111 protein-coding genes and 3 pseudogenes (1 of these 114 cut by a window edge) are annotated in these 112042 nt (G+C 65.0%); 41 read left to right on the forward strand and 73 right to left on the reverse strand.

Going from position 1 to position 112042, the window contains the following annotated elements:
• Window positions 1-110: 110 nt before the first annotated feature.
• Complete coding sequence (locus AC50YA_RS13170; RefSeq protein WP_494982717.1) at window positions 111-434, reverse strand: hypothetical protein; 324 nt, start codon at window positions 432-434, stop codon at window positions 111-113.
• Window positions 435-634: 200 nt separating this feature from the next.
• On the opposite strand from AC50YA_RS13170, the gene AC50YA_RS13175 reads away from it, so the two are divergent.
• On the forward strand, window positions 635-1810 hold the full coding sequence (locus AC50YA_RS13175; RefSeq protein WP_494982718.1) for a sensor histidine kinase: 1176 nt from the start codon (window positions 635-637) through the stop codon (window positions 1808-1810).
• Window positions 1811-2402: 592 nt separating this feature from the next.
• On the opposite strand, the gene AC50YA_RS13180 is transcribed toward AC50YA_RS13175, so the two are convergent.
• The 5 genes from AC50YA_RS13180 to eat form a co-directional block, all read right to left on the reverse strand.
• Window positions 2403-3182, reverse strand: coding sequence for a 3-oxoacyl-ACP reductase (locus AC50YA_RS13180; protein WP_494982719.1), 780 nt, complete (start codon window positions 3180-3182; stop codon window positions 2403-2405).
• 27 nt (window positions 3183-3209) lie between these two features.
• Window positions 3210-4577, reverse strand: a complete 1368-nt coding sequence (locus tag AC50YA_RS13185) for an aldehyde dehydrogenase family protein (protein ID WP_494982720.1) — start codon at window positions 4575-4577, stop codon at window positions 3210-3212.
• Window positions 4558-5319, reverse strand: coding sequence for a gamma-glutamyl-gamma-aminobutyrate hydrolase family protein (locus AC50YA_RS13190; RefSeq protein ID WP_494982721.1), 762 nt, complete (start codon window positions 5317-5319; stop codon window positions 4558-4560). Before AC50YA_RS13190 ends, AC50YA_RS13185 begins: the two co-directional genes overlap by 20 nt.
• A complete protein-coding gene (locus AC50YA_RS13195; RefSeq protein WP_494982722.1) occupies window positions 5300-6682 on the reverse strand; it encodes a glutamine synthetase family protein in 1383 nt (460 codons plus the stop codon). The genes AC50YA_RS13190 and AC50YA_RS13195 overlap by 20 nt, the downstream gene beginning before the upstream one ends.
• A gap of 63 nt (window positions 6683-6745) precedes the next feature.
• A complete protein-coding gene (eat, locus tag AC50YA_RS13200) occupies window positions 6746-8182 on the reverse strand; it encodes an ethanolamine permease (RefSeq protein WP_494982723.1) in 1437 nt (478 codons plus the stop codon).
• 207 nt (window positions 8183-8389) lie between these two features.
• Here eat and AC50YA_RS13205 point away from each other — a divergent pair, with 207 nt between their 5' ends.
• From AC50YA_RS13205 to AC50YA_RS13220, 4 genes are all read left to right on the forward strand, one after another.
• A complete protein-coding gene (locus AC50YA_RS13205) occupies window positions 8390-9151 on the forward strand; it encodes a FadR/GntR family transcriptional regulator (RefSeq protein ID WP_494982724.1) in 762 nt (253 codons plus the stop codon).
• 496 nt (window positions 9152-9647) lie between these two features.
• Window positions 9648-10160 (forward strand): OsmC family protein, encoded by a 513-nt coding sequence (locus tag AC50YA_RS13210; protein WP_494982725.1) that lies wholly within the window; start codon window positions 9648-9650, stop codon window positions 10158-10160.
• Window positions 10161-10348: 188 nt separating this feature from the next.
• Complete coding sequence (locus AC50YA_RS13215) at window positions 10349-11206, forward strand: phosphatidylinositol-specific phospholipase C/glycerophosphodiester phosphodiesterase family protein (RefSeq protein ID WP_494982726.1); 858 nt, start codon at window positions 10349-10351, stop codon at window positions 11204-11206.
• Between the two features lie 34 nt (window positions 11207-11240).
• On the forward strand, window positions 11241-12281 hold the full coding sequence (locus AC50YA_RS13220; protein WP_494982727.1) for a hypothetical protein: 1041 nt from the start codon (window positions 11241-11243) through the stop codon (window positions 12279-12281).
• 66 nt (window positions 12282-12347) lie between these two features.
• On the opposite strand, the gene AC50YA_RS13225 is transcribed toward AC50YA_RS13220, so the two are convergent.
• A complete protein-coding gene (locus tag AC50YA_RS13225) occupies window positions 12348-12962 on the reverse strand; it encodes a TetR/AcrR family transcriptional regulator (RefSeq protein ID WP_494982728.1) in 615 nt (204 codons plus the stop codon).
• Window positions 12963-13030: 68 nt separating this feature from the next.
• Between AC50YA_RS13225 and AC50YA_RS13230 the strand changes: the two genes are divergently transcribed.
• The 3 genes from AC50YA_RS13230 (at window position 13031) to AC50YA_RS13240 (ending at window position 16563) form a co-directional block, all read left to right on the forward strand.
• Complete coding sequence (locus tag AC50YA_RS13230) at window positions 13031-13810, forward strand: SDR family NAD(P)-dependent oxidoreductase (protein ID WP_494982832.1); 780 nt, start codon at window positions 13031-13033, stop codon at window positions 13808-13810.
• A gap of 136 nt (window positions 13811-13946) precedes the next feature.
• Window positions 13947-15593 (forward strand): serine hydrolase, encoded by a 1647-nt coding sequence (locus tag AC50YA_RS13235; RefSeq protein WP_494982729.1) that lies wholly within the window; start codon window positions 13947-13949, stop codon window positions 15591-15593.
• A gap of 151 nt (window positions 15594-15744) precedes the next feature.
• Complete coding sequence (locus AC50YA_RS13240) at window positions 15745-16563, forward strand: GOLPH3/VPS74 family protein (protein ID WP_494982730.1); 819 nt, start codon at window positions 15745-15747, stop codon at window positions 16561-16563.
• A gap of 1 nt (window position 16564) precedes the next feature.
• Here AC50YA_RS13240 and AC50YA_RS13245 read toward each other — a convergent pair whose 3' ends face one another.
• The 4 genes from AC50YA_RS13245 to AC50YA_RS13260 all read right to left on the reverse strand — a co-directional run bounded on the left by AC50YA_RS13245 (window position 16565) and on the right by AC50YA_RS13260 (window position 21063).
• Window positions 16565-17485, reverse strand: coding sequence for an alpha/beta fold hydrolase (locus tag AC50YA_RS13245; RefSeq protein WP_494982731.1), 921 nt, complete (start codon window positions 17483-17485; stop codon window positions 16565-16567).
• A gap of 176 nt (window positions 17486-17661) precedes the next feature.
• The gene (locus AC50YA_RS13250) at window positions 17662-18654 is read right to left on the reverse strand and encodes a PDR/VanB family oxidoreductase (RefSeq protein WP_494982732.1); all 993 of its coding nucleotides are present in this window, start codon (window positions 18652-18654) and stop codon (window positions 17662-17664) included.
• 56 nt (window positions 18655-18710) lie between these two features.
• Complete coding sequence (locus tag AC50YA_RS13255; RefSeq protein WP_494982733.1) at window positions 18711-19712, reverse strand: NHL repeat-containing protein; 1002 nt, start codon at window positions 19710-19712, stop codon at window positions 18711-18713.
• A 16-nt stretch (window positions 19713-19728) separates the two neighbouring features.
• Window positions 19729-21063, reverse strand: coding sequence for a cytochrome P450 (locus tag AC50YA_RS13260; RefSeq protein WP_494982734.1), 1335 nt, complete (start codon window positions 21061-21063; stop codon window positions 19729-19731).
• A 174-nt stretch (window positions 21064-21237) separates the two neighbouring features.
• On the opposite strand from AC50YA_RS13260, the gene AC50YA_RS13265 reads away from it, so the two are divergent.
• The 5 genes from AC50YA_RS13265 (at window position 21238) to AC50YA_RS13285 (ending at window position 26456) form a co-directional block, all read left to right on the forward strand.
• The gene (locus tag AC50YA_RS13265; protein ID WP_494982735.1) at window positions 21238-22260 is read left to right on the forward strand and encodes a LacI family DNA-binding transcriptional regulator; all 1023 of its coding nucleotides are present in this window, start codon (window positions 21238-21240) and stop codon (window positions 22258-22260) included.
• 244 nt (window positions 22261-22504) lie between these two features.
• Window positions 22505-23527, forward strand: coding sequence for a substrate-binding domain-containing protein (locus AC50YA_RS13270; protein ID WP_104061664.1), 1023 nt, complete (start codon window positions 22505-22507; stop codon window positions 23525-23527).
• A gap of 118 nt (window positions 23528-23645) precedes the next feature.
• On the forward strand, window positions 23646-24734 hold the full coding sequence (locus AC50YA_RS13275) for an ABC transporter permease (protein ID WP_494982736.1): 1089 nt from the start codon (window positions 23646-23648) through the stop codon (window positions 24732-24734).
• Window positions 24731-25516 (forward strand): ATP-binding cassette domain-containing protein, encoded by a 786-nt coding sequence (locus tag AC50YA_RS13280; RefSeq protein ID WP_494982737.1) that lies wholly within the window; start codon window positions 24731-24733, stop codon window positions 25514-25516. Before AC50YA_RS13275 ends, AC50YA_RS13280 begins: the two co-directional genes overlap by 4 nt.
• A gap of 178 nt (window positions 25517-25694) precedes the next feature.
• Window positions 25695-26456 (forward strand): GntR family transcriptional regulator, encoded by a 762-nt coding sequence (locus AC50YA_RS13285; protein ID WP_494982738.1) that lies wholly within the window; start codon window positions 25695-25697, stop codon window positions 26454-26456.
• 85 nt (window positions 26457-26541) lie between these two features.
• On the opposite strand, the gene AC50YA_RS13290 is transcribed toward AC50YA_RS13285, so the two are convergent.
• The 3 genes from AC50YA_RS13290 to AC50YA_RS13300 all read right to left on the reverse strand — a co-directional run bounded on the left by AC50YA_RS13290 (window position 26542) and on the right by AC50YA_RS13300 (window position 30921).
• Window positions 26542-27978 (reverse strand): MFS transporter, encoded by a 1437-nt coding sequence (locus tag AC50YA_RS13290; protein WP_494982739.1) that lies wholly within the window; start codon window positions 27976-27978, stop codon window positions 26542-26544.
• A 151-nt stretch (window positions 27979-28129) separates the two neighbouring features.
• Window positions 28130-29362 (reverse strand): amidohydrolase family protein, encoded by a 1233-nt coding sequence (locus tag AC50YA_RS13295; protein WP_494982740.1) that lies wholly within the window; start codon window positions 29360-29362, stop codon window positions 28130-28132.
• A gap of 101 nt (window positions 29363-29463) precedes the next feature.
• Window positions 29464-30921: a DUF3100 domain-containing protein gene (locus tag AC50YA_RS13300; RefSeq protein WP_494982741.1), complete on the reverse strand. Its 1458-nt coding sequence runs from the start codon at window positions 30919-30921 to the stop codon at window positions 29464-29466.
• A gap of 144 nt (window positions 30922-31065) precedes the next feature.
• Here AC50YA_RS13300 and AC50YA_RS13305 point away from each other — a divergent pair, with 144 nt between their 5' ends.
• From AC50YA_RS13305 to AC50YA_RS13320, 4 genes are all read left to right on the forward strand, one after another.
• Window positions 31066-32553 carry an amidohydrolase family protein gene (locus tag AC50YA_RS13305; protein ID WP_494982742.1) on the forward strand — a complete coding sequence of 496 codons (1488 nt, stop codon included), beginning with the start codon at window positions 31066-31068 and terminating at the stop codon, window positions 32551-32553.
• Window positions 32554-32744: 191 nt separating this feature from the next.
• Window positions 32745-34082, forward strand: a complete 1338-nt coding sequence (locus AC50YA_RS13310) for an amidohydrolase family protein (RefSeq protein WP_494982743.1) — start codon at window positions 32745-32747, stop codon at window positions 34080-34082.
• Window positions 34083-34169: 87 nt separating this feature from the next.
• Window positions 34170-35156 (forward strand): ornithine cyclodeaminase family protein, encoded by a 987-nt coding sequence (locus AC50YA_RS13315; RefSeq protein WP_494982744.1) that lies wholly within the window; start codon window positions 34170-34172, stop codon window positions 35154-35156.
• Between the two features lie 44 nt (window positions 35157-35200).
• Window positions 35201-35869, forward strand: a complete 669-nt coding sequence (locus AC50YA_RS13320) for a GntR family transcriptional regulator (protein ID WP_494982745.1) — start codon at window positions 35201-35203, stop codon at window positions 35867-35869.
• 135 nt (window positions 35870-36004) lie between these two features.
• Here AC50YA_RS13320 and AC50YA_RS13325 read toward each other — a convergent pair whose 3' ends face one another.
• The 5 genes from AC50YA_RS13325 to AC50YA_RS13345 form a co-directional block, all read right to left on the reverse strand.
• Window positions 36005-37387 carry a DUF3100 domain-containing protein gene (locus AC50YA_RS13325; protein WP_494982746.1) on the reverse strand — a complete coding sequence of 461 codons (1383 nt, stop codon included), beginning with the start codon at window positions 37385-37387 and terminating at the stop codon, window positions 36005-36007.
• A complete protein-coding gene (locus AC50YA_RS13330) occupies window positions 37384-38610 on the reverse strand; it encodes an amidohydrolase (RefSeq protein WP_494982747.1) in 1227 nt (408 codons plus the stop codon). The genes AC50YA_RS13325 and AC50YA_RS13330 overlap by 4 nt, the downstream gene beginning before the upstream one ends.
• A 41-nt stretch (window positions 38611-38651) precedes the next feature.
• A complete protein-coding gene (locus AC50YA_RS13335) occupies window positions 38652-40199 on the reverse strand; it encodes an aldehyde dehydrogenase family protein (RefSeq protein ID WP_494982748.1) in 1548 nt (515 codons plus the stop codon).
• Between the two features lie 32 nt (window positions 40200-40231).
• Complete coding sequence (locus tag AC50YA_RS13340) at window positions 40232-41140, reverse strand: NAD(P)-dependent oxidoreductase (protein WP_494982749.1); 909 nt, start codon at window positions 41138-41140, stop codon at window positions 40232-40234.
• A 70-nt stretch (window positions 41141-41210) separates the two neighbouring features.
• A complete protein-coding gene (locus AC50YA_RS13345) occupies window positions 41211-42110 on the reverse strand; it encodes a MurR/RpiR family transcriptional regulator (RefSeq protein WP_494982750.1) in 900 nt (299 codons plus the stop codon).
• A 144-nt stretch (window positions 42111-42254) separates the two neighbouring features.
• Here AC50YA_RS13345 and AC50YA_RS13350 point away from each other — a divergent pair, with 144 nt between their 5' ends.
• On the forward strand, window positions 42255-42893 hold the full coding sequence (locus tag AC50YA_RS13350; RefSeq protein ID WP_494982751.1) for a GOLPH3/VPS74 family protein: 639 nt from the start codon (window positions 42255-42257) through the stop codon (window positions 42891-42893).
• A gap of 48 nt (window positions 42894-42941) precedes the next feature.
• Here AC50YA_RS13350 and AC50YA_RS13355 read toward each other — a convergent pair whose 3' ends face one another.
• A complete protein-coding gene (locus tag AC50YA_RS13355) occupies window positions 42942-43082 on the reverse strand; it encodes a hypothetical protein (protein ID WP_494982752.1) in 141 nt (46 codons plus the stop codon).
• A 75-nt stretch (window positions 43083-43157) separates the two neighbouring features.
• Window positions 43158-43727 (reverse strand): annotated as a pseudogene (locus tag AC50YA_RS13360) (recombinase family protein).
• Window positions 43728-43991: 264 nt separating this feature from the next.
• On the opposite strand from AC50YA_RS13360, the gene AC50YA_RS13365 reads away from it, so the two are divergent.
• The 4 genes from AC50YA_RS13365 to AC50YA_RS13380 all read left to right on the forward strand — a co-directional run bounded on the left by AC50YA_RS13365 (window position 43992) and on the right by AC50YA_RS13380 (window position 46007).
• On the forward strand, window positions 43992-44369 hold the full coding sequence (locus AC50YA_RS13365) for an FAD-dependent oxidoreductase (RefSeq protein ID WP_494982753.1): 378 nt from the start codon (window positions 43992-43994) through the stop codon (window positions 44367-44369).
• Window positions 44370-44456: 87 nt separating this feature from the next.
• The gene (locus AC50YA_RS13370; RefSeq protein ID WP_494982754.1) at window positions 44457-44660 is read left to right on the forward strand and encodes a hypothetical protein; all 204 of its coding nucleotides are present in this window, start codon (window positions 44457-44459) and stop codon (window positions 44658-44660) included.
• Between the two features lie 182 nt (window positions 44661-44842).
• Window positions 44843-45754 (forward strand): NADP-dependent oxidoreductase, encoded by a 912-nt coding sequence (locus tag AC50YA_RS13375; RefSeq protein ID WP_494982755.1) that lies wholly within the window; start codon window positions 44843-44845, stop codon window positions 45752-45754.
• 49 nt (window positions 45755-45803) lie between these two features.
• Entirely contained in the window at window positions 45804-46007 is a 204-nt protein-coding gene (locus AC50YA_RS13380; protein ID WP_494982756.1) for a Tn3 family transposase, read from the forward strand.
• A 763-nt stretch (window positions 46008-46770) separates the two neighbouring features.
• Here the strand turns inward: AC50YA_RS13380 and AC50YA_RS13385 are convergent.
• The 7 genes from AC50YA_RS13385 to AC50YA_RS13415 all read right to left on the reverse strand — a co-directional run bounded on the left by AC50YA_RS13385 (window position 46771) and on the right by AC50YA_RS13415 (window position 51565).
• Window positions 46771-47034 (reverse strand): hypothetical protein, encoded by a 264-nt coding sequence (locus AC50YA_RS13385; protein ID WP_494982757.1) that lies wholly within the window; start codon window positions 47032-47034, stop codon window positions 46771-46773.
• A gap of 319 nt (window positions 47035-47353) precedes the next feature.
• Window positions 47354-47773 (reverse strand): hypothetical protein, encoded by a 420-nt coding sequence (locus AC50YA_RS13390; RefSeq protein WP_494982758.1) that lies wholly within the window; start codon window positions 47771-47773, stop codon window positions 47354-47356.
• A 19-nt stretch (window positions 47774-47792) separates the two neighbouring features.
• Window positions 47793-48383, reverse strand: a complete 591-nt coding sequence (locus tag AC50YA_RS13395; RefSeq protein ID WP_494982759.1) for an ATP-binding protein — start codon at window positions 48381-48383, stop codon at window positions 47793-47795.
• 293 nt (window positions 48384-48676) lie between these two features.
• Window positions 48677-49156 (reverse strand): hypothetical protein, encoded by a 480-nt coding sequence (locus AC50YA_RS13400; RefSeq protein ID WP_494982760.1) that lies wholly within the window; start codon window positions 49154-49156, stop codon window positions 48677-48679.
• Between the two features lie 38 nt (window positions 49157-49194).
• Window positions 49195-49914, reverse strand: a complete 720-nt coding sequence (locus tag AC50YA_RS13405; protein WP_494982761.1) for an NYN domain-containing protein — start codon at window positions 49912-49914, stop codon at window positions 49195-49197.
• 138 nt (window positions 49915-50052) lie between these two features.
• Entirely contained in the window at window positions 50053-50583 is a 531-nt protein-coding gene (locus tag AC50YA_RS13410) for a transposase (protein WP_494982762.1), read from the reverse strand.
• 160 nt (window positions 50584-50743) lie between these two features.
• Window positions 50744-51565 (reverse strand): alpha/beta fold hydrolase, encoded by an 822-nt coding sequence (locus AC50YA_RS13415; RefSeq protein ID WP_494982763.1) that lies wholly within the window; start codon window positions 51563-51565, stop codon window positions 50744-50746.
• Between the two features lie 113 nt (window positions 51566-51678).
• Between AC50YA_RS13415 and AC50YA_RS13420 the strand changes: the two genes are divergently transcribed.
• The 3 genes and pseudogenes from AC50YA_RS13420 to AC50YA_RS13430 all read left to right on the forward strand — a co-directional run bounded on the left by AC50YA_RS13420 (window position 51679) and on the right by AC50YA_RS13430 (window position 53549).
• Window positions 51679-52575, forward strand: coding sequence for a LysR family transcriptional regulator (locus tag AC50YA_RS13420; protein ID WP_494982764.1), 897 nt, complete (start codon window positions 51679-51681; stop codon window positions 52573-52575).
• A gap of 45 nt (window positions 52576-52620) precedes the next feature.
• Window positions 52621-52755: pseudogene (locus AC50YA_RS13425) on the forward strand (glutamine amidotransferase); the annotation flags it as partial.
• 449 nt (window positions 52756-53204) lie between these two features.
• Window positions 53205-53549, forward strand: a complete 345-nt coding sequence (locus tag AC50YA_RS13430; RefSeq protein WP_494982765.1) for a DUF3846 domain-containing protein — start codon at window positions 53205-53207, stop codon at window positions 53547-53549.
• Between the two features lie 97 nt (window positions 53550-53646).
• Here AC50YA_RS13430 and AC50YA_RS13435 read toward each other — a convergent pair whose 3' ends face one another.
• The 10 genes from AC50YA_RS13435 to AC50YA_RS13480 all read right to left on the reverse strand — a co-directional run bounded on the left by AC50YA_RS13435 (window position 53647) and on the right by AC50YA_RS13480 (window position 63446).
• Window positions 53647-54375 carry an amino acid ABC transporter ATP-binding protein gene (locus tag AC50YA_RS13435; RefSeq protein ID WP_494982766.1) on the reverse strand — a complete coding sequence of 243 codons (729 nt, stop codon included), beginning with the start codon at window positions 54373-54375 and terminating at the stop codon, window positions 53647-53649.
• An 8-nt stretch (window positions 54376-54383) separates the two neighbouring features.
• Window positions 54384-55073 carry an amino acid ABC transporter permease gene (locus tag AC50YA_RS13440; RefSeq protein ID WP_494982767.1) on the reverse strand — a complete coding sequence of 230 codons (690 nt, stop codon included), beginning with the start codon at window positions 55071-55073 and terminating at the stop codon, window positions 54384-54386.
• Window positions 55066-55737, reverse strand: coding sequence for an amino acid ABC transporter permease (locus AC50YA_RS13445; RefSeq protein ID WP_494982768.1), 672 nt, complete (start codon window positions 55735-55737; stop codon window positions 55066-55068). The genes AC50YA_RS13440 and AC50YA_RS13445 overlap by 8 nt, the downstream gene beginning before the upstream one ends.
• A gap of 86 nt (window positions 55738-55823) precedes the next feature.
• Complete coding sequence (locus AC50YA_RS13450; RefSeq protein ID WP_494982769.1) at window positions 55824-56663, reverse strand: transporter substrate-binding domain-containing protein; 840 nt, start codon at window positions 56661-56663, stop codon at window positions 55824-55826.
• 279 nt (window positions 56664-56942) lie between these two features.
• A complete protein-coding gene (locus AC50YA_RS13455) occupies window positions 56943-57710 on the reverse strand; it encodes an SDR family NAD(P)-dependent oxidoreductase (protein WP_494982770.1) in 768 nt (255 codons plus the stop codon).
• Window positions 57707-58549: a fumarylacetoacetate hydrolase family protein gene (locus AC50YA_RS13460; RefSeq protein ID WP_494982771.1), complete on the reverse strand. Its 843-nt coding sequence runs from the start codon at window positions 58547-58549 to the stop codon at window positions 57707-57709. Before AC50YA_RS13460 ends, AC50YA_RS13455 begins: the two co-directional genes overlap by 4 nt.
• Window positions 58546-59751, reverse strand: a complete 1206-nt coding sequence (locus AC50YA_RS13465) for a fumarylacetoacetate hydrolase family protein (protein ID WP_494982772.1) — start codon at window positions 59749-59751, stop codon at window positions 58546-58548. The genes AC50YA_RS13460 and AC50YA_RS13465 overlap by 4 nt, the downstream gene beginning before the upstream one ends.
• Complete coding sequence (locus tag AC50YA_RS13470) at window positions 59748-61235, reverse strand: aldehyde dehydrogenase (NADP(+)) (RefSeq protein WP_494982773.1); 1488 nt, start codon at window positions 61233-61235, stop codon at window positions 59748-59750. The genes AC50YA_RS13465 and AC50YA_RS13470 overlap by 4 nt, the downstream gene beginning before the upstream one ends.
• Window positions 61232-62578: an enolase C-terminal domain-like protein gene (locus AC50YA_RS13475; RefSeq protein WP_494982774.1), complete on the reverse strand. Its 1347-nt coding sequence runs from the start codon at window positions 62576-62578 to the stop codon at window positions 61232-61234. The genes AC50YA_RS13470 and AC50YA_RS13475 overlap by 4 nt, the downstream gene beginning before the upstream one ends.
• 136 nt (window positions 62579-62714) lie before the next feature.
• On the reverse strand, window positions 62715-63446 hold the full coding sequence (locus tag AC50YA_RS13480) for a GntR family transcriptional regulator (protein WP_494982775.1): 732 nt from the start codon (window positions 63444-63446) through the stop codon (window positions 62715-62717).
• A gap of 215 nt (window positions 63447-63661) precedes the next feature.
• On the opposite strand from AC50YA_RS13480, the gene AC50YA_RS13485 reads away from it, so the two are divergent.
• On the forward strand, window positions 63662-65011 hold the full coding sequence (locus AC50YA_RS13485; protein ID WP_494982776.1) for an MFS transporter: 1350 nt from the start codon (window positions 63662-63664) through the stop codon (window positions 65009-65011).
• Between the two features lie 86 nt (window positions 65012-65097).
• On the opposite strand, the gene AC50YA_RS13490 is transcribed toward AC50YA_RS13485, so the two are convergent.
• Together AC50YA_RS13490 and AC50YA_RS13495 are read right to left on the reverse strand one after the other, a co-directional pair.
• On the reverse strand, window positions 65098-66204 hold the full coding sequence (locus AC50YA_RS13490; RefSeq protein ID WP_494982777.1) for a type I restriction endonuclease: 1107 nt from the start codon (window positions 66202-66204) through the stop codon (window positions 65098-65100).
• Window positions 66205-66352: 148 nt separating this feature from the next.
• Window positions 66353-66823 carry a hypothetical protein gene (locus AC50YA_RS13495; protein WP_494982778.1) on the reverse strand — a complete coding sequence of 157 codons (471 nt, stop codon included), beginning with the start codon at window positions 66821-66823 and terminating at the stop codon, window positions 66353-66355.
• A gap of 96 nt (window positions 66824-66919) precedes the next feature.
• Here AC50YA_RS13495 and AC50YA_RS13500 point away from each other — a divergent pair, with 96 nt between their 5' ends.
• From AC50YA_RS13500 to AC50YA_RS13515, 4 genes are all read left to right on the forward strand, one after another.
• Window positions 66920-67144 carry a GntR family transcriptional regulator gene (locus tag AC50YA_RS13500; protein ID WP_494982779.1) on the forward strand — a complete coding sequence of 75 codons (225 nt, stop codon included), beginning with the start codon at window positions 66920-66922 and terminating at the stop codon, window positions 67142-67144.
• A 27-nt stretch (window positions 67145-67171) separates the two neighbouring features.
• Window positions 67172-67306, forward strand: a complete 135-nt coding sequence (locus AC50YA_RS13505) for a hypothetical protein (RefSeq protein WP_494982780.1) — start codon at window positions 67172-67174, stop codon at window positions 67304-67306.
• Between the two features lie 193 nt (window positions 67307-67499).
• A complete protein-coding gene (locus AC50YA_RS13510) occupies window positions 67500-67670 on the forward strand; it encodes a UTRA domain-containing protein (protein WP_494982781.1) in 171 nt (56 codons plus the stop codon).
• A 293-nt stretch (window positions 67671-67963) separates the two neighbouring features.
• On the forward strand, window positions 67964-68116 hold the full coding sequence (locus tag AC50YA_RS13515; RefSeq protein WP_494982782.1) for a hypothetical protein: 153 nt from the start codon (window positions 67964-67966) through the stop codon (window positions 68114-68116).
• 44 nt (window positions 68117-68160) lie between these two features.
• On the opposite strand, the gene AC50YA_RS13520 is transcribed toward AC50YA_RS13515, so the two are convergent.
• From AC50YA_RS13520 to AC50YA_RS13550, 7 genes are all read right to left on the reverse strand, one after another.
• A complete protein-coding gene (locus tag AC50YA_RS13520; protein WP_494982783.1) occupies window positions 68161-69519 on the reverse strand; it encodes an MFS transporter in 1359 nt (452 codons plus the stop codon).
• 119 nt (window positions 69520-69638) lie between these two features.
• Window positions 69639-70496, reverse strand: a complete 858-nt coding sequence (locus tag AC50YA_RS13525) for a helix-turn-helix transcriptional regulator (RefSeq protein WP_494982784.1) — start codon at window positions 70494-70496, stop codon at window positions 69639-69641.
• Between the two features lie 80 nt (window positions 70497-70576).
• Window positions 70577-71260: a TetR/AcrR family transcriptional regulator gene (locus tag AC50YA_RS13530; protein ID WP_494982785.1), complete on the reverse strand. Its 684-nt coding sequence runs from the start codon at window positions 71258-71260 to the stop codon at window positions 70577-70579.
• Window positions 71244-72443, reverse strand: coding sequence for an acetyl-CoA C-acyltransferase (locus AC50YA_RS13535; RefSeq protein ID WP_494982786.1), 1200 nt, complete (start codon window positions 72441-72443; stop codon window positions 71244-71246). Before AC50YA_RS13535 ends, AC50YA_RS13530 begins: the two co-directional genes overlap by 17 nt.
• Window positions 72440-74074, reverse strand: a complete 1635-nt coding sequence (locus AC50YA_RS13540; protein WP_494982787.1) for an AMP-binding protein — start codon at window positions 74072-74074, stop codon at window positions 72440-72442. Before AC50YA_RS13540 ends, AC50YA_RS13535 begins: the two co-directional genes overlap by 4 nt.
• 9 nt (window positions 74075-74083) lie before the next feature.
• Entirely contained in the window at window positions 74084-75271 is a 1188-nt protein-coding gene (locus AC50YA_RS13545; RefSeq protein ID WP_494982788.1) for an acyl-CoA dehydrogenase family protein, read from the reverse strand.
• A 74-nt stretch (window positions 75272-75345) separates the two neighbouring features.
• Entirely contained in the window at window positions 75346-76602 is a 1257-nt protein-coding gene (locus AC50YA_RS13550; protein ID WP_494982789.1) for a 3-hydroxyacyl-CoA dehydrogenase family protein, read from the reverse strand.
• 120 nt (window positions 76603-76722) lie between these two features.
• On the opposite strand from AC50YA_RS13550, the gene AC50YA_RS13555 reads away from it, so the two are divergent.
• Complete coding sequence (locus AC50YA_RS13555) at window positions 76723-77034, forward strand: UTRA domain-containing protein (protein ID WP_494982790.1); 312 nt, start codon at window positions 76723-76725, stop codon at window positions 77032-77034.
• On the forward strand, window positions 76989-77159 hold the full coding sequence (locus AC50YA_RS13560; RefSeq protein WP_494982791.1) for a UTRA domain-containing protein: 171 nt from the start codon (window positions 76989-76991) through the stop codon (window positions 77157-77159). The genes AC50YA_RS13555 and AC50YA_RS13560 overlap by 46 nt, the downstream gene beginning before the upstream one ends.
• Window positions 77160-77179: 20 nt before the next feature.
• Here AC50YA_RS13560 and AC50YA_RS13565 read toward each other — a convergent pair whose 3' ends face one another.
• The gene (locus tag AC50YA_RS13565; protein ID WP_494982792.1) at window positions 77180-78043 is read right to left on the reverse strand and encodes an NAD(P)-dependent alcohol dehydrogenase; all 864 of its coding nucleotides are present in this window, start codon (window positions 78041-78043) and stop codon (window positions 77180-77182) included.
• Between the two features lie 189 nt (window positions 78044-78232).
• Here AC50YA_RS13565 and AC50YA_RS13570 point away from each other — a divergent pair, with 189 nt between their 5' ends.
• Both AC50YA_RS13570 and AC50YA_RS13575 read left to right on the forward strand, forming a co-directional pair.
• Window positions 78233-78910 (forward strand): TetR/AcrR family transcriptional regulator, encoded by a 678-nt coding sequence (locus AC50YA_RS13570; RefSeq protein ID WP_494982793.1) that lies wholly within the window; start codon window positions 78233-78235, stop codon window positions 78908-78910.
• Window positions 78911-79040: 130 nt separating this feature from the next.
• On the forward strand, window positions 79041-79412 hold the full coding sequence (locus tag AC50YA_RS13575) for a VOC family protein (protein WP_494982794.1): 372 nt from the start codon (window positions 79041-79043) through the stop codon (window positions 79410-79412).
• A gap of 37 nt (window positions 79413-79449) precedes the next feature.
• On the opposite strand, the gene AC50YA_RS13580 is transcribed toward AC50YA_RS13575, so the two are convergent.
• Both AC50YA_RS13580 and AC50YA_RS13585 read right to left on the reverse strand, forming a co-directional pair.
• Window positions 79450-80022, reverse strand: a complete 573-nt coding sequence (locus tag AC50YA_RS13580; protein WP_494982795.1) for an MOSC domain-containing protein — start codon at window positions 80020-80022, stop codon at window positions 79450-79452.
• Window positions 80023-80132: 110 nt separating this feature from the next.
• Window positions 80133-80357, reverse strand: coding sequence for a hypothetical protein (locus AC50YA_RS13585; protein WP_494982796.1), 225 nt, complete (start codon window positions 80355-80357; stop codon window positions 80133-80135).
• A 360-nt stretch (window positions 80358-80717) separates the two neighbouring features.
• Between AC50YA_RS13585 and AC50YA_RS13590 the strand changes: the two genes are divergently transcribed.
• Window positions 80718-80984 (forward strand): hypothetical protein, encoded by a 267-nt coding sequence (locus tag AC50YA_RS13590; protein ID WP_494982797.1) that lies wholly within the window; start codon window positions 80718-80720, stop codon window positions 80982-80984.
• An 82-nt stretch (window positions 80985-81066) separates the two neighbouring features.
• Here the strand turns inward: AC50YA_RS13590 and AC50YA_RS13595 are convergent, their stop codons facing one another.
• From AC50YA_RS13595 to AC50YA_RS13660, 14 genes and pseudogenes are all read right to left on the reverse strand, one after another.
• Complete coding sequence (locus AC50YA_RS13595; RefSeq protein ID WP_494982798.1) at window positions 81067-81552, reverse strand: LysR substrate-binding domain-containing protein; 486 nt, start codon at window positions 81550-81552, stop codon at window positions 81067-81069.
• A gap of 261 nt (window positions 81553-81813) precedes the next feature.
• On the reverse strand, window positions 81814-82281 hold the full coding sequence (gene bcp / locus AC50YA_RS13600; protein WP_494982799.1) for a thioredoxin-dependent thiol peroxidase: 468 nt from the start codon (window positions 82279-82281) through the stop codon (window positions 81814-81816).
• Between the two features lie 67 nt (window positions 82282-82348).
• The gene (locus AC50YA_RS13605) at window positions 82349-83056 is read right to left on the reverse strand and encodes a winged helix-turn-helix domain-containing protein (RefSeq protein WP_494982800.1); all 708 of its coding nucleotides are present in this window, start codon (window positions 83054-83056) and stop codon (window positions 82349-82351) included.
• A gap of 11 nt (window positions 83057-83067) precedes the next feature.
• Complete coding sequence (gene allB / locus AC50YA_RS13610; protein WP_494982801.1) at window positions 83068-84429, reverse strand: allantoinase AllB; 1362 nt, start codon at window positions 84427-84429, stop codon at window positions 83068-83070.
• Complete coding sequence (locus AC50YA_RS13615; RefSeq protein ID WP_494982802.1) at window positions 84422-85609, reverse strand: glycerate kinase; 1188 nt, start codon at window positions 85607-85609, stop codon at window positions 84422-84424. Before AC50YA_RS13615 ends, allB begins: the two co-directional genes overlap by 8 nt.
• A gap of 26 nt (window positions 85610-85635) precedes the next feature.
• Entirely contained in the window at window positions 85636-87414 is a 1779-nt protein-coding gene (gene gcl / locus AC50YA_RS13620) for a glyoxylate carboligase (protein ID WP_494982803.1), read from the reverse strand.
• 166 nt (window positions 87415-87580) lie between these two features.
• Entirely contained in the window at window positions 87581-88729 is a 1149-nt protein-coding gene (locus AC50YA_RS13625; RefSeq protein WP_494982804.1) for a 2-hydroxy-3-oxopropionate reductase, read from the reverse strand.
• Window positions 88618-89418: a hydroxypyruvate isomerase family protein gene (locus AC50YA_RS13630; protein WP_494982805.1), complete on the reverse strand. Its 801-nt coding sequence runs from the start codon at window positions 89416-89418 to the stop codon at window positions 88618-88620. The genes AC50YA_RS13625 and AC50YA_RS13630 overlap by 112 nt, the downstream gene beginning before the upstream one ends.
• A 257-nt stretch (window positions 89419-89675) precedes the next feature.
• Window positions 89676-91031 (reverse strand): LssY C-terminal domain-containing protein, encoded by a 1356-nt coding sequence (locus tag AC50YA_RS13635; RefSeq protein ID WP_494982806.1) that lies wholly within the window; start codon window positions 91029-91031, stop codon window positions 89676-89678.
• Between the two features lie 10 nt (window positions 91032-91041).
• Window positions 91042-91605: pseudogene (locus tag AC50YA_RS13640) on the reverse strand (RDD family protein); the annotation flags it as partial.
• A gap of 196 nt (window positions 91606-91801) precedes the next feature.
• Window positions 91802-92269, reverse strand: a complete 468-nt coding sequence (locus AC50YA_RS13645; protein ID WP_494982807.1) for a hypothetical protein — start codon at window positions 92267-92269, stop codon at window positions 91802-91804.
• A gap of 448 nt (window positions 92270-92717) precedes the next feature.
• A complete protein-coding gene (locus tag AC50YA_RS13650; RefSeq protein WP_056340807.1) occupies window positions 92718-92894 on the reverse strand; it encodes a CsbD family protein in 177 nt (58 codons plus the stop codon).
• Between the two features lie 136 nt (window positions 92895-93030).
• Window positions 93031-93975, reverse strand: coding sequence for a hypothetical protein (locus AC50YA_RS13655; RefSeq protein ID WP_494982808.1), 945 nt, complete (start codon window positions 93973-93975; stop codon window positions 93031-93033).
• 128 nt (window positions 93976-94103) lie between these two features.
• Window positions 94104-94745: an NADPH-dependent F420 reductase gene (locus AC50YA_RS13660; protein ID WP_494982809.1), complete on the reverse strand. Its 642-nt coding sequence runs from the start codon at window positions 94743-94745 to the stop codon at window positions 94104-94106.
• Window positions 94746-94860: 115 nt separating this feature from the next.
• Here AC50YA_RS13660 and AC50YA_RS13665 point away from each other — a divergent pair, with 115 nt between their 5' ends.
• Window positions 94861-95793: a threonine/serine dehydratase gene (locus tag AC50YA_RS13665; protein ID WP_494982810.1), complete on the forward strand. Its 933-nt coding sequence runs from the start codon at window positions 94861-94863 to the stop codon at window positions 95791-95793.
• Between the two features lie 43 nt (window positions 95794-95836).
• On the opposite strand, the gene AC50YA_RS13670 is transcribed toward AC50YA_RS13665, so the two are convergent.
• From AC50YA_RS13670 to AC50YA_RS13690, 5 genes are all read right to left on the reverse strand, one after another.
• Complete coding sequence (locus AC50YA_RS13670) at window positions 95837-96613, reverse strand: carbonic anhydrase (protein ID WP_494982811.1); 777 nt, start codon at window positions 96611-96613, stop codon at window positions 95837-95839.
• 234 nt (window positions 96614-96847) lie between these two features.
• The gene (locus AC50YA_RS13675) at window positions 96848-97660 is read right to left on the reverse strand and encodes a bifunctional allantoicase/(S)-ureidoglycine aminohydrolase (RefSeq protein WP_494982812.1); all 813 of its coding nucleotides are present in this window, start codon (window positions 97658-97660) and stop codon (window positions 96848-96850) included.
• Window positions 97661-97670: 10 nt separating this feature from the next.
• The gene (locus tag AC50YA_RS13680; RefSeq protein ID WP_494982813.1) at window positions 97671-98963 is read right to left on the reverse strand and encodes a DUF6986 family protein; all 1293 of its coding nucleotides are present in this window, start codon (window positions 98961-98963) and stop codon (window positions 97671-97673) included.
• Window positions 98964-98966: 3 nt separating this feature from the next.
• The gene (gene aceB, locus AC50YA_RS13685) at window positions 98967-100565 is read right to left on the reverse strand and encodes a malate synthase A (RefSeq protein ID WP_494982814.1); all 1599 of its coding nucleotides are present in this window, start codon (window positions 100563-100565) and stop codon (window positions 98967-98969) included.
• A gap of 17 nt (window positions 100566-100582) precedes the next feature.
• Window positions 100583-101977 carry an NAD-dependent malic enzyme gene (locus tag AC50YA_RS13690; RefSeq protein ID WP_494982815.1) on the reverse strand — a complete coding sequence of 465 codons (1395 nt, stop codon included), beginning with the start codon at window positions 101975-101977 and terminating at the stop codon, window positions 100583-100585.
• A gap of 220 nt (window positions 101978-102197) precedes the next feature.
• On the opposite strand from AC50YA_RS13690, the gene AC50YA_RS13695 reads away from it, so the two are divergent.
• Window positions 102198-102953: an IclR family transcriptional regulator gene (locus tag AC50YA_RS13695; RefSeq protein ID WP_494982816.1), complete on the forward strand. Its 756-nt coding sequence runs from the start codon at window positions 102198-102200 to the stop codon at window positions 102951-102953.
• Window positions 102954-103075: 122 nt separating this feature from the next.
• Here the strand turns inward: AC50YA_RS13695 and AC50YA_RS13700 are convergent, their stop codons facing one another.
• Together AC50YA_RS13700 and pucL are read right to left on the reverse strand one after the other, a co-directional pair.
• Window positions 103076-104581: a nucleobase:cation symporter-2 family protein gene (locus AC50YA_RS13700; RefSeq protein WP_494982817.1), complete on the reverse strand. Its 1506-nt coding sequence runs from the start codon at window positions 104579-104581 to the stop codon at window positions 103076-103078.
• 105 nt (window positions 104582-104686) lie between these two features.
• The gene (gene pucL / locus AC50YA_RS13705) at window positions 104687-105601 is read right to left on the reverse strand and encodes a factor-independent urate hydroxylase (RefSeq protein WP_494982818.1); all 915 of its coding nucleotides are present in this window, start codon (window positions 105599-105601) and stop codon (window positions 104687-104689) included.
• Between the two features lie 358 nt (window positions 105602-105959).
• On the opposite strand from pucL, the gene AC50YA_RS13710 reads away from it, so the two are divergent.
• On the forward strand, window positions 105960-106148 hold the full coding sequence (locus AC50YA_RS13710) for a hypothetical protein (RefSeq protein WP_494982819.1): 189 nt from the start codon (window positions 105960-105962) through the stop codon (window positions 106146-106148).
• Between the two features lie 116 nt (window positions 106149-106264).
• On the opposite strand, the gene ligD is transcribed toward AC50YA_RS13710, so the two are convergent.
• Window positions 106265-107506 (reverse strand): non-homologous end-joining DNA ligase, encoded by a 1242-nt coding sequence (ligD, locus tag AC50YA_RS13715; protein ID WP_494982820.1) that lies wholly within the window; start codon window positions 107504-107506, stop codon window positions 106265-106267.
• A gap of 131 nt (window positions 107507-107637) precedes the next feature.
• Window positions 107638-109002, reverse strand: coding sequence for an 8-oxoguanine deaminase (locus tag AC50YA_RS13720; protein WP_494982821.1), 1365 nt, complete (start codon window positions 109000-109002; stop codon window positions 107638-107640).
• Between the two features lie 364 nt (window positions 109003-109366).
• Here AC50YA_RS13720 and AC50YA_RS13725 point away from each other — a divergent pair, with 364 nt between their 5' ends.
• The 3 genes from AC50YA_RS13725 to AC50YA_RS13735 all read left to right on the forward strand — a co-directional run.
• Window positions 109367-109861, forward strand: coding sequence for a nucleoside deaminase (locus AC50YA_RS13725; RefSeq protein ID WP_494982822.1), 495 nt, complete (start codon window positions 109367-109369; stop codon window positions 109859-109861).
• A gap of 14 nt (window positions 109862-109875) precedes the next feature.
• Window positions 109876-111402, forward strand: a complete 1527-nt coding sequence (locus AC50YA_RS13730; RefSeq protein ID WP_494982823.1) for an NCS2 family permease — start codon at window positions 109876-109878, stop codon at window positions 111400-111402.
• Between the two features lie 297 nt (window positions 111403-111699).
• A protein-coding gene (locus tag AC50YA_RS13735) for an XdhC family protein (protein WP_494982824.1) crosses the window boundary here: on the forward strand, window positions 111700-112042 show its start. The gene runs 920 nt beyond the window's last position; 343 of the gene's 1263 nt are visible here — the first part of the coding sequence; its start codon is at window positions 111700-111702; its stop codon lies beyond the right edge, outside the window.

Raw genomic sequence — 112042 nt, forward strand, 5'->3', positions numbered from 1 at the left:
CACCCAAAGAGACATGATCGCTCAACCGCTCCGGACCCACCGGGGTCACCCATCCACTACGCGCCATGCCGAAAGATTAACACACCCCTGCTAAGTGAACGGCATTGGGCCTAGGTGCTGAGGTTCCAGTGGACCCGGATGGCCTCGGCCATGGGGCCGGCGGCGACGTCCACCCGGAAAGCAACGGGCGCGGTCCCCGTCTCCTCGATGACCGAGTCACGGTACACCCGGCCGCATGAGGGACACAGGGTGTAGAGGTCCTCATCCGCAGGCCATTCCGCCAGCTCCGCAGGGACCGGGGTGTTCTCTCCGTTGTGGACGGGGACGCCATCCGAGTTGGCCTGAATCAACCCGTCCTTGCTGACGGTGTTGCCGCACACGCAGACGATGGTGGTGACATCATGGCCGATCACATCGGCGGTTTCAGTGTCCATGATGACCTCCCGGCGCTGGAAGAGACGTGCTGATATCAGCTTATGCCCGCTGATCGGTGCGGGCGCCCTGGAATTGGCGCGCCATCCTTGCGTCCGATGGCGGCTGGTCGTTCGATCCCAGCCAGCGTGGTCCGTGGGACGATAGGTCAAGCGGACCGACTGTGGGCTGGCTTCGTGACGACAAATGGCCTGGGGGCCTCGTGACAGTTGATTCGAAGTGGAGTGCGCCGGGCGGGCTGGACCGCCCCGACGTGGACGCCGCGAAGATTTCCGGACTGCCGGGCAACTCCGGGGCCGCCATGACGGTGCTGGTTGTCGACGACGACGAAGGGTCCCTGCTCGTGGCGAAAGCCGCCGTCGAGAAATCCGGGCATAAATGCATTGTGGCCGCGGACGGCGACACGGCGTGGCAGCTTTACCTGGAGCGGCGTCCCCAGGTGGTGGTCAGCGACCTGATGATGCCCGGGCTCGACGGGTTTGCCCTGTGCCGGGCGATCCGGGCCGCCGAAACAAGCTCCTATACGTACGTTGTACTGCTGACCTCGCATGGCGCCCAAGAGGACGTGCTGGAAGGCATGCGGGCCGGGGCGGACGACTACGTGAGCAAGCCGTTGGACCCCTTCGTCCTGCACACCCGCCTGCTGGCTGCCCGGCGGGTCACCGCACTCCATGGTGCCCTGGCCGACGCCCTGGATGAAGCCAAGGGCAGCAATGAACGGCTCGCTGAATTCACCGGCCGGGTCAGCCATGACCTCCGCAATCCGCTGACCTCCATCCTGGGCTACGTCGAGCTGGGTGCCACGGACGCAGAATCGGGCCAGACAGGGGAGGGCGCAGAGTACCTGGAAATCGTGGGCAGCAGTGCGCGGAGGATGCTGTCCATGGTGGAGGAGCTGCTTGAGTTCGCGTCCATCGGCGGTTCGCTGTCCAGGTCCCGGCTGTCGCTGGCAAGCCTGGTGAAGGAAGTCGCCGATGACCTGAGCCTGGGCCTGCGGGAAGCCGGTGCGGTGGTGCAGTGCGAGGACTTTGATTTCGACGCTGACGAAAGCCAGATGAGGGTGGCACTGCAGAACCTGATCCAGAACGCGGTGGCGTACCGCCGTCCGGAAGTTCCCCCGGTTATCAGCGTCACCGGGCAGGAAGCCGGAGCCGGCGTCGTGGTGCGGGTGGAGGACAACGGCAAGGGAATCGGTGCGGGGGACCGGCGCCGGGTGATTGAACCGCTGGTCCGCCTGCACCGGGAAGGCGACCCTTCCGGCACGGGGCTGGGCCTGGCCACGTGTGCCAGGATCGCTGCCGCCCACGGGGGACGGCTGGAGATCTCTCCCAGCCCCAGCGGCGGGACCACCGTCAGCGTTTACCTCGGGGCGCCGTAACGCAGGGATAAGCCCGCTGAACGGTCCCTTCCGGAGGAAAAGCGGCAAACGGATTTCCAGCACGAGCTCGAACTCATCCGTGGCAAATCCGGGCCCCACACTCCCAAGGGGTGGGTCTCCATGCTGGAGGGTCGCGCCGAAGTCCAGCGTGTCTACGAGGGGATGGGGTCACTGGGCATGGTGGAACATTTCCACGCCGTCCGATCCCGAGGCGCCTGATTCCACGGCGCGCGCTCCCGGGACGCCCGCTCCGGCCAAGCCTCATGCCAAGACACACGATGCCAGGACCCTAGCGCTGATTGCCCTGCTTCACGCGGCCGGACTGTTCGGCCAGCTCTTCCCGGACGCAGACAGAGTCCGGGCAGATGAGCTGGCCAAGAACTTCTGGCCAGCCCGTGCGGTGGAGGACAAAGCCCAGCGCCTGAGCAGTAGGGGAGCGGCACTAAACGCAAGCGGACGACGGCGGGAAGTCCCGCCGTCGTCCGTTCAAGTTACTGCAGTGCAGCGGTCTGCTCGACCGTCCTGGAACCGTAACCGGCTAGTCCTCAATGGTCACGCCGCGCCAGAGCGCTGTCATCCAAAGACCCAATTGTCACTCAGGTGTTACGTAAGCGCCTGCGATGCCGCCATCGACCAGGAAGGTCGAGGCGGTGATGAAGGATGAGTCATCGCTGGCCAGGAAGGCGACTGCTGCTGCCAGCTCTTCTGGTTCAGCGAATCGGCCCAAGGGAACGTGAACAAGGCGGCGGGCTGCCTTCTCGGGATCCTTGGCGAAGAGTTCCTTCAGCAGGGGCGTGTTGACGGGTCCTGGGCAGAGTGCGTTGACCCGGATTCCCTGTCGGGCGAATTCGACGCCGAGTTCCCGGCTCATGGCCAGCACTCCGCCCTTGGATGCGCTGTAGGAGATCTGAGAAGTGGCAGCACCCATGACCGCAACGAACGACGCAGTATTGATGATTGAGCCCTTCCCTTGCGCCTGCATGTAAGGGAGGGCGTATTTGCAGCAGTAGAAAACGGAGGTCAGGTTCACTTCCTGGACCCTGCGCCACGCATCGATTCCTGTATCGATGATTGAGGCATCGTCTGCCGGCGAGATTCCCGCGTTGTTAAAGGTGATGTCAACGCTTCCATAGGTTTCGTGGGTCACGGCGTAGAGGTTCTTCACTTCCTCTTCGCTGGTGACATCCACCTTCACATAGAGGCCGCCGACCTCGTCGGCAGCCCGCTGCCCAGCGGTTGCGTCCAGATCTGCGATGACTACATGAGCCCCTTCTGCGGCGAAGCGGCGAGCTGTGGCGAGCCCGATCCCGCTGGCGCCGCCGGTGATGACAGCGCTGCGTCCCTTGAGGCGGTTGGAAATTACTTCAATCATTTTTTCTTCCTTTTGTGGTGAGGACGTTTATGGGTTGGTGGAGATGAAGACGTTTTTTGTTTCGGTGAACGCGTTCAGGGCGTCCGGGCCGAGTTCCCGTCCGAGTCCTGACTGCTTGAATCCGCCAAAGGGTGTGGAGTAGCGCACCGAGGAGTGGGAGTTGACTGAAAGGTTTCCCGACTCGAGTCCTCGGGCCATCCTCAGCGCCTGACCGATGTCCCGTGTCCAGATGGATCCTGACAGGCCGTAGATCGAGTCATTCGCCAGGCGGAGTGCGTCGGCTTCGTCCTTGAAGGGAACGACTGCCACGACGGGGCCGAAAATCTCCTCATGCATTACCCTGTCCTCGCGGGAGGGCGTAAGAACGGTGGGGGGGAACCAAAACCCCTTGCCATCCGGCGCGGATCCCTGGAAAGCCACAGATGAGCCGTCCGGGACGAAGCCGGAGACTGTGCGGTGTTGGGCTGCGGAAATCAGCGGCCCCATGAACGAAGCCTCGTCGCCGGGGTCGCCGACCCGCAGGGCTTTCACTACGGGTTCCAGGAGCTCGAGGAATTTTTCATAGACGCTGTCCTGGACCAGGATTCTGGAGCGGGAGCAGCAGTCCTGCCCGGCGTTGTCAAAAGCGCCTCCGGGTGCTGCTGCAGCAGCGGCTTCGAGGTCCGAATCCGCGAAGATGATGTTGGCGCTCTTGCCGCCCAGTTCCAGGGTCACGGGCTTGACCTGCTCAGCGCAGCCGGCCATGATCCGCTTACCGACGCCGGTTGAACCGGTGAAGACAACCTTCCGCACTGCAGGATGGGTCACGAATCGTTCCCCGACGACTGAGCCCTTGCCCGGGATGATCTGCAGGACTCCTTCGGGCAGGCCTGCCTCCCTTGCCAGCTGTCCGAGCCGGATGGCAGTCATGGGAGTCAGTTCCGCCGGTTTCAGAACGACAGTGTTGCCAGCGGCAAGGGCGGGGGCGAAGCCCCACGCGGCAATGGGCATGGGGAAGTTCCACGGGACGATTACTCCAACGACCCCGAGGGGTTCGTTGAAGGTGACGTTGACCCCTCCAGCTACTGGAATCTGCTGGCCAAGGTGCCGCTCGGGGGCTGCGGAGTAGTACGTCAGGACATCGCGGACATTCCCTGCTTCCCATCGGGCATTACCGATGGTGTGCCCGGCGTTGCGTACCTCCAGCTGGGCAAGATTTTCCAGGTCGGCGTCTACTGCCGCAGCAAACCTGCGCAGCAGGAGAGCCCGGTCTGCAGGGGCAACATGGCGCCAGGTCTCGAATGCCTGGACAGCTTTTTCGATTGCCCTGTCAGTGTCCTCAAGTGTTGCAAGGGTTATGGTCTCGATTACCTCTTCCGTTGCCGGATTCAGTACGTCAAACGTGCTGGTGGACATTGCCGGAGCTCTCCGTTCGATTTTTGCGGTAGTTGGTTGCAGCCTCAATGAACCCATTGAAAAGCCGGAGATCGTTGCGATTCTGTTCCGGGTGGAATTGGACCCCTAGTGCCCATCCGCCCGTTGTCGTTTCGAGGGCTTCCACCGTGCCGTCGGCCGCCGCCGCCGTGACGGAAAGACCGTCAGCGATCCGGTCCATGGCCTGGTGGTGGTAGCAGGGTGCGCTGGCCGATGGTCCCAGCAGATGCCGGCTGATGCTGCCGGGCGCCGTCGTGAACTCCACGTTGCCGAATACACCCGGCGCCGGTTGGTAGTCCGCCTCCGGGTTCACATCGGGGATGTGCTGAATCAGCGACCCGCCCATGGCGACATTGAGGATCTGGGCTCCCCGGCAGATGGCGAAAAGGGGGACTTCGGCGTCCAAAGCTGCCTGGGTCAGGGCGATATCGTGCACGTCCCTGGCCGGTTGGGCACGGGTGAGCCGGTGGGGCTGTGCCCCGTACTGTTCCGGGCCCACGTCGCTGCCTCCGGAGATGATCAGTCCGTCCAGCACCTCCACGATCGATGGGTCAGTTCCGACGGGCGGCAACAGGACAGGAGTGCCGCCGGCAGCGACGACCGCCTGGACGTAGGTTCCCGGCAGAACTGCCGCATCCGCTGTCCAAACGCCCCAGGAAGCCTTCTGAAAGTAGGTTGTCAGCCCGATCCGTGGGCGGTAGCTATCAGAGCCGTTCAAAGACACGCTTGCGCTCCCAGTCCGTTACGGCGCTGTCAAAAGCTTTCAGCTCGACATCTGCTGCGAAGACATAGTGGTCCACTACTTCATCGCCGAAGGATTTGCGTGCAATCTCGCTGTTGGTCAGCAGCGCACGGGAGTCCCGCAGGTTGGTGGGTATACGATCTGCGTCGGACTGGTAGGCGTTCCCGGTCATGATCGGTTCGAGGGGGAGCTCATTCTCGATACCGTGGATGGCGGCGGCGATAAGCGCGGCGGCTGCGAGATAAGGGTTGACGTCCCCGCCTCCAACGCGGTTTTCCACCCGAAGGCTGGGACCGCGGCCGACGATGCGCAGTGCACAACTGCGGTTGTCCAGCCCCCAGGCGATGGCTGTGGGAGCGAAGCTGCCTTCTACGAAGCGTTTGTAGGAATTGATGTTCGGGGCGACGAAGTAGGCCAGCTCCTTCAGCCCGGCGAGTTGGCCTGCGATGAAGTGCTCCATGACAGGGCTGAAGCCATGCTCGCTATCCCCGGCCAGGACCGGATTGCCGTCCAGGTCGGTCAAGCTGAAGTGGATATGGCAGGAACTGCCTTCACGTTCGTTGTACTTCGCCATGAACGTAATGCTCTTGCCCTGTTGTGCGGCGATTTCCTTGGCCCCGTTTTTGTAGAAAACGTGGTTGTCGCACGCAGTAAGCGCTTCTGCGTATCGGAACGTGATTTCTTGCTGGCCCAGGTTGCATTCGCCCTTGGAAGATTCAACGACCAGGCCCGCCTTTTCCATGCCCGTTCGAATGCTTCGGATGACCGGTTCCAGTCTTGCCGTGGCCAGGAGGGAGTAGTCCACGTTGTAGCGGGTTGAGGGGGTGAGTCCCTCGTATTTCTTGTCCCATGCTTCTTCGTAGCTGTCGTCAAACATGATGAATTCGAGCTCGGTGCCGATATGGGCGCGGTATCCCAAGGCTTCCAGGCGTTCGATCTGCGCGCGCAGGATCTGGCGTGGGGACTGGGAGACGGGGCGGCCGTCCAGCCAGAAGATGTCGCACTGGATCATGGCAGTGCCTTCCAGCCACGGCACCCGGCGCAGGGTGGAGACGTCGGGCCGCATCACCATGTCTCCATAGCCGTTCGCCCACGAGGACATGGAGTACCCGTCAATGGTGTTCATCTCCACATCCACGCTGAGTAGGTAGTTGCAGCCTTCGGCCCCGTGCCCCAGCACGTCTTCGAGGAAGGACCTTGCCCCGCAGCGTTTACCCTGCAGGCGTCCCATCGAATCGGTGATGGCAACGACAACGGTGTCGATGTCACCGGAAGCGACCAGGTCCCTCAGCTCATCGACGCCGAGTTGGCCTTGCGCGGACGTACTGGATGTTTGATTCGTCATTTGATTTCCGTAACTTTGATCGTATTTATGAGGGCGATGTTTGGGACCGTGACGGGACGCGTGTCAGCTTTTGAGTTCGGCCTCGGCTGCAGCCAACTGCGCGAATTCCTCTTCGGGAGCGCCTGCAACGATGCGGTGCCGGCTGTAGAACCAGTAGTAGAGGAGCGCTACGCCGAAGATTGCAGCTGTTATGGATGCGGCGAATACGTCGACCACAAATGTTGCGACGACCGCGACCGCAGCAAGAACCAGCGCGATTGAGGTGGTGACGACCCCTCCGGGTGTCCGGTAACCGCGGGGCAGGTCCGGTTCCTTCCTCCTCAGCACAATGTGCGAGAGGTTCAGGAGCACATAGGAGACTGTTGCACCAAAGACGGCGATGTTGATCAGGAGTGCGCCGTCACCGGTTATTGCTGCCAGCAAAAAGCCGATTGAGCCAGGGACGATCAGTGCCCAATAAGGGGTCCGGCGTTTGCCTGTCAGGGACAGCCATTTGGGAAGATACCCTGCCCGGGACAGCGCGAAGAGCTGGCGGGAATAGGCATAAATGATGGAGAAGAAGCTGGCTACGAGCCCGGCGAGGCCAGCATAGTTGACGAAGTCTGCCAGGAAAGTGTTGCCACCGTACGCCAGACGCAGGGCTTCCGGGAGGGGGTTATCGGATTCACTCATTGCCGCTGACCCTGCGGCGCCCGGAACGAGTACGAGCATCAGGGCCCCGAAGACGACCAGGATCACAACAGCGACCATGATGCCCCGCGGCATGTCCTTCTTCGGATTGGCCGTCTCCTCCGCGGCCAGGGGAACCCCTTCGACTGCAAGGAAGAACCAGATGCCATACACGAGCGCACCGACGGCGCCGCTGATTCCCATCGGAAGAAAAGCGCTCGAGGTGGGCGAGCCGTCAGGGACTATATCAAAGAGGTTCTGGGCGTTAAAATGTGGGATCAGGCCCACGACTACGGCGGCCAGGGCGACGACGGCGACTGCGGTGATGCCGAAGATCATCTTGAGAGCCTCTCCCACTCCGCGGAGATGGATGCCCACAAAAACAGCGTAGGTCACCAGATACACCGGCCAAGAGTTGGTCAGGCCAAAGAGTCCCAGCGCTTCAACGTAGCCGCCAATGAAGATGGCTATCGCAGCTGGCGCAACGGCGTATTCAATGAGCACGGCCATTCCGGTGGCGAATCCGCCCAAGGGGCCCAGCGCGCGACGGGCGAAGCCATATCCGGCGCCTGTGGCAGGAAGCGCCGAGGATAGCTCGGCGAGTCCGAAAGCCATGCAGGTGTACATGACGCCCATGAGAACAAATGCGAGGAGGAGACCGCCCCAGCCGCCTTGGGCGAGGCCGAGGTTCCACCCTGCGAAGTCGCCGGAGATGACATAAGCAACTCCGAGTCCGGCAAGCAGGATCCACCCCGCGGCCCCGCGTTTCAGTTGCCGGTGCTGGAGATATCGATTGTCGTCGGTAAGCTGGGCTGAATCAGAGGATGGCACTGTAATTCCCTTCGTCCAAGGGTATTGGTATGAAATAAGACCATAAGCTCGTTACAGTGTGTGACAGATCACGCGCACGGTCAAGGGGGTCCTTGATGTCGGTGAACTTTTTCTCGGTTCAACCTTGCTTCCGGCCGGTGCGGCGGTTTTTCTCGGTCCAATGATCCCCTGTCATAGGCCTGTTTTTGGACCGATTATGATAAAGGCATGGAAGAGGAACTACTCGGAAGTCCCGCCCCGATTCTCCGCCCCGTCCGGCACGGTAACGCCTTCGAGGAAACGATCGAACGCTTGCTCCAGAACATCAAACTCGGTCTTTTTGGCGTAGGGACCAAACTGCCAGCTGAACGGGAACTTGCCGAGATGCTGGGCGTATCGCGCGCTACCCTGCGGGATGCTTTAGCCGAGCTGCAGAAGGCCGGATACGTCGAGGCTCAGCGCGGCCGCTATGGAGGAACGTACGTGTGCAGCCGGCCAGCTGCAGGGGCGGGGTCCTACCCGGAACTCGATCCGGCCGAGGTAGAAGACGTTCTTATCTTTCGCAGCGTACTCGAACCGGCAGCCGCGTCCTTGGCTGCCAGGGCGACGTTATCCCCTGCCCAGCGCAGCCACCTGCTGAGGACCTTGGCCGAGGTGGCCGGTGCACCTGCGAATCTGTACCGGCCGAAGGACGCAAGGTTCCATGTGGCTATCGCAGAAGTGGTTGGATCGCCAAGTCTTGCCCTTGCGGTGGCGGATGTCCGCTCAAAGGTGAGTGACCTGTTGGACCGGATACCTCTTCTCCAGCCCAACCTGGAACATTCCAACCGGCAGCACCAGGAAATCGTGGACGCCATACTCCGGGGCGACGATGAGGAAGCTTTTAAGGCGGCGCAAGATCATCTGCAGGGAACAGCATCGCTGCTACATGGATTCCTCGGATCTTCCCAGGCAGATCTTTCGCCGCGATCGACTGCATCGAAGCCCTGAGCTGACAGGCCTTCAGCTGGACTTGTTTACGGCGGGTAGCTGACGACATCGTGAGGTCCCGCCGTCGTGTGGCCGCCTGTCGCAACCCGGTTATTGACATGACGTAAGCCACGTTCTTGAGGAAGGCTTCGACAAGGCAGGTATCCACCTGCGCCCGGGAGGCGTAGACGATCTCGCCGACGAAAATAGAAGGGGAAATGGCTAGCTAAAGGCTGCGGTGCGGGCCGGAAACGGCGGGTAACAACCTGGATTCGTGCGCTGACCGTGTTGGGCGCATGGCTTCCGAGTCGTACAACTGCTTCAGGTGGCCCGCACCTTTGCCCGGTGCTCTGAGGAGCGGCGCCATAGGGCAAACGGCCGAGATGCGCTTCTTCCCTTGCCTGCCCGCCCCAGAGGGGCCAGCATTAGAGCACCCTGGCGCCGCACGCGACCGGCCGGAATGCTACGCGCGCAGAGACAGCGGCCAACTGAAACCCACGTGCGGAGGACAGCACAGATGAGCAACTCACGAATGGCGGAGGCGATCACGTCAGCCAAGGCGTATCTGTCCGCCCACCCTGACGAGGCCCGATACCGCGACTCCGTGGCTTCCGCCGTCGTGGAGGACGGGCTCCGGGTTCGCGTAACGGGTCCCGATGGTTCATCCCTCGTCACAGACATGGTGACGGGGGTCGGCGGAACGGCTTCAGGGCCCTCGCCGGGGTGGCTCTTCCGTGCTGCGTATGCTTCGTGTGCAGCCACGCTGATCGTGATGCGCGCGGCCGAACAAGGGGTGGATTTGTCCGGTTTGGAAGTCGATGTCGACGGCGAATCCGATGACCGAGGCATCCTGGGCGTCGCAGACGAAGTCCCTGCCGGCCCCATCAGCATGCGAGTCACCGTCAGAGCGGAATCCGCCCAGGACGAAGAATCCGTACGGGAAATTGTCATGTGGGGGCTGAAACATTGCCCTGTTGACGATGCGGTTCGGCGTCCCGTTCCTGTGGAGCTGGACGTCCGCGTAGCCTGAGCAAAATAGACGACGGCGGGAGGCGCCGCCGTCGTACCTGCCGTCCCTAACGACGCCTCCTGTTCACCGTCCCGAAACCACTGGGACCATGCCCGTTCTTCCGCAGCAGGAAGTCTTTTCACGCACCGCCACCCAGCGCCCCCATCGCCTGGGATATGAATCGACCCTGCTGTACCAAGGAGAACCCCGTGTTCCTGAAAAGCGCCGTCACAGCCCTTGTAGCCCTCACCTCCCTGACCGGAATCGCCGCCCCGCCGGCCGCAAATCCCGCCAAAGCGCCGGCGTCCGTGGTCCTCGGACAGCCGCTGGCCGCAGCCCATGCGCACAACGACTATGAGCACGACCGTCCCCTGTTCGATGCCCTGGAGCACGGATTCACCAGCGTTGAGGCAGACGTGTGGCTGGTGGACGGCGAACTTCTGGTGGCACACGACCTCGAGGACGCCAAGCCGGGAGTAACGCTCGAGAGCCTCTACCTCGATCCGCTGGACGAGCTGGTGCGGAACCAGGGCCACAGCGTGTACCCCCACTGGGACGGCAGCCTGCAGCTCCTGATCGACATCAAGAGTGAAGGGGAGGCCACCTACGCCGCCATCGAGCAGGAACTGGCCGAGCACCGGGAAATCATGAGCCGCTACAGCAACGGCACCACCAAAACCGGGCCCGTCACCGCCGTCATCAGCGGAAACCGCCCCCTGGCCACCATGCAGGCACAGGAAAAGCGGTTCGGCTTCTACGACGGACGATCCGCCGACCTCACCTCCGGGATGCCTGCCGGGCTGATGCCGCTGGTCAGCGACAACTGGACCAAGCTCTTCACCTGGCAGGGTGTGGGCCCCATGCCCGAGGCCGAACGCACCAAGCTCCAGGCATTCGTGGCCGACGCGCACGCCAAGGGCTACCGGGTCCGCTTCTGGGCCACCCCTGACCAGCCCGGCGCCGCACGCGAAGCTGTCTGGAACGAACTCTTCGACGCTGGCGTGGACCACATCAATACCGACGATCTCGAGGCGCTGGAACAGTTCCTCGCTACCCGCACGCTCTAAGCCGCCCCCACTCAGCAGACAAGGGAACACCACCATGCCTTCCAAGACCTTGAAAACGACGACGGCGGCGGCCGTCCTGGCGCTCGGCCTCCTTGCGTCCCAGCCCGCAATCGCAGCCAACAACACCTCCGACAGCCAGGCGTTCACCTTTGGGGTCCTCGGCGATATCCCCTACGGCGATGCCGAAATCGCCAAGTTCCCGTCCCGCATCCAGGACATCAACGCCGATAGCGCGCTGAAGTTCGTCACCCACGTGGGCGATATCAAGAACGGCTCCTCGGTCTGCTCTGACGAGTACTTCGCCTACATCCGCTCGCAGTTCGACACCTTCGAGCACCCGCTGGTCTTCACCCCCGGCGACAACGAGTGGGTGGACTGCCACCGAACCAACAACGGCGCCTACAACCCGCTGGAACGGCTGGACAAGCTGCGGGAAGTCTTCTTTGACAAGCCCGGCAAGACCCTGGGCGCAACCATGCCGGTCAAGACCCAGGAGAAGCTTGGGCTTCCGGAGAATGTCCGCTTCACCCAGAACCGCGTGGCCTTCTCGGTGGTGAACGTCCAAGGCAGCAACAACTCCCTGCTTCCATGGAGCGGCCTGGGCGAAACCACACCCACGCCCGAGCAGCTGGCCGAAGTTGAGCACCGGACGGATGCCGTCCTGGACCAGATACATGCCACGTTCACTGACGCCGAGCGTCGCAACGACCGCGCTGTGGTGCTGATGACGCAGGCCGACATGTTTGATCCCTCACTTCTCGCCGCCGCCACTGCCAACCCGGAAACAGTCTCCGGGTTCCGGGAGATCGTTGCGGCCATCATTGAAGAGACCAACCGCTTTGACCGCCCGGTCTATCTCATCAACGGCGACAGCCACGTCTTTGCCGAGAACCAGCCGCTGGCGGGAGGCTCACCATGGCTGGAGGTCTACGGCCAGCCCGCCGCGGATGACCTGCAGCGCATCACCGTGGACGGATCGGCCAACGCCACCAACTACGTCAGGTTCACCGTGGCCGGTAACAGCAGCGACGTCGGAGGTGTCCTGAGCTGGGAAAAGGTCCCCTTCAGCCAGTAGGCACTAGACGGAAGCGGACGACGGCGGGAGGTCCCGCCGTCGTCCGCTTGAGTTTAAGCGGGGGTGCTACGGCAGGCGCAGCACCCCGACGGCCGCCACCAGATAGGGCACGGGATCCGGATCCGTCCCCGCGGCCCACCGCATCCAGGCCTCGAATGTAGCGGCCATGAATGCGGCGCACAGATACCCCGCCACATCCTCGTCGACACCTGCCGAAACAAAGTACGCTCGCGCGCGCTCGCGCTGCGGCGCCAGTGACTCGTAGCTCCGGCTGGCCAGCTCGGGATGCACGGCGATCAGCCGCAGCCGCCCGCGCGTGACCGCCAGGTCCGGAATCACCGTCACCCCGGCGATAGCCGCCTCGCGCAGCCCCGCCAGGACACCGCCGTCGGACGCGCCCCTAACGCGGGCTGAATCCAGTACCCGGCCGGAAGCCTCGACCACCGGCTCCATGCCGCCCCAGATGAGCTCCGCCTTGCTGGAGAAGTAGCGGTACAGGCTCTTGCGCCCGATTCCCGCCTCGCGGGCGATGTCCTCCATGGAGGTTTGCTCGTAGCCGCGCTCGGCGAACAGACGCAGCGCAATGGCGGCCACGGCGTCGGGATCAATCGTCACCGGGCGCCCGGTGGAGCGCGGAACGGCGGTCTTCAAAGCATCCGAAGGCATCCCATCAGTATTCACCCTTACATAATGACACAAGGTGTCATAAGGTGGTTGGCATCATCTCCGTCAACGTCTGGAAGGACATCATGGGCAACGAAGCTTCATGGCAGGAAGCCACCACCACCGGCCGGTTCGCCGGCAAGACCGTCATCGTCACCGGAGCCGCCTCCGGCATCGGCCAGGCCACCGCCCTGCGCATCGCCAAGGAAGGCGGCCGCGTCATCGCCGCCGACATCAGCAAGGAGCGCCTGGACGACCTCGTAACTGAGAACGCGGGCCTGGACCTGGTCCCCGTCGCGGGCGACATCTCCACGGAGGAGACCGTGGCCGCCGTCGTCGCGGCCGCCAGCGGACGGGTCGATGCCCTGGCGAACGTCGCCGGCATCATGGACAACTTTGCCCCCATCCACGAGGTGGACGACGACCTCTGGGACCGCGTCTTCCGGATCAACGTCACCGCCCTCATGCGCCTCACCCGCGCCGTGGTGCCGCTGATGCTCGACGCCGGCACCGGTTCCGTGGTCAACGTCGCCTCCGAGGCCGGACTGCGCGGGTCCGCCGCCGGCGCCGCCTACACCGCGTCCAAGCACGCCGTCGTCGGCCTGACCAAGAACTCCGCAGTGATGTACGGGCCCAAGGGACTTCGCTTCAACGCCGTGGCACCCGGCCCCACCATCACCGGCATCGTGGCCAACTGGGGATCCCAGCTCGCGGCCGAACGCCTCGGCCCGCTGATGCAGGCCACCGTCCCCACGCCCGCCACCGCCGCGCAGCTCGCAGCGTCCATCACGTTCCTGCTCAGCGACGACGGCACCAACATCAACGGCGCCATCCTCGCCTCCGACGGCGGCTGGTCGGCCCTGTAGGGGAGTGGCACGCAACGTCCCCCCCGACTTCCCCAGCATCCATTGCCTGGCTGCAGGGCGCGGTTCACTATAGAGGGAAACGGGACGGCCGGCACGGACCGGAGCGTTCACCGCCTGACGGTTCAAGGGAGAGTCCATGGACAGCACCGGTTCTATTTCCCCGAACCGACGTACGTTGCTGAAGGCGGCCGGGATTGGGGTGGCCGGTGTTGCCGCTGTCCCCTTCCTGTCCTCCTGCACCGGCGAATCCGCACAGCCTGCGTCATCGGCGTCGGCGTCACTGCTCCCGGCCCCGCCGAGACAGGTCGAACCGCTGCTGGACCGGCCGAAAGTCACAAATGCCTTGGCCAACCTCGACGGATTGATCCGGGATGCCATGGAGAGCACCGGGCTGCCCGGGATGGCCGTAGCCGTGGTGTACCGGGACGAGGTGGTGTACTCCAAGGGCTTTGGCGTCCGGGAGGTCGGAAAGCCCGAGGAGGTCGGTCCTGACACGGTGTTCCAGGTGGCTTCTGTGTCCAAGCCCCTGGCGTCCACAGTGGTGGCAGGGTTGGTGGGGCGGCAGGTCATCCACTGGGCCGACGCCCTCATTCAACATAACAAGAGCTTCGCGCTCAAGGATGACTACGTCACGCGGAATGCGAGCTTTGCCGATCTGATGTCACACCGCAGTGGGCTGAAAACGGGTTCGGGTGATCTGCTGGAGGACCTCGGATTCGATCGGTCGTACATCCTCGGCCACCTCCATCAGGAGCCCCTGGATACGTTCCGGGCCAGCTACAACTACAGCAATTTCGGCTACACGGAAGCCGGCCAGGCAGCAGCCGATGCGATGAAAATGACGTGGGAAGATCTGGCCGAGGAGATCCTGTTCCGGAAGCTGGGCATGTCCGCCAGCAGTTACCGTCACTCGGACTATGAGCGAGCCACGGACAAGGCCACCCTTCATGTGCCGCTCGGGAATAAGGAGTGGGCGGCGAAATACCGCCGCAACGCCGATTCCGAGGCTCCGGCCGGCGGCGCGAGTTCGTCGGTGCGGGACCTGGCGCAATGGCTCCGGCTGCAGCTCGGAAACGGCAGTTACGAGGGCAAACCCGTCATTGATCCGGCGGCCCTCCAAACAACCCACGTGCCCCATGCAGTCTCCGGGCCGGCGTCGGCTTCGGCTGCCCGCTCCCGTTTCTACGGGCTGGGCTGGAACGTCTCCTTCGACGACCAGGCCCGTGTCCAACTGGGACACTCCGGGGCATTTAATCTTGGCGCAGCCACCGCCGTCTCCATGCTTCCCGGTGAACAACTGGCCATTGTGGCCCTGACCAACGGGCGCCCGCAGGGGATTCCTGAAGCAATCGCCGCTGGCTTTCTGGATGCAGCCCAGCACCGATCGCCCACGGTCGATTGGCTGGCATTCACCGCTGGCGCATTCAAACAAATTGACGAGTCCGAGAAGCCTGAGGTCGACTACACCAAGACTCCGCCTTCTCCCTCTCCTGCCAGGACAAACAGTGCCTACACCGGCACCTATGACAACTCCTACTACGGCCAGCTTGTGGTCTTGGAAGAGGGCGGGAAACTGGCCATGAGAATGGGACCGCCCGGCAGTCCCACGACTTTCCCGCTGACTCACTTTGACGGCGACACGTTCAGCTTCGAATCCATCGGAGAGAACGCCAACGGCCTGGCCGGGGCACTGTTTGCAGGAGCAAGCAGCGGCTCCTCGCCCAACGTCACCCTGGACTTCTACGACAGGACCGGGCTGGGGACATTCAAGCGGGCCTCTTGAGGCTAGCCTCGCGTCCGACGGCGGCTGGTCGGCGCTGTAGGGGAGCGGCACCCAACGCAAGCGGACGACGGCGGGACGTCCTGCCGTCGTCCGCTCCTGCCTCCGGCAATTCCTCATTGTGGTGGGCGCCCAACAGGGCCACCATGTTCGTATGGACGCTGAAACACCGAAGGCGGCGGAGCTGAACCTTCCCCAGGCCTTCCTCCTTCTGGCAACGAACGACATGAACGGCAAGCGCGAAGTGCCGGTGTTCGCACTCAGGACCACTGTGGCAGGTGCAATATTGGCCGAGCTGGACATGATCGGCGCGATCGAGCTGCAGGGGAAGCGCGTCAAAGCTACCGGCACCGCCCCGGAATCGGAGTTCCAGCGCGAGCTGGAACTCATCCGTGGCAAATCCCGGCCCCACTCTCCCAAGGGATGGGTGGGAATGCTGGAGAGCCGCGCCGGAGTGCAGCGCGTCTACGAGGGGATGGCGTCACTGGGCATCGTGGAACATGTCGGTGAAAAGCATCTCGGCCGGTTCCGGGCCGTGCGGTACCCGGAGAAGGACCATGCTCCGGAGGCGGCGCTCCTGGAAAAGATCCAGGCCGCACTCAGCGGTGCGCCGTCCGATCTCGAGGCGCCTGATGCCACGGCGCCTGAGGCCACGGCGACCGAAGCCGGGACGACTGATGCCGGGCCGGCTGATACGGGGCCGCCTGATGCCGCGCCGTCCGATTCCACCAAACCTGGTGCCAACGTGCCTGGTGCCCGGGCGCCTGATTCCAAGCCTGATTCCAAGGCACCCGAGGCCAGGACCATAGTGCTGATCGCCCTGCTTCAGGCGGCCGGACTGCTCGGCAAGCTCTTCCCGGCAGCAGATCTAACCCGGGCAACTGAGCTGTCGAAGGACTATTGGCCGTCCCGCGCAGTGGAGGACGAACTTCGTATGATCAGACTGGCGGAGCAAGAAGCCGCAAATTTGTGATTCAACTCCTTGTCAGTGACCACAGGTCCTCAAGCAGTTGCTGCACGTGCTCCGGCTGCTCGACGTTGGCGAAGTGGCCGCAACGCGGGATGGTCACGGACTGTACGTTCGGAACTGTGGCGGCCAGCCGGTCCAGATCGGAGGGAGACGTGAACACATCAGTGTCCCCGCGGGTCGCCAGCACGGGGCAGCGGATGCCGCGCCACTGGCCAAAATCGTAGTGCGCCACTGCCCGGGCAGCCGCGGAGAAGCTGGCCGGACGGGCGTCATCGCCGAGTCCGCGGATCACCCCCGCGGATATGCCTGCGGGATCTGCGAAGAACGGCGCCATCAGAGGTCCCATCAGCGGTGTGGCTCCAACGGCATGGGCCAGTGCCGGCCCCGCCGGACCGAGGGCGGCCAGTGAGCGCATGAGCAGCCTCATGCCGACAAACGCCGGGAACCGGGACAGGCTGCGCAGTGGCTCGCGGGCGGCCTCAGACACGCCGAAGGTCGTGGCCGAAATGGCGGCGACGCTGGCGGTGCGCTCCGGCCACGCCGCCGCAATATGCAAAGCCAGGAAGCCTCCCATGGAGTGGCCCACGAGGTTCCACCGCGGGTAACCGAGCACGTTCAGGACCTCGGTGACGGCGCGTGCCATCGCCTCGATGCCGAAGTGTTCCAGCCGGGCACCTTTCGTGGATTCACCCCAGCCCGGCAGATCAATCAGGACACGATCGCGGGGCGATGCCTCGGAAAGCAGCGGCCGGAAGGTGGTCCAGGATCCCGCGGCGCCGTGAAGGTACACCTCCGCTGTGCCGGACGCCGGAGACCCACTTCCGGTGCCCTGTTGGACACGCACAGTGCACGGGCCCAGCTCGGTTGCAATGACGTGCCGCAGCAGCGTGGCCGCCCACGTCGCGGACTCCCGCCGAACGCTCATGCCCGCCTTCCTCTGTTGATCTCTACTAACGCTGTTGATCTCTACTAAGGATTCGGAGCCGTGGCGTCACCGGACCGGACCGGATGTGCAGACTACAGCTGCCTGGTTTCGGCAACAAACGGAAGCGGACGACGGCGGGCGGTCCCGCCGTCGTCCGTAACTGGGCGGCAGGAAGGTTAGAGGTCCAGCACCAGAACGGGGCACATGGCGCGGGAGACGCAGACCATCATGCAGCTGTTCTCGGCTTTTTCTTCGTGGGTGAGGACGGAGTCGCGGTGGTCGATAGTTCCCTCGATGACCGTGGTTTCGCAGGTGCCGCAGGTCCCTTCGCCGCAGGAGGAAAGGATGCGTGTGCCGGCTTCTTCGAGAACACGCAGGACGGACTTATCCGCCGGGACGGTCAGCCGCACGCCGCTCGTTGCCAGTTCGATTTCGAACGCCACATCTTGCGTGGTGTCCACCTTCTTTGCCGTGAACCGTTCCAGGTGCAGGGACCCGGAGGGCCATTTCTCGGCACAGATTGCCTCGACGGCGGCCAGGAGCGGTTCCGGACCGCAGGTGTAGACGGCCGTGTGGCTGTCCGGGGAGCCCAGGGCGGTGGGCAGATCGATGATGCCCTTCTGGTCCTGGGGCCACAGCGTGGTTCGGGTGCCGTGAGCGGTTAGCTCATCCCGGAAGGCCATGGAGGAAAGTGTCCGGCCTCCGTAGACGAGGGTCCAGGGCTTACCCTGCTCCTGTACTTCACGGATCATCGCGGCAATGGGGGTGATTCCGATACCACCGGCGACGAACAGGTAGCTGGGGGCATCGACCAGCCGGAAGTGGTTCCGCGGACCGCGGACAGTCACCGAATCGCCGGCAGCCAGCGACTCGTGAACGTACTGCGAGCCGCCTCGGCTGTTGGGCGCATTGAGGACACCAACGACGTAGCTGCTCCGATCTGTCGGATCGCCGCAGAGGGAGTACTGCCGCGTCAGGCCGTTCGAAAGAACCAGGTCAATGTGGGCGCCGGGTCGCCACGGCGGAAGGTCTTCGCCGTCCTGGTGCTGGAGGGTGAGGAGTACGACGTCGTCGGCTGCGTGTGTCTTCGCCGCGACGCGGGCAACGAAATAGGCCTCTTCGAGGGTGAGGTCCGAAATCGGCCCGGAGATGGTCTCTGTTGTGCTCATGGTCCTGCTCTCAATCTGAAAGTCGTCGCGTGGGATGCGGTGAGGGGAAGTGTGTTCTAGTACTGCGCGAGTGACAGGCGGCTGAGCCGCCCGCCGATGAACCACTCGGTGACGTAGAGCCAGTGACCGTCGGCAGCGATTCCGTGGGGGCTGTTGAAGAACCCCGGGTCCACAACCGGTCCGTCCAGGCCCTCGGGAGTGCGGCGGTTGGGCCAGGCATCGTCCTCGTTCGACCGGGGCCGGGCCCGTTCCAGGACGCGGGTGAATGCATCGCCGTCGAACCTCGCGACTCCGCCGAAGAGTTCGGTGACGTAGATCCGGTCCTCCACGAGAACGAGCGAGGACGGGCTGTCCAGGAGTCCTTCGCCCAGGATCCGCGACTGCATTCCGTTCCGGTCCATGACTACGATTCGGCGGTTGGTGCGGTCCGCCACGTAGATTTCGAGGTGCCCGTGGTCAGTCCGCAGCAGTATCCCGTGGGGGCAGGCGAAGGGGGTGCCCGTTTCTGCGCCGTCCCGCGTTTCGAGGTAGCGGCCGGAGGCATCGAAGCGGTGCACCAGGCTGGCGCCGTACCCGTCGGCTACCCAGATGTCCCCGCTACCGGTGTATCGGGAGTCGTCGACGGCGATCGACGTCGGGCGCCATTGCTCCGTGGCGTATTCAGGCAGTGGCGGGCATTCCAGTTCGAGGAGGACGCTTCCGTCCCGGTTCAGGATCACTGCGCGCCCCGGCGAGAAGTGATCGGTGTAGGCCGACGTGTCGGCGGGATCCTCGACGAAGCGGTGCCCGGGATCGGCCACGGCGATGACTTCCTCGCCGTCACGGTCGCAGGTGAAAATGCTGTGCATTTCGGTCAGGGACGTTGGTATGGTTTCGGCGCCACCTGAAGGGTCGATAACCAATAGGTCGCGGCCTTCCGGGTGGGCGCAGAGAATTCTGCCGTCGCTGAGGACGGCGACACCGGAGTGCATCCAGCCGCGTGACTCTGGCAGGAGGCCGGAGAGGTCCTCCCAGACGTTGACCTCGTCATTGCTCAGGCTTGACTGGTGCATGTTCACGACCGCTGCGTTGCGCTCAGTCAACGAACTTCACCGGAAGCGTTGCGAAGCCGCGGACCATTTGCTTTGCCCAGCGCTCGGGCAATCCGACGACGCGGATCTCAGGGCCTTCGATGAGAGTCTCCACGAGGACGCGTCCGGCAAGCCGGGCTAGGGGTGCGCCCAGGCAGGCGTGGATACCGTCGCCGAAGGTCATGATGCGGTTCTCCGGCGTCAGCTCGCGGCTGATATCAAAGAAGTCCGGGTTCTGGAAGACCCGGTCGTCCCGGTTGGCGGAGCCCAGCAGGAACATCACACGGGAGTCCGCCGGTATGGTCACGCCGGCGATGGTGATCTCGGCGGTGGTCTGCCGGCAGAGGTTCTGGCCGGGGGTGTCGAAACGGAGTGTCTCCTCCACAAAGGCGGGAATGGCGGCCGGGTCCTCGGCGAGGCGGCGCTGGAAGGCCGGGAACTTGTCGAGGGTGGCCACGAGGTTGGTGAGGAGGGCGGCGGGGGCGTCGATAGCTGCCGACAGGATCAGATGGGCGAGGCCCACCTGTTCATCCGGCTCCACCTTGCCGGCGTGCATCCCGAGGATGATCTGTGTGATGGCCTCCGACCCTGTGGCGGTGCCGCCGGCCTCGACCTCTTCGCTCCGCTTCCCAAACACTTCCGCGATGTGCTCTTCGGCTTCCTGATTGGAGATGGCGGCGTCGTCCGGCACGCCGAACTCGCCGACCGTCCGCACCATGGAGCGCAGGAGATGCTCCTGCAGCACTCCGCTGTCCTCAACGGCCATGCCAATCATTTTCGTCGCCGCACCGATGGCCAACGGAAGCGCCACCTCGGTGGCAAAATCACCACCCCCGTTCTCACGGAGTTCCGTGATCAGGTGGCGGGCCAGTTCCCTGATGCCGTCTTCCTTGGCCAGTATCTCGCGACCGACAAAGACGCGACGGACGGCCGATCGCAGAGAGGTATGCCGGGGAGCATCAACCATGATCAGGTTGCCCGCCCCATAGGAAGCATGGGTACCGTCCATGTCGTTGCCCAGGGCGCTGGAGAGCTGCTCGTGGTTTCGCAGGCCTGCCTGGACATCGGCGTAACGCGAGACGACATAAAGGTCGCGGCGCTCGTTGTAGTAGACCGGCGCCTTGTCCCGCAGGATTTTGTACAGCTCATAGGGATGGTCATACGCGGCGTAAGAGAGCGGATCGTAGAAGACGCCGGGATCAGTCTCCGGGCCGGGATTCGCGCCAATCCTGGTCGCCGCGGCCGGGTCCGGCATGCGTGCTTCTTCGCCAGCGAGTGCGGCGCCGCTGAAAGGGCATTGCTGGATGTCGGTGGTGTTCGGATCAGTGGCTAACGACATTGGTAGGTCCTGCTTTCGTGGGTTTGCGTGGATGAGGGAACGAGACCTCAGCCGTGTGAGGAAGGGGGATCTGAGCGGGATTTCCTAAAGACTAGCACGTGCCAGTTTTTCGTCAAGGGATGTCCTGACAAACCCAGCGGAGGGCCGTCCACCCGCCGCGTATAGGATGTCCAAGTGATCTCTAAACGGCCGACCATGATGGACGTCGCCACTCGCGTCGGCGTTTCACGGCAGCTTGTGGGGCTCGCCTTCCGCAATGAGGCGGGCGTCAGTTCCTCGACGCGGGAACGCATCTTTGAGGCAGCTTCCGAGCTCGGATACAGCCCGGACATAGCAGCACGGTCACTTCGCCGGCGGAGCAGCAACTACATCGGCGTCCTCTTCAATCCCGCCCACTCATCCGCGGACGACATTGTTGAAGCCCTCTATGCGGCGGCCCACGAGCGTGGCTACAACCTGATTCTCGGTGCTTTGACGGCGACGCGGGACGAGCGGGATGCCATCACGGAACTGCTCGGGTTCCGCACCGAGTCCGTCATTCTGATTTCGGCGGAAACGCCGGTAAACGAGCTGCGGAAACTGGCAAAGAGGCTGCCGGTGGTCAGCATCGGCAGACCTCTGCCGCAGGGTGTCTGCAGTGCTGTCAGGTCAGACGGGCAACGGGGGATCGCGGCGGCCGTGGACCATTTGGTGGAACTCGGGCACCGGGATATTGCCTACGTGCTGACGCGTTCACTTCCTGAATTCGCTGCCCGCCACCAGGGATACGTGACAGCCATGGACAGGCACGGACTGCCCTCGCAGGTCCGGGAGATTGGCGGGGACTTTACCGAGGAATCCGGCGCCAGTGCCGCCGAGTCGCTTCTCGCGGAGCCTGTCATGCCCACCGCGGTGGTCTGCTCCAACGACCACGCTGCCATGGGCCTGATCCATAGGCTTCTGCGTGCCGGATTGCGGGTGCCCGAGGATATTTCGGTCACGGGCTACGATGACAGCCGCATCGCCAGGCTGTCGTTCCTTGACCTGACGAGCGTCCGCCAGGATCCCGCGGAAATGAGCACGGCAGCCGTTGAGGCCGCCGTTCAAATGATGTCAGACCAGGATTCAACGCCCCAGGAACGCATGATCGTTCCCACGCTGGTCATCCGGGGAAGTACCGGCCAGCCCCGGTCAGAGGCGCAACTGCAGCCCAGGTGAGCCGGCGCTGACGTCGACGTCCCGGCGCAGCTTCTCACGCGGGAGGTGTATGCCCGCATCCGCAATCACACCGTGTGCCCTGCGTCACAAAACTGGCACGAGACAGTTTTTATTGAAAAGGTCTTGCACGTGCCAGTAATTGGGCGTAAGAATGTCCTGACAATAAGTCGAAGATCGGCACTCCCAAAGAGCATCAGTTCTGGATGGAGGCAGGCTTCGGCACCTATGAGAAGGACACGACGAAGTGAAACCTATTTCTACGTTCAAGCGAGGACTCGGCGTAATTGCCATGGCGGGCGTGGCTACGCTGGCGCTGGCAGGCTGCACCGCAACGTCCACTGCATCATCAACCACCGGCCTGGCCGACAAGTTCGGCAGCCGCGCCGAAAACCGCAGCGTTTACTTCCTGACGTACTACAACCCTGCCGGCGACGCATTCTGGGCCCAGATCCTCAAGGGAGCGGAAGACGCCTCCACTCTCGGCGGCCTGCAGCTGACGCACCAGACCGCGGATGCCGATCCGGACAAGATGGTGGACCTCGTGGCAACAGCCACGGCGTCCAAGCCCGCCGTCATCGTGATGCCTTTCAACGAAGGCGAGAAGTGGGTCAAGGTGGCGTGCGACGCCTCAAAGGCAGGCATCAAGGTTGTTGCCTACAACGTTCCGGCACCTGAGAGCGCCGCTGACTGCGTCAGCGGTTTCGTTGGCCAGGACTTCTTCGAGGTGGGCACGCTCGTTGGCGAGCGTCTCGCTGCGGAGGCCAAGCTGGGCGCCGGCGACAAGGTCCTCTTCCCAGCCGAGGAGCCCGAGCAGAACTACGCCATCCAGCGCGGCGGCGGCGTGCAGAAAGCGCTCGACAAGGTGGGGGCGAAGGGCGAGTACCTCCGGACCTCCGCTTCCGATGAGGAAGCACTGAACTCCCTCACCTCGTGGCTCATCGCCAACAAGGACGTTAAAGCCGTGGCCCCCTTGGGAGGCACCCCGCACCGCAACATCCTGGCTGCCATGGAGGCAGCCGGCGTGAAGGTTCCTATCGTGGGCTTTGACACCTCCCCCCAGGTTATCGACGGCATCAAGGCCGGGGACATCATCGCCACGGCTGACCAGCAGGGCTTCGTCCAAGGATTCCAGTCGCTGATGCAGAGCGCCCTTGCCATCGACTTCGGCCTGGCACCGGCAAACATCAACTCCGGCGGCGTCTCCCTCATCGACAAGACAAACGTGGAAAACCTCGAAGCGCCGGACCTCCAGGGCGTCCGCTGGTAACTGCGGCATAAGGGGGACGGGGCGGCGGCAACGCCCCCGTCCCGTCCCCCGTCCGGGCCTCAGTGCCCACCTCTTCCATTCCGCGGCATCGACGCCGCTGCCATCGAAAGTTCAGGTCATGTCACCACAAGACACAGGCACCGACCAACACGTCCTCACGGCGCCGTTGGAAACAGGGGCCATCACCAAAATACGCCGTCTTGCCGATAACCAACCCGTCACAACAGCCGAGAAATTCAAGGACTACATCCGCTACACCCGTGGCCGCGGAGCCCTCGAAATCGGCGCGATCCTGGCGGTCGTCATCATCGGCTTTGTCATCGCCAGCATCGCCAGCCCCGCCTTCCCATTCCTTTCGGCCAACAACCTCTCGGGCGTCATCTCCCAGAGCATTCCGGTATTGGCCATCCTTGCCATCGGAGTCGGGATCCTGATGATCGCCGGAGAATTCGACCTCTCCCTGGGCGCGAGTATCGGGTTCTCTTCCATCACGTTCATTCACGTCTCCAACTCGTTCGGCTGGGGCTGGGGGGTCCTGGCCGCAATCGCCGCGGCAACCGGTATTGCCCTGATCAACGGACTGATCGTGGTAATCACAGGCATCCCGTCCTTCATCGCGACTCTTGGCATGGCGTTTTTCTGGACCGGCGCCAGCATCTTCATCAACGGCACGGCACCGGCGCTGCTGCGCAAGGGCAAAGACGAAGCACTCGTCACCCTCTTCGCCGGCGATTTCGGTTTCTTCCGCTCGCAGTTGCTCTGGATGATCGTGGTGGGAGTCGTGGCGTGGTTCTTCCTGCACCGCCACAAGCTCGGCAACCATATCTTCGCCGTCGGCGGCAACGCATCGGCCGCAAGGGCGATCTCCATCAACCCGCTCAAGGTCAAGCTCCTCTCCTACGCCCTGTTCGGAGCGATGGTGGGCTTGGCCAGCATCCTGATCTCGGTCCGGACCTCCTCCATGCAGCCTGGTTCCACGGAGGATTACACCCTGATGGCGATTGCCGCTGCCGTGGTCGGCGGAACCTCCCTCCTCGGAGGACGGGGAACCATCATCGGCATGATCGTTGGCGCCGCCTTGATCCGCATCATCGAAAACGGCCTGATCCTGGGCAAGGCGCCCGGTTTCTACATCCAGCTCTTCGTCGGCCTGATCATCGTGGTCGCCGCTATCTTCAACAAGCTCATGGAAGGCAAAGCATCATGACCATCAACGAGGACTACCTGCTCCGGATTGAGGGCATCACCAAGAAGTACGGCGTCAACACTGTCTTGGACGATGTGTCTTTCGATATCGGAAAAGGCGAGGTTGTGGGCCTCCTTGGCGACAACGGCGCCGGTAAGTCGACCCTGGTCAAGATCATGTCGGGCGTGGTCGCGGCCACCGCAGGCGACTTCTCCTGGGACGGCACCAAGCACCCGCACGTGAACCGGGCCCTGACCGAGAGCCTGGGCATCGAAACGATCTTCCAGGACTCGGCCCTGGTCCCGCAGATGTCGATTAGCCGCAACATCTTTATGGGCCGTGAGATCACGAACCGCCTTGGTTTGATGAAGGTCAAGGAGATGGATGCCATCACCTCCGAAATCCTGGACTCCGTGGTGACCATTGAGGGCATCAAGAGCTCCAAGCAGCTTGTCTTGTCGCTGTCCGGAGGTCAGGCGCAAGCGGTAGCCATTGCCCGGGCCGTCCACTTCAAGCGCAGCCTCCTGATCCTTGACGAACCGACCTCCGCGCTCGCGGTGCGCGCCACGGAAGCATTGCTGGACTACCTGCGGGCACTGAAGGCCGATGGAATCAGCTCCGTGCTGGTCACCCACAACCTTCACCACGCCTTCGAAGTCTGCGATCGGCACATCGTCATGAACCACGGGCGCAAGATCCTCGACGTTCGCCGCGAAGACACGAGCGTCGAAGAACTGACAGCCGCCGTCGTCGAAGGTGAACTTGGCATCCGCCGATACCGTGAGAACGCCACCGCGGCCTGACCGGACAATCCGGTGATCACGAGACCCGGCACCCGCCTCGGAAGAGGTTCCTCGGCGACGGCCTTGCCCATGGGGCGGCAGGGCCGTCGAGTCGAGCAGGCGTCACGGCCTCCTGCTCAACGGACGTCGGCCGGCTTCCTGCCCCTACACGTTCGCAACGTCATTCTGGAGGACCATAGTGTTGCAGGATCAAATCGTCTTGCCCGAGGACCTCTTCGTGGATGTCGACCGTGCAGGTCCCGTTCCCCTCTACTTCCAGGTCTCGTCACGCATTGAGCAAGCAATTCTCACCGGCCACCTGCCCGCCGGTGCACGCCTGGAGAACGAGATGGTTCTGGGGCGAAGGCTGCGCCTCTCACGGCCGACCATCCGCCACGCGATCCAGGAACTCGTCGACAAAGGGCTCCTCGTGAAAAGCCGGGGAATCGGCACCCAGGTTGTCCACGGCCAGCTCACCCGGGATGTGGCCCTGTCCAGCCTCTTTGAAGACCTGTCCAGCCATGGCAAGCGTCCGAGTTCCCGCGTTCTGGCGCACGAGCTCATAACAGCCCCTCCGCACGTTGCCGAAGCCCTCGGCCTGGGACCCGGCGCCAAGGTCTTCCACCTGCGCAGGATACGTCTCGCAGACGGCGTTCCGTTCGCCATACTCGAGAACTACCTGCCGGAAAGGTTCGCCGCCTTGTCGCACGGACAGTTGGAGCAAGGCAGCCTGTACCGGTTGATGCGAGCCCGCGGCGCAACCCTGCGGGTGGCCAAGCAGAACATCGGCGCCCGAACAGCCGAACCTGACGAGGAGCGGCTCCTTGAAATGGCTCCCGGAGCTCCGGTACTGACCGTCAACCGCCGGGTCTATGACAGCCTCGGGAAGGCTGTCGAGATCGGCCGTCATTCCTACCGTCCGGACCTGTACTCATTCGACATCACGCTGGTCGACAGGTAGGCGGCTGCTCGGCCCTGTAGGTAAGCGGCACCAACGCAAGCGTACGACGGCGGGAGGTCCCGCCGTCGTACGCTTTCCGTACTCCCTACTCATCCAGAGGGGGCGATTCCGCCGTCTCCGGCGCTTGTTCAGCCTCCCGCGCATACGACGCCGAGACCCGCCGGTAGACCGGGGTAAGGAAGGCCAGAAATGCGGCGGCGATCATGATGATCCCGGCCACCAGGAACACCAGGGCGATGCCGCGGGAGGTGCCCTCGCCCAGCAGCGGGGCGAGCTGGGCGGCGCCCTCAGCGGACCGCGCGTACGGGATGATCCAGAACTGCGCGATCGGCGCTATGAGGAACGCGGTGATCGGTGCCGCCGCGGACTCGAACGCCATGGCGAATCCGAACACCCGGCCCTGCCGATTCAAAGGGACCACCTGCTGGATGACCGTCTGCTCCGCGGCCTCCGCGAAAGGCACGAGGATCAGGTAAAGCCAGATGCCCACGACATACAGCCATGCCCATTCCCGCACGGTAAAGACCGCACCGAGGGCCCCCATCAGGATCACCGCGATGAGCAGGGTGCGCAGCGGGTTGGACCCCAGCCCGAACTTCCCGATCAGCGCTCCGCCAATGATGAACCCGGTGGAGCCGAACGCGAAGACGGCCCCCCACAGCTCCACGGGGAACATCTCCAGGCCATAGGGGTCCATCAGCGCCATGTAGACGCCGCCGATGAAGTTGTTGAACGTGGAGAACAGGATCAGCGCGAACAGTCCCGCAATGGCCAGGACGGCGGCAATGGAGCCGCGCAGGTCGAAGGCGCTGTGGGCGTCCGTGGCGGCCACCCGCACTTCCTCCGGCATACGCAGCGTGAGCAGGTGCGCGAAGGCCAGCACCGTAAGCACCACGGCGACGACCACCGTCCAGCCCATGCCCAGCAGCCCCACGGACAGGCCGGAGAGCACCGAGGTGACGATGAACGCCAGCCCCTGCACCATGCCCACCATGCCGTTGGCATTGGCCCGCCGGTCGGGCTCGATGAGGATGGTGACCGTGGTGGAGAGGGCGACGTTGCGCATGTTCTCCACCACCGCGCCAATCAGGATGATCACGGCGAAGATCCAGAACCACGGCTGTGCCAGGTCCAGCAGGCTGGCGGCGGGTGTCAGCAGGAACATGACCCCTGAAAGCACGAACATCACCAGGGTGAACCCGGCGGCGAAGCGCATCACCGCCAGCTTGCGGTACCGGTCCACGAACGTGCCGAAGCTGATACTGGAAAGGGCGATCAACAACATGTACGCGCCGCCGATCACCCCGGTGGCGATCACGTTGCGCGTCTCCAAGTAGACCCAGAACGTCAGGGCGAACCACAGATAGCTGGTGGTGATGTTGGCCAGGGCCGTGTTCACCAGGATCCCGGCGAACGTGCGGGACCGCTGTGCCGACGTGCGTAATGACGTCTCGATGGCATCGGGACCGGCCGGGCCTTGAGCCGCAGCCACCCCGGCCGGGGCCGGTTCGTGCTGGGTCATGCGGTCCAGTTTACTGACAACTGACGGTTGTGGACACGGTCACGGCGATGTATCTCGACGACGTTCTCAACGGGCCGGCGCCGGGCAGTCGATCACGCGGAAACCGGCGCGCGTCCGGACCCTGCCGGCCAGTGGGAAGGCGGCGGGCTGCCTAGGCGGCCGGGTTCGGAAGAACGACCAGCCTGTCGGCGACGAGCCTGCCATCGTGGATGACAGTGCGGTCGGTGCCGCGGTCCATGACGGTGCTCGTGATGGTCTCGCCGTCAACCAGGACGATGTCGGCCCGATCTCCGCGAGCCAGGCCCGGCCGGTCGTCGGGACTGGTGAGGCGCTGGACGGTGCGGTCCATGATGGACGCGCCTCCAATGGTGGCGATCGCCGCACAGTGCTCGATCAGCCGGTCCTTGCGCAGCCGGTGTGTGAACGCCAACTGCCAAGTGCGGTCGAGCATGTCGCAAGTGCCGTATGGGCTCCAGTAGTCCCTCTGCCCGTCCTCGCCCAAACCGACACGGATCCCCGCCTCCGTCATCCGGGCGAGGTCGAATTGCGTGCCGCCGCTTGCCGGGGCGACCGTCGCCCAGGCAATGTCGAGCTCGGCCATCTGCTCCACCAGCCGAGCGGTCACGTCGGGGTGGACATTGGCGAGATCGTACGCGTGGGACAGCGAGACGCGACCCTCCATCCCCAGAGCGCGGGTGCGTTCGAAGATAAGTTCCGCGCTGAAGACCCCCAGGTGGCCAGGCTCGTGTAGATGAATGTCGACGTCGACGCCGTACTTCTCCGCCAGACCGAAGACGATGTCCAGATGGCGAACCGGGTCACGGTCCAGCTGGCAGGGATCAATGCCGCCGATGGTCGTCGCCCCCGCCCGGAGGGCCTCCTCGAGAAGCGGGATAGTGCCGTCTTCAAGCAGGAGGCCTGCCTGGGGGAAAGCCATGACCTCTACGTCGGCGGCGTGGGCGAAGTGCTCCTTCGCGGCCATGACTGCCTCGAAGCGCTCAAGCTTGCAGTCCACGTCGATCTGGGCGTAGGAACGAACGCGGGTGGTGCCCCGCGCAATCATTCGTTCCAGCGTTCCGGCCACGACATCCCCGTAGGGGATGGGGGTGTCGCGCCAGTTTTCCCGGTCGTTGCACATCATGTTCCACACGCCGGGCGAGGCTGTGTGCTCCCGGAACGGCAGCCCGATCCGGGTCGAGTCGAGGTGGACGTGCACGTCGGTGAACGCGGGCACGGCGATCCGGCCCCGTCCGTCGACTTCCCCGCCGGCGGCGTCCGCGGCTACGACGGCAGTCCCCGCGGGGTGAACGGCCGCGATCCGCCCCTGCAGAACTTCGAGGTCCACGGCGTCCCCGCCCCAGGGGCGGACGTTGGTAATGAGCATTGTTCATTCCTTTCGGCTGGGCTGTGAATGCGGTAGGGGAGGCACCGATCCCGCGGGACCGGTGCCTCCCCTACCGCAGCATGTACTAGAAGCAGCATGTACTAGAAGTGGAAGGCAGCCTGCGCGATGGCCGCTGCGGCGACGAAGCTCGCCGTGAACGTCATCAGGGCGACGATGACGATCTTCCAGCTCAGTGAGCGCAGGGCCTTGACGTCACGGCCGAGTGACATGCCGATCAGGGCGATCATGGGCAGGCCGGCGAAGAGGACGCTGATGTGCTGCGTAGTGGAGGCGACGAAGGGGCCGATGGGTAGGAACGTCGCGGAGGCAATGGTGGCCAGAGCCAGGACCCAGATGCTGGACGGAACCACCGGGACGAGCTTCGCGAGCCCAAGCGCGATGGCGGTGAGGGCCAGCAGGATGAGGACGCCGACGGCATCCAGTGGCAGCAGTGAACCTGTGCCGAGGGCGTTGAGCAGGAAGCCGGCCACCCCGGTCGCGGCGAACGCGATGAGCCACGTCTTGGGTGTCCGGACAACGGTGGGGTCCTCTTCGATGCTGTTGACGTCCACGGTGTCGATGCCCGGCGCCTCACCGGGCTCGATCACTGCGCCGCCCGGGTATGCCGGGCCTGAGCTGCCCGCTGGGGTTCCAGCCGCAGCGCCCATGAGGGCGCCGCGGCGGACAAGGCGGCCAAGGTCGTCCCGTCCGAAAATGCGGGACCACATCTTGTAGAGCTTCTGGCACATGGGCAGCGCGATAAAGACACCTGCGTAGAAGCCGACGATGTTGGTGACGAGGTTGGACAGTGCGGCGAGGGCCATGATCTCCCCGGCCATCTCCGGATACAGGATGGACAGGGCGCCCACGCCCCCGAGCATCATGGAGGCGGACCCCAGTCCCAGGCCCAACGCGAGGGCTCGGGGATCAAAGAAGTCCATTCCGCCGAGAAGACCGGCCAGGAGGGAGATGAACACGGCGCCAAAGACGCTGCCCAGCACCCACACGGCGAACACACCGCGGTATTCGGGGGAGCGGACGCCGAAGCGCTGGATGGCGAAGGCAAGGTAGGACTCACGGTCGATCGACCAGGTGGCGCCGATCGCAGTGCGGCCCAATCCAAGGGCCACTGCGACCGGCAGGGCCAGGATCACCGTGCCGACCACGTGCCCGACCTCCTGCAGGAGTATCGCGGGGCCGATGTCGGTGAACTTCGTCAGCGACGGGCCAATTTGAGTGCCGAGGCCTGCCAGGAAGAAGACGATGGCTACGTCCAGAAGGTGCGTGGACACTGCACGGGCACGCCCTCCGATGGGTTTCCATTTCTGGACACCGAGGAGTCCGCCGATGAGCACGGTCCACAGGATGGGCATCAGGACGATTGCGGCCGGGCCGAGCTGGAACTTATGAGTGCCGATCGTGATGGCCACGGCACAGATGGCGGTGGAGAGTGCGATCATCGCGAACCACATGGCGGGGCGGGCGCGGAAAGAACGGGACGGCGGCGCGTCCACTAGGGCGGACACGGAGCCGCCTGTGGTCTTCGCTTCATTGCGCATGACGCAGGCCTTTCGAGGGGGGATCAGGGATCAGAACAAAAGCATCCGCATTGCGGAATCCGATTCTTGGTATACCAAGTGACTGTATACTCGTACCCATTGAGAGGCAAGTCACATTTATCGGCAGTTCGCCAAGGAGGCACGTTGTACAAGAAAATCTCGGCCCGGTACGTTCTGGGGTTCGACGGAACACGGCACACGCTTATCGAGGACGGCGAAGTCGTCTTCGAGGGGGATTCCATCGTCTTCGTGGGGCGCAACTACGAGGGCCCGGTTGATGAGGAGCGCGACTATGGCCAGAGTTTGGTCATGCCCGGCCTGATAGACCTCGACGCCCTCGCCGACATCGATCACCTCATCCTGGACTCGTGGCCCTCGCCCGATGTCGCCGCCGGACACCTGTGGTCGGATGACTACTTCGCCAACCGTCGCCGGGACGTATTCACGCCATCGGAGCGCGCCACGGTCCGCGAGTTCGCCTTGGCGCAGCTCGCCCTGCACGGCATCACGACCTACATGCCGATCGCCTCGGAAATCCACAGTTCCTGGGCTGAGGGCCTCGATGAGCTCGTGGACATGGCAGAGATAAGCCGGCGGATCGGACTGCGCGGCTACCTGGGGCCGGCCTACCGTTCCGGGGTCCATGTCATCACTGCCGCAGGCGACCGCGAGGTCCACTTCGACGAGACCCGGGGGCTTGCGGGCCTGCGCGACGCAGAGCGCTTCATGGACTACGCCGCGGGTCTCGCAGACCCGCTGGTCACCGGGGCCTTGCTGCCGTGCCGCATTGAGACGCTGTCCGAAGACCTCATGCGGGAGACGGCGCGGATCGCCAGGGAGCGGGACGCGCTGGTCCGGCTCCACTGCCTCCAGTCCCCGCTCGAGGACGGGTTCCTGCAGCACTCCACTGGACGCGGCGTCCTGGAACTGCTCGAATCCACCGGGCTGTTCGGCACACGGCTTCTTATCCCGCATGGTGTGGTGATCAACGGCACGGACCCTGCCGCGTCAGCGCCGGGCGGCCCGCTTGACACGCTGGCCCGCCACGGCGTCAGCATTGTCCACTGCCCGCTGACATCGTTCCGCTACCAGAAGCAGCTTGTTTCGTTCGACCGTTTCCGCGAGGCAGGCATCAACATTTGCCTGGGTACTGACTCCTTTCCGCCGGATCTTGTGCGCGGCATGGACGCCGGCATGCACCTGACCCGGCTGGTCGAGGGGAGGCCTGACGCCGGGGCCCTGGCCGACTACTTCGACGCCGCGACCCTCGGCGGCGCGCGCGCCCTCGGACGGGCTGACCTGGGGAGGCTTGCCCCCGGCATGCAGGCCGACATTACGGTGGTCTCCCTGGCCAACTTCGGCGACGGTGTCGTCGAAGACCCGCTGCGCACGCTCGTGCTCAACGGGACGGCGCGCCAGGTGACCGATACCTTCGTGGCAGGGCGCCCCGTCGTGGTCGGCGGCGCCCTGCCCGGCATCGACCTCGACGCGCTGCGGGTTGAGGGGCAGCGGCTGTTCGACGCGATGCGGGCGGCCTACTCGGTACGGGACGCCCGGCTCCGGGAGTCTGACGAGCTGTTTCCACCCACCTATCCACGCGCGGAAATCGCTCAGCCGATCGCCGCCTCGTAACGACCGCAACCTTCGGCTCTTCATCTGATCACCCCTTGGCTTGGTATACCAAAAGCGATATGATGAAGTCACGCGAGGGCCACCAGCACACTGTGGGGGAAGCTCATCCGCCCTCGGTGGAACCACGACTTTGACCTATTGACATCGGACCCGCCGCTCCTGCGTCAGGGCCCTTCCCATTGGAGAGAACAATGTGCCTGCACGATCACACCTCTGCTGCCCTGCCTCCAACTGCGGTTCCACGCCGCGGCATCCTGGCCGGGGCGGCCGCCCTGGCGGGAATCTCGGTGGCAAGCCTGGCTGCCCAGCTTGGAAGTGCCCCGGCAGCGCGGGCAGCGGGTAACGAATCAAGCCCCGGCTACCCTGACCGCCCCGCTTCGCCCCCGCCGATGATCATCGAGGGCGGCACCATAGTGGACCCCAAGACGGGCAATGCAGTGCAGGACGGGGTCCTTGTGCTGGAAGGAGGCAAGGTCACCGCGGTCGGCACCCGGGAGGAAACACGGCGTGCGGTAGCCGCCCTTGCAGGCCGTGCCCGCATCGTGGATGCCTCCGGCCGGTGGGTCCTTCCCGGCCTCATCGACGTGCATGTTCATGCGAACGCGCTTTCGGATGCGCGGGCCATCCTGCAGGGCGGAGCGACCAGCGTCAGAAGTGGTTCAAGCAGCTTCTATCAGGACGTCGCCCTCGCTGCCCTGCCTGCCTGGGCCGCCGGCGCCTCACCCCGGATGAGCCCGGCCGGGCTGTTCATCTCACCCGATCTCGGGGACTCGCTCCTCGCAGACCCGGACCTTGCACCGCTCGCGTCCTTGTCCGGGGGAGTCACAGCACCGACGGACCTTGCCTACCTCACCCGCGTCAACCTGAAACGAGGTGCCCAGGTGATCAAGACCCGAGCCAATCCCCGGGCGGGCCTGGCGGAACAAGACCCCCGCGAACTGGTCTACAACTACGAACAGCTCTCTGCGGTGGTCAAGGCCGCAGGCAAAGCAGGCGTGCTTTGCCACGCCTACAGCGCAGAGGGGATAGATGGTGCCGTCCGGGCCGGTGTGCGCAGCATCGAGCACGGCGTCTTCGTCAGCGAAGAGACCATCTCCCGGATGGCCCGCCGTGGCACTTACTTCACACCCACATTGGACGCCATCACGAGCATGGCAGGCTCTTCCAACCCGATCCTTGCCGCCCGCGGCACGGAGTACACGCCCATCATCAAAGCAGCAGTGAGGGCTGCCCATGAAGCCGGTGTGACGGTGGTGGCAGGGACGGACTCCTTCGGATCCGATGTGACCCCCATAGGCACAGAAGCGCGTCTACTTGCTGAGGCCGGGCTTTCACCACTGGACGCGCTCAGGGCCGCGACAGTCAATGCCGCCGCCCTGCTCGGCTGGAGTGAGAGTGCAGGACGCCTGGTGCGCGGTTCCTTTGCAGACGCGGTCATCGTGGACGCTGATCCCTTGAACAGTGCCTCGGCCCTGGAAGAAATCAGGGCCGTGGTGGCGCAGGGAGTCCTTGTGCGGAATGACCTCTGATCGGTCGTTATGGATAAGCGCGACGCTGTCCCCTCCCATCTTCCTCCTGCCCGGGCAAACGCGCCCTCCCAATCCAGAAAGCCACCCATGACCTTGATTCTTAAAGCCTCCGAGCTCCAAGCCCTGGCCAATATGCCCGGGACCATTGCCGCCGTCGAACGCGTCTTTGCCGGCCTCAGCCGGGGCACCGCCTTTCAGCCTGCGCCGGATTCGCTCCTCCTGCCGTCCTCGGACGCGAGGTTCCTGCCGATGGCAGCGCTGTCCAGCGCCGAGGAGCTGGCGTCCGTCAAATTACTGGCGGACATCCCGGCAAACCGGGAGTCCGGCCTGCCCACGCAGCGGTCCACGATCATGCTTGTCTCCCAGCTAACCGGCGAAACCCTGGCCATCCTGGACGGCAAAGTCCCCACCCGGGTCCGCACTGCCGCCGCCAGTGCCGTGGCGACGAAACTCCTTGCGAGGCCCGGCAGCACCACCCTGGGACTGGTCGGTGCAGGCGCCCTGGCCGTTGCCCACGTGGAAGCCATGCTGGCCGTCCTCCCGATTGAAAACGTCGTGGTGTGGTCCCGTTCCGCGGACACCGTCGCCGCCTTCTGCGGCGAGATTTCCCATTACGGCCTGAACGTCACGCGGGCGGCCAGCGTTCGGGAAGTTGTGGAGGCTGCCGACGTGCTGTGCACCCTCACGCCAGCCGTTGAGCCGTTGGTTATGGGCGAGTGGTTCCAGCCCGGACTGCATGTGAACGCCGTCGGATCCCGTCCGCGGGCGGACCACCGGGAGATTGATTCGGCGGGCATGGTGAGGGCAAGGGTCTTCGTGGACAGCCTGGCCACGGCCAGAGCCAAATCCGGCGGGCTGATCATCCCGGTGGCCGAAGGTGTGATGAGCTTTGAGGATGTGGAAGCCGAGCTCGGCGACGTGGCGGCGGGGACAAAAGCAGGTCGCCTTGGTGATGAGGACGTAACCTTGTTCAACTCGGTTGGTATCGGTCTGCAGGATCTTGCCATCGGGCGGCTCCTGTATGACGCTGCGCTCAATCACGGGGTTGGCACCCGCGTGGAGCTGAATAACTGAGTAAGCGCGGAAGTATGATGTCGCAGCAATAACGGGAGGCATGAATGACAGTCCAAGCGGAAGCTCCCGCGTCCTCGGCTGACACTGCCCGGGCACGGATCCGGGAGTTGATCATCTCAGGTGACTTCGCGCCAGGGTCCCGGCTCAGGGAACGTGACCTGTCCCAGACCCTGGCTGTTTCCCGGGTACCCGTCCGGGAAGCCCTGCAGCAGCTCGAAGCCGAAGGCTTCATTGACGCCTCCCCCCGGCGTGGTGCCACCGTCAAGCAGATCACCCTGCGCGACGTCAACGAGCTCTTTGAGGTGCGGCTCAGCCTGGAAGTCCTCGCCGCACGCCTCGCCGCCCAGGCCGCGGCAAGAGGCCGGTCGTCGTCGCGGCTGCAGCAAATGATGGACCAGGCAGAAGAAGCAACCCTGCGCCACGACCATGCGCAGATACCGCTCACCAATACGGCCCTGCATGCAGAGATCGTGGCGATGGGGGGCAACTCGCTGCTGGAGTACGCCATGAAGCCTCTGCTGGGCAGGATGCAGTGGCTCTTCACTTTGACCGGGCATCGTGACCCCCAGGTTCAGTGTGCGGAGCACCTGAGCCTTTGCAAGGCCATTTATGACGGCAAGGCGGACCTGGCGGCGGCGCTGGCCTTCGCACATGTGGAGCTGGGCCGTGAACCGTCGCTCCAAGGACTGGCCGGGCGCCTACCCGAAAGCTGACCTTCAATAAAGTTGACGCTGCTTTGTGCCCTGCGGCTGTGGGGGAACGGCCCCTAACGCAAGCGGACGACGGCGGGGAGGTCCCGCCGTCGTCCGCTCAGTTCTGCCGCAAACGGCGGCGCGAGAACTCCGTGCTTAGTGCCAGAGCCCGAGGGCGAACTCCGCGATCACGGTGGAGAGCAGGAAGGACGCGGTGATGGCCACGAGGCCCACCGGGATGATCTTCCAGCCGATGTTCTTCAGCAAGGGGATGTCCTTGCCCAAAGACAGGCCCGCGAGCGTCAGCATGACCGTGGCGATGGACAGGAAGTCGACGGTCTTGATGACCGTTGTGAGCGCCGCCGCCCCGAAGAACCACGGGCTGGAGATGTAGGCACCGATGGTGGTGATGTAGACGATCGCCGAGATCTTCCTGGTGACCTTCGCCAGGGCAATGCTCACCAGGACCAGGGCCAGCATGATCCCGTACCCGGCGACGATCGTCAGGCTGAAGCCCTTGCCCGCCACCGACGCCGTGCCGATGCCCAGGACCGTCAGGACCGACAGGGACAGCCACAGCGGGAGCTTGATGGCTGCGGAGGATTCGGCCACGCGTTCGCGGAACCGCCGGTTTTCTTCGGCCTGGGCCTCGTCCCGCTCAATGTCGGCCAGGCCGCGCTCGGCGGGGGCCCCGGTTGCGCCGGCGGCAACCGCGGCGGCTTCGCGGGTCTGCTTGCGGGTGAGGAGCTTGTAGAAACGGTCCGCCAGCGGCAGCGCGATGTAGATGCCCACGTACACGCCAAGGATGGTGGTGATCAGGTTGGACACCGCCGCCATGCCCAGGATGGCTTCCTGGTCCGCGGGGTAGGCCGCGATGATACTGGCCGAGGACGCCGCCATCATGGAGCCGGATCCCACGCCGGCGCCCATCGCCAGGGCCAGTGGATCGAAGATCTTCCAGTTGGCCACCAGGGAGGTGAGCAGCGTGATGTACACGGCGCCAAACAGCGTTCCGAAGACGTACATGGCCAGCACGCCCCGGTACTGGTCCGAATCGGGGCCGTACTTTTCGGAGACCATGGCGAAGGAGGGCTCCCGGTCAAGGGAGAACGTGGCCCCTACCGTTGCCTTGCCCATCCGGAGCAGGACGGCCAGGGGGAGCGCCAGCATGATGGTGCCCAACAGGTGGCCCACTTCCTGCAGCAGCAGCGCGGGCCCGGCCTTGATCAGGCTGGGGAGGCTGGGGCCGATGTTGAACGCCAGCCGGGCCACCAGCAGCAGCACGGCCACGCCCACCAGGGCGGCGGCGATGCGCTGCAGGTCCAGTCCCAGGGGCTTGAACTTCTGGATGGAGACGAGGAGCCCCAGGATGAGCCCCCAGACCATGGGGAAGATGACGATTGCGCCGATTCCGATATCGATCTTGGCCTGGCCGATGAACTGCACGGCCAGCGCAATGACAAACGCCAGCCCGGCGACCGGAAGCGTCAGCCGGGCACCAGCTTTGTCTGTCCGCGCGGTTGTGGTGCTGGTACTCATGATGTGCCTTCCTGGGTGAAAGTACGACGGCGGTATGCCGCTTTGGTGAAGCGTTCCCGTTCGGTGGGGGTTGAGGCAGCGGCGGCGACGGTCCAGGCCAGCGCGGTGGCTGCCTCGAACATCACGCCGTACGCCTCGGAGGTGTCGGCCAGCGCGGCGAACGCGTGCGAGTGGATGGGTACGTTGGCCCCGGGGATGCTGAGCCAGGGATGCAGGGACGGGATGACCTGGGAGATGTTGCCCATGTCGGTTGAGCCGCCGCTGAGGCCGGCCGAGGGCGAGGTGTCCTTGCCGAAAGCGTCCATCGCCGCCGTCCAGTGCGCAGCCAGGGCGTTGTCCTGGAGCAGCGGTTCGTAGAGTGGTTCGGTCGCCTCGATGTCCAAGGTGGTTCCGGTGGCCAGCGCGGCCCCTTCGAAGCAGCGGCGGACCCGCTCAAGCAGCGCCTCGTATTCCGGCAGGGTGAAGGCGCGGCACTCAAACTGGACCACCGCCCGGTCCGGAATGATGTTGGTGACATGTCCGGCCTCGGCAACGTAGAGCGCGATGCGGTGGTCGCCGGGGATCTGCTGGCGCAGCAGGCCGACCGCAACCTGGCTCAGCACGGCGGCGTCTGCAGCGTTCACGGCCTGATGCGGCGCTGCCGCAGCGTGCGCGGCCTTCCCGGTGAACGTCGCCTTGTACCGGCCCACGGCCTGGGCGCTGGTCCCCGCCGGGTTGTACGTCAGGCCGTCCTGAACGGGATGGACCATCAAAGCCAGCCCGACGCCGTCGAACGCTCCCTGTTCCAGCATGAGCACCTTGCCGCCGCCGTGCTCCTCTGCCGGCGTTCCGATGGCCTTCAGCGTGATGCCCAGTTCGTCGACGTAGGGCTGCAGCGCAGGGGCCGCTGCGACGGAGGCGCCGGCGATCAGGTTGTGCCCGCACGCATGGCCGATGTCCGGGAGTGCGTCGTATTCCACGCACAACGCGACAGTCAGTTCACCGCTGCCGGCGCTCGCCGTGAAGGCGGTGGGCAGGCCGCCGGTGCCGCGTTCCACCGCGAAGCCGCCCGCTTCCAGCAGGGCCGCTGCCGCTTCGGCCGAGCGGACCTCCTCGAAGGAGATCTCCTTGTGGGCGTGGATGTCCCGCGCCAGGGCCTGGACCCGGGGCTTCCAGCGTTCGACGCCGTCCGCGAGGGCCCTGCGGAGAGTCGCCATCGCGGGGGTTGTGTCTGTCAGTTCCATAAGTACCTGCCTGCTTCAGTTAGACGCATGAGGAGGACGCTTTAGTAGGACAGCGAGGGGAAGGGGGAACCTGCCGCGCGCGTGGGAACCCAGACGGCCTTCGTCTGGGTGTACTCGTCCAGGACCCCGGGGCCGGAGGAACGGCCGTGGCCTGAATCGCCGAAGCCGCCGAACGGGACTGCCACGTGGATGGTCTTGTAGGAGTTGATCCAGAACGTGCCGGCCTTCACCTCGCGGGCAATGTGGTGGGCGCGGGAAATATCTGAGGTCCACACCGCACCGGCCAGGCCGAAGTTGGTGTTGTTCGCCCGGGCGATGGCTTCAGCCTCTGTGTCGAACGCGTCCGCGCCCACCACGGGGCCGAAGACCTCCGTGGTTTCGAGGCGGTTCGCCGGCGTGACGCCGTCGAGCAGCGTCGGCATGACCCAGTGTCCGCCGGCAAGCGCGGACCCGGCCAGTGCATCCGGAAGTGCCGAGTCGGTGACCCGGCGAGCGCCGTCGTTAATTCCTGCTGCGATGAGGGAGTTGACGGTGGCGAACTGCTGGGCGGTCATGATGGGTCCCACCTCGGTGTCCGCGCTCAGCGGGTCACCCACCCGCAGCCGGGCAGCCTTCGCGGCGACCATTTCGACGAACTGGGCGTGGACGCTGCGCTCCACGAGGAGCCGTGATCCGGCGACGCAGGACTGGCCGGCGCCGGAGAAGATCGCCGAGACGGCGCCGTCGGCGGCACGGTCCAGGTCGGCGTCGGCGAACACGATGTTGGCGCTCTTTCCGCCGAGTTCCAGCAGGGCGGGGATGCCGGCCTGCGCTGCCGCGACGGCCACCCGGCGCCCGGTGGGGACGGAGCCGATGAAGCTGATTTTGCCGACGCGCCGGTCGGTGGTGAGGGCGGCGCCCACGGCCTGGCCCAGTCCCGCCGCGACGTTGAATACGCCGGCCGGCAGCCCCGCTTCGTGGGCCAGTTGGGCGAGCCGGACCGAGGAGGCCGGGGTGAATTCGCTGGGCTTGATGATAACAGCGTTGCCGGCGGCCAGCGGGGCGGCGGAGTTCCAACCGGCCGTGAACAGGGGAGCGTTCCACGGGGTGATGGCGACGACGACAGCCCACGGCACACGCTCGGTGTAGGTGTGCCACGGCCCGGGGACCGGAATGGTCTGCCCGGTCAGCTTGTCCGCCCAGCCGGCGTAGTAGCCGAACATCTCGGCCACCTTGGCGGCTTCGACGCGGGCGTCACGGATGGGCTTTCCTGTGGTGGCCGACTCGAGGATGGCGAGTTCCTCGGCGTGCGCTTCCACAACACGGCTGACGTTGCGGAGGATGGCTGCCCGTTCGAATCCGTTCATCGCGCCCCAAACCGCCGCGCCCGCCGTCGAGCTTTCCAGGATGGCGTTGGCGCCCTCGGCGCCGGGGTCGGCGTAGGTGGCGAAGGGTTCGCCGGTGGCCGCTGCGGTGAGCGTGATGCTCTCGCCGCTGCCGGTGACGGTGCGGCCGTCAACGAAGGCGCCGAGGCCGGCCGGGAAGGCTGCGTCCAGGACGGCGCGGGCGGTGGCTGCCGAGGAGGAGGTGGGTGCTGTGGTGATGCTCAATGCGGTGGTCCTTAAAGCTGGGGGCTGGAGGCTTAGGCGACGGCGGTGTTGGGTGGGCCGGCCGGAGTGATGGCCGGGGCGACGGTCCTGGCGATTTCGGTGAAGTCGGCCCGCGGCCCGAGGGCGGCCAGGGCGTCCTGCCACTGGCTTGCGACGGCGGCGAGCAGCGCCGGTTTTTCGCCGATCTGCGCGGCGACCTCCACGGCGAGGGCGGCATCGCGTGCCATCAGGCCCAGGGAGAAGCCCGAATTGTGGGTGCCGCTGAGGACCCAGTTGGGATACATGTTCGCGGAGACTTTGCTGCCGCCGGAGGCTTCGCTGATGCTGGCCGCGGCCATGGCGGGATCGATGCCGTAGGCCTTGGCGACGCCGAGGGCTTCGCCCACGGAGACCAAGTTGGCGGCCGCCAGGACGTTGTTGAGGAGCTTGACCACGTTGCCGCTGCCGGGGCCGCCGATGTGGCTGTACTTGCCGCCGGTGAGGGCGAACAGGACTGGCTCGGCAGCTGCAAGTGCGGCGTCCGTTGCTCCGACGAAGGCGCTCAGCGTTCCGGTTGCGGCGCCGTCGCGGCCGCCGGAGACCGGGGCGTCCACAAAGGCTGCCCCCTGTGCTTCCGCGAGGCTGGCCATGTGCTTGCTGGCGCCCGGTTCGGAGGTGGTGGTGTCGATAATGGCGACGGTTCCCGGTGCTGCCAGGAGCTGCGGAACGGTGGTCTCCACGATGCTGGCTGCGGGGAGGGAGAGGACTGCGTAGGGGGTTCCGGCGACGTCCGCGAGGTTGGCGGTGGTGGCGATTCCTGCTTCTTCCGCGGCGGCCCGGGCGGCGTCGGAGGGGTCGAAACCGGTGACGTCCCAGCCGGCTCGGTGGAGGGTGGCGGCCATCGCTCCGCCCATGGCGCCGAGGCCGATGACGGCGATGCGGCGGTCGGTGTTGGTGTTCATGAACTGCTCCTGGAGTCTGCGGGGTTTGGGGGAGGTCCGGGGATTTGGGCACGGACGGGGGTTTACGGGGTCAGTCGAGGTAGATGTCGAGGTCTTTCCACAGCTGCTGGGTGCGGCGGATGGCGGTGCGGCTGCGTTCGGGTTGCGCCGCCTCCATGCCCGCGAGCAGGCCGTAGACCAGCGAGTTTGCGGCGGTGACGGACTGGAAGAAGGAGATTCCTTCCGAGGCCACCACCAGGAGGTGGTCGGCCGCTGCTGCCAGGCGGCCGCGGCGCATGTCGCTGATGGCAATGACCGTGGCCCCTGCCTGCTTCGCTGCTTCGGCGGTGACAATGATCTGCCGGATGGAGCGCCACATGTTGATGACCACCAGGACGTCCCCAACGCCGAGGGTGTTGGTGCTGGAGGCGAGGTGGACGCCGCCGCGGTTCTCCAGTGTGATGGGGTAGCCCATCGTGGAGCCCAGGTGTGCCATGACGCTGGCGGGGCCGGCGAAGGAGCCAAGCCCGACGACGGTGATGGACTTCGCGGCGGCCATGGCAGCAATGGCGGCCTCGGCGTCGTCGGCCGTGTTGGAGTCCAGCGTCAGGCGCAGGTTCTCGATGTCGTGGTTGATCGCGTCGTGCAGGGGGCTGCGGTGTTCGCCGTGCTCGGTCAGGGTGTCCTCGGTGGAGATCATCACGAGGTACCGGGAGCGCAGTTCCCGCTGGAGGTCAGGCCAGCCGCGGTAGCCCAGGTGCTGGGCCGCGCGGACCACCGTGGAGTTGTTGACGTCGGCGCGCTGGGCAATTTCGGCGATGTCGGCGTACGAGGAGAGCTGCGGATTGCGGCCGATGACATCCACCACCCGGCTCTGGGCCTTGGACAGCGGAACGTCCGGCAGCACGTCACCGAGCCAGGCGTGGGTAAGGTTACCGGGGCTGGTTTCGCCTGCCGCGCCGGCTTCAAGATCGACCGCGTTGGTGTTCAAACCGGGCCTCTTCTGTAACGTGCATCACTCTGCAAGGCTGATTGCATTAAATGTACTCTGCAATTTCTTTTGCGAACAGGGGTTTGCGTTTCCGGCTTGTAAATCCTCATTGTGGTGGGCGTCCAGTTGCGCGACCATGATCATATGGATGCCAACATTCAGAAGGGCGGGGAGCTAAGCCTGCCGCAGGCTTTCCTCCTCCTGGCGACAAATGACACGGATGGCGGGCCCGAGGTGCCGTCGGCCGTCCTGAGGGCTGGCGTGGCCGGCGCGACCCTGGCCGAGCTGGATCTGCTCGGTGCCATCGAACTGCAGGGGAAGCACGTCGTGGCAACCGGCTCCACCCCGCAGACGGACTTCCAGCACCAGCTGGAAATCATCCGGGACAGGCCGGGGCTGCATACTCCCAAGAAGTGCGTTTCCATGCTGGAGAGCCGCGCCGAACTGCACCGCATCTATGAGGGCATGGCGTCGCTGGGCATCGTGGAACATGTGGGCGAAAGGCACCTTGGCCTGTTCAGGACCACACGCTACCCGGAGAAGGACCACGCTCCGGAGGCGGCCCTGCTGAAAAGGATCGAAGCCGCACTCAGCGGCGGATCCTCCGATCCGCGTACCACCGTACTGATCGCGCTGCTCTACTCGGCGGAGATGCTCGGGAAGATCTTCCCGGCGGCAAATCAAAGCCATGTGAGGGAAATGGCGAATGACTACTGGCCGTCCCGCGCGGTGTCGGACGAACTACGCATGATCAGGCTGGCGGACGCGGAAGCCGCGACGTAGGCAAACGGACGACGGCGGGAGGTCCCGCCGTCGTCCGCTTCTCCTGTGTCAGGTGTCCAGTAGTCCGCCGCTGGCCCAGCGCCGTACGGCGAGCTTCTCGGCGGCGTCGAACTCCAGCAGCGCCACCCGGCAGAGTTCCTCCACGTTCGCGGTCCACGCTGCCGCCCTCGTCAGTGCGGTTGCCGACACGCCCCTGCACAAGTCTCGGTGGCGCCGTGCGACACGGGGTCCGAGAAGGATCGGTAGGGAAATCACACTAAGCGGTCATGTGGCGTCGCCTGCGCGTTTGATGGCACGGTAGACGGTTGAGGGGGCTACCGCGAAGAGTTCGGCAAGTTCCACCGTGGTGTGCGTCCCTGCTCGGTGAACGGAGACCAGGTGGGCTTCCTGTGTTTTGGAAAGCTTGGGCTGTTTCCCCCGCAGGCGGCCCTTCGCGTTGGCGACCGCCATGCCTTCCCGGGTCCCTGCCCGGATCAGTTCGGCTTTCGAATTCTGCAACCATGGCCAGGACGTTGAAGAGAATCCGGCCCATGGGATCGGTGGGGTCATGGACGGAGCCGCCGATGCTCAGCTTGACTTCGCTGCGGGTGAGTTCGTCGACAATGTCTTTCGNCGGGCCAGGCGGTCGAGTTTGGTCAGGACCAGGGTGTCCCCCTCACGGCAGGCGGCCAACGCTTCCCTGAGTCCCGGCCGCGCCCGGTTGGCGCCGGTCACACCCTGGTTTGTGAACGTCTTCTCCGACGACACCCCAAGAGCAACCAGGGCATTATTCTGGGCAGTGAGGTCTTGGTCGTTCGTGGATACGCGGGCGTATCCGATGAGGAGCCCGGGCATGGTGTTGAATGTACCGTTTGTCCCCCGTTCACCGGGCATTTTTGCGGGCGGGTCCTACGGGAATCGACCGACCCCGGAAACGCGGCGATCGTGATCCGGAAATTTTGGGTGGCGCTTGCGCCGTACAGGGACCCCTGAATGGGACCCGAGTCTGAATCATTTTCCACGATTGATTGTGCCCCTCCTGTTGCTCCCGAAGGATCCACTTACTCCTTCCCAAAGGGCTGGGTTGCACGCTCAGGCGCTGCGGGTTTGGATTAGCCAATGAGTAGACGAATAGTAGTCATCGGTGGAGGGATCGTTGGCACGGCCATGGCTGCGTACCTCAGTGAACACAACGAGCTGGACGTGACCGTGCTGGAACGGGGTCCAGGCAACCGGCTACTTGGCTCAACCGGCCACGCACCGGGTTTCGTCGGGCTGTTCAACGAATCGTTAGTTGCGACAGAGCTCGCCCGGACCAGTGCCGCCTGCTATGAACAGCTTTCCTTGGGAGGCCTTCCAGGGTTCGACAGGGTAGGCGGCCTTGAAAATGCCAACACTGCAATGGCGATGACTGACCTACAGCGTCGTGTCGGCCTGACTCACGCCGCCGGGTTGCCCGCCCGGATTCTCGATGCAGAAGAGGCCGCCGTCCGGTAACGATCGTAACCGTTCGGCGTGCGCGGACGGCTTGGCGCCAGTTTTCCGCGAGATGGTCCCCGACCCCTGGCCTTTGAAAACGATCGCGTGCGGGTCCTCGAGTACCGGGACAAACCGGGCGATAAGACTACGCCGCACCGGCACCCCGACAGCGTCATGATCACCATGAGCCCTTTCAGCCGGCATCTTTCAGCCAACGGTCGGGAAATGGATGTGGAGCTTCCGGCCGGAGCGGCCCGGTGGGTGGGTGCCAAGGAACACGCCGGGGAGAACTCTGCCCCGAGCGCCTGAGGGAAGACGGCTGTATTTCACGACGGGGGACTGAGGTGATGGCCGTTGTCGGAGAGTTCGATAAGCTGCGACGCCGGTGCGTGACGTAGCGGCAGAATGTTTCCGGAGTCCTTGCCCCGACCAGCTGTGGTTGGGATCATGAGAAAAGCACTTATGTTGCGAACTCACACAGGGAGAATGCCGTGAAAGCTGTTCAGTTTGCCGAGTACGGCGGTCCGGACGTCCTCAAGGTCGTCGACGTCGAGGAGCCCCACGCCCGCCCCGGCCAGATCCGCATCGCCGTTCGTGCGGCGGGCGTGAATGCGTTCGACTGGAAGATTCGCAGCGGGGCGCTGGCAGCCTTCATGCCGATCGGTTTTCCTGCCGGGGTGGGGATGGACGCCTCGGGTGTCGTGGACGAGGTCGGTGATGGTGTGGAGGAGGTCGCCGTCGGCGACGAGGTCTTCGGCACCGCCGCCACTGGTGCCGCGGCCCAGTACTCGGTGCTGGCCGAGTGGGCAAAGAAGCCGGCGAGTCTCCCTTTCGAAGAGGCTGCCGGATATCCGATGTCGACCGAAGCGGCGCGCCGGGCGTTGAATCTGCTGCCCCTGGAGTCCGGTCAGACTCTCCTTGTCAACGGGGCCGCGGGCGGCGTGGGCCTGGCCGCCGTCCAGTTCGCCCTCGCCAGCGAAGCCACCGTGATTGGCACGGCCAGTGAAGGGAATCACGAGTATCTGCGCTCTCTGGGTGCGATCCCGACGACGTACGGCCCCGGTCTGGTCGGCCGTGTGCGGGAGCTTGCCACGCACGGCGTCGATGTCGCCTTGGATGCGGTGGGCTCCGGGGTCCTGCCGGAGCTTATTGAGCTCACGGGCAGTGCCGGGAAGGTCATCACCATCGCCGACTACAGGGCCGCCGAGTATGGTGTGCGGTTCACCGGCGGCCAGGGCCCGGGCCATGCGCCGGAAGCACGCGCCGAAGCGGCAGCGTTGTTCGAGCAGGGAAAGTTTCGGCTGCCGGTCGCGGAAACTTTTTCGCTGGAGAATGTCGCGGCCGCGCAAGCGAAAAGCGAACAGGGCCACGGGCTCGGCAAATTCATCGTGACGGTCAGCTGACCCGGAACCCCGAGGCCAGGGTCAGGATTTAGCTTGCGATTACCTGTTTGTGAGACTTTCCTGCTACTACACCTTCACCTTGTTCGGATACCGGTTTTCGCCTCGCTTGGCTGGTCTTCCCGATCAACGGTTCTGGCGCATTGGCACCATAGCTGACTACGGAAAGCTAAACGCGGTGGTCGGTAGCAACCGGATCAACCTGGACCTCATCACGGCGAACTGGCGGACATGCTCCGCCTTGCAGGGTCTTTGACTGCCGGAACCGTGCGACGCTTAGTCCCATGGCTATTGACTTGCGGGAACTGACGGCAGAGGATCACGAACTAATCGAATTTGCTCTGCAAATTGTCGATGAGCAGGGAGACGGTGATTCGGGCGTTCACAGTATGGGGGCAGCGGTCCGGGATGCCAGCGGCCGCATGTATGGCGGCATCAACCTGTATCACTTCTCCGGTAGGCCCTGTGCAGAACTCGTGGCCCTGGGCCATGCGAGAGCAGAGGGGGCAAGAGGTCTGACGCTGGGATGTCATCGAGGGTGAACAGACGTTCCGAGACGCCGTTTGAGGTCGTTTCTGAGGTGAATTGCATGAGTTTGTTGCCTTTCGGGATGCCTACGGGCGCTCCCATGGCCCACCTCTATCAGATGAACGGCACAGCCGTGAGGGGGAGCACCCAGATTGATACAGCGGTAATGGGTCTCACCTCCTCCGGCCGGTCACGTGCGAAGTTGATGTTACACCAAGGCCGGGCATTCCTTGGTTCTTCTTTCGGCCACGAAGCCCTGCACCACAGCGTCCGACCCCGAGAGTGCGTCCGCTTGACGTTCCCCAACCGGGGCAGGGCGGCGGTGCAGTCGACTTCGAACATTCTGGGCAATCGAGTCGAAAAATGACAATCAAGATCCAAAATCTCCCACTGGAGGTTGCGCCGCTGGGCGACCGTCCATCGCGACACGAGGTGAGGCCGTTCACGGCCGATAAGCAGTTTTCGCTCACCCGCGCTTCCGAGAAAAGAAATTACGCCTCGACGAGAATCACCAAGGTCTCGCCCAGCACGCCGTCGTAGGCCATCGCTTCGGCCATTGCCTCGGATTGCATCGCGGCCATGAGGACATCCAAGTCAGCAACGTCCATCAGCACCGCGACTTGCGTCGGGTTCTGAGGGTCGACGAACGTCCGAATGTTAGTGACGCCGAGGGGGCCGAAGACCTCTTCGCGCTTCGGTGAGGCAAGCCAATGATCCTTGTCCTTCACATCGTGGTGGCCGATCACGGTTGGCATAGCGCGTCCTCTCGAAGTGGGGCCAGCGGTCCGCAGGCCCACTGCGCAGAACGTTACTGGTCGTTCCGCACCCAGGCAAGGCTTTTCGTGGTCGCATCTCGCTCGGTCTGCGCCTGCCCGCAAAACGTTCCCCAAACGGACGGTATCGAGGCCCGCTTTCACAGCGGTCGTACACCCGTCAGCTCAGCCATTACACAGCAATTGTGCTTCACCAGATAGGGGTGTGGTGCATCATCTGCGATCCCGTCAGGGCAGTCGAGTGAGACGGCCGGTCACCCCGATAGTGACCGGCCGTCTCAGCGTTGTTGTCGTCAGGAGCTTAGGGCGCGGCGTTCACCACTGACGTGCGTACGGAGGTCCAGGTAATGATGGTGTCGGCGGGGAAGCCTGGATAGTCCTTCAGCAGGACGTTCCGTTCCCCGATCAGCAGTCCGGTAGCCGGATCGATGATGGTCTCCTGCCGGGATCCTCCATCCGGAGACGGGATGCCGATGGCGACGCCGGTCCGGCCGTCGATTGTTGCCTGCTTGTCCGCGACGGTGACGCCGGGGATAAGGGCGGCGGCCTTGTAGAAGGCGGCGCGCAGGTCTGCGGGGATGACTCCGGTGCGCAGGGCCGCCGTGATCGTACCCAGGGCCTTTATTTCAGGGGACTTCCCGGCGCCTTTTGTCCGCTCTTGGATGAGGTTCAGGAGAGCCTGCGGGTCTCGGGGCAGACCGGCGGCTTCGTCAAGGGGCATGCCGCTAATGATGACTGGCTCACTCCCGTAAAAAGCGCCCCGCGCGGCCCGTTTTCCAAACTCCGCGGGCACGATCGCTCATCTGCCGAGGCTGCGGGAATCCCGAGGCGACGATTTCGCGGACGTAGTCGCGCAGTTCGACGTCACTGGAACCGTGGATGTCCGGGGTGTCTGCGCTGAGGAGATCGCGAACGCGGACGGTGGGCGTTGCCAAGTTGCGTTCCGCGATGGAGAGAGGTCGCATCCGGAATCTGATGATACGGCCGGCGCCGGAGTGGAGGTGGGTGCCAATGGGTGCGGCGCTGCCGGCCAAGATGAACCGTTCGCCGGTCGAGTCACTGTCGACGAGGCGGCGGACACGGTCCCAGACCTCGGGGACATGTTGCCATTCATCGATGAGGACGGGGGTTTCTACTCTGCTCAAGTACTTGGGATCCGCTTGGATCAACTCCCGTATTTCGGGGAGGTCCAAGTCGAGAATTGTCTTCGCTCGCTGCCTCCCAGTGGAGGTCTTCCCGATCGCGCGAGCCCCATCGATGGAGATTGCAGCGAACGAAGGGAAGAGCTCGTCGATTGAGTCATCGATGATCCGTCTCTTGTACCCGTCCATTGCGATGAATCGCCCCGCAGCTTGATTTAGTACACCATTTTGAGCGTTTCCAAGCTACCATTCTGAGCGATATTAGTCCACCGTATTGAGCGGTGTAGCTCTACCATTAACTTGATGACGCTCACGGCGCGGTGTCTGAAACAGAGGTTCTACCGTCGTCCAGGTTGTCGCAACTATTGGCCGTCCCGCGCGGTGGCTGGCGAGCTCCGCATGATCAGGCTGGCGGACGCGGAAGCCGCCACGTAAGGCAACCGCACGACGGCGAGGTCCCGCCGCCGTCCGCTTCTCCTGTGTCAGGTGTCCAGTAGTCCGCCGCTGGCCCAGCGCCGTACGGCGAGCTTCTCGGCGGAGTCGAACTCCAGGAGCGCCACCCGGCAGAGTTCCTCCACGTTCGCGGTCCAGGCTGCTGCAAGGCCTTCGGCTGTCGCTTCGTCGGTGAGCGGGAAATTGACGTAGGCCAGGCCTTGAAGGACAAAACTCACGGCATTGCGGGAGACCGGCTGGTCCGCGTTGACGCAGTCGTCCCGCACCTGCCGGGACAGTTCGGTGCGGTTGAGCGGGTGCTCGCGGAGCCTGGCTGCCATGGCCCGGAACATTTGGCGGAACTGGGCTGCTGAAAGTGCCGGCACATCCGTGACCCTGAAGACCTGCTCCTCGATGCCGGGCTGGAGGTCAGCTGGAGCCGGAAGATCCTCGCTCGAGAACCGCTTCGCGTCCCAGACCCAGCCACCTTGCGCCGGGGAGTATTCGACGCCCTGACCGATCTGGGACACCCAGGTCCCAAACTTTCCCCAGCCGCCCCAGTCTGTCTTCAGGGATGGCTCTGCCGTGAGAGTGCCCGGTGGGCGACCATCGCGCCGTTTACCGGCCCCGGAGCGGCGCGGACGAACTCGAGGACCTCACGGATTGCGGGCGAGGCGGACTGGGCTTTCACCTTGCCTGCCGGCGGGACAGTCTTCTGTTTCCCGGACGCCACCGCATGAACCGGCTCCACGGTTGTGCCGTTGAGGATGGCGACGAAGTCGTGGGACTCCACCACATGGTCCGCCATCTCCCGGTAGGCGAAGGCCACGGCGCCGGCCGCGATGACGGTGGTCATCCGGTCAGCGGCCCGGAACCGCTGGATCAGGGAGGTGAAATCGGCATCGGCCGAGGCGATGAAGAACTCTTCGATGCCAACGTTGCCGGACAGCGCGTCCATGGCGTCAAGCACCAGGTTGATGTCCGTGCTGCTCTTGCCGCGCTGCGTCAGCGACGGGCAGTCGATCACGCGGAAGCCGGCGCGGGTCCAGTAGGTCCGGTACTTCGAGTACACCACCGGGTTCAGGTAGCAGTTGCGGATCAGGAACCTGCGGGCGTCCTCTCCGGAACCGCCTGCTGACAACGCGTCGGCCCAATGCTTCGGGTCTTCGGCAAAGCGCTTCGCCGCCAGTGGATCCAGTGCCTGCAGGCCGGTGAAAACGTTGTCGAAATCAACAAACATCGCAGCTCGGATGCCGGGTCTGCGGGACGGTGAGAGCGCCTCATTCATTGGCCCAGTGTGGCAGGAACGGCGCGGACTGGCGACCGTTCCGGCTGCGCCGCGCCCGCCGGCGACGCAGCCGCCTGAACCTCAGTGCGGGCGGGCCGACGGCGAGAGGAAGAGTCGTCGCATGTCAGGTGAGCAGGGCTAATGCAAAGTCCTGGGTAGCGGCCTGATTCTTGCGAGATTGAGGGCCCGGGTGGCGTTTCTGGCGGTATGTCTGGTGGCTTTGGCGATGTTGATTGTTTTGGCTATCCGGTAGAGGCTGATGGCCAGGTTGCGTAGGGAAGCCATGAGCCGTGGTGCGTTGCCCGTGCGGACCTGCGAAATATCCTCGGCGTACGTGACGTCCCGGGTCCAGTGCAACCTGTTCTCGATGGTCGAGTGCCCACGGACCAAGGTGTTTAGATCGGCAGGGCTGGCCTTCTCGACTGGCAGGGAGGTGATGACGTAGACCGTTTCAACACTCCACTTCCTGCCCACCTTGATGCCAGCTGCGGATAGTGGTTTGCGTCCCGTGTCGGCAGCCCATTCGGCGATCTCGGCAAAGGACTTTGCGCCGGCGAGGACCGCGCAGATGGCCAACACCAGGATCCCCGCCAACCCGTGTCTGACTCCCCGGGGCTTCCGCGGGTCCGGGACTGAGCTAAGGACTTCCCACATCGTTCCGGGCGTCATCGTCTGCTTCGCCGGCTCCGGACGTCCTCCAGCTGGCGGGCAAGGGCATCGTTGGGGGAGATGGCATGAAGGAACTCCTGGCAAGCGGCGGTCTAGACAATCACCTGTTTACCAGGAGTTCCGCTCCTTTAAGAGCACCCATCCGGCGACATGGTGGCTCTCAGTCGTACTGAGGGACTGCCGAAAACATCCCGTCGATTGCTGCGGCCAGTTCCACGCGGTGGTCAAGGAAGCCCATGTGCCCGCCGGGTACCGTCCGGCGGCTGACGCCGGCACGGGAAGCGATCCACTCTGCTGCCTCCACGAAGAACGGCGCTGTCTGCTCCGCACTGAGTACGGCCAGCGGCACGCTCGAGCCTGCCATGGCCTCCGGTCCGGGCATCCAGGAAGCAAAGGCGCCGAACTCCGCTTCAAGCAGGACCCTGGCGTTGGCCCGGAGTGCTTCGATGAAGTCCGGCGACAGGAGCGCAGCGGCGTCCCCTGCTGCGAACCGGACGAAGGCTTCGGCTCCGCCGGCAAGGCCGTCTGTCTCCATGCCTGCCGCGATAATCGGCTGCACCGATGCCATGGCGTCGTCGGGATTGGCCAGAACGCTCAGGAGTGCCGGCTCATGCAGCACCGCACCGGAAAAAAGGCTGGGAGCCTTCAGGACGGCGGCCAGCGCTATCAGCGCTCCGGTGCTGTTTCCATACACGACGCAGCGTTCCGTCCCGAGCGTCTCCAACAGGGCAACGATGTCGCCGGCGTGCTGCTCAACGGAGGTCTCCGCCCAGTCCTGCTGCAGGGGGCTGCGCGCGTTGTTCCTGCGGTCATAGGCGATGACCGTATGGTTTTCGGCCAAGAGCCGGGCCAGCTCAACGTACTGCCGGGCGTCACCTCCGGCGCCGGGGACCAGCAGCACTGGCGCCCCGTGGCCTGCCACGTCAACGTGGATCGTGGTGCCGTTGGCTTCCACCAAGGCAACTCCTTCAACTGTGCTCATCGTCTTCACCTTTCCGAATGCGGTTTGTCCTTCACTTCCATTGGACGCCCGGGCGCGCTCCGGCGTCCAAGACCGCTATGGACTCGGACGATCACAAATTTTTATGATGGGGCATGGAGATCCGCCAACTCCGGCGATTCCTTGTGCTGGCTGAGGAACTGCACTTCGGCAAAGCCGCCGCCCGGCTCCACATCGCCCAGCCGGCGCTGAGCCAGGAGCTCAAGTCCTTGGAAAGAGCACTCGGACTCCGGCTCCTGGACCGGACACACAACCACGTTGCGCTCACAGATGCCGGCCGCCGCCTGAAGGACGAAGCAGAACGTATTATCCAGGCCCACGACGCCGCGGTGACGGCCATGGACGAACTCCGCAGTCCCACACGCGGCACACTCAAACTGGGGGTGGCAGTGGGCGTGGCGTACCCGCTGCTGGCGGAACTGCTCAGCGGACTCGGTTCGGGTGAGGTCGCGCCGGAGGTAGACGTCAAACCCGCGGCGGCGAGGGAGGGCGTCCTGAAGCTTCTCGCTGGGGACTTTGATGCGATTTTCATCCATGCAGTGCCACCCCGCGATGAACGGCTGGGCGTGCTGACCCTGGAATCGGAGCCAATGGGTGTTGCCGTTCCGTCCGGCAGCCGGCTGGCCGGCCTGGCGGCCGTGGGCCCCGAGGATCTGAACGGGCAGGCGCTGATCTGGTTACAGCGCGACGGCGACCCCGACGTTCGCGAGCGGGTACTCGGCCTGATGATGGACGGCGGGATGCTCCCCGGCCCGCACCGCTGGTCGCCAAGCATCGCAACCACCATGAGCCTGGTGTCTGCCGGTCTTGGCGTGTCCTTCAAAGTGCCGCACCAGGTGGTGCCCGGCGATCCGCCCGGCGTCGTGTGGCGCCCGTTTGCCGGGGTGTCCTATCCCGTGCCCACGGTGCTGGTCTGGCTCCGGAACGACTCCTCGCCCTTGGTCACTCAGCTGGTTGCCCACGCCCGGCGGTACGTGGCGAAGAAAGCGTAACTGCGGCGTTCTGGCGCCCCAGGTGGGCCGGTGCACACTTAGGGTGTGAAGCCGTTTCTGCTGCTTGCATCCCTCGCTGAGGACGCCGCCGCCGAGGAAGAGTACCAGGCGTATCTTCGTTTTGGCGGCCTGGCTCCGGACCAGCTGAAACGCATCAGGATGGAAGCGGCACCCTTGCCGGTCAACCTCGCAAGAATCAGGCCGCTACCCAGGACTTTGCATTAACCCTGGTCAGGTGAGTAGTTGCCGCTGGCTTGTAACCGCGTTTATGCGGGGTGCAATTAAGCAAGCGGAGATTAATGTCATCGCCGTTTAGTGATGCTTTTCGGGAAACTGGCATTAAAAATATAAGTGTGTATGGTATCGGGTAGATACAAACAAAGAAAAATGTGATTCCATTGTCCGGAAAATCGCCCAAGAGCGTCGGCACCAAAACTGGGAAAATCAATTCTCGAAAAAGGGCCGACAAAAGAGCTAAAAACGAAACCAGTGAAACTCTGTTCGCAAAGCCGCGCAAAAACCAGCGCTAAATAAACTGCGGGCAGCCGAATGCGAGACTCCTAGCCCCATTCGGCTGCCCGCCACCACTGGGACCGCACGCCATTCGTTTCAGTCACAAGGACAACACCATGAACACCACCTACAACGCCCTGATCGTCCCGGCGCACCTCACTCAACCGGTGCGCATCGAAACCGTGGACACGGTCATGGCAGCCCTGCAGAAACTGGTTGCAGGAAACATCGAATCCATCACCAGCAGAGACTGGCATGTCTATCTGAACGACGAGGGACACCGCCTGCCCCAGAACGCGCGGGCCGAAGTGCTCATCCGCGAAGCAGGCGTCTATCCCGACGACACCCTCAACGGGACCGCGGTGTTTCTCGGCCACGGAAGTCGCGGCGACGAATCCGATGCACCCGGGCACCTCATCCGGCTTGCCGAGCAGCTTTTCGACGTGCCGCTGGCGGCCTGACCACCGCAGTGATGTGGCACCACGAATTGCGCGGCACCAAACGCAAAGCGGACGACGGCGGGACCTCGCGCCGTCGTCCGCTCACTGCCTGCCCCGGTTAGAGAACCTTACTGAGGAACCCCTGGGTTCTGGCGTTCCGCGGCGAGGAGAAGATCTCATCGGGGGAGCCTTCCTCGACGATCAGTCCCTGGTCCATAAAGAGCACCCGGTCGGCCACTTCCCTGGCGAAGCCCATTTCGTGGGTGACCACCACCATGGTCATGCCCTCGTTGGCCAGGTCCTTCATGACGGTCAGCACCTCGCCGACAATTTCCGGGTCGAGGGCTGAGGTCGGCTCGTCAAAGAGCATGATTTTTGGACCCATGGCCAGCGCCCGGGCTATGGCTACGCGCTGCATCTGACCGCCGGACAGGCTCCCGGGGAAGGCCTCCATCTTTTCGGCCAGGCCCACCTTTGCCAGCAGCATCTCGGCCTTGGCACGGGCTTCGTCCTTGTTGGCCCTGGCCACCTTAAGCGGGGCCAGCATGACGTTGTCGATGACCTTCAGGTGCGGGAACAGGTTGAAGTGCTGGAAGACCATTCCCGCTTCCTGCCGGACCAGGTTGATATTCGTTTTCGAATCGTCCAGCCGGTGCTTGTTGATCACGATGCTGCCGGCCGTGATGGATTCCAGGCCGTTCATGCACCTCAGGAACGTGCTCTTGCCCGAACCCGAGGGGCCAATGACGCACACCACCTCACGCTCACGGATGTGGCAGTCAACGCCTTTGAGGACATGGTTGGGGCCGAATTTCTTATTCAAATTCTCAACAAAAATCACAGTCATATTCCGATCTAAACGCTCGCGGGCTCGGGAAGTTTGAGGGGGTCCACCTGGATGCCGGTCCGTTTCTCGTACAGGCGTCCCAGCAGGGAGATGCTGTAGCAAATGACGAAGTACATGGCGGCGACGGTCAGGAACGTCATGATGGGGTCGCCGGTGAGGTTGGTGACAATGTTGCCCGCGTGGGTCAGTTCGACCAGCCCGGTCACCGTCACCAGCGAGGAATCCTTTACCAGGCCAATGAGGAAGCCGACGCCGGGCGGAACCATGATCCTCCTGGCCTGGGGCATGACCACAAACCGGAGCTTCGCCCCGTAGTTAAGGCCGAGGGCGTCTGCCGCTTCACTTTGTCCCCTGGGGACGGCCTCGATGCTGCCACGCACGATTTCTGCCACATACGCGGCGGCGAAGCAGGTCAGCGCGATGACGGCCGACGCGAACTTGTCCAGTTCCAGGCCGGGGAACAGCAGCGGGATCCCGAAGAAGATGAAGAAGATGATGACCAGAATCGGGATGCCGCGAACGCAGCTGATGTAGATGGTGCTGATCCACCGCGCGACCCTGCTGGGGCACGTTCTGGCGATGCCAAGGATCAGTCCAAAGATGACTCCGAGAATGCCGGACACTGCGCAGAGCTGAATGGTCAGCCATGCCCCCTTGGCCAGCGGAATGAGGTCCTGCCAATCAAAGGCCCTAAACACGTGCACCCACCGCCCACCGGAACAGCGTCGTTTCGGCCCGTTTCGAGGCCAGGGACAACAATGCGGATACGCCAAGGTAGAGCAGCCCGCCCACCGCGAGCACCTCGATGGTCCGGTACGTTGTGTTGCTGACGCTCATGATCGCGTTGGTCAGTTCGGGGAGCGAGATGATGGATCCAATCGACGAAGCCAGGAACAGCAGAATCAGCTGGTTGGTCAGTGCAGGGAAAACGTTTCGCGTGGCCGGCAGCAGGACGATGTAGCGCACGATCTGGGCGGGCTTCATGCCCAGCGCCTTGCCGGCCTCACGCAGGCCGTGGGGTACCGACTCGAACCCGGCGCGGTAAATTTCCGCCGTGTATGCGGCGTTGTTCAGGGTCAGGCCGATGACAGCGGCCCAGATGGGCTCAAGGTTGATGCCCAGCGTGGGAAGGGCGAAGTAGATCAGGTACAGCTGCACCAGCAGGGGCGTGTTGCGGATGGCCTCGATGTAGCAGGTGCAGAAGATGCTGACTGCTTTTCCGGGCCCGGCCTTCCCCAGGTACAGAAAAACGCCGAGTGCGCTTCCCGCCACCATGGCAACGAGCGTGATGTACAAAGCTGTCCAGAGCCCTTCAAGCAATAGCGGGCTGAAGGGGAGAAGGTCTCCGAAATATAAAGCCATGAGCAAAAGGGTCCTATCCGTGAACGGCGGTGTGGGTGAATGACTGCCTGTCCTCCACCCACACCGGAGAGTGCGTCCGAATACTGTTAGTGGGCGAGGAAGGGCGGAAGATCCAGCCCGAACCACTTCTGCAAGGAGGCCTCGTTCTGTCCGGAGATGGTGTAGTTCCGGATGAAGTTGTTGATGTAGTTGACCCACGTCTGGTCGCCCTGCTTGACGCCGATGGAGAACAGCGCCGGCCTGATCGGATCGCCCTTGAGCACCTGGAACGCGGCCGGCTCACTCTTCACGAGCCCGCCGATGATGGCGTTGTTTTCAATCAGCGCGTCCACCTTGCCGCTCTTGAGGGCCTGGATGGAGTCGGCCGTTGTGTTGAAGCCGGCGATCTTGGCGTTCGGGAAGGTGGCCTTGAGGATCTGCTCGCCCACACTTCCGCGGGACGTGGCCACGGATTTCCCGTCCAGATCGGCGTAGCTGCCGATCGGGCTTCCGGTGGGCACCATAAAGACGGTGGAGCTGGCGGCGTACGGCTCGGACATGTCCACCACCTGGGCGCGCGCATCCGATGCCGTGAAGGTGGCAATAACGGCGTCCGCCTTGTCGGTCTGCAGCAGCGGGATGCGGCTTTCGTTCGTGGCCGTGACGAACTCAACCTTGGCGCCCAGCGAGGCGCCGAGCGCGTTCGCGACATCAATGTCGAAGCCCTCGTGCTCGCCCGATGACGTCATGACGCCGTATCCCGGAGAGTCGGCACTGACGGCGATCTTGATCGTCTTTGTCTTGAGAATCTGTGTGAGGTGGCTGTTCGCCACGGCTCCTGTTGCGCTCCCGGCGCCGGCCGAGGCGCCCTCGGAGGAGCAGCCTCCCAGCGTGAGGGCCAACGCGATAGCAGGGACAAGAAGCAACTTCGGTGTTGCTCTGAACATGGGTGCTCTCCTGGAGATTATTGATGCGGATCGGATGCGGGGTGACGGAGTCCGGGGATCCCGGTGGTTCGCCGTCGAAGATCATATAGGAATACGCACTATCATATAGGGGATGTGACCCAGGTCAAGCCCCTCCTGAATTGCTCCCGTGCGCGCTCGCCGGTAGGGGGCTGCGCGGTGCGTCCGGACACGCCAGAGGCGCCGTCGCGTCCTGATCAATCAGGACACGACGGCGCCTCGTGGCTTCTTACTGCGACGGGGCGTTACCCCGGCGGGACGCTACTCGACGGGACGCAGGCGCACCGCCTGCATGCCGCCGTCGACCGCCAGTTCAGTGCCCGTCGTCGAACCGGCCAGCGGACTGGCCAGGTACGCAACCGCCGCTGCAACCTCTTCCGGCGTGACCAGCCGGCCGTGCGGCTGGCGGGCTTCCAGCGCCGCGCGTTCCGCTACCGGGTCATCCGCCTGGCTCAGCAGCCGGTTGATCCAGGGCGTGTCAGCCGTGCCGGGGTTGACGCAGTTGACCCGGATGCCTTCGCGGATGTGATCGGCCGCCATGCTGAACGTCAGCGCCCGGATGGCGCCCTTGCTGGCCGCGTAGAGTGCCCGGGCGGGCAGTCCGGCCGTGGCAGCGATGGAGGACGTGTTGACGATCGCGGCGGCGGAGGACTGGCGGAGATATGGCAAGGCTGCACGGCTCACCCGCACCGCGCCGATCACGTTGACGTCGAGGACGCGCTGCCACTCGTCGTCGTCGTTATCCGCAACGGTGCCCTGGGCGCCTATCCCCGCGTTGTTGACCACGACGTCGATTCCGCCGAATTCCCGGGCAACGCGTTCGACGGCGGCACGCACCGAAGCGTCATCGGCCACGTCGCATCTGATCGACAGCGCCGATTCGGACGCTGCGTCCGGGTTCAGATCCAGTACCGCCACCCTCGCTCCGCGCCGGATCAGGTGCGCCGTGGTGGCCGCTCCGATCCCGGAAGCCCCGCCGGTGACGATGGCACAGATGCCTTCAAACTCCATGGTTGGGTCTCCGTTCATGCGATGAATTCATGGCGCTGGCGCCCCAGCCCTTCAATCTCGGTTTCCACAACGTCGCCGGCCTTCAGGTACGGGAACCGCCCGGACAGCGCGACTCCTTCGGGGGTGCCGGTGCAGATGAGGTCGCCGGGCTCGAGGACCATGTACTGGCTCAGGTTCCAGACGATGGTCCCGACGTCGAAGATCATGTCCGCTGTTGATGAATCCTGGCGGACTTCGCCGTTGACCCAGCTGCGCAGCCGCAGCTTGCCGGCGTCGACCTCGTCCGGGGTGACCAGGTAGGGGCCTGTGGGGCAAAACCCCGGTGAGCTCTTGCCCTTGGACCACTGGCCGCCGGAAACGTTCAACTGGAAGTCACGCTCGGAGAGATCATCCACCACCACAAACCCGCCGATGTGGTCCCGGGCGGCTTCGGGGGAGTCCAGGTAGGAGGCGCGTTTGCCGATGATGATCCCGAGCTCCACCTCCCAGTCAGTCTTGGTGGATCCCCGGGGGATGGCCACGGCATCGTCCGGACCGCCGACGGTATTGGGCGTCTTGAGGAAGATGACCGGATGTTCAGGCGGCTGGGCGCCTGATTCCGCTGCGTGGGCAGCATAGTTCAGGCCAACGCAGACGACGGCGGACGGGCGCACCACGGGGGCGCCGTAGCGGACATCCCCGGAGGTGACATCCGGCAGCGTTCCTGCAGCCAGTGCGGCGGCGGCAGCTGCGGGGCCACCGTTGGACAGAAAGTCACCATTGATGGCAGGTGTGATGCTCTGGAGCGAGTAGTGCCGGTCCCCGTGGATCAGAACGGGTTGTTCGGCGCCCGGGGCGCCAATCTGGGCGAACTTCATGAGGCATATTCCTTACGGCTTGATTCGAGGACTTCGCGTTGGTCATGAAGATAGCCGAACAGCTGCCGCAGGCCAAACGACCATTCCGGCAGTTCTTCCGCCGCCCCCACGACGTTCACGAGGGCGCCGAGGTGGCGGCTGCGGATGGTCACGGTGTCGCCCATGTGGTGCGTGAACCCCTGTCCCGGATGGTCCCTGTCCTGGGTCGGCGCGAAGAGAGTGCCGGTGAACAGTGCAAACCCGTCCGGGTACTGGTGGTGCTTTCCAACCGTCGCGGCAACGAGCTCTTCGAACGGACGGCTGATCCGCGATACGGAATTGCGTCCCTCCAGCGAGTAGCCGTCCTGGCCTTCGACCCGCACCAGGATTTCCTCCTGGCGCAGCGTCTCCAGGGTGAAGCCGTCGTCGAACAACCGGATCAAAGGACCCAAGGCGCTGGACGCGTTGTTGTCCTTCGCCTTCCCAAGCAGCAGGGCACTCCGGCCCTCCACATCGCGGAGGTTCACGTCGTTGCCCAGGGTTGCGCCCACAACGGTGCCGGCCGAGGTGGCAATAAGCACCAGTTCCGGTTCCGGGTTGTTCCACGAGGAGAACGCAGGGATCCCGACCCCCGCGCCCAGCCCGACCGAGGAGAGCACCGGGGCCTTCGTGAAGACCTCGGGGTCCGGCCCGATCCCCACCTCCAGGTACTGTGACCAGAGCCCCTCGGCGATGAGCACCTTCTTGGCCTCGGCTGCCGCCGGGGAGCCTGGCCGGATGGAGCTGATGCTGCCGCCGAGGGCACGGCCCACCAGCTCCCGCATCTCCGCCGCCCGGCTCGCGTCTCCGCCGCAGCGTTCCTCGATGACCCGTTCGATCATGCTGTCCACAAACGTCACGCCGCAGGCCTTGATGACCTGAAGGTCCACGGGCGCCAGGAAATGCGGGCGGGCCGCGTCCTGGGTCAGGGACGCGTGGACGATCTCGCTGGTCTTCCAGCGCGGCAGCGTCATGGCGGCGCGGACGGTGGCCACAAGATCCGGCCGTTCCAGGAGTTCCGAGACGGTTCCGGCCAGATGCTGGAGGTCGAAGACGTCCTCTTCCTGGACGGCGACCACCCGTGGCCCGCCGGTTTCGACATCCCAGACGCGGCCGATCAGGAGTGCCCGCGCCGCGTCGTCCGGGAGCACCGAGGCTCCATCGAGGTCCAATGCGGCGCTCACGGCCGGACCCCGCTTCCTGCAGGTTGTCCCTGCCGGGTGGGCCGCTGCCACACGCCATCCACTCGCTGCGGAACGCGCCAGGGATTGGCGTCCTGCAGAGGTTCGGGCAGGCGCCCTTCCGGGAACGACTGGTACGCCACCGGCCGGAGGAAACGCCCGATCGCTGCCGTTCCCACAGACGTGGTGGCCGATGTTGTGGCAGGGTACGGTCCGCCGTGGTGCTGGGCGTAGCTGACCGTGACCCCCGTGGGCCAGCCGTTCCAGAGGACCCGGCCGCTGATGTCCGTCAGCCGTGCGGCGAGTTCAGATACATCATCATCCGGCTCCGTCTGGAGCGTGGTGGTCAGCTGTCCCTCCAGAAGCCCCGTGAGTTCCAGGAGTTCCGATTGGTCGCCGTATTCCACCACCAGGCTGGCGGGCCCGAACATTTCCTGCCTCAGAATTGACGGATCGCTGCGGACGGCCGCGGATGTCGTCTGGAGCACGGTTGGCGCCGGTGCCTCGTCGAAGTCTCCTTCCACAAGGACGTCCACGCCGGTGGTGCCCCGCAGATCCTGCACAGACTGCCGGTAGCCCTCATGCAACCGCGGGCTCAACAGCCTTGCGGCGGCAAAGTCCGCCAGCGCGGCGCTGAGAACCTGCCGGACGCCGTCGGCTTGTCCGCCCGGAACAAACAGCAACCCCGGCTTGGTGCAGAACTGGCCCATTCCCATAGTGAATGAAGCGGCGTATCCGCTGAGGATTTCGTCGCGCCGCGCCGCCCAGGCGTTCTCGGTGACGAACACGGCGTTGATGCCGCCCAGTTCGCCGAAGAAGGGAATCGGTTCGGGCCGGGCGGCGGCACGGTTGAACAGTGCCCGGCCGCCCGCCGTCGAACCCGTGAACCCGATCGCCTTCACCGCAGGATGGTCCACCAGGGCCTCCGCGGCAGGCCGGCCGGTGACGAGCGAGAACAGTCCGGAAGGTGCCCCGGCGGCATCCAATGCGGCGATGACCGTCTCGGCGGTGCGGAGCGCGAGGTTCCGGTGCCCGTCGTGTGCCTTGTGCACCACGGCGCAGCCGGCGGCCAGCGCCGAGGCGCTGTCGCCCCCCATCACGCTGAAGGCGAAGGGAAAGTTGGAGGCTCCGAAGACGCCCACGACGCCGATGGGCACGTTGAGCCGGCGCAGGTCCGGCCGCGGGCCCATGCCCCAGTCCGCGTCCACATGGTCGATGGTGGCGTCGAAGTGCTCACCATCGCGGACCTCCGTGGCGAAGAGCCTGAGCTGGAAGACCGTGCGTTTCAGCTCGCCCCGGAGCCGTGGCTCGCCCAGGTGGGTTTCCTGGGCGGCGAGTTCCACCAGCGCATCGGCGTCGTTCTCCAGTGCGGCTGCTATCGCTTCCAGCCAGGATGCTCGGGTGCCGGGGTCCGCGGCACGGCCCTTTTCGAAGGCGGCGTGGGCGGCGTCGACACTCGTGTTGAGGTCATGGACCGTGGTTGTCATCGGAGCGCACCGGCTCCCGTCACGGAGGCGCCGGTAACCGCGGCGCGGTCGCCCACTTCGAGCCATCCGGCCCCGGCGGGGAACTCCCAGCGGGCCCGCGAGGCGCTGAGCATTTCGGCGCCGGTGCCCGGGAGTTCCGGGGCGGCATAGCGGCCGTTGACGATGCGGACCGGCTCGGCGAAGTGCTCGTGCAGGTGGTCAACGTACTCGATCATCCGGCCGTCCTGGCTGCCGGTGATGGCCGCGTAGTCGAAGAAGGAGAAGTGCTGGACGAGTTCGCACAGCCCCACGCCGCCGGCGTGCGGGCAAACCGGTACGTTGAAGCGGGCCGCGAGCAGGAGGTTGGCGATGTTCTCGTTCACGCCGCCCACGCGGGTGGAATCCAGCTGGAGAACGTCGATGGAACCGGCCTGCAGCAGCTGCTTGAACACGATGCGGCTGGCGACGGCCTCGCCGGTGGCGACACGGACAGGGGCAACGCCCTTCCGGATCTCCGCGTGGCCCAGGATGTCGTCCGTGCTGGTGGGTTCTTCGATCCAGTACGGGTTGAACTCGGAGAGCTGGTTGACCCACTCGATGGCCTCGGACACTTCCCACCGCTGGTTGGCGTCGATGGCGATCGGGAGGTCACCCACGGCCTGGCGGGCCAGGGCCATGCGGCGGCGGTCGTCATTGATGTCGCCGCCCACCTTCAGCTTGATCATGGAGAAGCCGTCCGCGGCGGCTTCCCTGCTCAGCCGGACGAGCTTCTCGTCGCTGTAGCCCAGCCAGCCCGGCGAGGTGGTGTAGGCGGGGTAGCCGTCCACCTTCAGGGCGGCGATCCGGGCGGCTTTTCCCTCTTCGCCGGCCCGCAGGATGTCCAGCGCCTGCTGGGGGTTCAGCGCGTCCCGGATGTGTGTGAAATCAACGACGTCGACGATTTCTTCGGCGGGCATCTCGCTGAGCAGGAGCCACAGGGGCTTGTTCTCGCGCCTGGCGCGGATGTCCCAGATTGCGCTGACGAGGGCCCCGGCCGCCATCTGCGTGACGCCCTTCTCCGGGCCGAGCCAGCGCAGCTGGGAATCGTGGATGAGCCGCTTCGACGCGCCACCGAGGTCGTAGATCAGTTCATCGATGTCCCGGCCCAGGAGCAGGCCGGCGTACGCGTCAATGGCGTGGGTGAGGATTTCGTTGCCGCGTCCGCAGGTGAAAACAAAGCCGTGGCCTTCGTCGCCCGCGTCGGTGCGGATGACGACGTATGCAGCGGAGTAGTCCGGGTCAACGTTGACCGCGTCGGAACCGTCGAGCTCCAGGGACGTGGGGAACCGCACGTCTTGGGTGTGGATGGAAATGATGGAGGTCATGGGTTTCTTCTCTCTCTGGTCAATTCAATTCGTGGACACGATTCCTATATGAATTCTCATAATCATATAGGAACGGTGATGCAGATCAAGTGCCGGTGAAAAAAGAAGCCCCGGCCAGCAGGCCGGAGCTTCGATTTCAGTTGACGATATGCCTTCTTGGGGGTCCATCGCTCTCCAGTGGGGAGAGGTCGGCCTTGCCTTCGAAGGCCTTGGCGAACCGGGCGAAGGAATTCCTGATGTGCTCGGCCATCGCCTCCTCGGCGCGGTCGGGCAGGCAGGCGGCGATGGCCTCCCGCACGGTGGCGTGCTCGGCGATGGTGATGGCGCCGTCGATGTCCGCCGGGTAGAGGCGGAAGGTGTGCAGGTGACAGTGGGTCTGGGCGAAGGCGTGCTGGACCACCGTGTTCCCCGCTGCCAGCAGGATGGTGTCGTGGAAGCGGGTGTCATGGGCCACTAGGTCCTGCCGGGCGTCGCCGCTGGTGGTCTTCATGGAAGTGCGGATGGCCGACAGTTCCTTCTCCAGGGCCTCGGCGGGGTTGGCGAGGCGGTCCACGGCCGCGGACCGGGCGGCCCACGGTTCCACCAGCAGCCGGAACTCAAAGAGCGATCGCAGCGCGGGCAGGTCCAGCAGCGGCGTGGTGCTGTATCCTCGGCCGGGACTGTAGACCACCAGGTTGTCACCCTCCAGCCGTTGCAGAACTTCGCGGACCGGCGTCTGTGAGACGCCTAGGCTGCGGGAGACCGCATCAATATTGATCCGTGCGCCGGGTGCAATTTCGCCTTTGAGGATGGAGGCCCGCATGGCGGCGTAGACGTCACTGACGGCTGCCTTGCCTTTGGATGCATCGGATGATTGACGTGTGGGCACGCGGTTACCTCTTTGTGCTGGTTGGTGGAGTCGCTGTGGGAATCATATTGCACGGGTGGGAGCGGCCGGGGCGGGGCGTTTTCTGCCAAAAGTTGCTCTGGATCACATTAACTATATGATTATTCCGATTCCTACATGATTTTACGCCGTAAATCTCGGCGTCTTCCCCCGGTGTCCAGGCACCCGAAAGCCACCTTTACGTCAAAGGAGACGGTATGACTGTCCTAGGCAGCAGGCTCGCCCCCAATTCTTCCCCCGATCTTCCCTCCAAGGCTCCCCGCACCATGACCCGCAAGCGCTGGGTCATCATCTGGCTCGCTTTCGTGGGGCTCAGCATTAACTACCTTGACCGCTCCAGCCTCAGCGTGGCCCTGCCGTTCATGGGTAAGGATTTTGAGCTCTCGGCCACCCAGCAGGGTCTCATCTTCGCCGCCTTCTTTTGGGCGTATGACTTCTGCCAGCTGGCTGCCGGGTGGTACGTCGACAAGGTTGGGCCCCGAAAATCCTTCACCCTGGCGGCCGTTTGGTGGTCCGTCTTCACGATGCTCACTGCCTTCGCGCAGAATTTCTGGTCGCTGTTCGCCACGCGGTTCCTGCTCGGTGTCGGTGAAAGCCCGGCCCCCAGCACCGCCGCCAAAGTGGTGGCCACCTGGTTCCCGGTCCGCGAACGGGCCTTTGCCACCAGCATCTGGGATTCAGGCTCCCGTGTGGGTGCGGTCATCGCGCTGCCGATCGTCACGTTGATCGTCGCCTTCACGTCCTGGCACGCGGTCTTCATCATCATCGGCGTGGCCGGCCTTATCTGGGCTGTCGTGTGGTGGAAGATGTACCGCAGCCCCGAGGATCACCCCACGGCCAATGACGAGGAGCGGGCCTACATCCGGGAAGGCGGTGCCCGGAGCGCAGCGAACGACGACGCCGACGCAGCGAAGCTTCCCTGGCGCTCACTCTTCAAGTACCGCACCATCCTCAGCATGATGTTCGGCTTCTTCTGCCTGAACAGCGCCATCTATTTCTTCATCACCTTCTTCCCGAGCTACCTCGTGAAGGAACGCGGCTTCGACCTGCTCAAACTCGGCCTCTTCGGTGCCATCCCGGGCATCTGCGCGGTGGCCTTCGGCTGGCTGGCCGGCTACGTTGCCGACAGGGCCGTCCAGCGCGGCGTCTCTGTAACGCGGGTCCGCAAGACCGCCATCTCCGGCGGCCTGATCGGCGGCTCGGTCATCATGTTCGCCGCACTTGCACCGGAGGCATGGATGGCACTTGCCCTCCTGTCGGTGGCTTACTCCAGCCTCACCGTAGCCGCTACCGGCATCTGGTCACTCCCTGCGGACGTTGCCCCGAGCTCCCGCCACGTGGGATCCATTGGCGGGCTCCAGAACTTCGCCTCCAACCTGGCAGGCATCTTCACGCCGGTCCTGATCGGTGTCCTGGTGGACCAGACAGGATCCTACGTGGCGCCGCTCGCGGTCATCGGATTGGTTTCGCTGGCCGGTGCAGCGAACTACCTGTTCGTCCTGGGCAAGGTCGAGCCACTGAAGGTTCCCGCTTCCGCCGCGGCGTAGACGAGCGGCACCAAACGCAAGCGGACGACGGCGGGAGGTCCCGCCGTCGTCCGCTTCTCCTGTTTAGCGAAGCGTCGCGTTGTCCCTTAGTTGATTGAGGGCGACGCGCTCAGGTAGCTCTTCACGCTGGCGCGAAGAGCTTCGGTGTGCTGGTAGATCTCCTCGAGGGAGGCAATAGGGACGCGGGTTTCTTCCTTGTTGTCGTCGAAGATCCCGATGTATTTCTGCGTCCGGTTGAAATGCAGGCGCGCGATCGGTTTGCGGTTGTTATCGTCCAGCAGCACGGCGAAGTAGGACTTGGCATCGCGCTGGACTACGCGGGCGGGCTTGACCTCGCTGCAGACGATGGCGCGGACGATCTGGTAGCCCTCGATCTCCTCGAGTGTCGTCTCCAGGGCGTCAGCTTCGGCAAGGTCGGCTTCGGCCACGGGTGCGCTCGTGACACTTGCGGCCGCGTCGTCAGTCTGCGGGAAACCGGGGGCGCCGAGGGCTTTCTTCAGCCGCTCGTTCACCTGGTCGTTGAGGAACTGCTTGGACGCTTTGGTCACCAGGGCCGTGAACTGTTCACGCACTTTCTGCGTGTACGGGCCGGGATAGACGCGGCCAGTGAGGAATTTGATCCATTCGTCCTCCGGTTCCTTGAACTGCGCTGCCAGGGTCCGTTTCAACTCGCCGATGTACTTCAGTTCACCGGCGGCGTTGATGATCGAGTCGAGGTCAAAGACGTCCTTGGACAGCTTCTGCAGCTCAGGGATCAGGGACTCGTCGATGTCGGTGAGGTCCAGGACCAGGAAGGGTTTCGCGTCCATCCGGTTCGGAGCATCGAGGTCCGTGAAGAACTGGTACACCTCGCCATTGGTGAGGATCGCGATGCGCGCGTTCGTCACGGCGAAGTAGCGGAAGAGCTGCGACGCGTGCTCGATTTTCACTGGCTCCGTGGACTTCTTGCACTCGATGAGGATCTGGACTTCGCCATCCTTGACGATTGCGTAGTCGATCTTCTCGCCCTTTTTCAGGCCGACATCCGCGATGAATTCGGGCACGACCTCCATTGGATTGAAGACGTCGTAGCCAAGAATTGTTGAAATGAAGGGCATCACAAACGCATTTTTTGTTGCCTCTTCGGTCTGGATTACTCCTCGCTGCTGGCGCACCTTTGCTGCCAAAGCCGAGAGCTTTTCTGCAAACTCCATTTTTCCCCCTTGAAAAACCGATGGTGCTGCTTACCGTAGCGCAGGAACGTCAGAACTCAATGGACCCGAGCCAACCGCTTGCCAACCAAGGTGTTCCTCGCGTTAGCAAGCCTGTGGAGTTCAGCTCGCCGGGGTGAGCAGGCGGCGTCTACCCGGGTTGAGGCGTTGAGATCCCGCTCAGGACGCCAATGTAGTCCAGCGTTTTGGGACTGACATGCCGCACGAGGGCAAGGGCTTCCCGAAGAGCGGCACCCTTGGCGTGGTCCCCGAGCGTGCCGCGGAGTTCCGTTACCGTTTCGATGCCCTCACGCTCGAACACGCGCGTGATGTCCTCTATCTGGGCCAGCCGGCCCGGCGACGGCCAGTCGATGACTTCCGAGAGCTTCCCCGTATCGAGGTGCCGCCGGAATCCACTGGTTGTGGCGGCATCGGGCCATGCTTCAACCAGGGCAACAACGCGCGGCTTGACGGTTTCGTTGTAGTTCTGCCGGCGCTGCAGTGTGGCATCGACAATGATGGCCCCGATGTGGTCCCATGCACGGCTGGCTTCGATCGAGGCGTCTGTGCCGTGTGAGTCCGTTAGCGCCGGAGTGTTGGCAGCATCATTATCGATAGTCATACCGGAATTCTTCCACGTGCCGCGCGACGGCGGAACGTCGCCGCCCGTCGCGGCGACCGGCGGCGTTCCGGGGCTTTGTTATAAAGAACGGCATAAGTGGATGCTTATGACTTCTGCGACTCTCGATCGGGCATCAGGGTCCCCCTGTACCGCCAGATCAAACAGATCCTGATCGACGAAATGCGCGCCGGGGCGGGTACGGACGGCCTCGCAATGACTGACGAAGCGCTCATCACGCGCGTCCACGTCAGCTGTGCTCCCGTGCGCCAGGCGCTTAAGGAGCTCGTCGACGAGGGCTACGTGTACCGGGAACGGGCCTAGGGAACCTTCCCCGTGCAGGGCCTGGACATGCAACGGCCCGCGACCCTGCAGCTCGGCGGCCTCATGGGTTACCTGCGCGAGCAGGGGCTGTCGCCCGACGCCACAGTGCACGGGGTAAACCGTGTGGTTCCGCCCGCCGAAGTGCGTAAGAGCCTGGGCTGAGCGCTTCGGGAAAGGTTCTCACCTGTAGCCGCGTCATCGCAGTGAAGGACGAAAAACTGGTCAGCTCACGGGTTTTCCTGTGCAGCCCGCCGGATTTCGAGCCCACAAGCCATGAGCTTGAGGACTCGGGCTCCGCGTTCGAGCTCCTCGAACGAAGGTGCGGCATCGACCTCACCCGCTCGGAGCACCACGTGTGGCATCCGGGGCAAAAGGGGACGACGCCGGCGCCCTGGATCTGAGCGAGGGGGAGCCGATCCTCGTAGTTGAGACTCTCCTGCTCACCCGTGACGGCCGCCCGGGCGGATGGCGCCGGGCCATCCACCGCGCCGATGACTTCAAGTACGTCTTCGCGTCCAACCGATAGTCTCTGGTGGTTGAGCTTGTCATCGAGACCTGGTTTCGACAAGCTCAACCACCGACCACCGAGCAGACCGTCGTTCAGAGGAGTCTCACATCAGTAGTACACCTCAGGCAGGGTCCCACGAAGTCACGTCCCCGCCCGGTCGGTCTTCCAGACCATACGGGAAGGCTCCGGTGGGAGCCGACGAGTCCTTCACCGGACAACATCACAGGGGATGCGTCGGTTTGATTGCAGGTTTGACCCCCACCGGAAGCCCGCCATCATCTTCACTGTTTGAGTGAAATCAAACATGGAACATGCCCGCCAACGGCGAGATCCACACCGACCCCGGCGCCGACTGCTTCCTCAGGCACGATCCTGAACAGGCAAGGAGCAGAGCCGTCCGCCAACTGACCCTCGGCTACGAGGGACCCGTCCGGGGCGCCGAATGTGAGGACTTCGAACTGTGACGTTGACGAGGCGTTCGTCAACGTCGATCCGGGTGACCGGCTGGTCACCGCACGGCTGTGGTTCCGGACACGGCATCGAGATCGATGCCTCGGGTTTCAGGGAGGCCGAAGGTGGCGAGCAGGCTCACCAGGCTTACTCCAGCGAGAAGCAAGCCGATGGAGTAACTCCCCAGACTGGCACCAAGCGACGCCGCTACCAGCGGGGTGATGCCACCGCCCACCAGCGCTCCGAGGTTGTAGGCCATTCCGGCGCCTGTGTAACGGTAGCGGGTGGCGAAGAGCTCCGGCAGGAACGCACCGACAGGACCGTAGACTCCGGCGACGATGAGAAGCGTGCCCGACAGTCCGATTGCGAATGACCAGGTCGTGCCGATGTCAAGGATCGGAAAGAGCAGGAGCGCCCAGGGGATCGCCACGATGCAGGAAGTGACGATCACAATTCGGCGGCCGATCCGATCCGAAAGGACGGCGCTCACCAAAGTGCCGGCTGCAAAGAACATTGCGCCGACAATTCCAAGAAAGAGGATGGTTGGCCGGCTATGGCCCAGGCCCGCGGGGTTGGTGCCGTAGCTGCTGAGGAAGGCCGTGCCGATGTAGAAGAAGGCGAAGAGCATCATGGTGGAGGCCCCGCCCAGGAGGATCTGGCGCGGTTGGTTGCGCACCGACTCCCACACCGGCAGCTTGCGCGGAGCCATAGAGACGACGCCCGCCTCGCGGTCCGCCTTGAAGACCGGGGTCTCTTCGATCTTGAGGCGGATGTAGAGACCGATGATGACAAGTGCAGCGCTGGCGATGAACGGAATGCGCCAGCCGAAAGTTAGGAAGGCCTCCGACTTGTCGCCCAGCGTCAGGTTGATGATCAGGAAGGTCGCGCTTGCGAGGGCGAAGCCGAGCGAGGGGCCCAGCTGCGGGAAGGCCGCGAAGAGGCCCCGGCGCTTGGGCGGGGCGTACTCAGCGGCGAGGAGCGCCGCTCCGGCCCATTCGCCGCCGACGGCGAATCCTTGAAGGAAACGGAGAACAACGAGGATGATTGGTGCGGCAACGCCGATCACACTGGCGTCGGGAAGCAGCCCTATCGTGACCGTGGCGGCGCCCATGATCAGCAGCGTGCTGACGAGCGTCTTCTTGCGCCCCAGCCTGTCCCCGAAGTGGCCGAACAGGACGGCCCCGAGGGGGCGCGAGACGAAGGCGACGGCGAAGGTCCCGAAGGCGGCGAGGGTACCGGCGGCCGGGCCGAGCGCCGGGAAGAACACCTGAGGGAAGACGAGGGCCGCTGCAGTGCCGTAGATGAGGAAGTCATAAAACTCGATGATGCTGCCCATCGAGCTGGCGACGGCGATCCGGGCCATCGAGGTGCGGCGCGGGCCCGTCCGGGCCGCGATTGTTGCGGTGCTTTCGATCATGCGATATCTCCTTTGACATCGGTCCTCGAGACGATATTGTGTCGACGCGAAGATGTCATCGTGTCAGCGTGGAGCGTTCGCCACTACCTCCCGATGGAGGTGCTTTCGCGCGCGGCGGGTCAGGGCAAGAGGCGGAGCCTGCGCGCGACCACGACGGCCTCCGTACGGCTGTGCACATCCAGCTTCGCCATGATCGACTGCATGTAGCTCTTCACCGTGACCGCCTTGAGCGACAGCCGTTTTCCGGCTTCGGCATAGGAACAGCCGAGCGCCACCTGGGCGAGCACATCCGTCTCCCGCCGCGTGAAGCGCGGTGAACCGGCCGGCGCGCCGCCGGATCCCTCGAGCCGTGCCGTCACGGCGAGGATGCGCCGGGCAAGCTCGGGATCATCCGTGATGCGTGCCACGGAGAGCAGTTCGGCATGCGCAAGCCGGACGGCCTCGACGAGGTCACGGTCCGGTGGCTCCGCGGCCACGCTGTCGACGACCCGGAGAATCGAGACCCGATGGTCGACCTCGTCGCGAATCGTCAGCTCCCGCGAGATCCTCGAGGCGCCGGCGCTAAGTTCGTTGACCACCCACTCGCCGATCGACGTGCGCTCGCGCGTCGCCGCATAGAGGATGCACCGGGCATGGCCGCCCACGAGGATCGGGAGCGCGACCATCGTCCGTAGTCCCTCGATGCGCACGGCTTCGTCATGATGATGAGTGATGCGGTCGGAGTCTAGGTAATCGGCGACCCCGATGGGGCGCGCCTGGGAGAGGGCCCTGCCCCCGACTCCCTCGCCGGGCTGCACGCTGAGGTTCTTCAGGCCGTGTGTCATGGTGCCGAAGAACTCTGTGATGGTGAGCTCGGTGCGGTTCACGAGGCCTGCGAAGAACACACCGGTGCCGGTCCGGGCAGCGGTCTCCCGGATCGCTCGCTTCAGCAGGTCGCGATCACTCGGTCGGTACACGTCGTTGTCACGGCCAATCATAGGGTCCTTCCCCAGGTCGGAGGACACAGCCGGTTGATGTCAGCCGCTTTTCCGGAACGGTGGCGGGGCGCGGGTCTCGGTTAGGCGGAGCGTCCGTCGAGTTCGCTTTGGATGCGGCGCGCGATCTCTGCGGTGGGTGTCGAGCGGGAAAAGACGGCCACTACCAGGTCATCCTCGGCTGGCTTGGATGCCGGGTCCCCCGGTGGCAGCACCCCGAAGATGCGGCGCACCGCCTGGAGTTCGTGTTCCAGATTCTGGAGGGAGCCACGGGGGGAATCCAGCATCATTTCGCGCAGCACATAGTTATGAGTTGATGTGACTGCGGCGGCGAACCGGATGGCATCCAGCGTTGATATGCCTGGCAGAGCGCGGCGGAGATAGTCCGAGAAAAGCCGTTCATAGCGGGAGACCATGATCGTTTCCCGGTCCCGGAGCGCGGGCACCGCCTGCACGACGTGGTAGCGCTTCTGGGCCAGTTTCCGGTGTTCGGAAAATTTCACGAAGACCAGCTCCGCGGCCTGGCACACAGCCTCCCACGGATCGGGATGGCTCGCTGCCAGGTAGACCGTCAGCTCAGCGAGCAGGGCTTCGTGGTCCGCAAAGATCACGTCTTCCTTGGCGCGGAACTGACGGAAGAAGGTGCTGCGGGAGATTCCGGCAGCGAGGGCGATGTCGTCCACGCTGGTCGGGTCGTAGCCATTGTCGGTGAACAGATCCAGCGCGGCCTCGGCCACGCCGGAACGGAAATTAGCCACTGATGCCATCCCGGTACAGTAGCAGCGCGTCACCCTGTCCGCCGCCGCCACAGAGCGCGACGGCGGATTTGCCGCTGCCGCGCCGCATCAGCTCATGGACGGCCGAGACGACCAGCCGCGCTCCGGAGGCGCCGATCGGATGTCCAATGGCGATGGCCCCGCCGTTGACGTTCACCTTGTCCAAACCGAGCCCCAGGGTCGCTGCGGAGTGCGCCACCACCGAGGCGAAGGCCTCGTTGATCTCCACGAAGTCAAGGTCCCCGGCCGTCCAGCCGGCGCGGGCCAGGGCCGCCGTGATTGCCTGTGCCGGCTTGTCCGGGAGCGTTGTGTCCGGCCCGGCGATCTGCCCGGCGGGCCCGACGACGGCCAGCACCTCGAGCCCGTGGGCATCGGCGTATCCGCGGGTCACCAGCACGACGGCGGCGGCGCCGTCGCTCAGCGGCGAAGCATTTCCGGCCGTGACTGTTCCCGCCGCGGTGAAGGCCGGTTTCAGCCCGGCCAGCACCTCCTGCGTGGATTGCGGACGGACGCCCTCGTCATCGCTTACCAGCACGGACGCGCCGCGCTTCTGCGGCACCGAAACAGGGGCAATTTCGGCGCTGAATCTTCCCTCGGCCCGGGCCGCGGCCGCCCGCTGGTGGGACAGCGCCGCGATATTGTCCTGCGCTTCGCGGGAGAGCTGAAGCTCCGCGTTGGCGCGGTCCGTGGCAATCCCCATGAGCTCGTGGTCAAAGGCATCCGTGAGCCCATCATGGCCGGCCGAATCCACGGCCGTGATGCCGCCGTAGAGGTAACCGGCGCGCGAGCCGGTGAGCAGGTGCGGTGCCTGGCTCATGGATTCCTGGCCGCCGGCGACCACTACGTCCGCCTCGCCCAATTTGAGCAGCCTGACGCCCTGGATGATGGCACTCAGCCCGGAGAGGCAGACCTTGTTCACGGTGACGGCGGGGGCGCTGAGCGGTATTCCTGCCGCGACGGCGCTTTGGCGCGCGGGGTTCTGGCCCGCGCCGGCCGTCAGGACCTGGCCCACGATGACCGCGTCGACGGCCGCTGGCCCGATCCCGGAGCGCTCCAGGGCCGCGGCGATGGCCGCGGCGCCAAGCTGCACAGCGCTCCTTGAAGCCAGCTGCCCCATCAGTTTTCCCTGAGGGGTGCGGGCCGCGCCCACAACAACTATGTCCTGGCTACTCATTTGGTGGGTTCCTTGCTGAGGGCTGGGGCGCTGAGGTCCAGGGCGCGTAGCCGCGACTTCAGGACCTTGCCGGTGGAGTTGTGCGGGAGTTCGTCGGGGAAGAGGATCCGGTCCGGAACCTTAAATCCTGAGAGCAGGCCCTTGACGTGCAAGCGGATCTCCTCGGCCGTGACTGAGCTGGTGCTGCTGCGGATGACAAAGGCAACCGGCCGTTCGCCCCATTTTTCGTTCGGGACGCCGATCACGGCGACATTCAGTACCGCGGGGTGGCTGATGATGGCTTGCTCGACCTCAATGGTGGAGATGTTTTCGCCGCCGGAGATGATGATGTCCTTGGCCCGGTCCTTGAGCTGGATATAACCGTCCGGATGCATGACGCCGAGGTCCCCGGTGTGGAACCAGCCGCCGCGGAAGGCATCGGCCGTGGCCTCTGGATCCTTGAAGTAGCCGAGCATCACGTTGTTGCCGCGCAGCACGATCTCGCCCAGGGTCGCGCCGTCGGCCGGGACATCGTTCATGTCCAGGTCCACGATGCGTGCCGTCTCGGCCTGCAGCATCCCCACCCCCTGGCGGGAGATCTTGACGGCCCTGTCCTGGGTGGAAAGATCATCCCACTCGGCCTGGTACTCGCAGATGGTGTAGGGCCCGTAAACCTCGGTCAGGCCGTAGACGTGGACCACGCTGATCCCGATGGACTCCAGTGAGGTGATGATGGCGGGCGACGGCGGCGCGCCCGCCGTCGTGATCCGCAGCGGGGCCTTCAGCTCGTGGGCCTGGGGTGCGTCGGCAATGATGCTGCACACCGTGGGGGCGCCGCAGAGGTTGGTGACGCCGAGAGTGTCGATGGCGTCCCAGACCGTGTCCGCGCGCACAGCGCGCAGGCAGACGTGGACGCCCGCCACCGCCGTCACGGCCCAGGTGGTGCACCAGCCGTTGCAGTGGAACATCGGAAGCGTCCAGAGGTAGCGCGTGGCGCCGGTGAACTGATTGTGGATGGTTTCCCCGAGCGAGTTCAGGTACGCCCCGCGGTGTGAGTACAGCACGCCCTTGGGCTTGCCGGTGGTGCCGGAGGTGTAGTTGAGGGTGATGGGGGTGCGTTCGTCCTGGACACCCCACGGAAGATCCGTGTCCCCACATCCCGGTGCGGCGAGGAAGTCTACATACTGCGTCGTGGCCACGCCCGCCGGGACCTCCGGATAGCTGATGGTGCTGTCCGGCACTTCGACGACCTCGGCCAGCTGCGTCAGCTCCAGGTCGAGTCCGGCCACGGTGCCCAGGAGCTCGGAATCGGCAAACAGCAGCCTGGCTTCGGAATGCTCCAGGATGTACTGAAGCTCCCGGGCGGTCATCCGCGAGTTCAGGGCCACCAGGACGCCCCCGGCGAGGGGGACGGCATAGTGGGCAATCAGCAGTTCCGGCACGTTGGGGCACAGGAACGCGACCCGATCCCCGGGCTGGATCCTGCTCTTGATCACCTTGGCAAGCCGCTGGGCTTCGGCAGCGAAGTCCCGGTAGGTGTAGGAGCGCTCACCGTGGATGATTGCCGTCTTTTGCCCGAATACCTCAGCGGAGCGTTGCAGGAACCGCAGAGGGCTTAGCGGGGTTTCATTGGGGAGCTCAATTGTGGTCATGGCGAATCCTTAGGCGAAGGCGCTTTGTCCGGTGACATCGCGGCCTATCAATAGGGTCTGAATGCTTTGCGTGCCTTCATAGGTGTGGATGGATTCGATGTCCAGCAGGTGCCGGATCACGTGGTTTTCCAGCAGGATGCCATTGCCGCCGAGCATGTCACGGGCAATGGAGGCCAGCTCGCGGGCCTTGCGCGTGTTGTGGTATTTCGCCATCGAGGCCTGGGTGGGGCGCATCTGGCCGGCCGTATCAAGGGCCGCCAGGTGGAAGCAATGCAGCTGCATGCTGGTCAGTTCGGAGAGCATGTAGGCCAGCCGGTCCTGGACCAGCTGGAACTTGGCCAGTGGCTTGCCGAACTGTGTCCGTTGCTTGGCGTAGTTCAGCGCGGCTTCGTAGACGGCGGTGGCGTGGCCGAGGGCGGACCAGGCCACGCCCAGGCGCGTGGCAACCAGGACCTCGGAAGCGTCCTTGAAAGTGCGCGTTCCGGGGAGCAGATTGGCCTTGGGAATGCGGACGTTGTTGAGCTTGATCCGGGCCTGGTGGATCGCGCGCAGCGAGGCCTTTCCGGTGATGGTCTCGGCGTCGTAGCCCTCCCGGTCCTGTTCCACCAGGAAACCGCGGACGTTGCCGGCGTCATCGCGTGCCCAGACCACGGTGATATCTCCGACGGAGCCGTTGCCGATCCACTTCTTCTCGCCGTTGAGGACGTAGTCCTCCCCGTCGAGCGTGGCGGTTGTTTCCAGTGCCACGGAATCCGAGCCGTGGTCGGGTTCCGTCAGGGCGAAGGCGCCGAGCTTTTGGCCGCGGGCCAGCGGACCCAGCCAGGCCTGGCGCTGGGCTTCGGAGCCGAAAAGGGCAATCGAACGCAGCGCCAGGCCGCCCTGGACTGCGATCACGGTACCCAGCGAACCGTCCCCGCGGGAGACCTCCATGTTGACCAGGCCGGCGGCCAGGGGCGACATCGGCTCCAGGCCCTGGACCTCGATCCCATCGGCCAGCAGGTTCAGATCGCCCATGCGCTTGGCCAGGTGGGCCGGGAACTCGGCGCGTTCCCAGTAGTCGTTCATCTGCGGCAAGGCCTCTCCGGTGAAGGTCCGGGCACGCCTCCATGCTTCGCGGTCGGGTGTGGGAATGTTCGCGAAGACGGCGTAGTAGTCCGTGTCCAGTGGTTCAGCGACGTCATAGTCGGGCATGTTCATGCATCCTTATGGGGGAGTTGGTGAAGAACGGCGTGGATCATAGCGGAGGTTGTTCGGGCCGGTAACGCGCCAAGCTAGTCGGCGAATCCGGAGCCGGGATGGAAGTTCCTTCCCCAGACGCGCCGGGAGGCGCCGCTTTGGTCAAGCAGCGGTGTCAGGCCCCCCAGATGGCGCGGGAAATTGGCGCCGAGGAGCATGCACAGGTCGATGTCCGCCGGACCGGACACCACCTTTTCGGCCAGCATCAGGCCCACCTCCTCTGCCAGGGCATCAAGGATCCGTATCTTGATGGCATCGCTGTCACTGTCGACGTCGGCAGCCGGCAGCAAACCGGCCGCCTCGGGAAGCACTGTGCCGGACTTGTCCAGGTAGCCGCGCAGCCGGGCATCCGCAATGGCGGCCAGGCTTGGGCTGACATAAAAACGGTCAGGGTAGGCGGCGTGCATGGTCTCGCAGATGTGCAGCTGGACCTCGGGCCCGATGAAACCCAGCAGGGTCAACGGAGTCATGGGCAGCCCCAGCGGGTCGAGGGCATGGTCGGCCAGTTCAATATCCGCGCCGTTATCAATGAGCTGCAGCAGCTCGCAGAACAGCCGGGTCAGGATGCGGTTCACTACAAAGCCCGGCGTGTCCGCAACCAGGACCGCAGTCTTGCCCAGCAGCCGGGCGAGCGAACAAGCGGTGGCGAGGCTGACGTCGTCGCTGTTCCCGGTCCTGATGATTTCCACGAGCGGCAGCACAGCCACCGGATTGAAGAAATGCAGTCCCACCACGCGTTCCGGATGGGCCAGGCCCTGCCCCATCGCCGTCACCGACAGGGACGAAGTATTTGTCAGCAGCAGCGCATCAGCGCGCAACAACGGCTCGAGCTCCGCGAAGACGGCGCGTTTGACGTTCAGCTCCTCGAAGACTGCTTCGATGACCACGTCGCAGTTCGCGTACTCACGCTTGTCCACCGTTCCGCGGATGAGAATGCCAAGCTCCCGCGCTGCTGTCTCGTTGAGTTCCCCACGGCTCACCAGCTTCTCGAGGTGTGCGGTGATCCAGGCCAGTGCGCCATCCACCTTTGCCTGGGACAGGTCCGTGATCAGGACGGGAACGCCAAGCTGCCGGGCAAAGACCATGGCGAGTTGGCTGGCCATCAGCCCGGCCCCGACCACTCCAACGCTGCGGACGGGGCGCGGTGCTGCGCCAGGAGCGCCCACCGGCCGCTGCCGCTCCGTGTCCAGCAGCGCCGTGGCATACGCGCCGGCCGATTTCTTGGGAGTAGTGCAGGCATCTCCGCCAGCGCCCGCGGGCGGGCCAGTTTCTACGACAGTGTCAGGAATCACAACACAGTTATACCGTGAACCTCAGTATCACGTCAATAGAAACTAAGTTTCAACCGGTGGGCAGTCGCTTGCTGCGCACCCGAGTGGAGCCGCCTTTGAATCGAGACAAACTTGGGCGTCATGAATCCTGAAATGTTCGCCTCCGGGGTCCAAGGACTTCTAGCAGGTCGGAGAGATAAGAGCCTGGGCCTGAGCGCTTCGGAAGAGGTTCTCACCTTCACCCGCGTCATCGCAGTGAAGGACGAAAAACTCTTCAGCTCACGGGTTTTCCTGTGCAGCCCGCCGGATTTCGAACCGACAAGCCATGAGCTTGAAGAGTCGGGCTCCGCGTTCGAGCTCCTCGAACGAAGGTACGGCATCGACCTCACCCGCTCGGAGCACCACGTGTGGCATCCGGGGCAAAAGGGAACGACGCCGGCGCCCTGGACCTGAGCGAGGGGGAGCCGATCCTCGTAGTTGAGACGCTCCTGCTCACCCGTGACGGCCGCCCCGGCGGATGGCGCCGGGCCATCCACCGCGCCGATGACTTCAAGTACGTCTTCGCGTCCAACCGATAGCCGGCTGGGTTTCGACAGACTCAACCACCGGGGCAGGCTCGACCATGTCCTTGGAACTGGTGGACGCGCAGGACCACGTTGCCCCGCTTGCGTCCGGTGTCCACGAAGCGATGGGCCTCGACGACGTCGGTGAGGTTGTAGGTCCGGTCGATGACTGCCTGATACTTGCCTTCCTCCGCCAGGCCCACGAGGTAAGCGACGTCGTCGGCGGTGTACTTGAGCTTGAGGCTGCCGGCCGTAACCAGCTTCCCGCTTCGGCGGCTCTGGCCCCGTGCCTGAAGCAGGCCTTTGAGGTCGGCGATGACCAGGAGGAGGGCTCCGCCCGGTTTGATGGACCCTTCCACCCTGTCGAACGGAGCGTTGCCGACGCAGTCCATGACGACGTCGTACTTCTGGTTCCCGTCGGTGAAATCCTGCGTGGTGTAGTCGACGGTGTTGTCCGCACCGAGCGATTCGACCAGCTCCCTGTTCGCGCCGCTGCACACGGCGGTGACGTGGGCGCCCAGGTGTTTGGCCAGCTGTATGGCTGCCGTTCCCACCGCACCCGACGCGCCGTTGATCAGGATGGCATCTCCGGGCTTGATGGCTGCCAGGCCCAGGAAATTCCTGGCGGTCAGTCCGCCGAAAATCAGTGTCACAGCCTGCTCGAAGCTCATGTTCCGGGGTTTGGCTGCGATGGGCCCGTCAGCCGGAACCGACACGTACTCTGCATGCCCGCCGAATGTGGCGCCGAGCATCGCAATAACTTCGTCGCCGGGCTGGAAGGCGGTGACGTCCTGGCCGACGGACTCGATTACACCGGCAACGTCCATGCCGAGGACCCGTGTCCGGGGGCGGAAAACGCCGAGGGCCAGCGCCGTCAATGCCTCCAGTCCCTTGGGCACCTTGCGGCTGCGGGCGCGGTAGTCGGGCGGCGCTGAGAGTACTGGCCATTACCTTGATGAGCACTTCTCCGGGCTGCGGTGACGGCTGTGAGATCTCCTCGACGCTGACTACGTCCGGCCCGCCGAACCGGCGGTACGTGGCGGCCTTCACAGGGAGGCTCCGGCAGCGGCTGTGGCAACCGGGATCGGGTGCTGCGGGCGGCCGTCTCCCTCGCTGACGAGGTGGGGATCGGCCCGCTCAGCATGCGCCGCCTCGCCCAGGAACTCGACGTTGTGCCCATGTCGCTCTACAAGCACGTAGCTAACAAGGAAGAACTCCTCGACGGCATGGTGGAGGTCATTATTGGCGAGATTGATCCTCCCGCGGATGATGCTGACTGGAAGAGTGCCGTGCGGCTGCGCGTGCTCTCGGCGAGGCGCGTACTCCGGCGCCATGGGTGGGCCCGGCCCGTCCTGGAAAGCCGCACCAACACGACCCCCGCCGTCCTGGGCTACATGGACTCGTTCATTGGTATGTTCCTCGCCAGGGGTTTTTCGGTGGATCTCACCCACCACGTGATGCACGCCATCGGCAGCCGGATGTGGGGTTTCACGCAGGAGCTGTTCGACTCAACAGTCAGCCGGTCCGGCGAAGTGCAGGCTGAAATGGCACCGGAAGTCCAGGCGGCCATGTTCCAGGAGATGTCCGTCCGTTACCCGAATGTCCTCCAGGAGGCAACGGCTGCCAACCACGACGACTCGGTGGTGGGCCGTGGCTGCGATGACCAGTTTGAATTCGAGTTCGCCCTGGACCTCCTCCTCGACGGCATAGAACGGCTCCACCGGCGGGACTGGACGTCCAAGGCCGCGCGGCTCGAGCGGGGATAAACGCAAGCGGACGACGGCGGGACCTCCCGCCGTCGTTTCCTCATACACGCGGCCGCTGAACCCGTCCCGCGGCCGCGTGATGGCCGCAGGTATCATCGGAACACCCGTCCCCCGGAGAGTGGAGTTACCCATGCAGCTCGGCGCCTTTTCTATCAGCCTCACCGTCAAGGACATCGCGGCGTCAGCTGCGTTCTACGAGAAACTGGGCTTCGCGAGTTTCGGCGGCGATATCACCCAGAACTGGCTGATCCTCAAGAACGGCGAGACGGTCATCGGCCTCTTCCAGGGGATGTTTGAGAAGAACATGCTGACGTTCAACCCGGGCTGGAGCCAGAACGCGGAAGCGCTGGACTCCTTCACCGATGTGCGCGACCTCCAGCGGGAACTCAAGGCCCAGGGCGCGGAGTTCGTTTCCGAAGCGGACGGGGCGACCACCGGTCCGGGGAGCTTTATTGTTGTGGATCCGGACGGCAACCCGGTGCTCGTGGATCAGCACGTCTGACCTGCCAGCGGCTCACTTCAACTAAGGCGACGTCTAACTAAGGCAGTCGAGACGCCCGCAACAGCGTGGCCTCGCCGGCGCGCCCGGGCTCAAGCGGCACCGGGCTGACCAGCACCGCCGGCCCGCGGTGCAGGACACCGTCGGAAACTACCCGGCACCGCACGCCGCCCCGCCCGCGCATTGCTTTGTGCGCGCCAGGGGCGAGCATCTCATCCATCCAGGCGCAGGGGTGGGCGGGCCGCCCGGCCGTGAGCCGCACCAGGTCGCCCTGGGATTCCAGGACGAAGTCGTATCCCAGCAACGGCGCCAGGTGGGCGCCTCGGAGGACAATGTTGCGCCGGGTCAGGAGCGGGTTAAGCGGTGCCGTTCCGAGCTCCGCGGCGATGGCCTCGAGGGACTCGATGGCGAACACTGTGACCGCAGCGTCCATGTGCGCAGCCTTGCCGAAAAACCGATCACCGACGATGCCCTTGCCCGCCACGAACTCCACTCGCCCGGCATCCGTGGTGGGGACGTCCGCGGCACCCTCGCGGGCGCGGCCGAAGTAGGCGTGCGCTGGCGAGACCAGCAGATGCAGGACCTCCACGTCATACCGGTAGGTATCCGTCATGCCACCAAACTACCGCGGCCCGGTGCCGGCTGGTCGGCACCGTGGGGAGCGGCCCCAAACGCAAAGCGGACGACGGCGGGAGGTTCCGCCGTCGTCCGCTCGCGTTACTGCTACGCGGGCAGATCGCGCCTTTCGTGTGTCTGCCCATAGGGGACGTCGAGGCTGACGGCCACGGTGTAATTGGTGTAGCTGTGTTGTGTGACCAGGATGCCGTGGCGGCTTTCCCTCATGGCGTGTTCGCGGGCCATTTCCACGGCGGTGTTGAGGTCGTTTTCGACCGTGTCAGGATCGTGGGCTGTGATTGCCAGGACGAGGTCAGAGTGGCGCTTGATCATGGTGGTAGTCTCTTTCTCGGCGGGATCCCGGGACTCTGGGTGGGCACAGGCTTCCGGGGCCGGGCGCGCCCGGGGAGACGGAAAGCGGTGGTTCCAGAGGGGTTGCCCGGCATTCTCTGATGGGGGCGGCGGCCGGCCGAATTATCCGGCGGGCTGGATCGGCGGAAGCAATTGTTCCTGCGGATCTGTAGTCAGTCTGCATGAATCGGTGGTCCGGCGCAATACGACGGGGTCTGGCCTGATCTCCAGCCCGGTCCTACAATCGGGGGATGGGCGCGGCCGGTGCAGGCACCCCCGGGCACGCCCTCGGGGGAAGCCATTAACCATGTCCCGAGTGGTGCCGGTAAGGATGTGCATGAAATGCCGAATATCCAAGGGCTCATCAGTTCCCTCGCGCCGGACGCACTGGCAGCACTTCAGGAACGCGGCCCGGACCAGCAGCTGGACCGCGATATGCTCGACGCTCTTGACACGGCCGCCGGCGGTTCGGGCGAAGGCCGGGGCTACTACATAGTCCGTGGGAATCTCACGCCCTTGGAAGGCCGGCAGTATTTCCTTCGGGACGACGTCATCGCCGCGATCTGGGCACCCTCGGGTCCGGAAGGCATCATGCGGGCGGACGCCTAAAGGCCACAACCAAACACACAACAGAAGCGGACGACGGCGGAGGGCCCGCCGTCGTCCGCTGTTTCTGACCCGAGGGCGCAGGTCAGGCCAGCTTCCGCCGGATCAGGGCCGATGCCTGGTCAACCACCACGATCGGGACGAGCACCACGATGATGTGGGTCAGCATCTGATCGAACTGGAACGATTTGATGGCCTGGTTGATGAGCAGGCCCACGGCGCCGGCGCCCACCAGTCCCAGGACCAGCGGGGACCCCGAACTGGCGGGGTACATGATGAAACTTTCGTCCCTCAGCTCCGCCACGCTCACGTGTTCCCGCCGGGACAACCGGTGCTGAGCAGAGACGACCAGCACCAGCGGCTTCCGGCCGACAGGCCGGGAGGAAATCCCCGGGGTCCGCGTCGGCGGCCGGAGGAAGGCCAGGCCTTGACGAGGCGGAGGAACTCCAGCCGCTGCCGGATGAAGCCGAGCCGGCGAACCCGACCGGGAGCCCGCGCAGCTGGCCGTCACCCCGAACCCCTTGACCCGGTCCGCCGCCCCATCCACGTACTTCAGGATCTGCGGGGACACTCATGCCCGGCTCCCAGCGTGATACTTCCCTACATCGAAATACAACCTTTGGTCGACCCAAGGCATAACCCCCATGTGATGCACGCCACTCCCTGCGACACGAAGACCGGACCTTGAATTGCCACGCCAATCGCATTCGGGGTTATTTCAGACCCCTATTGGAGGAAGCGGCATTGGTCCTCCCTGGTTTATCCACGGCAGCCGCGGCCGGTCCGGCACTGAGTCAAGAACTACTGCCTGGGCGTGTAGCGACGGCGATCCTTAGAGGCCGAGCTCTGCCTTGAGCGCTGCGACGTGGCCCTGGGCCTTGATCTGGTACTGGGTGAGCGTGACCTTGCCCTCGGCGTCGAGCACCACGGTGGAACGGACCAATCCGTCAACCACTTCGCCGTTCACGAGCTTTTCGCCCCACGCGCCGTAGGCCAGCGCCACGGCGTGGTCTTCGTCGGAGAGCAGCGGGAACGTCAGGGCGAAGTCGCCGGTGAAGGCTGCCAGCTTCTCCGGCGCGTCCGGGGAGATGCCCAGGACTTCGTAGCCGGAGGACTGCAGGCTGGCGAGGTTGTCGCGGAAGTCGCAGGCCTCCGTGGTGCAGCCGGGGGTGGCGGCTTCCGGGTAGAAGTACACAATGACGTTGCGTCCGTGGTAATCGGAGAGGGAGACCTTCTGGCCGTCGGCGTTGAGCAGTGCGAAATCGGGGGCCTGGGTTCCGGTGAGGAGTTTCTGGGTCATGTTTCGAATCCTTGACTTGTGGGCAACCGCCGTGGCCGGCGATCAATCTATGGGTGCAACGGGCTGCCTAGATGCAGTATTCCGCGGGTCCCCGGACCGTGCTGCCCGGTCCGGGCACGAACTGGTAGCCGCCACCACGCACCGTGGCAATGGCGTGGCGGGCCGATCCCAGCTTGCGCCGGACGCGGCCAACATACACGTCGATGGAGCGGAATGCCGCGCCGTGGCAGTCCAGGGACTCGAGGACGCGCTGCAGCTCTTCACGCTTAATCGGCCGCGACTGGTTCTCCACGAGGTACCGCAGGAGGCTGAATTCCATGAGGGTGAAGCTGACCGGGACGCCGTCCAGAAGGACGGTGTCCGCGGCCAGATCCACTGCCACGATGCTGCGCCGGCCGGCCAGGGATACTGGCGGGTTGAGCGCGGCGGTGCCGTTTCCGGCGTCGGACGCTGCGGTTCCAGAAACAGCCGTTCCGGGAACTTCAGTGCCGCCGTCGGAAGCGTCTGAATCCTCGACGCCGGACGTTCCGGTTCCGGCCGCGGTCCATAGGTGGAATCCGGCTTCCGGAGCAAGCCGGCGTGCACGTGCCAGGACCGCTTGGGCGGCCTCGGCCCAGACCGCCGGGTCGATGTCCTGGCCTTCACAAGGCTGGAGCCACACAGCCAGGCCGCGCGGCTGAAGCCCTGGCTGGAGGCCCGGCCAGGCGCCGGGATGGGCGCCCGGCCGGGAGCCGGAACGCGGCCGCGGGTACGGGGCGTGGACGTTGACGGCCATCGTGCTGCGCCTCAGACGCCGCCGCGGCGGATCAGCTTGCCGCTGGGCGTGCGGCCGTCGATCTCGCTGCCGCGAAGGAACGTTTTGCGGACGACGCCGGAGAGCGCCTTGCCGTCGTAGGGCGTGATGGGGTTTTTGTGCTTGAGCTTGGTGACGTCGACGACGAATGCGTCGTCCGGCGCGAAGATGGAGAAGTCCGCGTCGTAGCCGAGGGCGAGCTGGCCCTTGTTGTGCAGGCGGGCCAATGCGGCGGGCTTCTCAGCCATCCAGGACACCACCTGTTCCAGGGTGATGCCGCGGTGCCGGGCCTCGGTCCAGATCAGGGAGAGCCCCAGCTGCAGCGAGGAGACGCCGCCCCAGGCCACGGCGAAGTCGCCGTTTTCCAGGTCTTTCAGGTCCAGGGTGGACGGGGAGTGGTCCGAGACGATGCAGTCGATGGTGCCGTCCTGCAGGCCCTTCCAGAGCAGTTCGCGGTTGGACGCCTCACGGATCGGCGGGCAGCACTTGTAGGCGGTGGCGCCGTCGGGGATTTCCTCGGCCATCAGGGTGAGGTAGTGCGGGCACGTCTCCACGGTGAGGTGGACGCCGTCGCGCTTTGCACTCGCGATCATGGGCAGTGCGTCGGAGGACGAGAGATGCAGGATGTGGGCGCGGGCGCCGGTCCAGCGGGCGCGCTCGATGACCTCGGCAATTGCCTTGTTCTCGGCGCCGCGCGGACGGGAGGCCAGGAACGTTTCGTAGTGGTCGCCGCCGGGGTGCGGGGCGCGGTCGATGGCGTGGGAGTCCTCGGCGTGGACGATCATGAGGGAATCGAAGGACTTGAGCTCGGCCATGTCCTCCTCCATCTCGTCCGCTTCGAGGTGCGGGAACTCGTCCACACCGGAGTGCAGGAGGAAGCACTTGAAGCCGAACACACCCTCGTCGTGGAGGCCGCGGAGGTCCTTCTTGTTGCCCGGCACGGCGCCGCCCCAGAACCCGACGTCCACAAACGCCTGGTCCTCGGCCACCTCGCGCTTGAGCTTGAGGCCTTCCACCGTAGTGGTGGGCGGGATGGAGTTCAGCGGCATGTCGATGATGGTGGTGACACCGCCGGCTGCGGCTGCGCGGGTGGCGGAGGCGAAGCCCTCCCACTCGGTGCGGCCGGGCTCGTTGACGTGGACGTGCGTGTCCACGAGGCCGGGGATGAGGGTTTCGTCGTCGGCCAGGTCAATGACCTGGGTGCCGGTGAGGCCGTTGCCGAACGGTTCGATGGCGACGATCACGCCGCCGCGGATGCCTACTTCGCGGGCGGTGATGCCTGCGGTGGTGAGGATGCGCTGGCCGCGGATGACCAGGTCAAACGCGCCGGCCGCCGGGGTGGTTTCTTCAGACATGGACGTTCTCCTTTGTGTCGGTACGCGCTGCACTCGCAGGCAGGTGCACGCCGATGTGCTTACCTAATTCTTCAAGCAGGGGGCCTGCTTCGGCCATACATTTCTCTACATTGGACTCAAAATCCGTCAGGGCGTGAACCGCCGTGAATCCGGCTTCCGTGAGCTGTTCCGGGCTCAGCGTACTGCGGCCGCACACGGCAATCACAGGGATTCCGGCACGCGCCGCCGCGCGGGCCACACCCATGGGCGTCTTGCCGAGCAGGCTCTGTTCGTCCAGGCTGCCTTCGCCGGTGATCACCAGGTCCGCGCCGGCCAGCCGCTGCTCCAGTTCAGTGAATTCGAGTACGACGTCGATGCCCGGCCTGCGTGCCGCGGCCAGCGCCGCGATGGCAATGTAGCCGACGCCGCCGGCTGCTCCTGCGCCGGGTGCGACGGCGGCCCGCTCGGCGCGGATGCCGATCTCGCCGGCGAGGACCGAGACGAAGTTCGCCAGGGCGGCGTCGAGGGCGATGACGTCACTCGGGGTCGCGCCCTTCTGCGGTCCGAAGATCGCGGCGGCTCCGCTGGCTCCGAGCAGGGGATTGTCGACGTCGGATGCCAGGGTGAAGCGGGCGTCCTCCAGCCGGACGTCCAGGCCGGAGAAATCGATCCGGTCCAGGCGGGCCAGGGCGGCCCCGCCGCCCGGGAGTTCGTTGCCCTCTGCGTCCAGGAACACGGCCCCGAGGCCCTGCAGGACCCCGGCGCCGCCGTCGGTATTGGCACTCCCGCCGACGCCGAGGATGATCTGCCGGCAGCCCAGGTCCAGGGCAGCGCGGATGAGTTCGCCGGTGCCCAGGCTCGTGGCGGTGGTGGCTGTTCCGGAGTCCGGACCGCCGCCTTGGATGACAGAGGACAGCAGTGCGAGACCCGAAGCTGCGGCCATTTCGATCACGGCTTCCCGGCCGCGGACCGCGAAGTCGGCCCGGACCGGCTGGCCCGTGGGGCCGGTGACGGTGGTGGTACGGCGGGTGAAGCCGGAGCCGACGGCGGCGTCGAGGGTGCCCTCGCCGCCGTCGGCCACCGGAATGAGTGTGGCCTCAAGGTCCGCCACAGCTGACTGCAGTCCCGCGCTCAGGCGGCTGGCGACGTCGGGGGCGGACAGCGAGCCCTTGAACTTGTCCGGGGCGATGACCACGCGCATTCCGGTACCTCCTCTCAGTTTCTGTTCTAGTCCAGCAGGGCGATGATCGCGGTGGGGGCGTCCTCGCCGCGGGTGGCCAGGTCCTCGAACTCGTTCACGGCGTTGATTTCAACGCCCATGGAGATGTTGGTGACCTTTTCCAGGATCACTTCAACCACCACGGGAACCTTGAACTCGCCCATCAGGGCCTTGGCCTTGTCGAACGCGGCCGGCAGGTCTGCCGGGTTTTCCACCCGGATGGCCTTGCAGCCCAGGCCCTCGGCCACCTTGACGTGGTCCACGCCGTAGCCGTTGGTTTCCGGGGAGTTGATGTTCTCGAACGCCAGGGACACGTTCTGTTCCATCTCGAAGCCGCGCTGGGACTGGCGGATCAGGCCCAGGTACGAGTTGTTCACCACCACGTGGATGTACGGCAGGTTGAACTGCGCGCCCACGGCCAGCTCTTCGATCATGAACTGGAAGTCGTAGTCACCGGACAGGGCAACCACGGTCTCGTCCGGCTTGCCGCGGACTACGCCCAGGGCGGCCGGGGCGGTCCAGCCCAGGGGGCCTGCCTGGCCGGCGTTGATCCACTTGCGCGGGCCGAAAACGTGCAGCAGCTGTGCGCCGGCGATCTGCGACAGGCCGATGGTGGACACGTAGGTGGTGTCCTTGCCGAACGCCTTGTTCATCTCTTCGTACACACGCTGCGGCTTGATCGGCACGTTCTCGAAGTGCGTCTTGCGCTGCAGGGAGCCCTTGCGTGCGGTGCATTCGGAAACCCAGCCGGAGTAGTCCGGCAGGGACTTCGCTGCCTGGCGCTCGCGTGCCAGCTCAATCAGCCCGTCCAGCGCCGCACCGGCGTCGGACGCTATGCCCAGGTCCGGCGAGAACACGCGGCCGATCTGGGTGGGCTCGATGTCGATGTGCACGAACTTGCGGCCGGCCGTGTAGGTGTCCAGGCCGCCGGTGTGGCGGTTGGCCCAGCGGTTGCCGATGCCGATGACGAAGTCGGAGGCCAGCATGGTCTCGTTGCCGTAGCGGTGGCTGGTCTGCAGGCCCACCATGCCGGCCATCAGGACGTGGTCGTCCGGGATGGTGCCCCAGCCCATCAGGGTGGGGATAACCGGAACGTTCAGCAGTTCGGCCAGTTCCACCAGCCGGGCGGAGGCGCCGGCGTTGATGATGCCGCCACCGGCCACGATCAGCGGGCGCTCTGCTGCGGTCAGCATGTCCAGGGCCTTTTCCAGCTGCTTGCGGCTGGCCTTCGGCTTCTGGACAACGATGGGCTCGTACGCGTCGATGTCGAATTCGATCTCGGCCATCTGCACGTCGAACGGCAGGTCCAGCAGGACCGGGCCCGGACGGCCGGAGCGCATCAGCTGGAAAGCCTTCTGGAAGGCGCCGGGAACCTGGCCCGGCTCCATCACGGTCATGGACATCTTGGTGACGGGGGCGGCAATGGTCTGGATGTCCACGGCCTGGAAGTCTTCCTTGTGCAGCTTGGCCACGGGGGCCTGGCCGGTGATGCAGAGCATGGGGATGGAATCCGCCCAGGCCGCGTACAGGCCGGTGATCATGTCCGTGCCGGCAGGGCCCGAGGTGCCGATGCAGATGCCGATGTTTCCATCCTTGGCCCGGGAGTAGCCGTCCGCCATGTGGCTGGCGCCTTCAACGTGGCGGGCCAGCGTGTGGCGGACGCCGCCGTTCTTCCGCATTGCCGAGTAGAACGGGTTGATTGCCGCGCCTGGCAGGCCGAACGCCTCGATGGCGCCTTCCTTTACCAGGATTGCGACGGCAGCGTCAACGGTGCGCATCTTAGTCATTGTGTACTCCTTGAAAGTCTGTTGTGAAGTCTGTTGTGAAGCCTGTTGTGGGGTGTGCTGAAGTAGCCCGGCGAACCGTTGCGGGGCACTTTGGGGGAGCCGTCGTCGTAAATTACGACCGTGGCCGGCGTGTCCGTGTCGAAGTGCCCCAGTTTCGGGGCTGCTCCTACTTGCGGCCGCTGAGCTGCAGGACCTGCTTGAAGAGGCCGGAGTGGTCGAGGCCGCCGTCGCCCTGGTTGACGGTTGCGGCGACGAGCTGTGCGACGACGGCGCCGAGGGGGATGGCGACATTGGCTTCGCGGGCTGCGGAGGTGACGATGCCGAGGTCCTTGTGGTGGAGGGCAAGGCGGAAGCCGGGGTCGAAGTTGCGGTCGAGCATCTTCTGGCCCTTCTGGTCGAGGACCTTGGAGCCGGCCAGGCCGCCGCCGAGGACCTTGAGGGCTGCGTCGGTGTCCACGCCGTAGGCCTCAAGGAAGGCGATTGCTTCGCCGAGGACCTGGATGTTGACGGCTACGATCAGCTGGTTGGCTGCCTTGACGGTCTGGCCGGAGCCGGAGGGGCCGACATGGACGATGGTCTTGCCGACGGCGGTGAGGACCGGCTGGGCTGCCTCGAAGTCTTCCGCGGTGCCGCCCACCATGATGGAAAGAGCGGCGCTGATGGCGCCCTGTTCGCCGCCGGATACGGGGGCGTCGAGGGGGCGGATGCCGGCTTCTTTTGCATCGTCGGAGAGGCGCTTGGCGACATCCGGGCGGATGCTGCTGGCGTCGATCCAGAGGGTGCCCTTTTTCGCGTTGGCGAAGACGCCGTCCTTGCCGCTGACTACCCCTTCGACGTCGGGGGAGTCCGGCACCATGGTGATGACGACGTCGGCGTCCTTGACGGCGTCCGCGATGCTCGTGGCGCCCAGGCCGCCTTCGGAGACGAGCTTTTCGATCTTGTCCTGGCTGCGGTTGAAGCCGGTGACGGTGTGGCCGGCCTTGACCAGGTTGATGGCCATGGGGAGGCCCATGATTCCGAGTCCGATGACTGCAACGTTGCTCATTGTGGTTCCTTTACTAAAAGTCTGTTGGTGGTGGCCGGTGGCTGGGCCCACGCCTGCGGGGTTCCCTGGCCGAGCTTGCGAGGTTAGGGCGCGGGTGGGTGGGCCCACGCCTGCGGGGTTCCCTGGCCGAGCTTGCGAGGTTAGGGTGCGGGTGGGGACTACCGGGCGATGCGCTGGCGGATGGCCCAGCTGAACGCGGTTTCCGCCGGTTCCTTGTACTCGAGGCCGATGTAGCCGTCGTAGCCGAGTTCGCGGCTGCGGGCGATCCATTCGCCGAGCGGAAGCTCACCGGTTCCGGGAGCCCCGCGGCCGGGGTTGTCGGCAATCTGGATGTGGCCGAAGTCTATGGCGTGGTTTTCGATGACGGCGGCGACGTCGTCCCCGTTGACTGCCAGGTGGTAGAAGTCCGCGAGGAGCTTGATGTTCTCTGCGCCGGATTCTTCCTTGACGCGGGCGATCACCTTGAGGGCGTCCGCTGCCGTGAGGAGCGGGTACTTGGCGGCGCCGCTGACCGGTTCGAGGAGGACGGTGCCGCCGATGCCCGCGACGCCGGCAGCTGCCGCGGCGAGGTTTTCGGCGCCGATGGCGTCCTGCTTCTCGGCCGATTCGCCGTCAACACGGTTGCCGTAGAGGGCGTTGAAGGCCTTGCAGCCGAGACGCTCGCCGATGCCGACAACGACGTCGATGTTGTCCAGGAATTCGGTGGAGCGGGCGGGCCAGGAAACCAGGCCGCGGTCACCGCCCGGCATGTTGCCGGCGTTGAAGTTCAGGCCCGTGAGCTGGACGCCTGCATCCTTGATGGCGTTCTCAAACTCGGTGACCTGGGGGTCGGTGGGGACGGAGGTGTCGAAGGGCCACCAGAACTCGACGGCGTCAAAGCCGGCAGCCTTTGCGGCTGCGGGGCGCTCGAGCAGGGGAAGCTCCGTCAAGAGGATGGAGCAGTTCACTGTGTACGTCATCGTAGGTCCTTCCGAGGAGGGGCTTTGATCTATCTTCCTGATTGCTTCGCTCTTAGTGAGTTTCCGCTTTGTGGAATTTAGATTCTGCTTTATGAAAAGTTTAGGGAAAGTGGGGGCGGGAGTCAAGGGCCGGTCGGATGGGCGGGGAGGAATACCAAAGTGGCAAGCGGCGTGATGTGCCGGCAGGAAACTATCGCGGCAGCCCTTGGGTGTCCGTGATGCTGGGGCTCGAAGACGCCGGTGGGACTTGCCGCAGCTCAGAACGCCGCGCGGCCGCCGGGACGCGTCGAATCCCGTTTGGGCTCCTTGCGGTCCCGCCGCGCGTAGATGCGGGCCCTTTCGCTGGAGAGGGCGAGGATCAGCAGGATGTCCAGGGTGAGGCCGGGCAGGTTTGCCTCCAGTGTTGCCAAGGGGCCGCCGTTCACGACGTCGATCGCCTGGATGGTGATGGCTGCCGTGCTCAGGGCCATGGCGGTGACGCGGGCCCGGTTGCTGCCCAGGAAGACGAACCAGGCCAGCAGAAGTTCGCCGAGGGCAACGAGGCCCACGAAGCACAGTCCTGCGTAGAGGACGATCTCAGCTTGAGCCGCCGTCAGGCCCAGTCCGTCGTCGGATTGGATGCTGATGCCCTGCAGCAGATCGTCCGGGGACAGGAAACCGGACACCACTGCAACGATGGCGGCCACTGCCCGTGCACCCGCGAGAAGTGCCCCTACGATGGTGGGCGCCGGCCGCTTGTTTCGGCTGTCGCTGGGCGAATGTTGGGCCGGCCCCAGGGCCGCCGTGATCAGTCCAAGATCCACGATTGGAAGGTCGCCGTCGGTGGTGATGGTATCGCCTCCGCCGTTGCGGGTGTGGTAGCCGGTGGAGAAGTCGCGGAGCACCTCCACCTTCGCCGCGGGATCGGTCTTGAGGATGCTTGAGACGATGTGGTCGCGTTCAGTATCGGTGTTCGCGTCGATTTTGTGGGTGATCTGCAGGGTGAAGAGGGAGAAGCCAACGCTCCGGTCATAGGTCCCGGCAGCCAGCCAGTCCACCGCGTGCCCGCCCGGAAGCAGCCAGCCGGGATAGCAGCGCCAGAGCCGTACGTGGTGGCGCTTGCCCGGATTCCCGTCCACTTCCTGCTGGTACGCGAAGTCCTGCTGGCGCCCGAAAAGCATAAGCTGGCTCACCGGCGCCTCGTCGTAGCTGCGTCGCAGGATGGTGGATGTCACGATCCGCCAGCTGCTGGCGAGCGTCACGTCGTCGGCGATAGTCCATCCCGCCCGGCCCATCACGGAGTGGATCTGGGCTTCGGAGCCGAGCAAGGCCACATTGACCGGGTCGCCAAGCAGCCCGTCGCTGGTCCGGGCCCGGCCGATGAAATAGTCAGGGACGTAAATGCGGGTCAGGATGCGGTGCAGCCGGGGCAGCACCAGGTACGCGAGGAGGCCCCAGAAAACAAAGGCGAACCAGATCTGCGACCAGCCCCATTCGAAGCTGAGCCGCAACAGCAGGTACGACAACCACGCGGCCGAGACGCCGCCGACCAGGAAAAACAAACGGTCCCAGGCGGTATCCATCACCGCGCGCGAAACGCCGATTCCCGGGACGTTCAGCGCAGCTATCGGCATGGGCGACATCCTACTTGAGGCGAAGATGCCCAGACAGCGGCCGGCGCCGGCGCTGCTCCAGCCGGCAGACCACCACCGTCCGCGCCGCGTGATCATGCGGTCCGCGGCCTGTGACCATCACCATGACGATGTAGGCGATTGCCGCGGCAGTGGCGGCCTGCAGCCCCAGAAAGACCCATAGTGGCGGCGAAGCGTCATAGCCATGGAGGTAGAACGTCCACATCATCTGCCACACGAAGAAATGGGACACCTCCCACGGCAGCAGCTTCACCACGGTGCGCACCAGGATGCTCCGGCGGGCAGGAGCCTCGCCGTCGACGCCCACCACCGCCAGGCCCATCCGGCGCTTGCCCCAGGTTGCATGATGCGGGCCCGACTCGCAGCGATACAGATAGACACCCACCACGAAGGTCAGCAGAAAGAAATAGAGCACCTGGCTGCCGACGGGGCCAATCGTTCCCAGGGTGTCCGGCAGGGATCCCAGCACGAGATAGACCAGCCGTGAAAGAAACCCGAGGATTGCCATCCACGCGAGGATGACGGCGTAGTCGAGGAGCAAAGCGAGCAGCCGCCGCCTTGCACGCGCTGCTTGAGGTCCCCTGTTCCGGTCGCTGCCGAAGGCTCTGGAGAGCGTGTCACCAAATCACCCATATTCCTTGCCGCGTATTGAGGGGATTCTATCGCCGGCTGCCCGACGGATGTCCACGCGGGCTCCTGTGCACGTGGCTCGTTTTGTGAACGGTTCACTGCGCGTTAGCGGCGTACCTCAACTACGTCGCTCTTCTCCCCCGGGTCCAGTCGGACCAGTGTCCCCTGTCGTCCTTCACGCGGAATGAAACGAGATGGTAGACCTCTTCTGCACCCCTGCGGTCAAGGTTGCGCACGTGGTCAACACTGTGGATGGTCCGGGCGTCGTCGCGCCTATCGAATGTCTCGGTGAAGTGAGAGCTGCCGAGGAAGTCGTCGCTGCGCCGCGGGCCACGCTCGTCTTCGTAGCGGAGCTGGCGGATCTGGACTGTCTGTTCGCTGTAGCAATCTACTTTGATCTTGAAGTCGACCCTGTTGCCGCGAAGATCACGTGGATCCAGGGGGTCGACGGTACAGCCGTATCGGCTTGTTTCCGCCTGGGCCGGGGCAGCCATTGCCACGGAGCCCCCGAGCAGACCCAACGAGAGGGCCGGAAGCAGGGCGATCTTTGCCCGGGTTGAACGGGTTTTCATTGTTGGAGTGATGGACATTTTTTTGCTCCTATAGGGATACGATTCACCATTTTTGGGCAGCGTTAAGCCGTCGCGACTGAGCATGTCGCGATTGACGCGACTGAGCATGTCGCGATTGATCAGTGTGGCGGCCGCAGCCTGCCAGTCCCATTTTCAACAGCACGCCCCGACTGAGCGGGGGGCTTGACTCCGGATTCATTCTGAATTGTGGTGATCCGGTAGTTCCATCCTGCGCCTGCGCCTGCGTTTGGCCCGGGCGCTAGGACCACCGCTACCCTTTTTGCGGTTTTTCGAGAGTCATCCAATGCGTTCTCTCGCGTGATAACAGGCGTAAATCTGGTCACTCCAGCATCGCCAACGAACAGGCTGAGGTTCCGCCGGAGGTAGCGAACCGGGCGTGCTGAAGGGCTGGCGGGCATTGAAAAACGGGCGGCTCCTGGCAGGGCCGCCCGTTCGATTGATCGTATTAGTGCCGTTTGAAGGCGTGCCTGATCTTTTCGCCGGCTTGCTTGAGGTCGGCCCTAACTGCGCGGGCCTTGCCTTCGGCCCGCATGCGGTCGTTGCCGCTGACCTCACCGGCGGCCTTCTTTCCCTTGCCGTGCAGCCTCTCCGCGGCGTTGTGGATCCTGTCACCCAAACCCATTGCGGTCCTCCTTGTGGCGCGGCCCGTGCAGCTGATTGCTGTAACTGCCGCCACTTATATTGTAGAAACGAATGGCCCCCGCGGCGCCACGGATTTTGATGTAGTTCCGGTACCGGCCGGCAGCCGCGACTGGGCCTTAGCCCCGCGCTCGCCGGCGGGCCAGCGCCCGGATGCCTAGACCTGCCAGCGCGATGGCCAATGCCAGCAGCACTGTGGGCCCGGCCCCTCCGGCGGGTCCGAGGGTGGCCGTCAGGATCTGTCGGATCATTAGGGCCAATTCCTGTGGGTCCCGTTCCGGCACGCGGGTGCCCAGGACGTAATTGACGGAGATGAACACCGCCGGAACTACCCACAGCAGGGCCAGGTCCACCAGCCATACGACTGGGCGGCGGGCTGGCCGGAGACCGCACCACGCCAGTGCCACACCGACCAGCACGGCGGGCAGCCAGCGCAGCAGCGTCAATGCCGCGGACGGGACGTTGCCCGCTCCGGCCAGATTCCCCGCCCACTCGCCGACCCACGAGCCAATGGGCACGGCGACGAGTCCGATGCCCAGGGCTGTCAGGGCCCTGGATTTCGCCGCCAAGAGCAGGAGCGCCACCAGGCTTGCGACGATGGCTGCGATGACCCCTGCGAGCAGCCCGGCGAAATAGACCCCCGACGTCGTTCCGCCTGCCAAGCCGCCGGAGAGCACCGTGAACGCCTGAACCGCCGCAGTGGCCTGCACCGCGAGAACACCGGCCGCCGCACACCACGTAGCCAGCCGCCGTCGGGCAGGGGACCAGAGCCGCACTGCCAAGCCGGCGGCCGCCCCGCCCACAGTCATCAGGGCCACCAGCGTGGTGAGTTTGTATTGGCTCAACGGCAGGAGCGACAGGGGCATCTGCTGCGGCAGCGCCTCCGTGCCCCAAAGGTTCTGCAGTGGAAGCTGCGCGCCGGTGGCCAGCCACGGGGCCAGCCCAAGGAGGCCTCCCAGAAGCCCGATCATCACGGCGAGGGCTACGTCCCTGCCGAGGGTGCGGGGTGGCTTTTCGGCGCCGGAGGCACGCAGCGGCGGCTGGTGGTGGTTGAGGTGGCTCACGGAAATCCTTCGGTGTCAGCGGTCAGGGTTGGGCCACGTCTGGGTCGAGTGAACGTGGATCACCCTGAATAATACGCCGAATGGATTAATTGCCGCAGGCCGGCACCGCCCCGCACCGTCCGCCACCGTCAGATGGTCCGCGGCGCCTTGGCCAGGTTCTCGCTGAGTTCAGCAGCGTTCTGCCGCATGACATACGCCGGACGGTCCCGCTCGGCGCGCCAGCTCTCGGAGAGCGGGCCGATGTTCACGGCGTCGAAGCCGAACTCGTCATACAGCTTCGTCACGAGCTCGCTGGCTTCGGGGTAGTCGCTGGCGGTGGCCAAAGCGCGGCGGTTCGGCGTGCCGGCAGGGGTGCCGTCCGTGGTGATCTCGCTGTACCTGATGTGGTTGAAGGCTTTAGCCACCTTGGAGGTGGGCAGGTGTTCCTGCACCAGCCCGGAAGTGGTGGCCTCACCGGCGTCGAGGACCGGAACGTGGCCGTCGCGCTCCCAATAGTAGTTACCGGTATCGATCACGATCTTCCCCGCCAGCGGCTCCACCGGGACGCTTCCGAGGCTCCTGAACGGGACGGTCACGACGGCGAAATCGCCCGCCGCTGCCGCTTCGGCCGGCGTCGCGGCCCGGGCGCGGGGTCCCAGTTCCGCCGCGAGTGCGGCCAGCGTTTCCGGGCCGCGGGAATTGCTGATCACTACGTCGTAGCCGAGTTCGACCGCTTTGCGGGCAACCTGGCTGCCAATGTGTCCTGCTCCGATGATGCCAATAGTTGTCATATCCGGGGTAACACCGGCGCTCGTGGGGATATTTCGTACGTTATCTAAGGCCCACCCACACGGGCGATAGCCTGAACGTTGAACCTAGCCCCACCCCGGAATGAGGATTTCCCCAATGATCACACGCACGGACGTCGACGAAGCCGCTGCCCGGATTGCCGGGAGGATCCGCGTCACGCCCGTGCTGGAGGCAGATCGCGGCCCGTTCCCCGGCGAGGTGTGGCTCAAGTGTGAGTTCATGCAGCACACCGGAACGTTCAAGGCCCGGGGCGCGTTCAACCGGGTCCTGGCCTGCCGGGAGCGCGGCGAACTGAAGGACGACGTGGGCATTGTGGTGGCCTCCGGCGGCAACGCCGGCCTCGCCAACGCCTACGCCGCCGCGGAAGTCGGCGTCCCGGCCACCGTGTTTGTGCCCGAGACGGCCCCGGCCGTGAAGGTCAAGAAGCTCTGGGCCATCGGCGCCAACGTGGTCCAGCGCGGCGCCGAATACTCGGAGGCGTACGACGCCGCCATGGCTTACGCCGCCGAGACGGGCGCGGTCTACTGCCATGCCTACGACCAGCCCGAGATCGCAGCCGGCGCCGGCACCATCGGAACCGAACTGCTGGAGCAGCTGGGCGAAGTGGACACCGTGGTGGTGGCCGTGGGCGGCGGCGGGCTCATGGCGGGTGTCGCGGCGGCCGTGGAAGGCCGGGCCAAAGTGGTGGGCGTCGAGTCCGAAACCACGCCCACCCTGCACGCCGCGCTCGCGGCCGGGACCCCCGTGGATGTGGCCGTCTCCGGGATCGCCGCCGACTCCCTGGGGGCCCGGCAGATCGGCCGGATCGGCTTCGAAGTGGCCGTCCGTACCGGGGTCCGCGCCGTGCTGGTCACCGACGAGGACATCGTGGCAGCCCGCACCCTGCTGTGGGAGCAGTACCGTATCATCGTGGAGCACGGCGCGGCCACGGCCTTCGCCGCCCTGCTCTCCGGCGCCTATGTTCCGGCGGACGGGGAACGCGTGGCCGTGATCCTCTGCGGCGCCAACACGGACCCCGCCACGGTCTGACCCCGGCATTGCTCCCGGAACCGGCGCGTGCCCTGCGGCGACTTTACTGATCGACCACAACGACGTCCCTTCCGTTGAGCGGCTGGACCGGCCGGCTGTTGCCCGCGTGCGCCGCACTCAGTATGGCGAGCTGTCCGGCTCCGAGCTCAACGGGGGTCTCGAGGAGCAGCCAGCGCACGCCTTCCGAGCAGGGCGGAGTGGTCAGGCTGCCGTCGTACGCGAAATGGTCCAGCGACGCCCGGAACAGTGCCGGGAAGTCTACGACGCCGGCCGCCACCTTCTGCCCGCCGGCTGCGGCAGGCACGCCGTCCGTGAACGGCGCCCACGCCGCATTGGCGGCCCCCGCCGTGGCGAGGATGCCGACGACGGCCAGCCCGCCGTCGTCGGCCTGGTGGACGAAATGGAACTCGGTCTCGTGCCGGACGCCGTCCAGCGTGTGCTCGGACGGGGCATGGAAGTGCATCTGCTTGAAGGCGTACTGCCTGCCGCCAACCGTGATGCCCTGGGCCGTGAGGGCGCGCAGTTCGGTGGTGTGGCCGTTGTCCGTCATCTCGCACTCCGAGGCAGAATAGGCCAGGGTGAGCGGCTCCGGGGAACGGCCCGAACCGCCGCCGACGTCGATGGGGGACTGGGCGGTGCCGGAAGAGCAGGAGCCGAAATCGGAGCTCAAGGTGCCCCAGTGTTCGGGGCCCGCGGCGCCGTCGTGGGACCAAGCGTGGGGAGCTGCGGAGGCGGCCGGCGAGGGTGCCACGGCCCCGGCGGCGGGCTTGCTGCAGCCGGTGACGAGTGCCAGCAGCCCCAGGCCGGATCCAACGATCAAACACTTCCTGGTGATTATTGTGGCGCTGCGCATTTCCATCCTTCGGGTCGTGTCAGGTCCGCACCGGAGAGCCCGGGCCGGACCTACGACGACTACCACGGGTGCCGGTGGCAGGTCTTGTCACAGAGGCTCACCGCAACGCGAAATCGCCGGAACCGTATCCGGGGCGCCGCAAATTTGCAGCGATCCGGCACAGTTCCGGCGATTTCGGCGGCCAGCCGGTAAAGCGGCAGCCTAGGTGAGGCGGATCTGCCGGTTGACGTCCTTGTAGAGCAGGTAGCGGAACTGGCCCGGCCCGCCGGCGTAGCAGGCCTGCGGGCAGAAGGCGCGCAGCCACATGAAGTCGCCGGCCTCCACCTCCACCCAGTCGTTGTTGAGCAGGTACATGCCCTTGCCCTCCAGGACGTACAGGCCGTGTTCCATAACGTGGGTCTCCGGGAACGGGATCACACCGCCCGGCTGGAACGTCACGATGTTCACGTGCATGTCGTGGGCCAGGTCGTTGGGGTCCGCGAAACGGGTGGTCTTCCAGACGCCCTCGGTGTCAGGCATCGCGCCCGCTTCAACTTCCGCGTCACTGGTGACGAAGGACTTTGCCTCGTAACCCTCTAGCCGCTCGTAGGCCTTGCGGATCCATTGGAAGGAGACGATGTCGTCGGAGACGTTCTCCAGGCCCCAGGTGGCACCGGCGGCCAAGTAGGCGTAGCCGCCTTCCTCAAGCCCGTGCAGTTCGCCGTCGAGCGTCAGGTTGGCCTTGCCCTTGGTGACAAAGACAACGCCCTCAACACCGGGCTCAAACTCGGCCTTCGGGGCGCCGCCGCCGGGGCCGATCTCCACGATCAGCTGCGAGAACGTGGTGGCAAACCCGGAGATCGGGCGGGCCAGGATCCAGGAGCGGGTGTTGGAGAAACCCGGCAGGGTGCTGGTCACGATGTCGGTCATAACGCCCTTGGGGATGACCGTGTAGGCCTCCGTGACGATTGCCCGCTCCGTGGTGAGGTGCGTCTGCGGCGGCAGGCCGCCTTGCGGGTAGTAGTACTTGCCCATCATTGGATCCTTACTTCGAAGTGGAGTGCGCCAGCCGCGGGTGCGCCAGTGCGGTCAGCTGGGAAAGTTCGACGCCGGCAAGCGCCTGGACCTCTTCGGTCCCGACCGCGCCGCACTGGACGCCGCGCAGGACGAAAGCGGCCAGGGCCCGGGCGGTGGCGGGTTCATCCATGACCCCGCCTTCGGTGCGGTCTGCATTGCCTCGTTCCACGTAGGTGCGCAGGCGTGCCGCTGCGGCCGGGAGGCCCTCACGGTAGAACGCATACGTGGCGGCGAAACGGCTGGGCAGCTGGGCGGCGTGCAGGTCCCAGCCCTGGTAGTAGCCACGTTCCAGCGAGCGGCGGACCAAACGGCCGTGCAGCTTCCAGGCATCCTCGACGGCGTCGCCCACCGGGATGATGTTGGTGGAACCGTCGGAGAGCCGGATGCCCGTTCCGGCGACAGCCAGCTGCATGACTTCCTTGGCGAAGTCCGCCACCGGGTGCTCCATCGACTGGTACTCGGCCGAGATCTGCAGCGAGGCGGAGTAGTCGTAGGTGCCGTAGTGCAGGGCGCTGATGCGTCCCGGGACCACGTGCGGCAACTGCGCCACAGGGGAGGTGCCTTCCGGTCCGAGGATCAGCTGCGGCGTTTCCACCTGCACCTCGAAGCGGAGCCGGCCGGCGGGAAGCCCGTGGACTTCCTCCAGCCGGGACACGGCGAAGTCCATCGCCTGGACCTGGGCCACGGTGGTGACCTTGGGCAGGGTCAGAATGAGGCCGGCAGGCAGTTCGCCGGCCTGCGCGAGCGTGGAGACAAACAGGTCAAGTGTCTTCAGGCCGCGGGCCCGGGTGGGCGCCTCGAAGCACTTGAAGCGGATGCCGATGAACGGCGGGGCGGTGCCGGCGGCAACTGCTTCGCTGACAGCCCGGGCCGCCGCGACCGCTGCCACGTCCTCCGCTTCGTCGCCGCGGTCGCCGAAGCCATCCTCGAAGTCCAGGCGCAGGTCCTCGATCGGTTCCGTCCGCAGCTTGGCGGCGACCCGTGCGGCGACGGCGGCAGCGAGCTCCGGCTCCTGGCCCAGCAGCGCGCCGAGCTGCTCGAGCCCGCCGTGCGCCTCCGCCGTCGTGAGCGCCTGGGCGCCCCATTCGGCAGCGAACGACGGTGTGAAACGGTCCGCCGGCACGTACACGGTGTGCACGGGCTGGCGGGTGCCGTCGTCGCCGGGGTAATTGCGTTCCAGCAGTTGGTCAGTGGCCGCCAGCTGTGTGTCGATCGCGGCGAGGTGCGTTGCGGAGAGCGACGGCGTGGGGGAGACCGCCATGCCTCAGCCCACCAGTTCGTAGGCCGGAGTGGTGAGGAAGTCCGTGTAGTCCTCGGACAGGCAGATCTCAGCGATCAGCGTGCTGGCCGGCTGGTAGTACAGGCGGAAGGCCTCGTCGCCGAATTCGGTCCGGAGCCGTTCCGTTTCCTCGCCCAGGATCTTTTCGACTAGTTCGCGGGTGACGGTGTTTCCGGTGTCGGCGAGGACGGACTTGTTGCGGATCTGCTGCCATACCTGCGAGCGGGAGATCTCGGCGGTGGCGGCGTCCTCCATGAGGTTGTGGATGGCCACGGCGCCGTTGCCGGAGAGCCAGACGGCGGTATAGGCGACGGCGACATACAGGTTCAGGCGCAGCCCGCCTTCGGTGACCTGGCCGTCAGCCGAGGCGATGTCCAGCAGCTGGTCCGCCGTGACCGATACTTCGGGGCGCTGCTTGTCCAGCTGATTGGGGCGCTCGCCGAGCGTGGCGTCGAACACCTCTCGGCAAGTGGGGACCAGGTCAGGATGGGCCACCCAGGAGCCGTCGAACCCGTCGTTGGCTTCGCGGGTCTTGTCCGCGCGAACCTTGGCGAAGGCGGCCTCGGTGACCTCGGGGTGTTGGCGGTTGGGGATGACGGCGGCCATCCCGCCCATGGCGAAGGCGCCGCGCTTGTGGCAGGTCTTGACGAGCAGCTCGGTGTAGGCGCGCATGAACGGAGCTGTCATGACCACGGTGGCGCGGTCCGGGAGCACAAACTCCTCTCCGGCGTCGCGGAAGTACTTGATGATGCTGAACAGGTAGTCCCAGCGGCCTGCGTTCAGGCCCGACGCGTGGTCGCGCAGCTCGTACAGGATTTCGTCCATCTCGAACGCGGCCGGGATGGTCTCGATCAGAACCGTGGCGCGGACACTGCCCTGCGGGATGCCGATGAAGTCCTGCGCATAGACGAACACCTCGTTCCAGAGGCGCGCCTCAAGGTGCGATTCCATCTTGGGCAGGTAGTAGTACGGGCCGTGGCCGTTGAGCAGCAGCTGCTTGGCGGTGTGGAAGAAGTGCAGGCCGAAGTCCACCAGCGCACCCACGGTGGGGGCGCCGTCGATCAGCAGGTGGCGCTCCTCCATGTGCCAGCCACGCGGACGGGCCACCACAACAGCCCGCGGCGCGTCGGTGCGGAGCGTGTATTCCTTGCCTTCGGGCGAGGTAAAGGCCAAGGTGCCGGTTGCGGCGTCGCGCAGGTTGAGGATGGCATCGATGACGTTGGGCCACGTGGGCGTGCTGGCATCCTCGAGGTCCGCCAGCCACACCTTGGCGCCGGAGTTCAGGGCGTTGATCGCCATCTTGGCAGGGGTGGCCGGGCCGGTCATCTCCACGCGGCGGTCCTGCAGCGCGGCGGGCGCCTCTGCGACCTTCCAGTCGCCGTCGCGGATCTCCCGGGTCTCCAGGAGGAAGTCCAGGCGGCTGGTGCGGGCGACGCCGTCGCGCTTGACCTGGCGGGCCTCGAGCAGCTCGTTGCGCGTTCCGGCGAAGCGCTTGTGCAGTTCCTCGACGAAGGCCAGGGCTTTGGGGGTGAGGATCTCTTCGGCGCGGTCCACCGGCTGGTGGTCAGTCACAGTAATAGCCATGTTCGTAAGTCCTTCTTCTAGAGAGCGCGGGCGGCGTGCGCTGCGCCTGCCACTGCGGCAGCCACATCGGCGGCGACATGAGGATCGAAGACGCTGGGGATAATGTAACTGGCATTGAGCTCGTCGTCAGCTACCCGGTTGGAAATCGCGTCGGCGGCGGCCACCAGCATCTCGGGCGTGATGTCCGATGCCCCGGCGTCCAGCAGCCCCCGGAAGAAGCCCGGGAAGGCCAGCACGTTGTTGATCTGGTTAGGGAAATCGCTGCGGCCCGTGGCCACCACGGCGGCGTGCCTGGACGCGATGACAGGGTCGATTTCCGGCGTCGGGTTGGCCATGGCGAAGACGATCGCCTTCTCGGCCATGGCGGCAACCTGCTCTTCGCCGATCACGTGCGGGGCGCTGACACCGATGAAGACGTCGGCACCGGCCATGGCGTCGTGCAGTGTGCCGGAGAAGCCTTCCTCGTTGGTGTTCGCGGCAATCCAGGCGCGGTGCTCGTCGTCGTACTGCTTGCCCGAGTGGATGGCTCCGGAGCGGCCGGCGGCAACGATGTGCTGCGCACCCTGGGCCTTAAGGAGCTGGATGATGGCCGAGCCTGCAGCGCCGACGCCGGAGACAACAATGCGGACCTCGGAGAGCTTTTTGTCCACCACGCGCAGCGCGTTGTGGAGGGCGGCCAGGGTCACGATGGCGGTGCCGTGCTGGTCGTCGTGGAACACGGGGATGTCGAGCTCATCGCGCAGGCGCTTCTCAATTTCAAAGCAGCGCGGCGCTGCGATGTCCTCCAGGTTGATGCCGCCGTAGACGGGGGCCATGGCCTTGGCAATCATGATGATTTCCTCGGTGTCCTGGGTGTCCAGGCAGACCGGCCAGGCGTCAACGTTGGCGAACTGCTTGAACAAGGCTGCCTTGCCTTCCATGACGGGCAGGGCCGCGGCCGGGCCAATGTTGCCCAGGCCCAGCACGGCGGAGCCGTCGGTGAGGACGGCGATCGTGTTGCGCTTAACGGTCAGGTTGCGGGCCGCTGACGGGTCCTCGGCGATGGCGAGGCAGACGCGGGCGACGCCGGGCGTGTAGGCACGGGAGAGGTCGTCACGGTTGCGCAGGGCTACCTTGGGTACCACCTCGAGCTTGCCGCCGAGGTGCATAAGAAAGGTGCGGTCCGAGACGTGCTGGACCGTGACGCCGTCGAGCGCGTTCAGGGCGTCCTTGACGCGGGCCGCGTGGTCGTCGTCGGTGGTGTTGCAGGTGACGTCCACAACCAGGGTGTCGTGGTGGGATTCCGTGACATCAAGCGCCGTGATGGCTGCGCCGGCTGCGCCCACGGCTGCAGCGAGTTCACTCGTGGCGGTAAAGCTCGACGGCGCGGCGACGCGCAGGGTGATCGAATTTCCGGGGCTCGGGTTCGCCATTGAATTTCCTCCTCGTACAGGCCCAGTCCGGGCCACGCTCAAACCGAATGTTTTCGTATTATGGATATTATTATCTGCGAAGTGGAAATGCAACCCCCCTGCGGTCATGTTTGGGGGCATCGCCTAGGGCGTTGTTGTGCTGTATGTTGAGAGTTCTAAGCAACTCTTTTCACGATGTGGATAAGAGTTGTCGGAATCCGAGCCACTAGGAGACAACGGAATGGCTGAAAAAGCCTCCGGAGGCGTGCAGTCCGTCGAGCGCGTCTTCGAACTGCTGGAACTCATCACGGACGCCGGCGGAGACGTGACGCTCAGCGAGCTCTCCGCATCAACGGACCTGCCCCTGCCCACCATTCACCGCCTGCTGCGCACCTTGGTCTCGCTTGGCTACATCCGCCAACTGCCCAACCGCCGCTACGCGCTGGGCCCCCGGCTGATCCGGCTTGGCGAAGGCGCCAGCAAGCAGCTCGGAGCCGTGGCCCGCCCGCAACTGAAGAACCTCGTGGAGCTCCTCGGCGAAACCTCCAACATGGCCGTGCTGGATTCGGACATGGTCATCTACGTGGCCCAGGTGCCCTCCCTGCACTCCATGCGCATGTTCACCGAAGTGGGCCGCCGCGCCCACACGCACGACACCGGCGTCGGCAAGGCGATCCTGGCCCAGCTGGACGACGAGGTGGTGCGCGGCATCGTGTCCCGCACCGGCATGCCCACCCCCACGGCCAAGAGCATCGGCGACATTGATGCCCTCCTTGCCGATCTCAAGCTGATCCGTGAGCGCGGCTACTCCATCGACGAGGAAGAGCAGGAGCTCGGCGTGCGCTGCTTCGCCATGGCCGTGCCCAACGCGCCCACGCCTTCCGCCATCTCAGTGTCCGGACCGATCACCCGCGTGGACCAAGGCTTCGCCGACCGTGCCGTGCCGCTGCTGCGCAAGGCCGCGATGGCGATCTCCGCGGAGCTTAACCAGAACTGACGCTTCCAACCGTCGCCCTTCCTACCCAGAACAGCGCGAACTGGCAGGTAATGCCCTCAAATTCCCACATTTGAGGGCATTTGCTGCCAGTTCGCGCTTTGGTTTGGTGGTGGTCGTCTAGCCTAGTGCTCAGACTTCGACGACGACTCCACCGGGACTTCCTTGCCCTCGGCGTCGATCAGCTTGCCGCCCTCGTAGCGGTCGCCGTCGGCAAGGCATTTCAAGTCAGCCTCGGTGACCACCCGGCCGGTGCCGGCCACAAACACCGACTGGTTGTCAGAGTTGCCGGCCTTGAGGTGGTTGAAGAGGAGGTTCAGCAGGATGGCCATGACGGCGGCCGAGCTGATGCCGGAGTGGAAGATGGTGGCGAACCAGGACGGGAACTGGTCGTAGAACTTCGGGGCCGCAATCGGGATCATGCCAAAGCCGATGGATGCGGCCACGATGACCAGGTTCATGTTGTTCTTGTACTCCACCTTGGACAGTGTGCGGATGCCGCTGGCGGCCACCGTTCCAAAGAGTACGACGCCGGCGCCGCCCAGGACGGGTGTCGGAACCGCTGCGACCACACGGCCGAGGACGGGCAGCAGGCCCAGGATCACCAGGATGAGCCCGCCGGCGCTCACCACGAAGCGGCTCTTGATGCCCGTGATGGCCACCAGGCCCACGTTCTGGGCGAAGGCGCTCTGGGTGAAGGAATTGAACAGAGGCGAGATGGCGCTGGAGAGCATGTCCGCCCGCAGGCCGTCGCCGATGCGGCGTGAGTCCACCTTGGTGTCCACGATCTCGCCGACGGCGATGATGTCCGCCGAGGTCTCGGTGAGCGTCACCAGGATAACGATCAGCATCGAAATGATCGCCGCGATCTCAAAGGTAGGAAGGCCAAAGGCGAACGGCGTGGGGAAGGCAACAATGTCGCCCTGCCCCACCTTGGAGAAATCCGCCATGCCGGTGAACAGGGCGATTACGGTGCCGATCACCATGGCGAGCAGGATGGAAAGGCGGGAGATGGCGGCGTTGCCGACCTTGCTCAGCAGCAGGACGACGCCCATGGTGGCTGCGGCGAGGCCGATGTTGGCCATGCTCCCATAGTTCTCGGCCTTGGCGTTGCCGCCCATGGCCCAGTTGGCGGCGACCGGCATGAGGGTCAGGCCGATTGTGGTGATGACTGTGCCCGTAACCACCGGCGGGAAAAACTTGATGACCTTGGAGAAGAGCGGCGTGATGGCCAGACCGATCAGTGAGGCCACAATGACCGAGCCGAAAACGGCCTGGATGCCGCCGCCGCCCTGCACGATCGCCACCATCGTGGACACGCCGGCGAACGAAACGCCCTGGACCAGCGGCAACTGCGAGCCGAAGAACGGGATGCCCACGGTTTGCAGGATGGTGGCGAGGCCGCCCACAAACAGGCAGGCCGCGATGAGCAGGCCGATGTCCGTTGAGGACATGCCGGCTGCGGCTCCGATGATGAGCGGTGGGGCGATGATGCCGCCGTACATGGTCAGGACGTGCTGGAAGCCGTAGGCGAACGTGCTTCCGATGGAGAGGCGCTTGTCCTCGGGGCGGTCAGAAGGCTGGCGGCCGGTCTTGGCGGCCAGGCTGGGGGATTTTTTCTTGAGGTTCACGGCAGACTTTCTGGTTCATGGCAGACGTCTTTGTCTGGCTAACGTGGTCTGGCTACTTGTTCGATGGTGGGCGGGGATAGTGGCTGGGTGTTGCCGGGAGCCGGTCTAGCAGAAACCGGCGATGCCGGACCAGGCGGCGGGGGCCGAGCCTGAGTCCTCACGCTGCACCGTGGCCTCGATCAGGCCGTAGGGTCGGTCGGCGGCGAAGAAGACCTCGTTGGGGTTGTCGAGCCCGAACGGGGAGAGGTCCACCAGGAAGTGGTGCTTGTTGGGCATCGAGAACTTGATCTCGTCCACTTCGCCGTGTGCCTCGAGGACCTTCTTGCCCATATCGAACAGGGTCTGCTGCAGGGCGTGGGAGTAGTTCTCCGTGAAGCCCTCCAGGAGCAGGGCCTTGATGTCGTCGTAGCTTTTGTTGAAGTCCGTGGCCGCGAGGTCCAGGCCCGTGCTGTAGCGCCAGCGGGCGGCGACATCCGTGGCCAGGATGCGGTCCGTGGTCTCCGGCAGGGTGGTGTACTTGTCGCGCGGGTAGCCGACAAAACCGGACTGGGTGGTCTTCAGGACGGTCAGGTCCTTGAGGCCGGAGATCAGGTGCGTCGTGTTGCCGTCTCGGACCACGACGGCGGTGCGGACTTCCTGCCCGTTGCGGACAAAGCTGTGGTCGTGTTCGGAGCCGTGCGCTTGTATGCGGTCCCAAGTGTAGGACTCGGCTTCCCAACGGCCGCCCGTGACCCAGTCGAAGCCCGAGGTGAAGTGCTCGCTGAGGCGAAGCAGGAAGGCTTCGGGGGAGCCAACGCCTGCCCGGGCGAAGGCGTAGATGGTGTTCTTCTGTGTGTCCGTGGCGACGACGTGGGCGTTGTCGCCCTGGAGGTGTGCAGCCTCGAAATCGCCGCGCAGCTGCGAGGTGACGTTCAGGTCTTCGATCTGGTGGCGGTCGGTGTCGCGGGTGACTTTGACGACGCGGACTTCTGCCTTGCCGTACTGGTTGTCGCCGAGGACGATTTTGTTGCTCATGGTCATATCCCAACTTCTGCGAGGTGGAACCTTCAAGGTCCACCAACGAAATTAAGCGCGTGTTTCAAGCGCGTTTCTGGTGGAGCCGACCCAACAAAAAAGAGCCGGCATCCATTGATGCCAGCTCATTACGACCCTGCCTGCTGCTCCCAGGTTACGTGACCTGCGCCACGAAGTGGATATCAGAATAGCCCAGTTGCGCGGTGGTGTACATCACAATTTCAAAAAACGCTTTGTGACTGAGCACTCCCGGGACCATTGACGTACCGAGGCCCGGCAGTTTAGGCTATTTCACATAGCAAAAGTTCTTTTCCACCTTGCGGAATCACCGCAGTATCATCAACCCACCTCGGAGGAGGATCAGATGTACCAGCAGGACACAACGCCGGTCGCACCGGAACACACGGCGGCACCCGCCGTCCAGGAGTTCTACCTTCCCCTCGGAGGCGGAACGGATCCGGACTTCTATCTGCCCGCGGACCGGGAACATGTTCCGGGCCGCTTCTCGCGCTGGGTCCAGGGCCTGCCGGGCTTCGGCGGCCAGCGTTCCTAACAGGGCTGACGACACGCATCTTCGCTGAGGACACGCCGAAGGCCTGGCGACGCCCGAATTCGGGTGTCGCCAGGCCTTTTGCGTGTCGCGGGGCCTTTTCCGCGTCCCCGGCGCTGCTACCCCGGCCGCCTGGGCCACTGCTTGCCGGCCCATGGGTCGTAGTCGGCGATGAGCTCCTCCTGCGGCGGGCGCTCCGCTTCGGGGACATGCTGCAGGTTCACCCGTACCCGGTACCAGAGCGAGCTTGATCCGCGCATTCCGTCGACGAGCACATCGGCCGGATGCAGGGCCGGGATGAGGTCCGCATGCCGGGTCTTCCACTCGTCGAGCGCCGCGAGCGCCTCGGGCTTGGACCTGGTCCGGGCCACCTCGATGAGCGGCATCAGCGATTGCCGGCGGCCGGATCCGTCTCCGCCGCGCGGCGGCTTCTCGGCGGGGCCGAGCTCAGCAGCCAAGGCGAGGAGTCCGTCGAGTGTGCCCACCGCGTCGTCGATGCCGGTGTGAGGGTCTCCCACGTCGGCGAAACGCTCGAGCACCGTGCGCACGGTGAATTGTTCCGGCCGGATGGTGCGGACCTCGTCCCAAGTGAGCGGCGTCGAGACCCGGGCGTCCGGCAGGGGCCGGATTGAGTACGCGGATGCGACGGTGCGGTCCTTGGCGTTCTGGTTGAAGTCGACAAACACACTCTCGCCGCGCTCCTCCTTCCACCATCGCGCCGTGGCGAGGCCAGGAGCGCGGTTTTCGACCTCGCGGGCGAGGGTCTCCGCGGCGAGCCGCACGTCGCGGTATGACCACTGCGGCGCGATCCGCACCAGGATGTGGAGTCCGCGCGACCCGCTCGTCTTCGGCCACCCCACGAGTCCGACGTCGTCGAGCACCTCCCGCACCACGTACGCGACGTCGACGATCTGGGCCCAGCCGACCCCCGGCATCGGATCGAGGTCGACCCGGAGCTCGTCAGGGTGTTCAAGGTCCTCGGCCCGCACGGGATGCGGGTTGAGGTCCAGGCAGCCAAGATTCACCACCCATGCCAAGCCCGCAGCATCCCGGATAACCGCCTCCTCAGCCGACGTCCCCGAGGCGTAGCGCAGGGTCGTTGTATCGATGAAATCGGGGTGGTTTTCGGGCACGCGCTTCTGAAAGAACGGCTCAGCGTCGATGCCCTTCGGGAAGCGCTTGAGCACCATTGGCCGGCCGCCCGCGCCGCGCAGCGCACCATCCGCGACGGCCAGGTAATAGTGAACCAGGTCGAGCTTCGTCAGCCCGGGCTTGGGGAACACCACTTTGTCCGGACTCGAGATGCGCACCTCGGTGCCGCCAATGTTGAGGATCTGGGCCGGGGTCTTCGACGGGCTCATGCCGCCACGCTAGCAACGATCGGTTGTGGCGGCCAGACCTGGTGTACAGGCCCCGTTTCGACGGTTCCCCGCAGGCACGACGTCGCTGAGCGTCGTGTGCGCAGGGAACCGTCGAAACGGCCAGCAAAGGCCTACCCCGCCACGAGCTTCCGCGCCGCAGCCGAGTGCTCTGCCATGAGCCCGGCCACGTCCAGGCCCGGGATCTGCCCGCCCACAACGCGCCATTTCCCGCCCACCATAACGCGGTCCGCGCGGTCCGCCCCGCACAGCAACAATGCAGCAATGGGGTCGTGGCTGCCGGAGAACCGCAGGTCGTCGAGGCGGAAGAGAGCCAGGTCCGCCTGCATCCCCGTGGCCAGTTGACCAATATCGGAACGCCCCAGGACCGCGGCGGATCCGCGCGTCGCCCAGCCAAGGGCCCGCTCCACGGGAACGGATGCCCCGTACCGCAGCCGCTGCAGGTACAGCGCCTGCCGGGCCTCGAGGATCATGTTGGAGGCATCGTTCGACGCCGATCCGTCCACGCCCAGCCCCACCGGCACCCCGGCAGCCTCAAGTTCCAGCACGCGGGCGGTGCCCGACGCGAGCCGCATGTTCGACGTCGGGCAGTGCGCGATGGCGGTGCCCGCGGCTCCCAGCCGGGCGATCTCGTCGTCGTTGAAGTGGATGCCGTGGCCCAGCCAGGTGCGGTTGCCCAGCCAGCCGACGCTCTCCAGGTAGTCCACGGTCCGCAAGCCAAACATCGACTGGCAGAAGTCTTCCTCGTCGATGGTTTCGGCGAGGTGAGTGTGGAGCCGAACATCCAGGCGTTCGGCCATGACTGCGCTCTCGGCCATGATTTCCTTGGTCACCGAGAACGGCGAGCACGGAGCAAGGGCAATCTGGATGACGGCGCCGTCGCCGCGCTCGTGGTACTTGGAAATGAGGCGTTCACTGTCCGCCAGAATGACCTCCGGCCGCTGCACGGTGGACTGCGGCGGCAGGCCGCCGTCGTCCGTTCCCAACGTCATGGAGCCGCGCGTGAGCGTGGCCCGCATGCCCAGTTCGCGTACGACGCCGACCTCCACGTCGATCGCGTCCTCAAGTCCCGCGGGGAAGAGGTAGTGGTGGTCGGCCGCCGTGGTGCAGCCGGAGAGCAGCAGTTCGGCCAGGGCAACTTTCACCGCGAGTTCTAGGCTGTCCGGCGTCAGGCGCGCCCAGACCGGGTACAGGTTCTGCAGCCACGGGAACAGCGGGGCGTTGGCCACCGGACCCCAGGCGCGCGTGAGGGTCTGGTAGAAGTGGTGGTGCGTGTTGATCAGCCCGGGCAGCAGCACGTGGCTGCCGGCGTCGAAGGTCTCATCGCAAGGCGCGGACGGCTGCCCGCCGGCCGGAACGAGCTCGGCGATTTTCCCGCTGCTCACCACCAGGCCGCCACCGGCGTCGAGCCCGTTGGCGGTGAAAACGGCGAGCGGGTTCTTGATCCAGAGCCTGGACGGGGTATGAGGGTGGGCCATGGATGGCTCCTTGTCTGGTCGGCGTGAGTGCGTTCCAGCTCAGTGATGCCCTGTCTGCTGATCCAGGATGCCGGCCTCCCCGTGGGCGGCCGGTGGCACTCAGCGTAGAGGGCGGCGCCCAGGAGCGTCAATGTGACCGGTTGGAAACCTGAATTTCACATCACGAAATTAAGTTTCCAGAAACTATGGCGCTGCTCACACATCCGGTGCTAATCTCAATCTTGCCAAAGGCGGGCACCCGGACCCCGGGAAGCTATCTACCAGGCGAACCTTCAAAAGCACATGCTGAAGCCTGGTAGCCATATTACTGGCGCGTCCCCGTCTCAGGGTTACTGGGCTTCCTCGCCACTAAGGAAGTCGCACAATGAGTACCACCGTCACGGCCGAACATTTCCTGGCCACCTCCATAAAATTGGCAACAGCCAACGTCCTGAACAGCGGCGGCCCCTTCGGCGCCGTCATTGTCACCGCGGATGGCCGCGCCTTCGAAGGCGTCAACCGGGTCACCGCCACGAACGACCCCACGGCCCACGCCGAGGTCACCGCCATCCGCAATGCGTGCCGCGAACTCGGCACCTTCGATCTCAGCGGAGCCACCCTCTACACCAGCTGCGAACCCTGCCCCATGTGCCTGGCCTCGGCCCTGTGGGCTCGGATCGGCAACGTGGTCTTCGCAGCAGACCGGCACGACGCCGCCTCCGTGGGCTTTGACGACGCCGTCTTCTACGAGTACTTCGAGAACGAGGACCGGGATGCACTCATGCCGGTCGCCAAGCTGGAACTGGGCGACCCCCAGGCTCCCGCCATCCTGGAACCCTTCAACACCTGGAACACGCTCGACTCCAGGATTGACTACTAGGGCCGGCGGCTGACATGACAATCCTGGACCCCGCAGAAATGCACAAGGCAGCTGAAAAGCAGGCTGCGCCCGCAGGCGCAGGGCAGACAGCGGCACCCCGCCCCCCGGCGTCGAAATCCTTCCTGGACAGTTTCTTCCAGATCACCAAGCGTGGCTCCACGCTGGCCCGCGAATTCCGCGGCGGCATTGTCACGTTCTTCACGATGGCCTACATCGTGATCCTCAACCCGCTGATCCTGGGCGGCTTCTCGGCCGAGAACGCCCCCACCGACGTCGCCGGCGGCTGGCTCCCGGCAGCGCAGGTGGGAGCCGTTACCGGCCTCACCGCCGGCGTCATGACCATCGTGTTCGGCCTCGTCGCAAACCTGCCGTTCGGGCTCGCCGCAGGCCTGGGCATCAACTCGTTCCTGGCCGTAGCCGTTATCCAGGACGTCACGTGGCCCGAAGCCATGGGCCTGGTGGTCATCAACGGCATCCTGATTGTCCTCTTCGGCGCCACGGGTGCCCGGACGGCGATCTTCAAGGCAGTCCCCAAGGAACTCAAGGCCGCCATCACCGTCGGCATCGGCCTGTTCATCGCCTTCATCGGCTTTGTGGATTCCGGGTTCGTCCGCCCCACCAAAGGCGGCCCGCCGGTCCAGCTCGGCAACGACGGCTCCATCACCTCCATCCCCACCCTCGTCTTCATCGTCGGGCTGCTGGTCATGGGCATCCTCGTTGCCCGCAAGATCCAAGGTGGCCTCCTGATCGGAATCGTCGCCACCACTGCCCTGGCCGCCGTCGTCGAGGCCGTTATGCATATCGGTCCCGGCAGCGCCGACAACCCCGGCGGCTGGCACCTCAACACGCCGGTGTTGTCCGGCCAGCTGGTGTCGGCCCCGGACTTCAGCCTGGTGGGCCAGTTCGATCTCTTCGGCTCGTTCTCAAGGATCGGCGGCCTGGCGGCCACCATGCTGGTCTTCACCTTGGTGTTCACCAACTTCTTCGACGCCATGGGCACCATGACCGGCCTCGCCAAGAGCGCCGGCGTGGCCCACAAGGACGGCACGTTCCCCAAGCTGAAGTCGGCCTTCATCGTCGAAGGCCTCGGCGCAGTGGCCGGTGGCGCGACGTCCGGGTCATCGAACACCGTGTACATCGACTCCGCCGCGGGAATCGGCGAAGGTGCCCGCACCGGCCTGGCCTCCGTGGTCACCGGCGTGCTGTTCCTGGGCTCGATGTTCTTTACGCCGCTGACCTCGGTGGTGCCGATCGAAGTGGCAGCAGCCGCCCTGGTGGTGGTGGGCGCGATGATGATGGCGCAGATCCGCGAGATCAAGTTCAGCAAGTTCTCGATCGCGCTGCCGGCCTTCCTGACCATCGTCACCATGCCGCTGACCTACTCGATCGCCAACGGCATCGGCGTCGGATTCATCTCCTTCGCCGTCATCAGCGCCGCGTCCGGCAGGGGCAGGAAGGTCCATCCGCTCATGTGGGTGGTCACCGCGGGCTTCATCATCTACTTCGCCCGGGGACCCATCAACACCCTGATGGGCGTGTAGGCCCCCGGCGTAACCGCCCATTCGCGCGCCTCAAACGGCGGTCCATCCGCACCCACCGCATTGAGTAGGCGTCCGCCGCCGTGGTCCGCAGCACCGGAACCCACGACGGCGGACGGCGGTGGAGTGCGGCTGCTCCGTCACGGACCGGGGCGGGATTAGAGGCCCCGCCCCGGTCCTCTCAAACAACTCCCCTCACTTTCCCTCTACACCAGCAAGGAATGAGATTATGAGGCAAGACCGCGCACTGCTCCGGACAGGCTTCCCGTCCGGGACCTCAGTGGAAAAGGACGTGTTGCCATGCTGGACCTAATACCTTCACTGGGAAGCTGGCGGCCCGCGGTCTCCGGCCAGCGCTGCGCCGTTGCCACTATCGTGGCCGCAGGCGGCTCCGTGCCCCGGCCGCTCGGTACCTCCATGCTTGTGTCGGAACACGGCGATGTGCTGGGCAGTCTCTCCGGCGGCTGCGTGGAAGGCGCCGTGGTGGACGCCGCCCTTGAGGCCATGCGCGACGGCGGCAGCCGCCTTGAGTCGTTCGGCTACAGTGCCGAGGACGCGTTCGCCGTCGGGCTGAGCTGTGGAGGGGAGCTGGAAGTCCACATCCAGCCGCTCGGATTCTCGCCGGAGGCGATGGACTACGCCA

The sequence above is a fragment of the Pseudarthrobacter sp. RHLT3-21 genome, assembly GCF_059383495.1.

Excerpts from the sequence above, each read along its gene's own strand:
- AC50YA_RS13170 (WP_494982717.1), bottom strand. The coding sequence starts at position 434 with ATGGACACTGAAACCGCCGATGTGATCGGCCATGATGTCACCACCATC.
- AC50YA_RS13180 (WP_494982719.1), bottom strand. The coding sequence starts at position 3,182 with ATGATTGAAGTAATTTCCAACCGCCTCAAGGGACGCAGCGCTGTCATC.
- AC50YA_RS13185 (WP_494982720.1), bottom strand. The coding sequence starts at position 4,577 with ATGTCCACCAGCACGTTTGACGTACTGAATCCGGCAACGGAAGAGGTA.
- AC50YA_RS13195 (WP_494982722.1), bottom strand. The coding sequence starts at position 6,682 with ATGACGAATCAAACATCCAGTACGTCCGCGCAAGGCCAACTCGGCGTC.
- AC50YA_RS13205 (WP_494982724.1), top strand. The coding sequence starts at position 8,390 with ATGGAAGAGGAACTACTCGGAAGTCCCGCCCCGATTCTCCGCCCCGTC.
- AC50YA_RS13210 (WP_494982725.1), top strand. The coding sequence starts at position 9,648 with ATGAGCAACTCACGAATGGCGGAGGCGATCACGTCAGCCAAGGCGTAT.
- AC50YA_RS13220 (WP_494982727.1), top strand. The coding sequence starts at position 11,241 with ATGCCTTCCAAGACCTTGAAAACGACGACGGCGGCGGCCGTCCTGGCG.
- AC50YA_RS13230 (WP_494982832.1), top strand. The coding sequence starts at position 13,031 with ATGGGCAACGAAGCTTCATGGCAGGAAGCCACCACCACCGGCCGGTTC.
- AC50YA_RS13235 (WP_494982729.1), top strand. The coding sequence starts at position 13,947 with ATGGACAGCACCGGTTCTATTTCCCCGAACCGACGTACGTTGCTGAAG.
- AC50YA_RS13240 (WP_494982730.1), top strand. The coding sequence starts at position 15,745 with ATGGACGCTGAAACACCGAAGGCGGCGGAGCTGAACCTTCCCCAGGCC.
- AC50YA_RS13245 (WP_494982731.1), bottom strand. The coding sequence starts at position 17,485 with ATGAGCGTTCGGCGGGAGTCCGCGACGTGGGCGGCCACGCTGCTGCGG.
- AC50YA_RS13250 (WP_494982732.1), bottom strand. The coding sequence starts at position 18,654 with ATGAGCACAACAGAGACCATCTCCGGGCCGATTTCGGACCTCACCCTC.
- AC50YA_RS13260 (WP_494982734.1), bottom strand. The coding sequence starts at position 21,063 with ATGTCGTTAGCCACTGATCCGAACACCACCGACATCCAGCAATGCCCT.
- AC50YA_RS13275 (WP_494982736.1), top strand. The coding sequence starts at position 23,646 with ATGTCACCACAAGACACAGGCACCGACCAACACGTCCTCACGGCGCCG.
- AC50YA_RS13280 (WP_494982737.1), top strand. The coding sequence starts at position 24,731 with ATGACCATCAACGAGGACTACCTGCTCCGGATTGAGGGCATCACCAAG.
- AC50YA_RS13290 (WP_494982739.1), bottom strand. The coding sequence starts at position 27,978 with ATGACCCAGCACGAACCGGCCCCGGCCGGGGTGGCTGCGGCTCAAGGC.
- AC50YA_RS13295 (WP_494982740.1), bottom strand. The coding sequence starts at position 29,362 with ATGCTCATTACCAACGTCCGCCCCTGGGGCGGGGACGCCGTGGACCTC.
- AC50YA_RS13300 (WP_494982741.1), bottom strand. The coding sequence starts at position 30,921 with ATGCGCAATGAAGCGAAGACCACAGGCGGCTCCGTGTCCGCCCTAGTG.
- AC50YA_RS13310 (WP_494982743.1), top strand. The coding sequence starts at position 32,745 with ATGTGCCTGCACGATCACACCTCTGCTGCCCTGCCTCCAACTGCGGTT.
- AC50YA_RS13315 (WP_494982744.1), top strand. The coding sequence starts at position 34,170 with ATGACCTTGATTCTTAAAGCCTCCGAGCTCCAAGCCCTGGCCAATATG.
- AC50YA_RS13320 (WP_494982745.1), top strand. The coding sequence starts at position 35,201 with ATGACAGTCCAAGCGGAAGCTCCCGCGTCCTCGGCTGACACTGCCCGG.
- AC50YA_RS13325 (WP_494982746.1), bottom strand. The coding sequence starts at position 37,387 with ATGAGTACCAGCACCACAACCGCGCGGACAGACAAAGCTGGTGCCCGG.
- AC50YA_RS13330 (WP_494982747.1), bottom strand. The coding sequence starts at position 38,610 with ATGGAACTGACAGACACAACCCCCGCGATGGCGACTCTCCGCAGGGCC.
- AC50YA_RS13340 (WP_494982749.1), bottom strand. The coding sequence starts at position 41,140 with ATGAACACCAACACCGACCGCCGCATCGCCGTCATCGGCCTCGGCGCC.
- AC50YA_RS13350 (WP_494982751.1), top strand. The coding sequence starts at position 42,255 with ATGGATGCCAACATTCAGAAGGGCGGGGAGCTAAGCCTGCCGCAGGCT.
- AC50YA_RS13365 (WP_494982753.1), top strand. The coding sequence starts at position 43,992 with ATGAGTAGACGAATAGTAGTCATCGGTGGAGGGATCGTTGGCACGGCC.
- AC50YA_RS13385 (WP_494982757.1), bottom strand. The coding sequence starts at position 47,034 with ATGCCAACCGTGATCGGCCACCACGATGTGAAGGACAAGGATCATTGG.
- AC50YA_RS13390 (WP_494982758.1), bottom strand. The coding sequence starts at position 47,773 with ATGCCCCTTGACGAAGCCGCCGGTCTGCCCCGAGACCCGCAGGCTCTC.
- AC50YA_RS13395 (WP_494982759.1), bottom strand. The coding sequence starts at position 48,383 with ATGGACGGGTACAAGAGACGGATCATCGATGACTCAATCGACGAGCTC.
- AC50YA_RS13405 (WP_494982761.1), bottom strand. The coding sequence starts at position 49,914 with ATGAATGAGGCGCTCTCACCGTCCCGCAGACCCGGCATCCGAGCTGCG.
- AC50YA_RS13410 (WP_494982762.1), bottom strand. The coding sequence starts at position 50,583 with ATGACGCCCGGAACGATGTGGGAAGTCCTTAGCTCAGTCCCGGACCCG.
- AC50YA_RS13415 (WP_494982763.1), bottom strand. The coding sequence starts at position 51,565 with ATGAGCACAGTTGAAGGAGTTGCCTTGGTGGAAGCCAACGGCACCACG.
- AC50YA_RS13420 (WP_494982764.1), top strand. The coding sequence starts at position 51,679 with ATGGAGATCCGCCAACTCCGGCGATTCCTTGTGCTGGCTGAGGAACTG.
- AC50YA_RS13430 (WP_494982765.1), top strand. The coding sequence starts at position 53,205 with ATGAACACCACCTACAACGCCCTGATCGTCCCGGCGCACCTCACTCAA.
- AC50YA_RS13435 (WP_494982766.1), bottom strand. The coding sequence starts at position 54,375 with ATGACTGTGATTTTTGTTGAGAATTTGAATAAGAAATTCGGCCCCAAC.
- AC50YA_RS13445 (WP_494982768.1), bottom strand. The coding sequence starts at position 55,737 with ATGGCTTTATATTTCGGAGACCTTCTCCCCTTCAGCCCGCTATTGCTT.
- AC50YA_RS13450 (WP_494982769.1), bottom strand. The coding sequence starts at position 56,663 with ATGTTCAGAGCAACACCGAAGTTGCTTCTTGTCCCTGCTATCGCGTTG.
- AC50YA_RS13455 (WP_494982770.1), bottom strand. The coding sequence starts at position 57,710 with ATGAACGGAGACCCAACCATGGAGTTTGAAGGCATCTGTGCCATCGTC.
- AC50YA_RS13460 (WP_494982771.1), bottom strand. The coding sequence starts at position 58,549 with ATGAAGTTCGCCCAGATTGGCGCCCCGGGCGCCGAACAACCCGTTCTG.
- AC50YA_RS13470 (WP_494982773.1), bottom strand. The coding sequence starts at position 61,235 with ATGACAACCACGGTCCATGACCTCAACACGAGTGTCGACGCCGCCCAC.
- AC50YA_RS13475 (WP_494982774.1), bottom strand. The coding sequence starts at position 62,578 with ATGACCTCCATCATTTCCATCCACACCCAAGACGTGCGGTTCCCCACG.
- AC50YA_RS13485 (WP_494982776.1), top strand. The coding sequence starts at position 63,662 with ATGACTGTCCTAGGCAGCAGGCTCGCCCCCAATTCTTCCCCCGATCTT.
- AC50YA_RS13490 (WP_494982777.1), bottom strand. The coding sequence starts at position 66,204 with ATGGAGTTTGCAGAAAAGCTCTCGGCTTTGGCAGCAAAGGTGCGCCAG.
- AC50YA_RS13495 (WP_494982778.1), bottom strand. The coding sequence starts at position 66,823 with ATGACTATCGATAATGATGCTGCCAACACTCCGGCGCTAACGGACTCA.
- AC50YA_RS13505 (WP_494982780.1), top strand. The coding sequence starts at position 67,172 with ATGCAACGGCCCGCGACCCTGCAGCTCGGCGGCCTCATGGGTTACCTG.
- AC50YA_RS13515 (WP_494982782.1), top strand. The coding sequence starts at position 67,964 with ATGCCCGCCAACGGCGAGATCCACACCGACCCCGGCGCCGACTGCTTC.
- AC50YA_RS13520 (WP_494982783.1), bottom strand. The coding sequence starts at position 69,519 with ATGATCGAAAGCACCGCAACAATCGCGGCCCGGACGGGCCCGCGCCGC.
- AC50YA_RS13525 (WP_494982784.1), bottom strand. The coding sequence starts at position 70,496 with ATGATTGGCCGTGACAACGACGTGTACCGACCGAGTGATCGCGACCTG.
- AC50YA_RS13530 (WP_494982785.1), bottom strand. The coding sequence starts at position 71,260 with ATGGCATCAGTGGCTAATTTCCGTTCCGGCGTGGCCGAGGCCGCGCTG.
- AC50YA_RS13535 (WP_494982786.1), bottom strand. The coding sequence starts at position 72,443 with ATGAGTAGCCAGGACATAGTTGTTGTGGGCGCGGCCCGCACCCCTCAG.
- AC50YA_RS13540 (WP_494982787.1), bottom strand. The coding sequence starts at position 74,074 with ATGACCACAATTGAGCTCCCCAATGAAACCCCGCTAAGCCCTCTGCGG.
- AC50YA_RS13545 (WP_494982788.1), bottom strand. The coding sequence starts at position 75,271 with ATGAACATGCCCGACTATGACGTCGCTGAACCACTGGACACGGACTAC.
- AC50YA_RS13555 (WP_494982790.1), top strand. The coding sequence starts at position 76,723 with ATGAATCCTGAAATGTTCGCCTCCGGGGTCCAAGGACTTCTAGCAGGT.
- AC50YA_RS13575 (WP_494982794.1), top strand. The coding sequence starts at position 79,041 with ATGCAGCTCGGCGCCTTTTCTATCAGCCTCACCGTCAAGGACATCGCG.
- AC50YA_RS13580 (WP_494982795.1), bottom strand. The coding sequence starts at position 80,022 with ATGACGGATACCTACCGGTATGACGTGGAGGTCCTGCATCTGCTGGTC.
- AC50YA_RS13585 (WP_494982796.1), bottom strand. The coding sequence starts at position 80,357 with ATGATCAAGCGCCACTCTGACCTCGTCCTGGCAATCACAGCCCACGAT.
- AC50YA_RS13590 (WP_494982797.1), top strand. The coding sequence starts at position 80,718 with ATGCCGAATATCCAAGGGCTCATCAGTTCCCTCGCGCCGGACGCACTG.
- bcp (WP_494982799.1), bottom strand. The coding sequence starts at position 82,281 with ATGACCCAGAAACTCCTCACCGGAACCCAGGCCCCCGATTTCGCACTG.
- AC50YA_RS13605 (WP_494982800.1), bottom strand. The coding sequence starts at position 83,056 with ATGGCCGTCAACGTCCACGCCCCGTACCCGCGGCCGCGTTCCGGCTCC.
- allB (WP_494982801.1), bottom strand. The coding sequence starts at position 84,429 with ATGTCTGAAGAAACCACCCCGGCGGCCGGCGCGTTTGACCTGGTCATC.
- AC50YA_RS13615 (WP_494982802.1), bottom strand. The coding sequence starts at position 85,609 with ATGCGCGTGGTCATCGCCCCGGACAAGTTCAAGGGCTCGCTGTCCGCC.
- gcl (WP_494982803.1), bottom strand. The coding sequence starts at position 87,414 with ATGACTAAGATGCGCACCGTTGACGCTGCCGTCGCAATCCTGGTAAAG.
- AC50YA_RS13625 (WP_494982804.1), bottom strand. The coding sequence starts at position 88,729 with ATGGATCGCCCGCAGCCGCGAACTCGGCTACGACGGCTACATCGGCCT.
- AC50YA_RS13630 (WP_494982805.1), bottom strand. The coding sequence starts at position 89,418 with ATGACGTACACAGTGAACTGCTCCATCCTCTTGACGGAGCTTCCCCTG.
- AC50YA_RS13635 (WP_494982806.1), bottom strand. The coding sequence starts at position 91,031 with ATGCCGATAGCTGCGCTGAACGTCCCGGGAATCGGCGTTTCGCGCGCG.
- AC50YA_RS13645 (WP_494982807.1), bottom strand. The coding sequence starts at position 92,269 with ATGTCCATCACTCCAACAATGAAAACCCGTTCAACCCGGGCAAAGATC.
- AC50YA_RS13650 (WP_056340807.1), bottom strand. The coding sequence starts at position 92,894 with ATGGGTTTGGGTGACAGGATCCACAACGCCGCGGAGAGGCTGCACGGC.
- AC50YA_RS13660 (WP_494982809.1), bottom strand. The coding sequence starts at position 94,745 with ATGACAACTATTGGCATCATCGGAGCAGGACACATTGGCAGCCAGGTT.
- AC50YA_RS13665 (WP_494982810.1), top strand. The coding sequence starts at position 94,861 with ATGATCACACGCACGGACGTCGACGAAGCCGCTGCCCGGATTGCCGGG.
- AC50YA_RS13675 (WP_494982812.1), bottom strand. The coding sequence starts at position 97,660 with ATGGGCAAGTACTACTACCCGCAAGGCGGCCTGCCGCCGCAGACGCAC.
- AC50YA_RS13680 (WP_494982813.1), bottom strand. The coding sequence starts at position 98,963 with ATGGCGGTCTCCCCCACGCCGTCGCTCTCCGCAACGCACCTCGCCGCG.
- aceB (WP_494982814.1), bottom strand. The coding sequence starts at position 100,565 with ATGGCTATTACTGTGACTGACCACCAGCCGGTGGACCGCGCCGAAGAG.
- AC50YA_RS13690 (WP_494982815.1), bottom strand. The coding sequence starts at position 101,977 with ATGGCGAACCCGAGCCCCGGAAATTCGATCACCCTGCGCGTCGCCGCG.
- AC50YA_RS13695 (WP_494982816.1), top strand. The coding sequence starts at position 102,198 with ATGGCTGAAAAAGCCTCCGGAGGCGTGCAGTCCGTCGAGCGCGTCTTC.
- pucL (WP_494982818.1), bottom strand. The coding sequence starts at position 105,601 with ATGACCATGAGCAACAAAATCGTCCTCGGCGACAACCAGTACGGCAAG.
- AC50YA_RS13710 (WP_494982819.1), top strand. The coding sequence starts at position 105,960 with ATGTACCAGCAGGACACAACGCCGGTCGCACCGGAACACACGGCGGCA.
- ligD (WP_494982820.1), bottom strand. The coding sequence starts at position 107,506 with ATGAGCCCGTCGAAGACCCCGGCCCAGATCCTCAACATTGGCGGCACC.
- AC50YA_RS13720 (WP_494982821.1), bottom strand. The coding sequence starts at position 109,002 with ATGGCCCACCCTCATACCCCGTCCAGGCTCTGGATCAAGAACCCGCTC.
- AC50YA_RS13725 (WP_494982822.1), top strand. The coding sequence starts at position 109,367 with ATGAGTACCACCGTCACGGCCGAACATTTCCTGGCCACCTCCATAAAA.
- AC50YA_RS13730 (WP_494982823.1), top strand. The coding sequence starts at position 109,876 with ATGACAATCCTGGACCCCGCAGAAATGCACAAGGCAGCTGAAAAGCAG.